Annotated in this window: 105 protein-coding genes and 2 pseudogenes (1 of these 107 running past the window's edge); 93 read left to right on the top strand and 14 right to left on the bottom strand. The window is 37.4% G+C overall.

Annotated elements, in window-relative coordinates; all coding sequences use genetic code 11:
• The first annotated feature begins 188 nt into the window (after window positions 1-188).
• Window positions 189-2,300, top strand: coding sequence for a polyribonucleotide nucleotidyltransferase (gene pnp / locus AC3II9_RS00005; RefSeq protein WP_489152406.1), 2,112 nt, complete (start codon window positions 189-191; stop codon window positions 2,298-2,300).
• Window positions 2,301-2,358: 58 nt separating this feature from the next.
• Window positions 2,359-3,576 carry a M16 family metallopeptidase gene (locus AC3II9_RS00010; protein WP_489152408.1) on the top strand — a complete coding sequence of 406 codons (1,218 nt, stop codon included), beginning with the start codon at window positions 2,359-2,361 and terminating at the stop codon, window positions 3,574-3,576.
• Between the two features lie 64 nt (window positions 3,577-3,640).
• Here AC3II9_RS00010 and AC3II9_RS00015 read toward each other — a convergent pair whose 3' ends face one another.
• From AC3II9_RS00015 to AC3II9_RS00030, 4 genes are read right to left on the bottom strand one after another with little or no spacing between them, the layout of a single operon-like run.
• A complete protein-coding gene (locus AC3II9_RS00015; RefSeq protein WP_489152410.1) occupies window positions 3,641-4,249 on the bottom strand; it encodes an ABC-2 transporter permease in 609 nt (202 codons plus the stop codon).
• An 11-nt stretch (window positions 4,250-4,260) separates the two neighbouring features.
• The gene (locus tag AC3II9_RS00020; RefSeq protein WP_489152412.1) at window positions 4,261-4,887 is read right to left on the bottom strand and encodes a hypothetical protein; all 627 of its coding nucleotides are present in this window, start codon (window positions 4,885-4,887) and stop codon (window positions 4,261-4,263) included.
• A 6-nt stretch (window positions 4,888-4,893) separates the two neighbouring features.
• Window positions 4,894-5,733, bottom strand: a complete 840-nt coding sequence (locus AC3II9_RS00025) for an ABC transporter ATP-binding protein (protein ID WP_489152414.1) — start codon at window positions 5,731-5,733, stop codon at window positions 4,894-4,896.
• Complete coding sequence (locus AC3II9_RS00030) at window positions 5,730-6,110, bottom strand: GntR family transcriptional regulator (RefSeq protein WP_489152415.1); 381 nt, start codon at window positions 6,108-6,110, stop codon at window positions 5,730-5,732. Before AC3II9_RS00030 ends, AC3II9_RS00025 begins: the two co-directional genes overlap by 4 nt.
• Before the next feature lie 148 nt (window positions 6,111-6,258).
• Between AC3II9_RS00030 and AC3II9_RS00035 the strand changes: the two genes are divergently transcribed.
• From AC3II9_RS00035 to AC3II9_RS00355, 65 genes and pseudogenes are all read left to right on the top strand, one after another.
• Window positions 6,259-6,519 carry a YlmC/YmxH family sporulation protein gene (locus AC3II9_RS00035; RefSeq protein ID WP_489152417.1) on the top strand — a complete coding sequence of 87 codons (261 nt, stop codon included), beginning with the start codon at window positions 6,259-6,261 and terminating at the stop codon, window positions 6,517-6,519.
• On the top strand, window positions 6,516-7,280 hold the full coding sequence (locus AC3II9_RS00040) for a dipicolinate synthase subunit A (protein ID WP_489152418.1): 765 nt from the start codon (window positions 6,516-6,518) through the stop codon (window positions 7,278-7,280). Before AC3II9_RS00035 ends, AC3II9_RS00040 begins: the two co-directional genes overlap by 4 nt.
• Window positions 7,274-7,864: a dipicolinate synthase subunit B gene (locus tag AC3II9_RS00045; protein WP_489152420.1), complete on the top strand. Its 591-nt coding sequence runs from the start codon at window positions 7,274-7,276 to the stop codon at window positions 7,862-7,864. The genes AC3II9_RS00040 and AC3II9_RS00045 overlap by 7 nt, the downstream gene beginning before the upstream one ends.
• A gap of 83 nt (window positions 7,865-7,947) precedes the next feature.
• Window positions 7,948-8,988 (top strand): aspartate-semialdehyde dehydrogenase, encoded by a 1,041-nt coding sequence (locus AC3II9_RS00050; protein ID WP_391366508.1) that lies wholly within the window; start codon window positions 7,948-7,950, stop codon window positions 8,986-8,988.
• A gap of 13 nt (window positions 8,989-9,001) precedes the next feature.
• The gene (gene dapA / locus AC3II9_RS00055) at window positions 9,002-9,913 is read left to right on the top strand and encodes a 4-hydroxy-tetrahydrodipicolinate synthase (protein ID WP_489152422.1); all 912 of its coding nucleotides are present in this window, start codon (window positions 9,002-9,004) and stop codon (window positions 9,911-9,913) included.
• A gap of 332 nt (window positions 9,914-10,245) precedes the next feature.
• A complete protein-coding gene (locus AC3II9_RS00060; protein ID WP_489152424.1) occupies window positions 10,246-11,913 on the top strand; it encodes a ribonuclease J in 1,668 nt (555 codons plus the stop codon).
• A gap of 97 nt (window positions 11,914-12,010) precedes the next feature.
• Entirely contained in the window at window positions 12,011-14,278 is a 2,268-nt protein-coding gene (locus AC3II9_RS00065) for an FtsK/SpoIIIE family DNA translocase (RefSeq protein WP_489152426.1), read from the top strand.
• 192 nt (window positions 14,279-14,470) lie between these two features.
• Window positions 14,471-15,199 (top strand): GntR family transcriptional regulator, encoded by a 729-nt coding sequence (locus tag AC3II9_RS00070; RefSeq protein WP_489152427.1) that lies wholly within the window; start codon window positions 14,471-14,473, stop codon window positions 15,197-15,199.
• A gap of 55 nt (window positions 15,200-15,254) precedes the next feature.
• Entirely contained in the window at window positions 15,255-16,355 is a 1,101-nt protein-coding gene (locus tag AC3II9_RS00075; protein WP_489152430.1) for a BMP family lipoprotein, read from the top strand.
• 235 nt (window positions 16,356-16,590) lie between these two features.
• Entirely contained in the window at window positions 16,591-18,120 is a 1,530-nt protein-coding gene (locus AC3II9_RS00080; protein WP_489152432.1) for an ABC transporter ATP-binding protein, read from the top strand.
• A gap of 3 nt (window positions 18,121-18,123) precedes the next feature.
• Window positions 18,124-19,170, top strand: a complete 1,047-nt coding sequence (locus tag AC3II9_RS00085; protein ID WP_391366521.1) for an ABC transporter permease — start codon at window positions 18,124-18,126, stop codon at window positions 19,168-19,170.
• 1 nt (window position 19,171) lies between these two features.
• Window positions 19,172-20,134 carry an ABC transporter permease gene (locus AC3II9_RS00090; RefSeq protein ID WP_489152434.1) on the top strand — a complete coding sequence of 321 codons (963 nt, stop codon included), beginning with the start codon at window positions 19,172-19,174 and terminating at the stop codon, window positions 20,132-20,134.
• 234 nt (window positions 20,135-20,368) lie between these two features.
• Entirely contained in the window at window positions 20,369-21,631 is a 1,263-nt protein-coding gene (gene yfmF / locus AC3II9_RS00095) for an EF-P 5-aminopentanol modification-associated protein YfmF (protein WP_489152435.1), read from the top strand.
• 2 nt (window positions 21,632-21,633) lie between these two features.
• On the top strand, window positions 21,634-22,932 hold the full coding sequence (gene yfmH / locus AC3II9_RS00100) for an EF-P 5-aminopentanol modification-associated protein YfmH (protein ID WP_489152437.1): 1,299 nt from the start codon (window positions 21,634-21,636) through the stop codon (window positions 22,930-22,932).
• Window positions 22,932-23,660 carry an elongation factor P 5-aminopentanone reductase gene (gene ymfI, locus AC3II9_RS00105; RefSeq protein WP_489152438.1) on the top strand — a complete coding sequence of 243 codons (729 nt, stop codon included), beginning with the start codon at window positions 22,932-22,934 and terminating at the stop codon, window positions 23,658-23,660. Before yfmH ends, ymfI begins: the two co-directional genes overlap by 1 nt.
• 42 nt (window positions 23,661-23,702) lie before the next feature.
• Complete coding sequence (locus AC3II9_RS00110) at window positions 23,703-23,957, top strand: DUF3243 domain-containing protein (protein WP_391366530.1); 255 nt, start codon at window positions 23,703-23,705, stop codon at window positions 23,955-23,957.
• A 198-nt stretch (window positions 23,958-24,155) separates the two neighbouring features.
• A complete protein-coding gene (locus AC3II9_RS00115) occupies window positions 24,156-24,944 on the top strand; it encodes a DUF3388 domain-containing protein (protein WP_489152440.1) in 789 nt (262 codons plus the stop codon).
• 11 nt (window positions 24,945-24,955) lie between these two features.
• The gene (locus AC3II9_RS00120; RefSeq protein ID WP_489152442.1) at window positions 24,956-25,834 is read left to right on the top strand and encodes a helix-turn-helix domain-containing protein; all 879 of its coding nucleotides are present in this window, start codon (window positions 24,956-24,958) and stop codon (window positions 25,832-25,834) included.
• 46 nt (window positions 25,835-25,880) lie between these two features.
• Window positions 25,881-26,459, top strand: coding sequence for a CDP-diacylglycerol--glycerol-3-phosphate 3-phosphatidyltransferase (pgsA, locus tag AC3II9_RS00125; RefSeq protein WP_489152444.1), 579 nt, complete (start codon window positions 25,881-25,883; stop codon window positions 26,457-26,459).
• A gap of 12 nt (window positions 26,460-26,471) precedes the next feature.
• On the top strand, window positions 26,472-27,728 hold the full coding sequence (locus AC3II9_RS00130; RefSeq protein ID WP_489152446.1) for a competence/damage-inducible protein A: 1,257 nt from the start codon (window positions 26,472-26,474) through the stop codon (window positions 27,726-27,728).
• Between the two features lie 150 nt (window positions 27,729-27,878).
• Complete coding sequence (gene recA, locus AC3II9_RS00135) at window positions 27,879-28,946, top strand: recombinase RecA (RefSeq protein ID WP_489152447.1); 1,068 nt, start codon at window positions 27,879-27,881, stop codon at window positions 28,944-28,946.
• A gap of 550 nt (window positions 28,947-29,496) precedes the next feature.
• A complete protein-coding gene (gene rny, locus AC3II9_RS00140) occupies window positions 29,497-31,050 on the top strand; it encodes a ribonuclease Y (protein ID WP_489152759.1) in 1,554 nt (517 codons plus the stop codon).
• A gap of 773 nt (window positions 31,051-31,823) precedes the next feature.
• Entirely contained in the window at window positions 31,824-32,594 is a 771-nt protein-coding gene (locus tag AC3II9_RS00145; RefSeq protein WP_489152448.1) for a tyrosine-protein phosphatase, read from the top strand.
• A 36-nt stretch (window positions 32,595-32,630) separates the two neighbouring features.
• Window positions 32,631-33,536, top strand: a complete 906-nt coding sequence (locus AC3II9_RS00150; RefSeq protein ID WP_489152450.1) for an LCP family glycopolymer transferase — start codon at window positions 32,631-32,633, stop codon at window positions 33,534-33,536.
• A 769-nt stretch (window positions 33,537-34,305) separates the two neighbouring features.
• Window positions 34,306-35,205, top strand: coding sequence for a UTP--glucose-1-phosphate uridylyltransferase GalU (gene galU / locus AC3II9_RS00155; protein WP_489152452.1), 900 nt, complete (start codon window positions 34,306-34,308; stop codon window positions 35,203-35,205).
• Window positions 35,202-36,527: a UDP-glucose dehydrogenase family protein gene (locus tag AC3II9_RS00160; RefSeq protein ID WP_489152454.1), complete on the top strand. Its 1,326-nt coding sequence runs from the start codon at window positions 35,202-35,204 to the stop codon at window positions 36,525-36,527. Before galU ends, AC3II9_RS00160 begins: the two co-directional genes overlap by 4 nt.
• 62 nt (window positions 36,528-36,589) lie before the next feature.
• Window positions 36,590-37,252 carry a sugar transferase gene (locus tag AC3II9_RS00165; protein ID WP_489152760.1) on the top strand — a complete coding sequence of 221 codons (663 nt, stop codon included), beginning with the start codon at window positions 36,590-36,592 and terminating at the stop codon, window positions 37,250-37,252.
• Between the two features lie 531 nt (window positions 37,253-37,783).
• Entirely contained in the window at window positions 37,784-38,878 is a 1,095-nt protein-coding gene (locus AC3II9_RS00170; protein ID WP_489152455.1) for a glycosyltransferase, read from the top strand.
• 27 nt (window positions 38,879-38,905) lie between these two features.
• On the top strand, window positions 38,906-40,012 hold the full coding sequence (locus AC3II9_RS00175; protein ID WP_489152457.1) for an EpsG family protein: 1,107 nt from the start codon (window positions 38,906-38,908) through the stop codon (window positions 40,010-40,012).
• A 56-nt stretch (window positions 40,013-40,068) separates the two neighbouring features.
• Window positions 40,069-40,890: a glycosyltransferase family 2 protein gene (locus tag AC3II9_RS00180; protein ID WP_489152459.1), complete on the top strand. Its 822-nt coding sequence runs from the start codon at window positions 40,069-40,071 to the stop codon at window positions 40,888-40,890.
• Window positions 40,891-40,931: 41 nt separating this feature from the next.
• Window positions 40,932-41,846: an ATP-grasp fold amidoligase family protein gene (locus AC3II9_RS00185; protein ID WP_489152461.1), complete on the top strand. Its 915-nt coding sequence runs from the start codon at window positions 40,932-40,934 to the stop codon at window positions 41,844-41,846.
• A gap of 46 nt (window positions 41,847-41,892) precedes the next feature.
• On the top strand, window positions 41,893-42,819 hold the full coding sequence (locus AC3II9_RS00190; protein ID WP_489152463.1) for an ATP-grasp fold amidoligase family protein: 927 nt from the start codon (window positions 41,893-41,895) through the stop codon (window positions 42,817-42,819).
• A 73-nt stretch (window positions 42,820-42,892) separates the two neighbouring features.
• Window positions 42,893-44,194: a flippase gene (locus tag AC3II9_RS00195; protein ID WP_489152464.1), complete on the top strand. Its 1,302-nt coding sequence runs from the start codon at window positions 42,893-42,895 to the stop codon at window positions 44,192-44,194.
• A gap of 253 nt (window positions 44,195-44,447) precedes the next feature.
• Complete coding sequence (locus AC3II9_RS00200; protein WP_489152466.1) at window positions 44,448-45,740, top strand: glucose-6-phosphate isomerase; 1,293 nt, start codon at window positions 44,448-44,450, stop codon at window positions 45,738-45,740.
• A gap of 256 nt (window positions 45,741-45,996) precedes the next feature.
• A complete protein-coding gene (locus AC3II9_RS00205) occupies window positions 45,997-46,719 on the top strand; it encodes a YveK family protein (protein ID WP_489152468.1) in 723 nt (240 codons plus the stop codon).
• Window position 46,720: 1 nt separating this feature from the next.
• Complete coding sequence (locus AC3II9_RS00210; protein WP_489152469.1) at window positions 46,721-47,437, top strand: CpsD/CapB family tyrosine-protein kinase; 717 nt, start codon at window positions 46,721-46,723, stop codon at window positions 47,435-47,437.
• 135 nt (window positions 47,438-47,572) lie between these two features.
• Entirely contained in the window at window positions 47,573-48,577 is a 1,005-nt protein-coding gene (galE, locus tag AC3II9_RS00215; RefSeq protein WP_489152470.1) for a UDP-glucose 4-epimerase GalE, read from the top strand.
• Window positions 48,578-48,724: 147 nt separating this feature from the next.
• The gene (locus AC3II9_RS00220; protein ID WP_489152472.1) at window positions 48,725-49,522 is read left to right on the top strand and encodes a TIGR00282 family metallophosphoesterase; all 798 of its coding nucleotides are present in this window, start codon (window positions 48,725-48,727) and stop codon (window positions 49,520-49,522) included.
• Between the two features lie 111 nt (window positions 49,523-49,633).
• Window positions 49,634-50,618: pseudogene (gene galE / locus AC3II9_RS00225) on the top strand (UDP-glucose 4-epimerase GalE).
• Between the two features lie 306 nt (window positions 50,619-50,924).
• A complete protein-coding gene (locus AC3II9_RS00230; protein ID WP_489152474.1) occupies window positions 50,925-52,643 on the top strand; it encodes an S-layer homology domain-containing protein in 1,719 nt (572 codons plus the stop codon).
• 91 nt (window positions 52,644-52,734) lie between these two features.
• Window positions 52,735-53,520, top strand: a complete 786-nt coding sequence (locus tag AC3II9_RS00235) for a hypothetical protein (protein ID WP_489152475.1) — start codon at window positions 52,735-52,737, stop codon at window positions 53,518-53,520.
• A gap of 226 nt (window positions 53,521-53,746) precedes the next feature.
• A complete protein-coding gene (locus tag AC3II9_RS00240) occupies window positions 53,747-55,015 on the top strand; it encodes a glycosyltransferase family 4 protein (RefSeq protein WP_489152477.1) in 1,269 nt (422 codons plus the stop codon).
• A gap of 1 nt (window position 55,016) precedes the next feature.
• Window positions 55,017-56,297, top strand: coding sequence for a glycosyltransferase (locus tag AC3II9_RS00245; RefSeq protein WP_489152479.1), 1,281 nt, complete (start codon window positions 55,017-55,019; stop codon window positions 56,295-56,297).
• 158 nt (window positions 56,298-56,455) lie between these two features.
• Entirely contained in the window at window positions 56,456-56,830 is a 375-nt protein-coding gene (locus AC3II9_RS00250) for a hypothetical protein (RefSeq protein WP_489152481.1), read from the top strand.
• A 23-nt stretch (window positions 56,831-56,853) separates the two neighbouring features.
• The gene (locus tag AC3II9_RS00255; RefSeq protein WP_489152483.1) at window positions 56,854-59,496 is read left to right on the top strand and encodes a CgeB family protein; all 2,643 of its coding nucleotides are present in this window, start codon (window positions 56,854-56,856) and stop codon (window positions 59,494-59,496) included.
• Window positions 59,497-59,516: 20 nt separating this feature from the next.
• Window positions 59,517-61,139, top strand: a complete 1,623-nt coding sequence (locus AC3II9_RS00260) for a glycosyltransferase (protein ID WP_489152485.1) — start codon at window positions 59,517-59,519, stop codon at window positions 61,137-61,139.
• 14 nt (window positions 61,140-61,153) lie between these two features.
• On the top strand, window positions 61,154-63,355 hold the full coding sequence (locus AC3II9_RS00265; RefSeq protein ID WP_489152487.1) for a DUF6270 domain-containing protein: 2,202 nt from the start codon (window positions 61,154-61,156) through the stop codon (window positions 63,353-63,355).
• Window positions 63,356-63,368: 13 nt separating this feature from the next.
• A complete protein-coding gene (locus AC3II9_RS00270) occupies window positions 63,369-64,646 on the top strand; it encodes a nucleotide sugar dehydrogenase (protein WP_489152489.1) in 1,278 nt (425 codons plus the stop codon).
• Complete coding sequence (locus AC3II9_RS00275) at window positions 64,643-65,446, top strand: ABC transporter permease (protein WP_489152491.1); 804 nt, start codon at window positions 64,643-64,645, stop codon at window positions 65,444-65,446. The genes AC3II9_RS00270 and AC3II9_RS00275 overlap by 4 nt, the downstream gene beginning before the upstream one ends.
• Before the next feature lie 11 nt (window positions 65,447-65,457).
• Window positions 65,458-66,240, top strand: a pseudogene (gene tagH / locus AC3II9_RS00280) (teichoic acids export ABC transporter ATP-binding subunit TagH); the annotation flags it as partial.
• Between the two features lie 337 nt (window positions 66,241-66,577).
• Window positions 66,578-66,844, top strand: a complete 267-nt coding sequence (locus AC3II9_RS00285; protein WP_391366585.1) for a stage V sporulation protein S — start codon at window positions 66,578-66,580, stop codon at window positions 66,842-66,844.
• Window positions 66,845-67,097: 253 nt separating this feature from the next.
• Complete coding sequence (locus tag AC3II9_RS00290; RefSeq protein ID WP_489152493.1) at window positions 67,098-68,828, top strand: 2-oxoacid:acceptor oxidoreductase subunit alpha; 1,731 nt, start codon at window positions 67,098-67,100, stop codon at window positions 68,826-68,828.
• Window positions 68,829-69,695: a 2-oxoacid:ferredoxin oxidoreductase subunit beta gene (locus AC3II9_RS00295; protein WP_489152494.1), complete on the top strand. Its 867-nt coding sequence runs from the start codon at window positions 68,829-68,831 to the stop codon at window positions 69,693-69,695.
• A 116-nt stretch (window positions 69,696-69,811) separates the two neighbouring features.
• A complete protein-coding gene (locus AC3II9_RS00300; protein ID WP_489152495.1) occupies window positions 69,812-71,263 on the top strand; it encodes a methyl-accepting chemotaxis protein in 1,452 nt (483 codons plus the stop codon).
• Window positions 71,264-71,345: 82 nt separating this feature from the next.
• Window positions 71,346-72,293, top strand: a complete 948-nt coding sequence (locus AC3II9_RS00305; RefSeq protein ID WP_489152496.1) for a nuclease-related domain-containing protein — start codon at window positions 71,346-71,348, stop codon at window positions 72,291-72,293.
• An 89-nt stretch (window positions 72,294-72,382) separates the two neighbouring features.
• Window positions 72,383-72,727 (top strand): hypothetical protein, encoded by a 345-nt coding sequence (locus AC3II9_RS00310; protein WP_489152498.1) that lies wholly within the window; start codon window positions 72,383-72,385, stop codon window positions 72,725-72,727.
• A gap of 72 nt (window positions 72,728-72,799) precedes the next feature.
• Window positions 72,800-74,335 carry a tRNA (N6-isopentenyl adenosine(37)-C2)-methylthiotransferase MiaB gene (miaB, locus tag AC3II9_RS00315; RefSeq protein WP_489152500.1) on the top strand — a complete coding sequence of 512 codons (1,536 nt, stop codon included), beginning with the start codon at window positions 72,800-72,802 and terminating at the stop codon, window positions 74,333-74,335.
• Window positions 74,335-74,769, top strand: a complete 435-nt coding sequence (locus tag AC3II9_RS00320) for a YlbF/YmcA family competence regulator (protein ID WP_391366597.1) — start codon at window positions 74,335-74,337, stop codon at window positions 74,767-74,769. The genes miaB and AC3II9_RS00320 overlap by 1 nt, the downstream gene beginning before the upstream one ends.
• A 139-nt stretch (window positions 74,770-74,908) precedes the next feature.
• Window positions 74,909-75,466 carry an outer spore coat protein CotE gene (gene cotE / locus AC3II9_RS00325; protein WP_391366705.1) on the top strand — a complete coding sequence of 186 codons (558 nt, stop codon included), beginning with the start codon at window positions 74,909-74,911 and terminating at the stop codon, window positions 75,464-75,466.
• Window positions 75,467-75,552: 86 nt separating this feature from the next.
• Window positions 75,553-78,135: a DNA mismatch repair protein MutS gene (gene mutS / locus AC3II9_RS00330; protein WP_489152502.1), complete on the top strand. Its 2,583-nt coding sequence runs from the start codon at window positions 75,553-75,555 to the stop codon at window positions 78,133-78,135.
• A 12-nt stretch (window positions 78,136-78,147) separates the two neighbouring features.
• Entirely contained in the window at window positions 78,148-79,998 is a 1,851-nt protein-coding gene (mutL, locus tag AC3II9_RS00335) for a DNA mismatch repair endonuclease MutL (protein ID WP_489152504.1), read from the top strand.
• A 17-nt stretch (window positions 79,999-80,015) separates the two neighbouring features.
• The gene (locus AC3II9_RS00340; RefSeq protein ID WP_489152505.1) at window positions 80,016-80,942 is read left to right on the top strand and encodes an alpha/beta fold hydrolase; all 927 of its coding nucleotides are present in this window, start codon (window positions 80,016-80,018) and stop codon (window positions 80,940-80,942) included.
• Entirely contained in the window at window positions 80,926-81,825 is a 900-nt protein-coding gene (miaA, locus tag AC3II9_RS00345; RefSeq protein WP_489152507.1) for a tRNA (adenosine(37)-N6)-dimethylallyltransferase MiaA, read from the top strand. The genes AC3II9_RS00340 and miaA overlap by 17 nt, the downstream gene beginning before the upstream one ends.
• An 84-nt stretch (window positions 81,826-81,909) precedes the next feature.
• Window positions 81,910-82,131: an RNA chaperone Hfq gene (gene hfq, locus AC3II9_RS00350; protein WP_489152509.1), complete on the top strand. Its 222-nt coding sequence runs from the start codon at window positions 81,910-81,912 to the stop codon at window positions 82,129-82,131.
• A gap of 76 nt (window positions 82,132-82,207) precedes the next feature.
• Complete coding sequence (locus tag AC3II9_RS00355; RefSeq protein WP_391366715.1) at window positions 82,208-82,510, top strand: rhodanese-like domain-containing protein; 303 nt, start codon at window positions 82,208-82,210, stop codon at window positions 82,508-82,510.
• 104 nt (window positions 82,511-82,614) lie between these two features.
• Here the strand turns inward: AC3II9_RS00355 and AC3II9_RS00360 are convergent, their stop codons facing one another.
• Window positions 82,615-83,217, bottom strand: a complete 603-nt coding sequence (locus AC3II9_RS00360; RefSeq protein ID WP_489152511.1) for a trimeric intracellular cation channel family protein — start codon at window positions 83,215-83,217, stop codon at window positions 82,615-82,617.
• A 131-nt stretch (window positions 83,218-83,348) separates the two neighbouring features.
• Here AC3II9_RS00360 and AC3II9_RS00365 point away from each other — a divergent pair, with 131 nt between their 5' ends.
• The 6 genes from AC3II9_RS00365 (at window position 83,349) to AC3II9_RS00390 (ending at window position 90,859) form a co-directional block, all read left to right on the top strand.
• Window positions 83,349-84,596 carry a methionine gamma-lyase family protein gene (locus tag AC3II9_RS00365; RefSeq protein ID WP_489152512.1) on the top strand — a complete coding sequence of 416 codons (1,248 nt, stop codon included), beginning with the start codon at window positions 83,349-83,351 and terminating at the stop codon, window positions 84,594-84,596.
• A gap of 77 nt (window positions 84,597-84,673) precedes the next feature.
• A complete protein-coding gene (locus AC3II9_RS00370) occupies window positions 84,674-85,198 on the top strand; it encodes a TlpA family protein disulfide reductase (RefSeq protein WP_489152514.1) in 525 nt (174 codons plus the stop codon).
• Between the two features lie 239 nt (window positions 85,199-85,437).
• Window positions 85,438-85,818: a MerR family transcriptional regulator gene (locus AC3II9_RS00375; RefSeq protein ID WP_489152516.1), complete on the top strand. Its 381-nt coding sequence runs from the start codon at window positions 85,438-85,440 to the stop codon at window positions 85,816-85,818.
• 62 nt (window positions 85,819-85,880) lie between these two features.
• Window positions 85,881-87,215: a type I glutamate--ammonia ligase gene (gene glnA, locus AC3II9_RS00380; RefSeq protein WP_489152517.1), complete on the top strand. Its 1,335-nt coding sequence runs from the start codon at window positions 85,881-85,883 to the stop codon at window positions 87,213-87,215.
• Window positions 87,216-87,515: 300 nt separating this feature from the next.
• Window positions 87,516-89,618, top strand: a complete 2,103-nt coding sequence (locus AC3II9_RS00385; RefSeq protein WP_489152519.1) for a DUF2339 domain-containing protein — start codon at window positions 87,516-87,518, stop codon at window positions 89,616-89,618.
• Between the two features lie 695 nt (window positions 89,619-90,313).
• Complete coding sequence (locus tag AC3II9_RS00390; protein ID WP_489152521.1) at window positions 90,314-90,859, top strand: 5' nucleotidase, NT5C type; 546 nt, start codon at window positions 90,314-90,316, stop codon at window positions 90,857-90,859.
• A 186-nt stretch (window positions 90,860-91,045) separates the two neighbouring features.
• Here the strand turns inward: AC3II9_RS00390 and AC3II9_RS00395 are convergent, their stop codons facing one another.
• From AC3II9_RS00395 to AC3II9_RS00410, 4 genes are all read right to left on the bottom strand, one after another.
• Window positions 91,046-91,321, bottom strand: coding sequence for a hypothetical protein (locus AC3II9_RS00395; protein ID WP_489152523.1), 276 nt, complete (start codon window positions 91,319-91,321; stop codon window positions 91,046-91,048).
• A gap of 281 nt (window positions 91,322-91,602) precedes the next feature.
• The gene (locus tag AC3II9_RS00400) at window positions 91,603-93,141 is read right to left on the bottom strand and encodes a hypothetical protein (protein ID WP_489152524.1); all 1,539 of its coding nucleotides are present in this window, start codon (window positions 93,139-93,141) and stop codon (window positions 91,603-91,605) included.
• Between the two features lie 9 nt (window positions 93,142-93,150).
• Complete coding sequence (locus AC3II9_RS00405; RefSeq protein WP_489152761.1) at window positions 93,151-93,669, bottom strand: prepilin-type N-terminal cleavage/methylation domain-containing protein; 519 nt, start codon at window positions 93,667-93,669, stop codon at window positions 93,151-93,153.
• Entirely contained in the window at window positions 93,639-94,067 is a 429-nt protein-coding gene (locus tag AC3II9_RS00410) for a type IV pilus modification PilV family protein (RefSeq protein ID WP_489152525.1), read from the bottom strand. The genes AC3II9_RS00405 and AC3II9_RS00410 overlap by 31 nt, the downstream gene beginning before the upstream one ends.
• An 817-nt stretch (window positions 94,068-94,884) precedes the next feature.
• On the opposite strand from AC3II9_RS00410, the gene AC3II9_RS00415 reads away from it, so the two are divergent.
• The 10 genes from AC3II9_RS00415 (at window position 94,885) to AC3II9_RS00460 (ending at window position 104,572) form a co-directional block, all read left to right on the top strand.
• Entirely contained in the window at window positions 94,885-96,183 is a 1,299-nt protein-coding gene (locus AC3II9_RS00415) for a VanW family protein (protein ID WP_489152527.1), read from the top strand.
• A 16-nt stretch (window positions 96,184-96,199) separates the two neighbouring features.
• A complete protein-coding gene (locus AC3II9_RS00420; protein WP_489152528.1) occupies window positions 96,200-97,780 on the top strand; it encodes a GspE/PulE family protein in 1,581 nt (526 codons plus the stop codon).
• 12 nt (window positions 97,781-97,792) lie between these two features.
• Window positions 97,793-98,833, top strand: coding sequence for a type IV pilus twitching motility protein PilT (locus tag AC3II9_RS00425; RefSeq protein ID WP_489152529.1), 1,041 nt, complete (start codon window positions 97,793-97,795; stop codon window positions 98,831-98,833).
• Window positions 98,833-100,038 (top strand): type II secretion system F family protein, encoded by a 1,206-nt coding sequence (locus AC3II9_RS00430; RefSeq protein WP_489152530.1) that lies wholly within the window; start codon window positions 98,833-98,835, stop codon window positions 100,036-100,038. The genes AC3II9_RS00425 and AC3II9_RS00430 overlap by 1 nt, the downstream gene beginning before the upstream one ends.
• A gap of 136 nt (window positions 100,039-100,174) precedes the next feature.
• Window positions 100,175-100,612 carry a prepilin-type N-terminal cleavage/methylation domain-containing protein gene (locus AC3II9_RS00435; RefSeq protein ID WP_489152531.1) on the top strand — a complete coding sequence of 146 codons (438 nt, stop codon included), beginning with the start codon at window positions 100,175-100,177 and terminating at the stop codon, window positions 100,610-100,612.
• A 100-nt stretch (window positions 100,613-100,712) separates the two neighbouring features.
• Window positions 100,713-101,690 carry a type IV pilus biogenesis protein PilM gene (gene pilM, locus AC3II9_RS00440; RefSeq protein ID WP_489152532.1) on the top strand — a complete coding sequence of 326 codons (978 nt, stop codon included), beginning with the start codon at window positions 100,713-100,715 and terminating at the stop codon, window positions 101,688-101,690.
• On the top strand, window positions 101,687-102,277 hold the full coding sequence (locus AC3II9_RS00445; RefSeq protein WP_489152533.1) for a PilN domain-containing protein: 591 nt from the start codon (window positions 101,687-101,689) through the stop codon (window positions 102,275-102,277). Before pilM ends, AC3II9_RS00445 begins: the two co-directional genes overlap by 4 nt.
• Window positions 102,277-102,954: a potassium transporter gene (locus AC3II9_RS00450; RefSeq protein WP_489152534.1), complete on the top strand. Its 678-nt coding sequence runs from the start codon at window positions 102,277-102,279 to the stop codon at window positions 102,952-102,954. Before AC3II9_RS00445 ends, AC3II9_RS00450 begins: the two co-directional genes overlap by 1 nt.
• 11 nt (window positions 102,955-102,965) lie before the next feature.
• Window positions 102,966-103,718, top strand: a complete 753-nt coding sequence (locus AC3II9_RS00455; RefSeq protein ID WP_489152535.1) for a prepilin peptidase — start codon at window positions 102,966-102,968, stop codon at window positions 103,716-103,718.
• Window positions 103,719-103,879: 161 nt separating this feature from the next.
• Window positions 103,880-104,572, top strand: coding sequence for a gamma-glutamyl-gamma-aminobutyrate hydrolase family protein (locus AC3II9_RS00460; RefSeq protein WP_489152536.1), 693 nt, complete (start codon window positions 103,880-103,882; stop codon window positions 104,570-104,572).
• A 42-nt stretch (window positions 104,573-104,614) separates the two neighbouring features.
• Here AC3II9_RS00460 and lexA read toward each other — a convergent pair whose 3' ends face one another.
• Window positions 104,615-105,235 carry a transcriptional repressor LexA gene (gene lexA, locus AC3II9_RS00465; protein ID WP_431029597.1) on the bottom strand — a complete coding sequence of 207 codons (621 nt, stop codon included), beginning with the start codon at window positions 105,233-105,235 and terminating at the stop codon, window positions 104,615-104,617.
• A 164-nt stretch (window positions 105,236-105,399) separates the two neighbouring features.
• Between lexA and yneA the strand changes: the two genes are divergently transcribed.
• The 4 genes from yneA (at window position 105,400) to tkt (ending at window position 109,160) form a co-directional block, all read left to right on the top strand.
• Window positions 105,400-105,738, top strand: coding sequence for a cell division suppressor protein YneA (yneA, locus tag AC3II9_RS00470; protein WP_489152537.1), 339 nt, complete (start codon window positions 105,400-105,402; stop codon window positions 105,736-105,738).
• On the top strand, window positions 105,735-106,412 hold the full coding sequence (locus AC3II9_RS00475; protein WP_489152538.1) for a YneB family resolvase-like protein: 678 nt from the start codon (window positions 105,735-105,737) through the stop codon (window positions 106,410-106,412). Before yneA ends, AC3II9_RS00475 begins: the two co-directional genes overlap by 4 nt.
• Before the next feature lie 136 nt (window positions 106,413-106,548).
• Window positions 106,549-106,782: a DUF896 domain-containing protein gene (locus tag AC3II9_RS00480; protein WP_391366759.1), complete on the top strand. Its 234-nt coding sequence runs from the start codon at window positions 106,549-106,551 to the stop codon at window positions 106,780-106,782.
• Window positions 106,783-107,165: 383 nt separating this feature from the next.
• On the top strand, window positions 107,166-109,160 hold the full coding sequence (tkt, locus tag AC3II9_RS00485) for a transketolase (RefSeq protein ID WP_489152539.1): 1,995 nt from the start codon (window positions 107,166-107,168) through the stop codon (window positions 109,158-109,160).
• A 109-nt stretch (window positions 109,161-109,269) separates the two neighbouring features.
• Here the strand turns inward: tkt and AC3II9_RS00490 are convergent, their stop codons facing one another.
• On the bottom strand, window positions 109,270-109,584 hold the full coding sequence (locus AC3II9_RS00490) for a hypothetical protein (protein ID WP_489152540.1): 315 nt from the start codon (window positions 109,582-109,584) through the stop codon (window positions 109,270-109,272).
• 208 nt (window positions 109,585-109,792) lie between these two features.
• Between AC3II9_RS00490 and AC3II9_RS00495 the strand changes: the two genes are divergently transcribed.
• The gene (locus tag AC3II9_RS00495) at window positions 109,793-110,014 is read left to right on the top strand and encodes a YneF family protein (protein ID WP_489152541.1); all 222 of its coding nucleotides are present in this window, start codon (window positions 109,793-109,795) and stop codon (window positions 110,012-110,014) included.
• 204 nt (window positions 110,015-110,218) lie between these two features.
• Window positions 110,219-110,686 (top strand): S-ribosylhomocysteine lyase, encoded by a 468-nt coding sequence (locus tag AC3II9_RS00500; protein ID WP_489152542.1) that lies wholly within the window; start codon window positions 110,219-110,221, stop codon window positions 110,684-110,686.
• 55 nt (window positions 110,687-110,741) lie between these two features.
• Here the strand turns inward: AC3II9_RS00500 and AC3II9_RS00505 are convergent, their stop codons facing one another.
• Window positions 110,742-111,671, bottom strand: coding sequence for an alpha/beta hydrolase (locus AC3II9_RS00505; protein WP_489152543.1), 930 nt, complete (start codon window positions 111,669-111,671; stop codon window positions 110,742-110,744).
• A 290-nt stretch (window positions 111,672-111,961) separates the two neighbouring features.
• Here AC3II9_RS00505 and AC3II9_RS00510 point away from each other — a divergent pair, with 290 nt between their 5' ends.
• Window positions 111,962-112,213, top strand: a complete 252-nt coding sequence (locus tag AC3II9_RS00510) for a YqkE family protein (RefSeq protein WP_489152544.1) — start codon at window positions 111,962-111,964, stop codon at window positions 112,211-112,213.
• 47 nt (window positions 112,214-112,260) lie between these two features.
• Window positions 112,261-112,773: a DUF3885 domain-containing protein gene (locus AC3II9_RS00515; protein ID WP_489152545.1), complete on the top strand. Its 513-nt coding sequence runs from the start codon at window positions 112,261-112,263 to the stop codon at window positions 112,771-112,773.
• Window positions 112,774-112,785: 12 nt separating this feature from the next.
• On the opposite strand, the gene AC3II9_RS00520 is transcribed toward AC3II9_RS00515, so the two are convergent.
• A complete protein-coding gene (locus AC3II9_RS00520; RefSeq protein WP_489152546.1) occupies window positions 112,786-113,265 on the bottom strand; it encodes a VanZ family protein in 480 nt (159 codons plus the stop codon).
• On the bottom strand, window positions 113,262-114,152 hold the full coding sequence (locus AC3II9_RS00525; RefSeq protein WP_489152547.1) for an aldo/keto reductase: 891 nt from the start codon (window positions 114,150-114,152) through the stop codon (window positions 113,262-113,264). Before AC3II9_RS00525 ends, AC3II9_RS00520 begins: the two co-directional genes overlap by 4 nt.
• 138 nt (window positions 114,153-114,290) lie before the next feature.
• Here AC3II9_RS00525 and AC3II9_RS00530 point away from each other — a divergent pair, with 138 nt between their 5' ends.
• Together AC3II9_RS00530 and AC3II9_RS00535 are read left to right on the top strand one after the other, a co-directional pair.
• Window positions 114,291-114,830, top strand: a complete 540-nt coding sequence (locus AC3II9_RS00530) for an NUDIX domain-containing protein (protein WP_489152548.1) — start codon at window positions 114,291-114,293, stop codon at window positions 114,828-114,830.
• 133 nt (window positions 114,831-114,963) lie between these two features.
• Window positions 114,964-115,343, top strand: partial view of a hypothetical protein gene (locus AC3II9_RS00535; protein ID WP_489152549.1) — the 5' portion only. Its footprint extends 130 nt past the window's final position; only the first 380 of its 510 coding nucleotides appear in the window; the start codon lies at window positions 114,964-114,966; its stop codon lies beyond the right edge, outside the window.

Genomic DNA, 115,343 nt, shown 5'->3' on the forward strand with positions numbered 1-115,343 from the left:
GCAGGAAAGGTTTATTGGATACTCAAATTCTATCGTTCTCTCAAAAGCTACCCCAACAATTGACAAAGGACCAAAATTCAAGTAATTTATTGAAAATATTTAGCATAGAGAAAGCTTTTTTGATACACTTACTATGGTACATAATAAAAGTAACGTAGTGTGTCTCAAAGTAGAAAGGGGTTCATTAGATGAACGACAAAAAAGTCTATTCATACGAATGGGCTGGCCGTCCTTTAGTAATAGAAGTAGGACAGTTAGCAAAACAAGCAAATGGCGCCGCTTTAGTGCGCTATGGTGAAACGGCAGTACTTGCTACTGCAACGATGTCAAAATCACCAAAGCCATTAGATTTCTTCCCACTAACAGTGAATTATGAAGAGCGTCTATATGCAGCAGGGAAAATTCCAGGTGGTTTCATTAAACGCGAAGGTCGTCCTTCTGAGCAAGCGGTATTAACAAGTCGTTTAATCGACCGTCCAATCCGACCAATGTTCCCAGACGGCTTCCGTAACGAAGTACAAGTGATCTCAATGGTGATGTCAAATGACCAAGATTGTCCATCTGATGTGGCGGCAATGTTTGGTTCATCTTTAGCTATTGCTGTTTCTGATATTCCATTTGACGGCCCAATTGCGGGTGTACATGTTGGTTATATTGATGGTGAGTTCGTTGTCAATCCAACGGTGGAGCAAGCGGCACAAAGTACAATTCACCTGACAGTAGCGGGGAATAAAGATGCAATCAACATGGTAGAGGCAGGCGCACTAGAAGTCCCTGAAGAAATCATGCTTGAAGCCATTATGTTCGGTCACGAAGAAATTAAAAAATTAATTGCTTTCCAAGAACAAATTGTAGCTGAGGTTGGAAAAGAAAAACGACCAGTTGAATTATATGAGCTAAATGAAGAATTGACTGCTAAAATTAAAGAAGCTTGCGAAGCAGATATGAATGCTGCGATTCAAACGGTAGATAAGCAAGAGCGTGAAGAAAACATCACGGCAGTAAAACAGCGTATCCTTGAAGCATACGAGGCAGAAGAAGTAGACGAAGAAACATTAAAGCAAGTAAAAATGATTTTAGATAAGATGGTGAAGGATGAAGTTCGCCGTTTAATTACAGAAGAAAAAATTCGCCCAGATGGTCGTAAACAAGACGAAATTCGTCCACTATCATCTGAAATTGGTTTATTACCACGTACACATGGTTCAGGTCTGTTCACGCGTGGTCAAACGCAAGCATTATCGATCTGTACATTAGGTGCTTTAGGCGATGTACAAATTATTGATGGTCTTGGTGTAGAAGAGTCAAAACGTTGGATGCACCACTATAACTTCCCACAATTCTCAGTAGGGGAAACAGGTCCAATGCGTGGTCCTGGCCGTCGTGAAATTGGTCACGGTGCTCTTGGTGAGCGTGCACTACTTGCGGTTATTCCAGATGAGAAAGATTTCCCATATGCAATCCGCTGTGTATCGGAAGTACTGGAATCAAATGGTTCTACATCTCAAGCATCTATTTGTGCATCGACTTTAGCGATGATGGATGCAGGTGTTCCATTAAAAGCACCAGTAGCAGGTATTGCGATGGGGCTTGTGAAAAAAGGCGAGAACTATACAGTATTAACGGATATTCAAGGGATGGAAGACCACCTTGGTGATATGGACTTTAAAGTTGCTGGTACAGCTAAAGGTGTAACAGCACTTCAAATGGACATTAAAATTGATGGTCTTTCACGTAATATTTTAGAGGAAGCATTAACACAAGCGAAAATTGGTCGTATGCAAATTTTAGAGCATATGATGCAAACAATTGATCAGCCGCGTGAACAGCTTTCTAAATACGCACCGAAAATTGTGATGATTCACATTAATCCAGATAAAATCCGTGATGTCATCGGACCTGGTGGTAAACAAATCAACAAAATCATTGAAGAGACAGGCGTTAAAATTGATACAGAACAAGACGGTACAATTTACATCTCTTCAGCGGACGAAGCGATGAACCAACGCGCGAAAGAAATCATTGAGTCCATCGTACGCGAAGCAAAAGTAGGCGAGTACTACATGGCAACAGTGAAACGTATCGAAAAATTTGGCGCATTCTGTGAAATCTTCCCAGGTAAAGACGGTTTACTACACATTTCAGAAATTCAAGAAGAACGTACGAAACAAGTAGAAGACGTATTAAAACTGGGCGATCAGTTACTTGTAAAATGTATCGAAATCGATGCACAAGGTCGTGTAAACTTATCGCGTAAAGTGGTTATCAAGGAAGAAAAAGAACGCGCTGAACAAGCGTAATAGAGAAAATGAGAGGTTGTACTTCGGTGCAGCCTCTTTTTAAATAAGAGAGGGAAATATGATATCGGTAACTTCATGTAAAAATGGTGTAAAAATTGTATCGGAGCAAATTGACCATGTTCGTTCACTATCTGTTGGGGTTTGGGTGAATGCAGGATCTCGTTATGAGCGTCCAGAAGAGAATGGTATTACACATTTTATTGAACATATGCTGTTTAAAGGGACAACAACGCGCTCTGCTCGTCAAATTGCAGAGGAATTCGACCGCATTGGTGGGGAAGTAAATGCATTTACGTCCAAAGAGCATACATGTTATTATGCGAAAGTGCTAGACCATCACGGTGAACTAGCAGTTACGATTTTAGCGGATATGTTTTTTAATTCAGCATTTCTTCCGGAAGAAATTGAACGTGAGCGACAAGTGGTGCTCGAAGAAATTTATATGAGTGAAGATGCACCGGATGATGATGTGCATGAAATTCTTTGGAGCGTGATGTATCCAGATGATGCACTTGGTCGACCAATTTTAGGGACAGCACAGACATTGGCCACATTTGATGCACAGATGATACGAAATTACATGGCTAAGCATTACATACCACAGAACATCGTCATTTCTGTAGCAGGTAATATTGCAGAAGGTTTACTTACAACAATTGAGGAGTTATTTGGCTCGTTTGAAGCATCACCTGTAGCACAAGAAGCGATGTTAACAAACCCGGTGTTTCATGCGGGAGAGGTTGTCAAAACACGTGATACAGAACAAGCCCATATTGCGATCTCCTTCCCTGCAATTGGGGTGAAGAATCCGAATATGTATAGCTTTATTGCGCTAAATAACATTATCGGAGGCAATATGAGTTCGCGTCTTTTCCAAGAAGTACGTGAAGAGCGTGGCTTGGCATACTCGGTATTTAGCTATCAATCCAGTTACGCCGATGTTGGAGCATTTACCATTTATGCAAGTACGTCTAAGCAAAACTTAGACGCCTTGCAACATCAAATTGATAAAACATTATTTGATGTTGTCACAGGTGGTGTGACGGAAGAAGAATTAGAAAATGCGAAAGAGCAACTAAAAGGAAGCTTCGTACTCGGCTTAGAAGGGACAGAAGCCCATATGAATCGCAACGGTATGAACGAGCTTGTACACGGGCAGCACCGATCTGTCGATGACATATTAGCCCGTATCGATGCCATTTCAATGGAATCTGTCGATGAGCTGATTGAGCATATTTTAAAAGCAGAGCCGGCCATTGCGATTATTGGTCCGTAATAAGGGACAGGGGAGCCGGAAAGTTGTTACTTTCTTGCTCCCTTGTTCTTTCTGCATCATTCATTTAGAAAAACTCTCTCTTCTTATATGCTCGAATGGAAATTTTTAAAATAATAACGTAAAACGCACAACTAATGATTGGCATAATCATCATTCGTATATAAAATGTTTCCTCAGGTCCGATTAAGCAAAACGCTGCATGGGGAATCATGATGACAAATAATGAACCGAATGTAGCTAATGCATTGTCCACTGAACTTTTCGTTATTTTCTCGTTTGTGAAAATAAAATACTGCTGTAGGGCGATTACTACAATGGCACTACCGAAAAAGCCAGTGAAAAACCCCCAATGCTCTTGTGGATTTTCATGTGTAATCCCTGTGCTCCCCTGAAATAGTGCCAATACGATAAAAATGATGGATACAAATAGGAAAGAGAACGTGTAGCTGCTTTTTACAATAGATTCCCTTTTAAGCGGCATTGTCTGAAGCGTGCGATAAAAGGTGTTGTTTGATAAAAAGGTTGAACTTGTAGCTACATTTATTGCAATAATATAAGCGAAAATCGGAATGTTTGATACAGGAAATAGAAAGCCCATAATAGGTAACAATACGATTAAAAATAATAACGTTTTCTTATGTAATTCAAACTGTAATCGTAATAAAGCATACATACAAATCCCTCCTATACAAAGTCGCGGCGCTCATATAGCCGCACGATCAAGCGGAAATTAATAACCGTCAGCCCCATCATCGCAATCGTAAAAATAAACAGGGCAATAGCATAATCTCCTGTAGACGATAAATGTTTGAAGAAAGAAATAATGAATCGATACCCACCTAGCATGATGAGGAGGACAATCGCCGTTAAAAAAAGTCCGGAGCCAGATTTTAATGTATATTCGAGTAGGAATAATACATTAAAAAATAATAGCGACCCCCCAATTAATACGGAAATCGTTGTGAAGGCAAGTGTAGTACTGACATCTGCTCGCATAGCGGTATACAGTAAAAACAAAGATACAAAGATCCCTCCATAAATGACACATACTTGAAGCATATAGGAAAGCTGCATTTTCACAATTGTCTGGGCGCTAATCGGCATCGTATGTAACATCGGACGGTATTTTTCCTGTATACTAAAAAAGTCTAACGTGATATAACCAACTGCAAAGAAATAGCCAGTTAACATTACGGTGCCCGTATCCGAAATGATGGTCAAAATAGTCGCGATGATGGCACTAATGGTTGCAGCTAAAATAAGTTGTGTTTGCATTAGTGAAAAAAAGTAACGAGTTAACATATTTACCATCCTCAATCACGCTCCTTTAACGAAAAACACCATCACATCATCAATCGTTGGTTTTTCCAATGTAAATGCAGGGCTAACAAGTGTACGTTTAACAAGTAGCTCTACGCCAAACGCCGATTTTCGCTTCCCAAAAATCGCATGCTCCGGGATTTCTTTTGATTGTGCCACTGTTCCTTTCCAAAGACCGTAATCGTAGAGCAATACATCCTTGCTTTCACTAAATAAAATTTCCCCTTTATGTATAAACGTAATGGTATCCGCAATTTTCTCTAAATCACTTGTAATATGCGAGGAAAATAAAATGGAGTGCGATTCATCTTCCATAAAGGTAAGTAACATATCGAGCACTTCATCTCGTACAATCGGGTCGAGGCCGCTTGTCGGTTCATCTAAAATGAGCAATTTCGGATGATGCGATAAAGCAAGGGCAAGGGATAGCTTCATCTTCATGCCTCGCGATAAATCTTTTACCTTTGTATATTTCGATACATCCAGCTTTTCAAGCAAGTCAAAAAAATACGTGCTATCCCAATTTTTATATACGTTGCCGTAAAATTTATTTAAATCAATGCCAGTTAAGCCATCTGGAATATGGAGTTCATCAAACACAACGCCAAGGTCTTCTTTCATTTCGACTTCATGCTGTATATGATTTTTACCAAATACAAAGATTTCTCCAGTCGTAATTTTCAGCAAGTTCAATATACACTTAATCGTTGTCGATTTACCCGCCCCGTTTTGGCCGATAAAGCCCATGACAGTTCCTTGCTCCAAGCTAAACGATAGATCACGTAGCTCGAATTCCCCTATTTTTTTATAAACATGTTTTACTTCAATCGCATTCATTTCCCCTCATCCTCCAATAACAATGTCATCAGTTCAAGTAATTCAGCGTGCGACATGCCCGCCGTACGCGCAAGTCCCGCAGCTTTCATCAAATGTTCTTCTAACTGCCGAATTAATGCTTCTCGTAAAAAATCTTGATTGCGCTCCGCAACAAAGCTCCCTTTCCCCGCGACTGTTTCGATAAAACCATCTCGCTCTAAGTCTGCATACGCCCGCTTTGTTGTCATCACGCTAATCTTTAATTCTTTTGCAAGCATACGAATGGAAGGGAGTGCATCACGAGGAAGCAATGTCCCACTTAAAATAGCCTGCTTCATTTGTTCGGTAATTTGTTCATAAATTGGCTTTTCACTAGCATTACTTAGTTTAATCATCACGGATCTATCCTCCTTCAGCCTAACTGTATATATACAGTATATACAGATGTTGGGTTTTAGGTCTAGGGAAAAGAATTATAGTTCTCGTCACACAATAGGAAATCGTATGCATATAGTAGTGTTAAGCTCGTTACTGAGGAGGGAAATAATGCGATTATCTGAGTTGGCAGAGAAAGAACTAATCGAAGTGGAAAATGGCACAAGGTACGGTTATTTAGCTGAATCGGAATGTTTATTCGATACAAAAACAGGAAAAATTCATGGTTTTGAATTAACAGCACCAATGCGTTTGCCGTTTGCCAAAAAGAAACAAGAACATGTATTTATCCCGTGGGATGAAATTTTACTGATTGGTGAGGACCGCATTTTATTTCAAAAAATTCGAATAAAAAAGTATGATCGAAAATGACAGAGCGTTGGTTAGTAATCGGTATGGACGCTCGGATGAAGGAACTTGCCAAGAAAATGTCATCACCAAATCGAACAATTTTTTATAAAAAGGCGACAGGTTGGGATGCAGGGGTCAATGCAACAGTACTTGATTTTTGCCCAGATAAGGTTGTGCTCCCAATTCAGCCATTAACACTGGATGTTCCACTTCTTCTTGGTACAAAACATGTCACATTTTTTACAGGTCGTTTAACAGATGATTGGCGTGGAATGCTTAAGCAAGAAAAAGTCGTTCCGTATTTAGAAAATGAATCATTTATTTGGAAAAACGCTGGACTAACAGCAGAAAGCTTTATTTCATATCTTTATGAAAAAAGGCAAACGATTCGCGGTAAACATTTTATTGTGACAGGTTTCGGACGTGTCGCGAAGTTGCTTGCGCAAGCATTAACAGGCTTACATGCCGACGTTACAATTGCTGTACGTTCTCACACACAAAAATATGAAGCAGCTATGCTTGGATATGAGGCCATCTATTTACAGCCTCAATATATAAAAGAAGCAACAGCACTGATCAATACAATACCTGCACAATGGCTAACACAGTCATTTAGCGAAGTGATTAAGATGCCGATTTATGATTTAGCTTCAGCACCAGGGTGTTTATATTATGTGACACGTAGTGACTATGAGTTACTGCTTGCATTACCTGGGAAGTACTTCCCTGATGATGCAGCACAGCTCTTATATGACTCAATTGTGGAGGGGTGTGAATGTTAGAGGGAAAACGAATTGGGCTCGGTATTACAGCTTCACATTGCACATACGAAGATGTCGTGCCCAAAATCAAATACTTTACAGACGCCGGTGCAACGGTCGTGCCGATTATTACGCCATCCGTTTTGCACGCAGCAACACGTTTTGGCACAGGGGAAGAGTGGATTCAAAAAATAGAAGCACTGGCGGGGGAAAAAGTCGTTTCATCCATCGTAGAGGCAGAACCTTTTGGACCAAGAAATCCACTTGATTGTATGGTGATTGCACCAATGACAGGTAACTCGATTAGTAAATTTGCCAACGCAGCAACCGATTCACCGGTATTAATGGCTGCCAAAGCGACATTGCGCAATGGAAGTCCGGTCGTATTAGGGATATCGACGAATGATGCACTTGGTTTAAACTTTATGAATATAGCGAAGTTGATGAATGCTAAAAATGTATATTTTATACCGTTTGGGCAAGATGATCCTATCAATAAACCGACGTCAATGATCTCTGATTTCAGTAAAATGCTCGATACTGTGCACTATGCGCTCGCTTATAAAAAACAATTACAACCTATAATTATACAGTTTTTGAAATAATCAAATAACCGTACACAATTCACGTTTTTTATGATACAATATCCAACATTATGTAACTAGATTTTTATAGGAGAGATGAAATAATGACAAAGCAATATAATGTCGCTGTAGTCGGTGCAACTGGCGCAGTTGGTTCGAAAATGATGGAGCAATTAGTGAAACGTAATTTCCCAATCGGTTCTATTAAATTTTTAGCATCAGCACGTTCAGCGGGTAAGCCAATGGACTTTAATGGCACAACATATACAATTGAAGAAGCAACACCAGAAGCTTTTGAAGGTGTGGATATCGCTTTATTTTCAGCAGGTGGTTCTGTATCAGCAGCATTAGCGCCAGAAGCAGCAAAACGTGGCGCGATTGTAATCGATAATACGAGTCATTTCCGTATGGATCCAGAAGTACCGCTTGTTGTACCTGAAGTAAATCGTCATGTATTAAAAGATATTCCGAAAGGTATTATCGCCAATCCAAACTGTTCAACAATTCAAATGGTCGCAGCACTTCAACCAATTCGTGAAACATTTGGTTTAACAAAAGTAGTTGTATCTACATACCAAGCAGTTTCTGGCTCAGGTATTGCCGCAATTGAAGAACTAAAAGCGCAATCTGAACAGTGGGAAAAAGGCAAGGATGTAGAGGCAAATGTTTTACCTGCCAAAGCAGATAAAAAACATTACCCAATCGCACGCAATGTTATTCCGCAAATCGATAAATTTACAGACAATGGTTACACATATGAAGAAATGAAAATGATTAACGAAACGAAAAAGATTATGGAGCTACCGGCCCTTCATGTTGCGGCAACTTGTGTACGTGTACCAGTTGTGTCAGGTCACTCTGAATCGGTCTATATCGAACTTGAGAAAGAAGCAACAGTTGAAGAGATTTTTGCTGCATTAAAAGATGCACCAGGTATCGTATTACAAGATGATATCACGAACCAAGAATACCCAATGCCAATTTATGCGGAAGGTGAAGAACCAACATACGTAGGTCGTATCCGTCGTGATTTAGATAATCCAAAAGGCTTCCACTTATGGATTGTTGCTGACAACTTATTAAAAGGTGCAGCACTAAATTCAATTCAAATTGCAGAAGCGATGATTGAGGATAACTTATTATAAAGGAGTGCGGAGTATGAATATAGGTCGTATCGGAACGGCAATGATTACACCGTTCAAAAAAGATGGCACGATTAACTATCCAGAATTAGAACGCATTATTAATCATTTAATAGACAATGGGACAGATGCGATTATTGCATGTGGTACAACATCAGAAAACCCAACGATGTCTACTGAAGAGAAAATTGAAGTAGTTCGTTTTACAGTCGAAAAGGTTGCAGGTCGTATTCCAGTCATTGCAGGTACTGGTGATAACGAAACAGCTTACTCGATTATGATGACACATAACGCGGAAAAAAACGGTGCTGACGGCATTATGCTCGTAACACCTTACTATAATAAACCAAACCAACGTGGTATGTATGCTCACTTTAAAACAATCGCGAAAGAAACGTCGCTACCGGTTATGCTTTATAATGTCCCAGGTCGTACAGGGGCTAACATTGCAGCTGAAACAGCTATCGCCTTAAGTCGCGATGTCGAAAATATTACATGCATTAAAGAAGCAAGTGGTAACTTAGATCAAATGGGTGACATTATTGAAAATGTAGAACCGGATTTCAAAGTGTACAGCGGGGATGATGGTTTAACATTACCGCTCTATGCCATTGGTGGTGCAGGTGTTATTTCTGTCGCATCACATGTTGTAGGTAGTGATATGCAATTAATGTTAAAAGCATTTGATGAAGGCAACCATGAATTAGCTGCAAAAATTCATCGAGCATTGCTTCCGCTTGTGCGTGCACTATTCGCACAGCCAAACCCATCACCGATTAAATATGCAATGACAAAACTTGGATTTGATACGTTAGACGTGCGCATGCCAATGATGGAAATGCTACCTGAAGAAAAAGCAACATTCGATCAAATTTGGGATACGTACCAAGAAAAAGCAAAGCACTTCCGCGAATTAGCGGTACAATAATAAAGTTTTACAAGCCGGTATGAATACTCTTCATGCCGGTTTTTATATTGCGGAAGAAAAATATAAAATGAAGGTTCCTTCTATAAAATACATTGTGAACTAATTTCACCCTATTGATATTTTGAAAAATTATCAAATTCATTGTTTTTTTAATTTGTGCTAATGCTAAACTCCACGTATAATGAGATTTAAGTGGTTGCTGTTCGGGATAATTTCATCATAAATAAAATTTTTATATAGAGAAATGTCTAGGTGTTCATGCTATTTGTTGGAGTGCTTGTGCTACTCACAGATGAGCGAGCATGAATGCGCTTTTCTTAGGAGGAAATATAGTGAATAAAACGAAAAATGAAGTAATCCGAATTATTCCACTTGGTGGAGTAGGGGAAATCGGAAAAGCAATGTATGTAGTTGAAATCGACGAGGAGCTTTTCGTTGTAGACAGTGGGTTAATGTTCCCAGAAGACGAAATGCTAGGGATCGATATTGTCATTCCAGATATTACGTACTTAGAAGAAAATAAAGAACGTGTAAAAGGGATTTTCTTAACACACGGACATGAAGATGCAATTGGTTCGCTTGCATACGTATTACAAAAAATAAAAGCACCGGTATACGGTTCAAAACTAACGATTGCGCTTGCAAAGGAGCATTTAAAAGAATTACCTGCACCGCATCAAGTAAAATTCTTTGAAGTAACAAATAAAAGTCGCATGAATTTTCATTCGACATATGTAACCTTCTTCCATACAACACATTCCATTCCGGACTCATTAGGTGTTGTATTCCATACGTCAGAAGGAGCGATTGTGCATACGGGCGAATTTAAATTCGATCAATCGGCACAAGGAAAGTTCCGTCCAGATTTAGCGAAAATGGCACAGCTTGGTGAAGAAGGCGTATTTATGTTATTGTCTGATTCGACAGAAGCAGAACGTCCAGGCTATACGACGAGCGAGACGGTTATTGCGGAGCGTTTAGCAAAAACGTTTCATGCGGCACCAGGGCGTATTTTAGTTGCTGTATATGCATCGAACTTTATTCGTATTCAGCAAGTTTTTACGCAAGCGCAAAACTCATTCCGCAAAGTAGCGGTAGTGGGCAAATCGCTTGAAAAAGTTGTAGACCTTGGGGTGAACTTAGGTTATTTAGATATTGATGAAGATATGCTTATTCCTGTAAGCAATATTCATAAATATCAAGATGATGAAATTGTCATTATTGCAACAGGTAATCAAGGGGAGCCATTAGAAGCGCTTGATAAAATTGTACGCAAGCATCACCGCGATATTAAAATTAAAGACACAGATACAGTGCTTATTACATTTACACCGTCACCAAGTATGGAAGTGCAAATGTATAACACAATGAACCAAATTGCCAAAGCAGGGGCGCAAGTGTTAGCAGCCGACAAAAAAGTACATGTTTCTGGTCATGGCAGTCAGGAAGATTTAAAGTTAATGTTAAATCTAATGCGACCAAAATATTTTATCCCTATTCAAGGGGAGTACCGTATGCTCATTGCTCACTCGAAGTTAGCCCAGTCAATCGGTATGAAAAAATCACAAATCTTTATCGCGGATAAAGGGGATATTGTCGAATGTAAAAATGGCAAAATTCGGATGAGTGGGCGTGTACAAGCCGGCAATGTTTTAATTGATGGGATCGGTGTCGGAGACGTGGGCAATATCGTATTACGTGACCGAAAACTACTTTCGCAAGACGGTATTTTTATCGTTGTTGTGACGCTAAACCGCGCACAAAAGAAAATTGCGTCAGGTCCCGAAATTTTATCACGTGGATTCGTTTATGTGCGTGAATCAGAAGAACTTATGATCGAAGCTTCAGAAATCGCGCGTACAGTAATTGAAAAGTATGTAAATAAAGATACGTTTGAATGGACAAATATTAAACAAGAGATCCGTGACGAACTAAACACTTACTTATTCCAAAAAACGAAACGCCGCCCAATGATTATCCCAATTATTATGGAATATTAAGATGCAAAAAAGGATTTTCTTTCGCTCACATGGCAGAAAGGAAATCCTTTTTTTCGAATGGGTGTGTAGAGGATGTTTATTCAAGAAAGTAGGTGAAATGATGGCGAGAAAAAAGAATAAAAAAAGAGAAACGGGACAAACAAAAGCAAGTAAAGAGCTGCATCCGTTAGCTTATGAAATTATAGGCGTCATGCTCATCGCTTTTGCGATGATTGCATTTTTTGAACTTGGTTTAGTCGGGCAAGTCGTTTATACGGTATCCATGTTTTTGTTAGGTAATTTACATTTCTTTGTGCCGTTTTTATGTGTTTTTATCGCAGGTATGTTAATGGTTAGAAGACGCGGTGTGAAGCTTAATAACCGTATTATTATCGGTCTAATGCTCATGTTGGGTAGCTTTATGGTATTTAGTCATTCTATTCTTTTTGAACAACTGCATCAAGCGAAGTTATTATTAAGTGATTCCGTTCTTCGTGAGACGTGGCGTATTTTAATTGATTCAGATGGAGTAATCAATCGTAGTGATTCTCTTGGTGGTGGTTTAATTGGTGCTTTTCTCTTTAGTATGTTTCATGTGTTATTTGATGCAACGGGTGCGAAAATTGCAGCGATGGTGTTAATGATTATAGGGCTGATTTTAATTACAGGAAAAGCGCTCGTCCCCTTCATTATAGAAAAAGGACCGAGCGTGAAAGAGAAGGTTAAAGGAATGAAAGCGGCAAAACCCACCGGACGCACCAAACGAAAAAACGGAACCCAAGAGGAAGCGGCGGTCGCAGCAGTAGAGACAGTCGCAACGGTAGAGACGATGGACTATTATGAACCTGTGATTTCAGCCTTTACCGAAAATGTAGAGCAAAGTGGACGGGATGAGTTTGGTGCAGATGAAGATGATGGACGTGTAATAGATGAAACGATCGATGTCACAAATTATGCTGAAAATGCCTTTTATAAAATGCCTTCCTTACAACTATTAAAGGCACCGCCAGAACATGATCAAAGCGGAGAATATAAAGTGATTCAAGGGAATGCTAAAAAACTAGAACAAACCTTTCATAGTTTTGGTGTGAAAGCACGTGTTACACAAGTACATCTCGGTCCAGCTGTTACCAAATATGAAGTACAGCCCGATGTCGGCGTAAAAGTTAGTAAAATTGTGAGTTTGCAGGATGATTTAGCGTTAGCGCTTGCAGCAAAAGATATTCGCATTGAAGCACCGATTCCTGGGAAGTCTGCAATCGGTATTGAAGTGCCGAATAGTGAGATTGCGATTGTCACATTAAGAGAGGTGCTAGAGTCTAAAGAAAATAACCGTCCAGATGCAAAATTATTAATCGGCTTTGGTCGAGATATTACAGGGCAAGCCAAGTTAGCAGAGCTAAATAAAATGCCACACTTACTTGTCGCAGGTTCTACAGGGAGTGGGAAGTCCGTATGTATTAATGGGATTATTATATCGATTTTAATGCGGGCAGCACCGTATGAAGTGAAAATGATGATGATTGATCCGAAGATGGTGGAGTTGAATGTATATAATGGCATTCCGCATTTGCTTGCGCCTGTAGTGACAGATCCGCGTAAAGCAGCACAAGCTCTTCAAAAAGTAGTGTCTGAAATGGAACGGCGATATGATTTATTTTCCCATACAAGTACTCGAAACATCGAAGGGTATAATGAATACATTGACCAACATAATTTAGAACATGAAGAAAAACAATCGAAACTTCCCTACATTGTGGTGATCGTAGATGAGTTGGCTGATTTAATGATGGTTGCGCCAGGAGAAGTAGAGGATTCGATTACGCGTCTTGCACAAATGGCACGTGCGGCGGGGATTCATTTGATTTTAGCGACACAACGACCGTCAGTTGATGTCATTACCGGGATTATTAAAGCGAATATACCATCACGTATTGCATTTGCAGTATCGAGTGCGATTGATTCGCGCACAATACTAGATATGGGCGGTGCTGAACGGCTACTTGGTCGAGGAGATATGTTGTTTTTACCAGCAGGCGCTTCAAAGCCAGTACGTGTACAGGGCGCCTTTTTATCAGATGGAGAAGTACAAGCGGTTGTGGATTATGTTATTTCACAACAAAAAGCTCAATACGAGGAGGCGATGATCCCTACGGATGAACCGGTACAAGAAATGACCGATGAAAAAGATGCTTTGTATGATGAGGCGGTTCAACTTGTCATTGATATGCAAAGTGCATCCGTTTCCATGTTACAACGCAAATTTCGAATCGGTTATGCACGAGCTGCACGGATTATGGATCAAATGGAGATGAGGGGCGTAGTAAGTCCGCCGGATGGAAGCAGACCAAGACAAGTATTAGTCACGAAATCAATGATGGAATAACGATAAATGACAGTATATTTCGTCTTTTATGAATTATGTCTAAAATGAGCTTATTCCACCATAATAAACAAATTAATATATACTTTTTGCTGAAATGTGTTTTCATCAGAAGCTAAAAGTGTTATATTATTCAACGAATTAGTAGGAATGTTGTACATCAGATGTCTGATCTCTAATTTGGTGGTGGTTGATGTGACAATAAAAACAGATCATCGTCATTTGTACTTACAAGTAATTGATCGTTTAAAATCAGATATTGAAAAGGGGATTTATCAAGAAAATCAAAAACTTCCTTCTGAATTTGAACTGTCAAAATCGCTTGGAGTCAGTCGTGCAACTTTACGTGAGGCGCTAAGATTGCTGGAAGAGGAAAACGTTATTGTACGTCGTCATGGCGTAGGAACATTTGTCAATCCGAAACCAGTTTTTACATCAGGAATTGAACAGCTTTCGAGTATATCATCAATGATTGAAAAGGCAGGTATGGAACCTGGCTCAATTTTTATGAGTGCAATGGAAGATGAACCAACAGAAAACGATTTAAACCGATTCCAAACCGACATTGATGACAATGTAATTACAATTGAACGTGTTAGAACGGCAGATAGTGAACCGGTTGTGTACTGTATAGATAAAGTACCATCAAGCTATTTGCCAAAACAATTTTTGAAAAATGAAGATTTATCTATTTTCTCTGCCCTTGAAAAGTCGGGACATATTCGTGTAGCGTATGCCATCACATATATTGATCCAGTAGGCTATCATGAAGTTGTTTCACCGATTTTAAAATGTGGGCCAGAGACAGCTTTACTCGTATTAAAACAACTGCACTACGATGATAATGACAAAGTAGTGCTATATTCAAAGAACTATTTTAGAGCTGATAAATTCAGTTTCCATGTAGTTCGTAAAAGGGTGTAGAACATATTTTTATTTCCTACTAATTAAAAAATGAAAAATTTGGGGGGACTAGATTATGAAAAAACGTAAATTTGGTTTATTAATCTCATCTGTGGTAGCAACTGGTGCTATTTTAGCGGCATGTGGTAGCGATGACGATGGAGCAAAAGATACTTCAAATAATGACACAACTGGTGATAACGGCACAACAGAAGAAGCAGCTGGGGACTTCTCCGTTGCCATGGTAACAGACGTTGGTGGTGTTGATGATAAATCATTCAACCAATCTGCTTGGGAAGGTATCGAAAAGTGGGGTACTGACAACGGGTTAACAAAAGGTAATGGTGGTTTCGATTACTTACAATCAAAATCAGATGCGGACTACAATACAAACTTAACTGCATTATTACGTCGCGATTTTGACTTAGTATTTGGTGTAGGTTATTTAATGAACGATGCAGTGCTTGAAATTGCGGAGCAACGACCAGATGCAAAGCTTGCCATTATTGACTCTGTAGTAGATGCACCAAACGTAGCATCTGTCCTATTTAAAGAGCAAGAAGGGGCATTCCTTGCAGGTGTCGTAGCCGCAACAATGTCTAAGACAGGTAAAATCGGTTTCGTAGGTGGACAATCTATTCCAGTAATTGAGCGTTTCCACGCGGGGTATGTTGAAGGTGCAAAAGCTGTGAACCCTGATATCGAGATTGATGTGTACTATGCAGAAGCATTCGATAAAGCAGAATTAGGTAAAACAGCTGCAAACCGTATGTATTCTTCGGGTGTAGATATTATCTTCCACGCTGCAGGCGGTACGGGTAATGGTGTATTCACAGAAGCAAAAGAGCGTAAAGAAAAAGATCCAAATGCGGACGTATGGGTAATCGGGGTAGACGCTGACCAATACGCAGAAGGTCAAGTAGGTGACCAAAACATAACATTAACTTCTATGCTAAAAGGTGTAGGGCATGCGGTAATCGATATTGCAAACCGTGCAAAAGAAGGTAAATTCCCAGGCGGTGAAACAATTGTTTACGGTTTAGCGGAAGATGGTGTTGGTTTAGCTGACTCTCGCGGTGCAATCCCAGAGGACGTATTAAAAACGGTAGAAGAATACAAAGCAAAGATTGCTTCTGGTGAAATCGTAGTACCGGAAAAACCAAAGGAAGCTAAATAATTAGTATGTTTGTCCATCATCATAGAGATTCTTGGTAATCTCTATGATGATTTTGTAATTAAAGAATGCCGTTAGATAATTCTGTGAATTCAAATGTAAGCGTTCTACTCAGGAGTTAGAGCAGGGTTTTAGTAGTGTTTGGCGAAAATTAATAGATGAAAGGTTTTTATGTAAAAAACCTTTCTTGTGTTAATTTTATTACTTTCATATAAATGAGCCTAAAGGAGTGAATCGAGTGGAATACGTGATTGAAATGCTCGGCATTCGTAAGGAATTTGGCGGATTCGTAGCAAATAACAACATCACTCTCCAACTAAAAAAAGGCGAAATTCATGCACTACTAGGTGAAAACGGTGCAGGCAAATCGACTTTAATGAACGTACTTTTCGGACTGTATCAGCCAGAAGCTGGTGACATTAAAGTGCGCGGAGAATCGGTAAAGATTACAGACCCAAATGTAGCGAACGATCTTGGAATTGGGATGGTTCACCAACATTTTATGTTAGTGGAAAACTTTACAGTTACTGAAAATATTATTTTAGGTAGCGAGCCGACAAAAGTCGGTGTCGTGAATATTAAAGATGCTGCCAAAGATATCGCGAAGCTATCTGAAAAATATGGTTTAGATGTAGATCCATATGCAAAAATTGAAGATATTTCAGTAGGAATGCAGCAACGTGTGGAAATTTTAAAAACACTTTACCGTGGAGCGGAAATTTTAATATTTGACGAGCCTACTGCTTCTTTAACGCCTCAAGAAATCACAGAGCTGATCCAGATTATGAAGCGTCTTATTAAAGAAGGCAAATCTATTATTTTAATTACACACAAATTAAAAGAGATTATGGAAGTTTCTGATCGTGTAACGATTATTCGTAAAGGAGAAGGGATTGGAACAGTTGTCACAGCTGAAACAAATCCAGATCAACTTGCCGAATTAATGGTCGGACGTCAAGTCACTTTTAAAACAGAAAAAGGTTCAGCGAATCCAACAGATGAAGTATTAAACGTGAAAGATTTAGTTGTACTTGATTACCGTGGGACAGAGAAAGTGAAGGGCCTAAATTTATCAGTTCGTAAAGGTGAGATTGTCGGTATTGCCGGAATTGATGGAAATGGGCAATCTGAATTAATCGAAGCGATTACCGGTTTACGTAAAGTAAAAAGCGGACAAGTGATCATGAATGGGGTCAATGTAACGAATAAAAAGCCGCGCGAAATTACAGAAACAGGCTTAGGACATATCCCGCAAGACCGTCATAAACACGGACTTGTACTTGATTTTTCAATTGGTCATAATATAGCACTTCAAACGTACTACACAGATGAATTTTCAAAATTTGGCGTAATTGATTATAAGAAAATCTCGAAAAAGGCGAATAAAATTATTGAAGAGTTTGACGTGCGGACAGGTCATGGGGAAGCAACACCAGCACGTGCGTTATCAGGTGGTAACCAACAAAAAGCGATTATTGGACGTGAGGTAGACCGAAATCCAGAGCTATTAATCGCAGCCCTACCGACACGTGGTCTTGATGTAGGCGCGATTGAATTTATTCACCGTCGTTTAATCGAGCAACGTGATAAAGGAAAAGCCGTTTTATTAATTTCATTTGAATTAGATGAGGTCATGAATGTATCGGATCGCATTGCCGTTATTTATGATGGGCAAATTGTGGATACATTAAATCCGCGTGAAACGACTGAGCAAGAGCTTGGCTTATTAATGGCGGGCCAGTCAAAGAAAAGGAAGGGGGACGAATAATTTATGTCAAATCGGTTGATTAACATTCTCGTTCCTGCTATCTCTGTTGTGTTAGGGTTAATCGTAGGGGCGATTGTAATGGTTGTGTCTGGGTACGACCCAGTTGCAGGTTACATCGCACTTTGGAACGGTATTTTTGGAGATGTTTATACTATTGGTGAAACGATTCGCCAAATTACACCGTATATTTTAGCCGGTTTAGCGGTAGCATTTGCTTTCCGTACAGGGTTATTCAATATCGGAGTTGAAGGTCAGCTAATTATGGGATGGGTAGCTGCAGCTTATGTCGGTTATGCATTCGAAGGCTTACCTAAATTTATTCACTTACCATTAGCGTTACTTGCTGCAGCAGCTGCAGGTGCTTTTTGGGCATTTATTGCTGGTTTCTTAAAGGCTAGATTTAGTGTGCATGAAGTTATTGCGACAATTATGTTAAACTACACAGCATTGCATATTACGAATGCATTGATTAAGTATTGGTCCGGTGGCGACCGTACAGAAAAAATCCAAGAATCCGCGTCCTTGCGTTTTTCTTGGTTTGAGCAAATAACAGATTATTCTCGTCTTCACTGGGGAATCGTAGTCGCATTGATCATGGTATTTGTCATGTGGTTCTTACTAGAGCGCACAACACGCGGTTTCGAATTAAAGGCAGTTGGGTTTAATCACAATGCAGCAGAATATGCAGGGATGAGTGTTAATAAAAATATTATTTTAGCGATGACGATTTCAGGTATGTTCGCCGGTCTTGGTGGTGCGATGGAGGCGCTTGGTACATTCGGTTATGCCTCTGTTAAAGGTGGATTTACAGGGATCGGATTTGACGGTATTGCGGTTGCCTTACTTGGTGCAAATACACCGCTTGGGGTAGTGTTTGGTGCATCATTATTCGGTTCATTAAAATTCGGTGCGTTAAATATGCCGAATGCTGCGGGTATTCCGACAGAAATCGTATCGATTATTATTGCATTAATCATATTCTTTGTAGCATCAGGTTACGTCATTCGTGTATTATTAGAAAAGTTTGGTAGCAAAAAGGAGGGCAACTAATATGAGCTTTTTAGAAGTATTATATTTCATCGTCCCTTCTGCTATTTTTTACGCTGCTCCGCTAATTTTCGGTGCGATTGGTGGTGTATTCTCAGAGCGTTCGGGTGTTGTTAACATCGGGATTGAAGGGATCATGGTGATTGGTGCCTTTGTAGGGATTGTCTTTAACTTATTTACAGCGGATATGTTCGGTAGCTTTACACCGTGGGCTTCTCTTGTAGCCGCTATGGTAGTGGGCGCCATCTTCTCGTTATTCTTAGCGGTGGCAGCTATTTCATTCCGCGCTGACCAAACGGTTACAGGGGTGGCGTTGAATTTATTAGGTATAGCAATTGCACTATTCTCTGTGAAAATGTTGTTCGAAGGGAAAGGACAAACGGATTTCATTACAGAACGCTTTGCGCGCTTTGATATTCCGTTATTATCAGATATTCCATTCCTTGGACCATTATTATTCCATAATTTATACGGCACATCGATTTTAGCCATTGCGCTAGCCGTTGTGGCATGGTTTATTATTTACAAAACACCATTCGGCTTACGTCTTCGCTCGGTTGGGGAGCACCCGATGGCGGCAGATACAATGGGGATTAATGTGACAAAAATGCGCTATATAGCCGTGATGATTTCAGGTGGGTTAGCAGGAATCGGTGGCGCAATTTATGCCCAAACGATTACAAATGATTTCGGACACGCTACAATTAATGGTCAAGGGTTCATGGCGATTGCTGCGATGATTTTCGGCAAATGGCATCCAGTTGGTGCGATGGGGGCAGCGCTATTCTTCGGTTTAGCCCAAGCTTTAAGTATCGCGGGTGGTACTATTCCATACGTAAAGGAAATTCCACCGGTATTCTTAACGATTTTACCGTACGTGTTAACGATTTTAGCTTTAGCTGGATTTATTGGAAAAGCGACAGCACCAAAAGCAACGGGTACGCCTTATATTAAAGGTAAACGATAAGATTTTAAAACAATCTATATTTTATCGGTGCTTTTAGTAAGGGAACATTTTTGCGAAAATAACAGTTCAACTGTATAGCTATAAAAGTCGTCTCAGCTTGAGGCGGCTTTTTCTGATGATGAGCATATGCTGTTTTACTAAAAGTTGTATAATACTTTTGCAATATGCGCATATTCACATGTATAGTAATAGAGAGTATATATGCATTTCATTAGGTAGTCAGGAGGGGTTTTTTTGTTTTTAACAACACAATTAGCGAAGGGCGTTGCTTTACATACCCGACAAACGACGCAATTTAAAACGGTCAACTTTTCGATCAAATGGCGACGCCCATTAACAGAAAAGGATGCGGCGGAACGTACGGTGTTATCGAATGTGCTACAACATTCAAATGAAAAGTTCAAAACATCCGCAGCATTTCGTAGCTATTTAGATGATTTATTTGGTACGGTGCTTTATTTTGATACAATGAAACGTGGAAACGAGCATACAATTTTATTAAATGTAGAAACGGTGAATGATCAGTACTTAGCCAACTCAAATGTATTACAAGAAGTACTACGTTTAATGCACACAGTTATTTTTAGCCCTAATCTAGAAAACAATGTATTTGTTCCATCCATTGTAGAACGGGAAAAAGAAATGGTATTAGAACGCATTCAATCTATTTTTGATGATAAGGCACGCTATGCACAGCATCGACTCACGCAAATTTTACGTCCGAATCATCCGGCGTCTATTTCGGCAAATGGTACAATCGAAGCAGTAAAAGCTGTAACCCCGCAGTCACTAAAAGCAGCATACGATGCCATGCTACAAGACGATACTGTAGATATTTATGTTGTGGGTGATATTGACGTAGAACAAGTGACCGAGCAGCTTCGTCAAGCATTAGCGTTTGGTGACCGAGCGTTGTATGAAAAGAAACCAAAGATTGAAGTGGATACAGCCCCAGAACCATATACGAAAGAACAGCATGAGATGAAACAAGGAAAGCTTCATATCGGCTTTTCAACACCGGTGTATTTCGGGCATGAGGATTTTCCTAAAATGCAAATCTTTAACGGGATTTTTGGTGGATACGCGCACTCGAAATTATTTATGAATGTCCGTGAACGTGAAAGTTTAGCCTATTATGCATCGAGTTCCTATGCGTCACATTACGGGCTTGTCTTTGTGACGTCTGGTATTGAACCGTCTAATGAGAAAAAGGCGATTGATGTGATTAATGAACAATTAACAACGATGCAAAATGGTGAAATTTCAGAGTTAGAGCTCACACAAACAAAAGCGATGTTAACGAATCAGTTAAAAGAGGCACTTGATTCAGCACGTGGTCAAATTGAAATATACGATCAATATAAAGATTTAAATGAACCATTTTCAATTGATACGTGGGCAACTCGTTGGCAAGAAGTCACGAAAGAAGATGTTCAACAAATGGCTAAACAAGTAAAACAAGAAGCAATTTATTTCTTGTGCGGTAAGGAGGACTAATTTTGCAAAAGATTGAATTTAACCAGCTTGATGAGACATTATATTATAAGCAGCTAGACAATGGTCTTGACGTCTACATCTTACCGAAAAAAGGTTTTTCTAAAACATATGTAACCTTTACAACAAACTATGGTTCGATTGATCGTACATTTATACCGATTGGTGAGTCTGAGCCGATTACCGTTCCTGATGGTATTGCGCACTTTTTAGAGCATAAAATGTTCGAAAAAGAAGAAGGGGATGTGTTCCAAAAGTTTAGTGAAGTCGGTGCACAAGCAAACGCTTTCACGTCTTTTACACGTACAGCGTATTTATTTTCCGCGACAGACCATATTTATAAAAGTACCGAAACATTATTAGATTTCGTCCAAAGCCCGTATTTCACAGAAGCGACAGTGGAAAAGGAAAAAGGAATTATTGGGCAAGAAATTACAATGTATGATGATTTACCAGATTGGCGCTTATATTTTGGGGCAATTGAAAACATGTACCAACATCATCCGGTGAAAATCGATATCGCAGGAACAATTGAATCCATCGATAAAATTACAGCGGATCATTTATATACATGCTACAACACATTTTATCACCCATCCAATATGTTGTTATTTGTAGTGGGTGGTGTAGAGCCAGTGGAAATGATGTCACTGATTGAAGCAAATCAAAGCAAGAAAGAATTTCCAGAACCACCTACACTAGAAAGTTTATTTGATGAGGAGCCGACAGCAGTAGCGATTAAAGACCGTGAAATTTTTATGGCGGTACAAAAGCCAAAAGTATATGTCGGGTTAAAGGCGAAAACAGTAGATTTAGTAGGCAATGACATGTTAAAGCATGAGCTGGCGGTCATGATTGCTCTAGAATGCTTATTTGGTCGTGCATCTAGTTTTTATATGGATATTTATGAACAAGGTATCATTGATGAATCGTATGCTTATGATTTTTCACTTGAAAAAGGGTTTGGCTTTGCTTTAATCGGCTCAGATACAAATAACGCTGAAAAATTAATTCAAGCGATTAAGAATCGCTTAAAAGAAGCAGAAGACCGCTCTCTTTTCACTACGGAAGATGTAGAACGCATTAAGCGAAAAAGAATTGGGTATTTCTTACGTGCGTTAAATTCCCTAGAATTTATCGCCAACCAATTCACACGTTACAAGTTTAATGAGATGAATTTATTTGATGTCGTTCCTACGATTGAACAATTAACGGTAACGGATATTCAAGAGGCATTTACATCACTACAAGGTGAAGAACAACAAACCGTATTTAAAGTGCTGCCTGTGAGTGAACGTAAATAATGAAAAAATTTGCGTTAGTATGTGGCGCGTCTGGTGCAATCGGACGCGCAATTTGTGATGAATTAGCACAAGATGGTTGGTCGCTTTATCTACACTTTCATAGTGGGATTGAACGCGTGCAGCAGCTTGCTTTGACCCTTCAACAACAGTATCCAACACAGGAGTTCATTACCGTGCAAGCTGATTTTTCAAAAAGCGATGGAGCAGACGAATTAGCGAAACAACTCTTTTCGGTACAGGCTGTGATTTTTGCGAATGGGCATGCATACACTCAGTTATTAGAGGATACACCTATTGATGAGATGGAAAAACTGTGGCGAGTACATGTACAAAACCCGATGCGCCTTATCGCGACTATTTCAAATAAATTGCGTGCAAATGACACAAGCTATATATTATTTATCGGGTCTATTTGGGGTGCTGCCGGTGCTGCTGGTGAAGTTGTCTATTCGGCTGTGAAAGGAGCGCAGCATGCCTTTGTAAAAGCGTATGCACAAGAAGCGGCTTATAACGGGGTGCGTGTGAATGCCATTGCGCCTGGTTTTATTGATACGGAGATGAATAATCATTTAACAGAGCAAGAAAAACAAGTGCTTGTGAATGAAATTCCATTGCAACGATTAGGAATTGTGACAGATGTCGCGCAAATGACACGGTTTTATGTAAGTGGTGCAGCTGATTATGTAACGGGGCAAATTGTTCATGTAAATGGTGGTTGGTACATATAATTCGCATTCTCGCACATACTAGTGGCGAGAGGAGGCGAAAACATGGGTATTTTAGAAAACTGGCAACAGTGGACGCATTTCTTAGGTGAAAAAGTAGAAGATGCGAAAAGCGACGGGATGTCATCTAAAATGATTGACCGTGCAGCTGTTCAAATTGGGGAGTATTTAGCCAAAAATATCGAACCTCAAAATGAACAAGAGCGTGTTCTTGCAGATTTATGGTCTGTTGCTTCATCTGACGAAAAGCAAGCAATGGCACGTTGTATTGTAAAATTAGTTGAAAATAAAGTGTCTTAAAATGGACAACAAAAGGGAGCCACGAAGGTTTCCCTTTTGATTTTCCTTAAAAATTTGATAAAAAGGCCCTGATATTGCCCAAATTTAAAATATTGATATAAAAACCGTTGTTTCCAACTTTTCAATACATATAAAATCAGCTATCATGGAACTTATAAGAGTTTAAGGCGTTTCTAATTAGAGAGGACAGATACATTCATGGGTGAATGGTATTTTGAATATGAGATTCAGGTAAATCGTCCGGGGCTTTTAGGTGATATTGCGTCATTACTAGGTATGCTTCGTGTAAATATTGTGACGATTAATGGGGTAGATGAAGGGCGTCGAGGAATGCTTGTAAAAGCAGAAAAAGATGAGTCGATTGAGCGGTTTATTTCCATTGTGTCAACGATGGAAAATATTCATGTAACGAAGTTCCGCGTACCAAAGTTACGTGATCGTTTAGCGGTTCGTCATGGTCATTATATTCCAAAAGATGCAGATGAGAAAAATACCTTCCGCTTTGTTCGGAGTGAATTAGGAATTTTAGTTGATTTTATGGCGGAGCTCTTTAAAAAAGAAGGCAATAAGCTTATCGGTATTCGAGGGATGCCACGTGTTGGAAAAACGGAGTCTATTGTGGCAGCGAGTGTTTGTGCAAATAAGCGCTGGATTTTTATTTCTTCCACCATGATCAAGCAAACGATTCGAAATGCACTTATCGGTGACGAGTTTCATGGTAATAATATTTTTATACTAGACGGGGCGGTCACAAGACGATCCAATGATGAACGACATCAGCAATTAGTACGTGAAATGATGGGCATGGACACAATCAAAGTAATCGAACATCCCGATATTTTCGTGCAGCATTCGGAATATAAAATCGAGGATTTCGATTATATTATTGAATTACGTAATAATCCAGATGAAGAAATTACGTATGAAATCATTGAAAAAAACAATATGTTGTCTTCAGTAAATGATTTCGGGGGCTTTAATTTTTAAATAAAAAGTAGGTGTTATTGTTGACAGAACTAGGAGCTCGCCTCAAGGAAGCGAGATTAGCTAAAGGATATAGCTTAGAAGATTTACAAGAAATAACGAAAATCCAAAAGCGTTATTTAATTGGTATTGAAGAGGGAAACTATTCGATTATGCCGGGTTCTTTTTACGTTCGAGCCTTCATTAAACAATACGCTGAAGCAGTCGGACTAGACCCAGAAGAATTATTAGATCAATTTAAAAAAGATGTACCGGGTTCTCAAACAGAAGAAGTAGTGCAGTCTTATACGCAAAGTCCGAGTCGTCGTAAACTAGCCAATCGTTCTTCGAATAAAACGATGGAAATGATGCCGAAAATTACTGTCGCATTATTTATCATTGTGATTATTGCTGTTATTTCAATTTTATATTGGGCAAAATCAAAAGAATCTCCAAGTATCGTGGATGAGGAATCACCACCAGTAGAGTATGTCAAACCACAAACAAATGAACCGAATACAGATGATGCAGAAGGTGCTGTAGATGAAGAAGAGCCAGTAGAGGAAGAAGAGCCTCCGACTGTTGCACAAGCTATTTCACCAGGTGCGATCAATGGGGATGATGTCAACTTTGAAGTATCTGGTACGGATCAGTTAAAAATTCGAGTTGAAATCACAAGTAATGCAAGCTGGATTGCATTCCGTAATACACAAGGTGTCGACAACTTAGGAAGAGTATACAATCCGGGTGAAACGGTAGAATACGATGCGACAGCAGACGGCTATGTACGTATTCGTGTGGGTAGTGTGCCAAGTGCAAAAGTGTATGTAAATGATGAACTATTAACATCACCGTCAGATCGTACAACGCAAAACTTTATCATTCAATTCGTTCAAGAACAACAAGCTGAGTAGTCATCTAAGGATGACTACTTTGTTTCAAATGAAAGGTGTTTAACAAATGAATATTCCAAATAAGATTACAGTCTCGCGTATTTGCTTAATTCCCGTTTTTATGATTGTAATATTGTTTGACTTTGGGTGGGGAACGATGGAACTGTTTGGTGCAGAAATGCCCATTAATCATTTCGTCGGTGCAATCATTTTTATACTTGCTTCAGTAACGGACTGGGTGGACGGTTACTATGCAAGAAAATACAATTTAGTCACGAATATGGGAAAATTTTTAGACCCACTTGCGGACAAATTATTAGTATCAGCAGCATTTATTTTACTAGTAGAGCTTAGGCTCGCACCTGCTTGGATTGTTATTCTCATCATTTCGCGAGAATTTGCCGTAACAGGTCTACGCCTTATTTTAGCTGGTCAAGGAGAAGTGGTTGCCGCCAATCAACTTGGTAAAATTAAAACGTGGGCTCAAATTGTGGCGATTTCAGCGCTATTTTTACATAATACCATTTTCGCATTAATCGGTATTCCATTTGATGATATTGCCTTATATGTAGCACTATTCTTTACCGTTTGGTCTGGCTGGGACTATTTCTATTTAAATCGTCGTGTGTTATTAGACTCTAAATAAAGGAGGTCATTTATGAATGCAGAAATTATCGCAGTAGGTTCAGAACTACTGCTAGGACAAATTACGAACACAAATGCAAAATTTATTTCGAGTCAGCTTTCTGAACTTGGGATTAATGTATACTATCATACAGTTGTTGGCGATAATCCACAGCGTTTAGAGGATGCCATTCTTATTGCGGAAAAACGTGCAGATTGTATTATTTTCTCTGGTGGATTAGGGCCTACGAAAGATGATTTAACAAAGGAAACAATTGCACGTCATTTAGGTGTTGACTTAACATTTGATCCAGTGGCATTAAGCTATATCCAAGATTTTTTTGCTAGTCGTGGACGTGAGATGACGGAAAATAATCGGAAGCAAGCACTTGTGCTAGAGGGATGTGATGTACTAGCAAATCATCACGGGATGGCTCCAGGGATGTTGCTTGAGCGCGGTGAACATACGTATATTTTATTGCCAGGACCACCGAAAGAATTACATCCGATGTTTCAATTTGAGGCAAAGACACGCCTCGCTAAAAAACTGACACAAGGTGCGATGATTGTTTCTCATGTCCTGCGATTTTATGGGATTGGTGAAGCGGAGCTAGAGGTGCGTGTACAGGATATTTTAGATCAGCAATCTAATCCAACTGTTGCCCCACTTACATCCGATGGAGAAGTCACATTACGCATTACGGCAAAAGCAGATAGTGAAGAGGAAGCATGGTCATTAATCGAAGCAAAAAAGGCAGAGATTTTAGATATTGTTGGAGAGTACTGTTACGGGGTAGATGATGACTCTTTAGCATCTAAAACAGTGGAAATGCTACTTGAAAATGGCTTAACGATTGCAGCAGCAGAAAGCTTAACAGCAGGGCTATTTCAATCAGAATTAGCAGAAATTCCAGGTGTGGGTCAGGCGTTAGTAGGCGGTCTTGTAACATATAATGAGCAGGTGAAAATGGAACAGTTAGGTGTGTCAGCTGAAACATTAGCTCAATATAGTGTGGTAAGTAGTGAATGCGCAGCTGAAATGGCCTTTAAAGTACGCGAAAAATTTGGCACCGATATTGGTGTCGGTTTAACGGGAGCAGCAGGTCCTAAAGCGCATGGCAATGAGCCGCCCGGTACCATTTGGATTGGTTTAAGCATTGGGCAAGAGCCACCTATTACATATCGTTTACAGCTATCAGGTTCGCGTAATACGAATCGCCTCCGCGCAGTAAAGTTTACATTTAGTTATTTAATGCGCCAACTTGTAGAAAAGGGCTATCGAAAAATATAAGAAAATAGAAATTTGGGTATAGAAAGTTGCCCAAATTTTTATTTTGGCTAATAAACGAAAATATGTTCGCTTTTTTCTTGTGGTTTGTCTCAATAAGAAGTATAATAAAGACATAACGAAAGCAGTTCGTAATTAAAGGAGGACACATTTGTGAGTGATCGTAAAGCTGCCTTAGATATGGCGTTAAAACAAATTGAAAAACAATTCGGCAAAGGCTCAATTATGAAGCTAGGAGAAACGACTGACCGCCAAATTGAAACTTCTTCAAGTGGATCATTAGCGCTTGATGCAGCACTTGGCGTAGGTGGCTATCCACGTGGTCGTATTATCGAAATTTATGGACCGGAATCTTCAGGTAAAACAACAGTAGCCCTACATGCGATTGCTGAAGTTCAAGCAAACGGTGGGCAGGCTGCGTTTATCGATGCAGAGCACGCATTAGATCCTGTCTATGCACAAAAACTAGGTGTAAATATTGATGAGTTACTATTATCTCAGCCAGATACAGGCGAGCAAGCTTTAGAAATTGCAGAAGCGTTAGTACGTTCCGGTGCCATTGATATTCTCGTTATCGACTCTGTCGCAGCATTAGTACCAAAAGCAGAGATTGAAGGAGAGATGGGTGACTCACACGTTGGTTTACAAGCGCGTTTAATGTCACAAGCGCTACGTAAATTATCAGGCGCTATTAATAAATCAAAAACATTAGCTATTTTTATTAACCAAATACGTGAAAAAATCGGTGTTATGTTTGGTAATCCTGAAACAACACCTGGTGGACGTGCATTAAAGTTCTACTCTTCTGTACGTTTAGAAGTTCGCCGTGCTGAAACAATTAAGCAAGGGACTGAAATGGTCGGAAATAAAACAAAAATTAAGATTGTAAAAAATAAAGTAGCGCCACCATTCCGTACAGCTGAAGTGGATATCATGTATGGTGAAGGGATTTCAAAAGAAGGCGAAATTGTAGACTTAGGAGCAGATTTAGACATCATTCAAAAGAGTGGCTCTTGGTATGCATATGGCGACGAGCGTCTAGGACAAGGGCGTGAAAATGCAAAACAATACTTAAAAGAAAATCATGCAGTTCGCGATGAAATTGCAGATAAAATTCGTGAAGCTTACGGTATTGGTGTAGGTAATTCATATACAATTGGTGGCCACGACGAAGATGAAGAAATGGACGACGAATTACTACTTGATTTAGGCGAAGAATAATTTCAGGTGAAACTTAAAAACAGTCTGTCCCCACTCACTTTTAAGTTGAGTGGGGTTTTTAGTTCATACCGAAAGTGTAGCCTAGACAGGACGTTACATAAAATGCTTGTTGATTGGCGTAGCGAGTGGACCAGCACCGTATGTACGAATTTAAAGAAAATAGCTGCGGTTTAAAATAAGGGGACTTCATTGTTAAACTATTAAGAATTATTTACTCTTGCCTTAGCACGGGGGCTAACATAATTTTAATGTTTTTTAACATTTACCTGGTGTTTTTGGGAGTGTATGTTTCCTCGTCATGAGTTAAATCTATCTTTTAAATTAAACACACGCACGCCAAAATAATTAAATACATATAGATATATCTAGTAAAATACATATGGTACCGCCAAGCACAAACGGCGGGAATCCTTGACAGACCTAGTATTGAACTATACAATTAATCATGTATAATTTCTTACATTTGAAATGAAATAGGCATATATTAGTTTATTCTAATATTCGCTAACTGGAACATCAGACATAATGAGCAAGTAGGAGGGATTAAATGATGGAAATGATTATTCCTGCTTTGCTTGGATTCATCGTCGGTGCCGCTGTTATCTATTTCTACATGAAACAAGTGAATGAATCAAAAGTAACTGGTGCAAAACATCAGGCTAATACGATTGTTGAAGAAGCAAAACGTGAAGCTGATGCATTGAAAAAAGAAGCACTGCTTGAAGCAAAAGATGAAACTCACAAATTTCGTACTGAAGCTGAGAATGACATTCGTGAACGTCGCTCAGAACTTCAGAAACAAGAGAACCGTTTATTGCAAAGAGAAGAAAATCTTGATCGCAAGGATGATGCTCTGAACAAAAGAGAAACAGGCTTAGAGCGTAAAGAGGAAGCTTTAGCCGAAAGACAACAGCATATTGAACAGATGGAAAGCAAAGTGGAAGAGCTTGTTGCGGCTCAAAAGTCAGAACTAGAACGTATTGCTGCTTTAACACGTGAAGAAGCGAAAGATATTATTCTAAAAGAAGTTGAAAATGAATTATCAACTGATATTGCGCTTATGACAAAAGAAGCCGAAACACGTGCAAAAGAAGACTCTGACAAAAAAGCACGCGAAATTTTATCACTTGCGTTACAGCGTTTTGCTGCAGACCATGTAGCCGAAACAACTGTATCGGTTGTGAATTTACCGAATGACGAAATGAAAGGTCGTATTATCGGTCGAGAAGGTCGTAACATTCGTACGCTTGAAACACTTACGGGTATCGATTTAATTATTGATGATACACCGGAAGCTGTTATATTATCTGGTTTTGACCCAATTCGCCGTGAAACAGCACGTCTAGCACTTGAAAAGCTAGTGCAAGATGGTCGTATTCACCCAGCTCGTATTGAAGAAATGGTGGAAAAATCACGCCGTGAAGTGGACGAGCAAATTCGCGAAACAGGTGAGCAAACAACATTTGAAGTAGGCATCCACAATTTACATCCAGATTTAATGAAGATTTTAGGACGTATGAAGTATCGTACAAGTTACGGTCAAAACGTATTAAAGCATTCCATCGAGGTAGCTCATTTAGCAGGTCTACTTGCTGCGGAACTAGGGGAAGATGTAACGCTAGCGAAGCGTGCAGGTTTACTACATGACATCGGTAAAGCAATTGACCATGAAGTAGAAGGTAGCCACGTTGAAATCGGTGTAGAGCTGGCAACGAAATATAAGGAGCATCCAGTTGTTATTAACAGTATTGCTTCTCACCACGGTGACACAGAAGCGACTTCTGTTATTGCTGTATTAGTTGCTGCCGCTGATGCGTTATCAGCTGCGCGTCCGGGAGCACGTAGCGAAACACTTGAAAATTATATTCGTCGTTTAGAAAAGCTGGAGGAAATTTCTGAAAGCTACGACGGTGTTGAAAAATCGTATGCGATTCAAGCAGGTCGAGAAATTCGCATTATCGTCCAACCAGACAAAATTGACGATCTTGCCTCTCATCGCCTAGCACGCGACATTCGTAAACGCATCGAAGAAGAGCTCGATTATCCGGGTCATATTAAAGTAACCGTCATCCGCGAAACACGAGCGGTAGAATACGCGAAGTAAAATGTTAAAAGGTAATTGCTTGTTTGAAAAAACAAGCGGTTACCTTTTTCTATTTAGTGAACAGATAAATGAGATCATGCAATGATGGTGATTATGGGGGATATGTATGATTCTGGCTCATCACCGTAACTTGGGGTTGATTTCCGTTCCAGCTGGGCGCTTTCCGGGGGGCGTCCGATGAGCCGCTTCCCTCGCTACGCTCAGTCCAGGGTCTCATCTAGGACGCTAATCCCCCAGGAGTCGCCCAGCTTCCACTCCAATCAACAAACACTTTATTTTATCAATTCGTAATGAACGAAAAATACAAAAATAGTAAAAATTATTGTAACCTTTATACTTCACCACAGCACGTTTCCATTGTGAAGTAAAGCTTGGCTTCTATAACAATAAATAGTACGCTATGGCAAAAATGAATACTTCTTCATCAGAATCTGTGTTCCACCTATAGCAAAATCATTTTTATAGCAAATAATTTATGTAGAAGTAGGTAGCACACGGAACGGAGAGCGGTGACTCCAGCGGGAATCGCATGAGCTGAAGGCCCCGCAGGAGTGAGGGACGAACGACGAGGAGACTGAAGCCATGCCCGCGGAAAGCATCCGCTCGGAGAGGAGTGTGCCATGTATATAAGGCAACCCCCGACTTTTGGTGATGAACCATGATTATTAATAATATGGGTAATATAAACATAATTTAAGACATCCATCCAATACATACGGTGATTCGAAGTTATTTTTAGTGGGGAAAATAATGAACATATAGGAGGGGTACGCGTGATTGATATCCATGCACATATTTTGTGGGATGTTGATGATGGTCCAAGCTCCATAGAAGAAACGATGCACATGTTAGCGCAAGCTGTGCAAGAAGGAATTACGGAAATCATTGCCACTCCACATAGGTATCATCCTCAATATGATGTAGAGTATAAGAAAGTGAATGACCAAATTTATACGTTACAAGAGAAGCTTAAAAGTAATGGGGTTCCATTAACGCTTCATACTGGGCATGAGGTACGATTATCCGAAAAAATACTTTCACTTCATCGGGAAAAGAAAATCCACACATTAGCCCATTCTAACTATCTCCTATTAGAGTTACCATCAGACCATGTACCTTATTATACGACGAACATTATTCGGCAATTATTAATAGAGGGTATCATCCCTATAATCGCACACCCAGAACGAAATAAAGCCATTGCTGAAAGACCTATTTATTTAGAACGACTCATTCGTGAAGGGGCTGTTGCACAAATCACAGCAGGCAGTTTAGCAGGCCATTTTGGACGTAAGATACAACAGATTGCGCTTCAGCTAGTAAAGACCAATTTAGTGCATACGTATGGTTCAGACACTCATCATTTAGTATTTCGGCCTTTTTTATTTGACGCAGGTCTTCGTTATTTAGAAAAAAGAAAAGCGTTAGATGCCGTTGATATTTTACTTGAAAACAATGCACGAGTCATTCAAAATAAGCCTCTTCTTATTCAAGAACCGGGTGAGATAGCTCGATCTAAGTGGTGGAAAATATTTAGTTTGTAACAGAATGAACTTGTATAAAGACTGTGGAGGACATCGATGAAAAGAGTATTGAAATGGATAACGATTATAATGGGCGTATTGTGCATTATTAGTTTCACAATCCTCTTCAAAATGTATCAAGATTTCAAAAGTACAGCAGAAGAATTATATACACCGCTTCAAGATGAACGATCTGAAAAAAGAACTGAAGTAGTGGATGTTGCCTCAAAGGATCCTTTTTCCGCGCTTATTTTAGGTGTGGATGAACGAGAGGGGGATAGTGGTCGCTCAGATACCATTATTGTACTAACAGTTAACCCAACGCTTAAGACAACTAAAATGTTAAGCATTCCACGTGATACGTATACAGCCATTATTGGAATGGATATAAAAGATAAAATTAATCATGCCTATGCTTTTGGCGGTATCGAAATGTCGATGAAAACAGTGGAAAACTTTCTTGATATCCCAATAGATTATGTTGCACAAGTCAACATGGAAAGCTTTACCGATATTATAAATATTGTCGGCGGTATTTCCGTTGATAACACGTTAGATTTTTATTACGAGGATGAACATTTTCCAATTGGTGAACTTGAATTAGATGGAGAAAAAGCATTGAAATATGTGCGTATGCGTTACGAAGATCCAGAGGGTGACTTCGGTCGCCAAAATCGTCAAAAACAAGTCATACAAGGTGTTCTAAAGGAAGTCATTTCATTGAATACGGCATGGAACTATCAAGCGATATTCCAAACGTTAGAAAAAAATGTACAAATCAATATAATGTTCGAAGAGCTTTTAGACATTCGTAAAAATTATGCTAGCAGTTTAAAAAATATGGAACAACTTTATTTAACGAATGGTTCAGGGAAAATGATGAATGGCATCTATTATTACATGCCAAATGAAGCCGAACTGGAAACGATTCAAAAGCTATTGCAGGAGCACTTGGAGCTTTAAGGACAAAACGTATGAAAATTTGCTAGTGATGAAAAATCTTATATTCCATGTGTTTTTGAGGAAATATGAAAAGGGTAAGGCAACTTCTTTATGAAGAGAGCGCTTATCCTTTATTTTGTAAACCCTTCTATATAACGAATAAATTCCCTTTACTTTTCTCCGCAAGATGAAGCATGTGTTGAAAATCTGCTTCATCTCATCTGCCTTTTTATAGATAGCCTATATCATTTCTTGCCTCGTTTTTAACCACTATAACTGAATCCATTCCATCCTATTTTTTGAAATACAAGCTATTTCATAACGCCCCATCCTTTATAAAATTCTCACTCCATCTTTTGAGTACATTCTCCATAAGTGCACATAGGCAAGTGGTTTTGCCGTGTTATTTGACCAGTTATGGACAAGTTATACTCATTTACTTTATGTATTCTATATTCACACCGTGACTTTTGAAGTTGTGCTATAAATAGTTAAAAATAACTAATTATTAATTGTGTATTTTGTAATATTTTTTGATTAATATTAATAAAATTGATAAGGGCATCTGAAAATAAGTGATTTTGTAGGATGAAAATGTTTTTTGTTTTAATTCACAGGTAATTAATCTAAATGCACTATTTTTATACATTGTAAACTTTTTATCCTTTTTTAAGCGATTCATACAAAAGGGGTTTTATTAAAAAACTGCTAAGATGAAAGAATTAAGCGAAGTTAGGGATTATAATTACTCTTTGTTTTTTTGTATATTATCGATTGAAAGGATGTTTTTGTGAAAAAAGTAAAAAAAGCGATTATTCCTGCAGCAGGTATGGGTACTCGTTTTTTACCAGCCACTAAAGCAATACCTAAAGAAATATTACCGATTGTGGATCGACCTACAATTGAGTATATCGTAGAAGAAGCAATACTTTCTGGAATTGAAGATATTATTATCGTTACAGGAAAAGGAAAGCGAGCAATTGAAGATCATTTCGATCGAAATTGGGAGCTAGAACAAAATTTAAAAGATAAGGGGAAGTTAGATCTTTTAGATAAAGTAACTAAGTCATCTAATATCAACATTCACTATATAAGACAAAAAGAGCCAAAAGGGTTAGGGCATGCGGTATGGTGTGCACGAAAGTTCATTGGAAATGAACCGTTTGCTGTGTTATTAGGAGATGACATCGTAAAGGCAAATACACCATGTATTAGACAATTAATGAATCAATATGAAAAAATGAATAGTTCTATCATAGGTGTGCAGCAAGTGACACATGAAGAAACGAATCGCTATGGAATTATTGACCCAATTCGGAATAAAGGTAGGATATATGAAGTTCGAAAATTTGTTGAAAAGCCCGAACTCGGTACAGCCCCATCTGATTTAGCTATTATGGGACGTTATATATTAACGCCAGAAATATTTGATTTCTTGGAGCAGCAAGAAATCGGTGCTGGTGGAGAAATTCAGCTGACAGATGCCATTCAAAAATTGAATGCAGTTCAACCTGTATTTGCTTATAACTTTCAAGGTAAACGATATGATGTTGGAGAAAAATTAGGGTTTATTCTTACGACAATCGAGTTTGCGCTTGAGAATGAAGAGTTAGCTTTACATGTTCGCAAAATGATAGAAAAAATTCAATATGATTCAACTAACTCCTTCATATCGGAGGGATTATATTGAAATTAGCAGTAGTGGGGACAGGATATGTAGGGCTAGTAACCGGGGTGACTTTATCGGAAGCAGGGCATCATGTTATATGCATTGATGTTGACGAAGCAAAAGTAAAACGAATGAAAAAAGGAATAGCCCCTATTTATGAACCCGGTTTATCAGAATTGATGAGAAAAAATATAAAGACGGGAAGATTGACTTTTACCTCTAGCCATGCGGAAGGATTTAGGGAAGTTGATACCATTTATATTGCTGTAGGAACACCAGAAAATGAAGATGGTTCAGCCAACTTAAAGTATGTGGAAGATGTTGCCACAACAATCGCTCTGACCGCCAAGAAAGATACGATTGTTGTGACCAAGAGTACTGTGCCAGTTGGCACGAATGATCGATTACAGCAAATAATCGATCTTCATAAATTATACCATATAAATATCGAAGTAGTTTCAAATCCTGAATTTTTACGAGAAGGATCGGCCATTTTTGATGCGTTTTATGGTGATCGCATTGTCATTGGAGCCAATAGTGAGCAAGCAGCAAAGAGAATGGAAGAAATTAATAAACCATTACAAATGCCTATTTACAAAACAGATAGACGAAGTGCAGAAATGATAAAATATGCATCCAACGCTTTTTTAGCTACGAAGATTAGCTTTATTAATGAAATTGCCAATATTTGCGAAAGAGTGGGAGCTGATGTTGAGCAAGTTGCACTTGGGATGGGGCTTGATAAACGAATAGGTCCCGAATTTTTAAAAGCTGGTATAGGATACGGTGGTTCCTGTTTCCCAAAAGATACGAAAGCATTAATTCAAATTGCTGGTAACGTAAAGTACGATTTTGAAGTATTAAAGGGTGTTGTAAATGTTAATCAAAAACAACAGCGAAAATTATTAGACATCGTTTATGAACGACTTGGGAAGGTCAAGAACAAAAAAATTGCGATTCTCGGTTTAGCTTTTAAGCCAAATACAGATGATATGCGGGAAGCTCCTTCTATATTCATCGTAAATGAGCTTGTTAACTCTGGGGCCAATGTGTATGCATATGATCTAGTTGCAGAAGAAAATGCTAAAAAAATACTCGCTCCTTCTACCATATATGTAGATACGATCGAGAAAGCAATTAAAGATGCAGATGCAACATTAATTCTTACTGAGTGGCAAGAGATTAAAAATATAGATTTAATGATTTTTAATACAATGAAATACCCACTCGTTATTGATGGTAGGAATTGTTTTGAATTAAAGACAGTAGAAAGTTTTCAAATTGAATATCATTCAGTTGGTAGATCTGTTGTAAATACTATTAAACCGACAATTTATTACTAGATAGGTGAATCGAAACTATGTCTAAAGAAATCTATGATTCACCGCCTGTAATGTCAAATGTAATGGATTCTGGACTATCCACCAGTGTATACAGAAGGAAAAATGTATCAAAGGGTTATTTATTTATAAAGCGTTGTATCGATCTTATTTTTGCTGTTTTAGGATTAATACTAGCAATACCAGTTTTTATAGTGATTGTAATATTTTATTTGTTTGGAGAATCAAAGGGACCGTTACTTTTTAAACAGCAGAGGTATGGAAAAAACGGAAAGTTATTTTACATTTATAAATTTAGATCAATGATTATTAATGCAGATGAGAAACTGAGAAACAATAAATTGCTTTACGATAAATATGTGAAAAATAATTATAAGCTTGAACAGAATGAAGACCCTAGAATTACAAATCTAGGTAGATTTTTGAGAAAAACTAGTTTAGATGAGCTTCCTCAATTAATAAATGTGCTTAGAGGAGAAATGAGCATAGTTGGTCCAAGACCGATTGTAGAGGAAGAATTAAATGAATACAAATATAAAAAAGATGACTTTCTCTCAGTTAAACCAGGTATTACAGGTTATTGGCAAATCAACGGGAGAAGTGAAGTGGGCTATCCAGAACGAGTCAATCTAGAGCTTTACTATGTATATAATCAATCTTTATTTATGGATATGAAAATTTTATTCAGAACGATAATCGTTGTCTTTTTGAAAAAAGGGGCATATTAAATGCCGTCTATTATAAGTTCAGTTTATGATGTATAAAAGCTAATGACGTTTACGTTTGCGTTTGAGCTTGTAGCAACGTATGAGCATGTAGAATGGGGCGACGAGCCTTGCTGAGAGATCTTATGCGAAATGTGTGGCTAGTGTAAATGCTTTTGTAGAAATGTAAATTAATATATAAATAAAATAAGATTTTCTATAATCGATAATTCTACCGTTTATTGAGCATACTGTTCAGCAATAATTGTATATAAATTGCTTATAACCGTAACATGGGATTGTTTTTTGCAAATGAATGATTTTCAGTACGCGGAGTGGGGCGACTCTAACGGATGTTCTTTGTGACGAGTAATTGTAACAGTAGGAAAAGCAATAAAGGAACGAAGGATAAAATCATCACGTGGTTGTTGCCCCTAAGATCCTGCTAGCCTACTGAGGGAGGTTCACTCTATATGTACGTCTATTTGCTAGGTTTCAATCTCGAATTTTGTCGAAGACCTATTTTATAGGTAGTAAGAATAACGGAGGGGTTTTTTGAAAAATATACTACTAATATGTGAAGCATATGGTGGGGGGGTTAAAACTTATATTGACGCATTAGCTACAAATAAAGAAAAATTAAAGAATGTGAATTTGAAGATTCTTGTAAGTTCTAAAAGGTTAATAAGTATCAATTCAAATATAAGTGAAGAATATATTATTGAAGATTATTTATCTTTTGGTAAGTCATTTATAAAAATAATAAAAGCATTAAAAACGATTGATAAAGTCGTAAAGGAGGATCAAATACAAGTTATACATGCAAATAGTACACTTTCAGGCGTATTAATTTATTTATATAAAAAATTTTATAATTCTAAGATTAAATTTATTTATACACCGCATGGATATTATTCATTTAAACCTATGGGGAAATTTAAAAAAAAAATAATTAGGTATATTGAAAGGGAAATTAACAATATATGTGTAAAAGTTATACATGTATCTAAAAGTGAAGAAAAGGCAGCAATTCAAAGTAAATTAATTGACAAACAAAAATCTATCGTTATATTTAATGGGGTAAATGAACCTGCTAAATACAAAAAAATAAATAATAGAAAATTCACGATTATTAATTTGGCTCGTGTAGAGGAGCAAAAGAATCCATCTTCATTTTTAGAATTTGCAAAATATATTATTGAGAGAAATCCAAATACGCAATTTATATGGGCAGGTAATGGCAAATATCTTGATAAAATAAGGATTGAAATAAAAGAGCTTGGGTTGGAGAGTCATATTAAATTTATAGGACATATAAATTATAAAAATTCATTATTATCTCAAGCTGATTTATACTTTTCTACATCCTATTATGAGGGCTTACCTTTCGCAGTAATAGAGGCCATGTCATATGGAATTCCTCTATTATTAAGCGATAATGTCGGGCACCAGGATTTAATTAAAAATGAAATGAATGGGCTATTATACAAACTAGATGATTTTAATACGGTGTGTAACTTTGTAAACACTGTATATAATGATAAGAAAAAAAAGGCTTATTTATCTATGAATTCTTATGAATTATTTAAAGAAAATTTTAGTATAGACATGATGTTGAAAAATACAGAAAAATTATATGTAAAGTCTTAAGATCAGTTCTTAGTTAAGGAGAACGATATGTGGATATATATATTGCTTCCGCTCTCAGTCTTTTATGGTTTAATTATCCAAAGATTACTCATTATAACAGATCTAAGGGCTGGGATAATAGAAAGGTATAATTCGAAACCTGATACGATTATCTTAGTTGTGTGGTTTATATTATTCTTACTATTAGGTATATCTAAAGGAACATCAGTAGGTACTGATAGTTTAATGTATTATGCATTTTTTATAAATAAATCTTATCATGGAATGGAACCAGCCATATATTTCTTTTATGAAGTAGCACGGAAGTTTAATAATTATTTTCTGTTTCAATTTTTTGTTTATGCTATTTTTTTACTTTTTATTTTTCAAGGAATAAAAAAGCATTGTCCAAATTATTTAATAGGACTATTATTTTTTATTTTAACATTTACGTATTACACAAGCTTTAATCAAATTCGACAAATTGTAGCAGTAGCGCTGATTTTTTATTCTATACATTATCTAATATCTAACAAAAAGGACAAACTCAAATTTATTGCGTTAATTTTGGTAGCTATATTATTTCACAAAAGTGCAATATTTTTATTATGCTTCTTATTAATTCCTCATAAACGAATAAATCTCAAATTAGTAATACCACTATTTATAGTCACAATTATTTTATACTTTATACCGTATTTTAAAAATATAATCGGTGAAATAATGATTGAATATTCAGATTTTTATGGAGATAAGTATGAGAATAATTTAAATTTCTTTTTTCAAATGAATAAAGAAAAAGGGTTTATCCAGTTAATTCCTGTAATTATTCAAATGATAATTGTTATTGTTTCATACTTTTATTCTAATAACAATATTAATAATAAACCATTTTATTTTTTAATTTCTAATATTGTTGTTATTAATTTAGCACTCTATTCATTATCAGGGATTGAAGCTATTGATCGGCTTCAATTATATCTTTCTGTATTCAATATATATTTTTATTCTTTTTATATTCATCAACTGTTAAATGAATCTAAAAAATATAGAGGAATAATGATGTTAACAATAATCATTTTGTTTTGGGGATTTTATTATGCTTTAAGATTATATAGTAACAACCAGGGGATAGTACCATATAGCTTTTTCTAAAATTATATAAAAAGGTGAATAAATTCTAGATTATTAACATTGAGGGTGAATCTATGGTGAAAATATCTGTAATTTGCACTGTGAAAAATGGCGAGGAGGTAATATCAGATACTGTAAATAGCATTATAAATCAAACAATCCCTTATTGGGAATTTATAATCATTGATGATGGTTCAAGTGATTCAACATTGGCACTATTAGAAGGTTTTGCAAGAATGGATTGTAGGGTTAAGGTTATAAAAACTGAAGGTGTAGGAAGAGCTAAAGCATTAAATTTGGCTATTCAAAAATCAAGTGGTGAATATATAGCGAATATTGATGCAGACGATCCCTCTCATCCTCGACGATTAGAAATACAGCTGAAATTATTAGAGGAAAAGAAAGAAATTTCTTGTTTAATCTGTGATTCTTATTTTATAAATGGTAATGGAAAGCCTAAATGGCCTAATGTAGAACAAACGGAATTAAGTAGCGTAAAGGTAAAAGAAATTGACTATGTATCCTTATTAAAAAGAAATTCTATTAATCATAGTTCCTTATTTATTAGAAAAAAGAATCTTGAGGAATTTGGAGGATATAATGAAAGGAGACAATCCCTCTTAGATTATGATTTATGGCTTAGATTGGTGGATAATGGAGAAAAAATTTATAAATTACCTTATGTGCTAACTTCCAAAAGGATTCATTATAACCAAACATTTGAAAATAAAAAAAGATTAAGGTACTTAGTAGACACTAGAAATCTAAAAAAGCACTATATAAAAAAGTCCTCCTTCCCCATTAAATGTAAATTTTTTGCTGAAATTAGCATTTTTTATGGATTATTACCTCAATATGTGCGTTATTTGATAAAAAAAGTGTATGTAAAGTTTAATTAGGGGCATTCAAAATTTTAGCTAGAGGAATAAGGGGAATTAAAATGTCTAGTTTAAAAAAGGTTTTAAGATTATTTTTTTCGCTATTAGTAAAAATTTCACCTGTTCTAGCGAGTAAAGCACTTTATTATAAAACTTTTCGAAAGAGACTTAACTTGAAAAAACCTCAAACATTTAATGAAAAATTGATGTGGCTAAAGTTATATGAAGATGATTTTCTAAAAACGCGGTGTACTGATAAGTATTTAGTTAGAGACTATGTTAGTCAAGTAGGATATTCCAATATTTTAATCGGTTTGTATAAAGTATATAACCATGTTGAGGAAATCGATTTTGGCGAATTGCCGAATAGTTTTGTCATGAAATGTACACATGGGTCGGGGTTTAATATTATCTGCCCTAACAAAGAGAACTTAGATCAAAAACAGACTATATTAAGATTAAAAAAATGGATGAATGCCAATTATGCTCTTTTCGCTGCAGAAACACACTATTCGAAAATTAAGCCAAGAATCATTGTTGAAAAATTTTTAGGAGATGAGTTGAGTAGTACATTACCAGTAGATTATAAAATTCATTGTTTTCACGGAAACCCACGGATTATTGAGGTTGTATTAAATCGTGGAACTTCTGAACAAAAACATCTTATGTTGAATCAATATTGGGATGTGTTACCTTACAATGAAGATAGCATAAATATCCCCAAAATAGTTGATAAGCCTAAGCAATTGAATAAAATGTTGAGCATTTCAAGGGTGTTAAGTGAAAAATTCACCTATGTAAGAGTTGATTTATACTTTTTGGGTACTCAAATATATTTTGGTGAACTTACCTTCACACCTGATGCCTGTTTACACAGGGATTTAATTCATGATACAGACTATAGACTAGGGGAATTATTAGATTTGACAGCCCTAAATAAAGGTTCTTCATCTCGGACACTGATGCAAGGAGGATAAAGTGAAATAGCGTTAGCGAGGAAAAGTCCTTTTGTGAGGTATAAAAATGTTCTTAATAAAGAGTAGTTTAAGAGCCTGCTTTTCATTGTTAATAAAAATTTCTCCATTAATAGCTAGTAAATTACTATTCTTTAAAACTTTCAGAAGAAGATTGAATTTAAAGAAGCCACGTACATTTAATGAAAAGTTAATGTGGTTAAAATTATATGAAGATGATTCGTTAAAGATAAAATGTGCGGATAAATATTTAGTACGGGATTATGTTAGGGAGGCAGGCTATTCTCAAAATTTAATCAATCTATATAGGGTGTATGACAGTGTTGAGGAAATTAATTTTGAAGAACTGCCTCATAGTTTTGTGATGAAATGTACACATGGTTCGGGATTTAATATTATTTGCCCTAATAAAGAGACATTGGATGTAGAACAGACTATATTAAAATTGAAGAAGTGGATGAAAGCTGATTATGCCCTGTTCGCTGCAGAAATGCACTATTCTAAAATTAAACGAAGAATTATTGTAGAAAAATTTTTAGGGGATGAATTAAATAGTACATTACCAGTAGATTATAAAATCCATTGCTTCCATGGAGAACCACAGATTATCGAGGTTGTATTAAATCGTGGAACCTCTGAACAAATACATTGGATGTTTAATTTAAATTGGGAAATATTACCTTATTATAGCTGTTGTGTTAATGTGAATGAAAGAATAAATAAGCCCGGAAAAATGGATAGTATGTTGGAAATTTCCGAAGAATTAAGTAAAGAATTTTCCTATGTAAGAGTTGACTTATATTTATGTCAGAACGAAGTATATTTTGGCGAACTTACTTTTACACCTACTGCTTGTTTAGATAACTACTTTATAGATGATGCGGATGTTCAGATGGGAAAACTATTAGATTTGACAGTTGTAAGGAACGATCATCTTTCTAAAAGGTTGATGCCCATGTATGTTAAAGGGGAGTAAGGGATTTACAGTGAGAAGTAAAATTTTGATCATTTTTAAATAAACAGGACTATTAAATTTTTAAAAAGGGTTGTTGAACATCGTACAACTAACAGTATTTAGAGATAGACTAGCAACAAAATTTATGCGAAATACATGTTGGTTATTGTTTGAACAAATTTTTAGACTGGGATTATCATTAGTTGTCACATCACTGATGGCTCGATATCTTGGTACTGAAGGGTTTGGATTAATTAATTATGGTTTAGCGTATATTATGATTTTTACAACAGTCAGCAATCTAGGAATTGATAGTATTCTTGTAAATGAAATTATAAAACATAGAGAAGAAACCGGCAAAGTGATCGGCACAACTATCTATTTGCGTCTTGTTTCTTCAATTATTTCTATTTTCGGTCTATTTTTAATTGTGAAATATTTAAATGTAGATGACAAAACGATTCAAGTAATTACTTTGATTCAGTCTGTTTCGCTTTTATTTGTTGTATTTGATTCGATTGGATATTGGTTTCAGTCCAATTTACAATCGAAGTATATTGTAATAGCCAAATCGATTGCTGTTACTATTGGTTCTACATGGCGTTTAGCACTCATTTTTTTTGAGAAATCAATAGCATATTTTGCTGTTGCAACTGTGCTAGAGGCAATTGTCATGAGCGTATTTATTTTAATTTATTATATTCAATTTGACGGACCAAAACTCCGTTATTCATTTCAAGCAGCTAAACAATTGCTCTTTCAAGGATACCATTTTTTAATTGCTGGACTGTTGATTATGGTGTACACCCAAATCGATAAAATTATGCTGGGACAAATGGCAGGTAATATAACTGTTGGCATTTATTCTGCAGCAATGTCTATTTCTAGTTTGTGGATGTTTATACCGAATGCGCTCATTAACTCTGCAAGACCCATTATTATGGCTTCTAAGAAAGACGATGAAGATGCATATATTCAGAAAAATAAGCAGCTATATTGTTCTATCATTTGGATTGGTATAGGGGCATCAATTATCATTACCCTTCTTGCTAAACCGATTATTCTATTAATATATGGAAATCAATTTATAGAATCAATACATGTGTTAATCATTCTAATTTGGTCACGGATTTTTTCTTTAATTGGTACCATTAAAGCCATTTGGCTAACTTCAGAAAACTTAGGTAAGTATTTAATGTATTTCGTAGGAATCGGATCTCTTTTGAATATTATCCTTAATTTAATACTAATACCTAAATATGGGGCCGTCGGCGCAGCTATTGCTACGCTTTTTGCGGAAGTAGTATCTACTTTTTTGGCTAATTTGCTATTCAAAAAAACAAGATTGTTGTTTACATTAATTATCGAATCATTGTTATTTAAAGGCGTGAAATAAGAAAGGTATCAAACTTATTATGTATGTTATGTAATCGTGGAATATAGTAATATTGCTGGAATGAGTGACATTGTTTTTGTTGAAAAAAATAGCTCTCCAGCAAAAGAATCTACACATTTTTCTGATCACTGCAGTACTTCCTATTTGCAAGGTTAATGCGTTTAACCGATTCTCCCATAGTAAAACCCATGACTGAAAGTGGCGGATGACCGTTTATTACATTTAATACATTTTGAAATGGGGTACAAGGAACATGTCCACTCAATTACTCCACACGCGAATCTTAAATGAATCGTTATTAAACATCAATTGGTTAGATTATTCGCATATCGTAGCTACGATTCATAAATATTTGGAAGGAGCGGAAGGCGAATTAGTAGGTTGGCTTCATTCGCCTCTAGAAAATAATGAGGATTTGATGAGTTCAATTCAATGTATAGCAAATGAAATTAAAATGATGGCAGATGTGTTAGTCGTTGTAGGCATAGGAGGATCTTTTTTAGGTGCAAAAGCTGTGCAAGAAGCGTTGACACCGTATTTTAGTATTCATCCACAAGGTATTGAAGTTGTATATGTAGGACAAAACATGAGTGGCGCTTATATTCAGCAACTATTAACGAGCCTTAATAATAAAGAAATCTATGTAAATGTCATTTCAAAATCTGGCACAACACTTGAGACTGCTTTAGCCTTTCGTGTATTAAAAGGATATGTTGAAAAACGCTATGGTGAGGATGCTGAAAAAAGAATCATTGTAACAACAGGTGCTAAAAAAGGTTTGTTGAAGAAAATGGCAGGGAGTATAGGATATAGACAATTTGTGATTCCTGAAAGTATTGGAGGCCGTTATTCGGTGTTAACAGCGGTTGGTTTGCTACCAATAGCGGTAGCTGGTGTAGATATTTTTCAACTACTAGAAGGGGCAAAAAAAGCGGCTAAACTTTTAAAAGAAGAGAGCCTTGAGAGAAACGAAGCTTATCGTTATGCAGTTATCCGACATGTTTTATATAAAAAAGGATACCACATTGAATTACTTGCCTCTTTTGAACCTTGTCTTGCATATTTCAATGAATGGTGGAAGCAATTATTTGGAGAAAGTGAAGGAAAAGATAAAAAGGGGTTATTTCCAACTGTGGGGATTTACCCTACAGATTTACATGCTATTGGTCAGTATATACAAGAAGGCCGTCCAATTCTTTTTGAAACATTACTTCATTTTAAAGATATAGTAGAGGATTATCATGTTCCTTTTGATTACAAGAATGAAGACCAACTTAATTATTTAGTTAATCGTAGTTTTAATGAGATTAATGCTCTGTCCAAAAAAGGTACTGCAATAGCGCATGCAGAGGGGGGCGTACCTGTTATTCAATTTGAATTAGACCGACTTGATGCATATCATTTAGGCTACCTAATCTATTTTTTTATGAAAGCATGTGCGATGAGTGCATATTTATTACAAGTTAATCCTTTTGACCAACCAGGTGTAGAAGCATATAAAAATCACATGATGGCCTTGTTGGAGTCAAAGGATGTTTGGAAATAGAAATGTAAAAACGTAATCAGTTGGCCGGTAAGAAGAGGGATTTATTTGTTCATTCATGGAAGAAGAGGCGCATACAGCATAAGCAGTTAACGAACGTACTTCTAATGAAATTAATAAGAACATCGTTTAGTTCATAAGTTTATAAGGAAAGAATCCGGTAAATAACCTTTAATTAATGGTGCTAAAAGAGCGGCGATCATCATCAACTGTGCTGTTTGTTACTTTTATGGAGAAAAGGCACAAGGGGGACATAACATTGGAGGAAACAATGAGCTTAAAAGAAATAATAAAAATTATAAAAAAGCGTTTCTTACTTATTATGGTTTTTATGATGATTGCTATGGGCATTGCTGGTTATCTTAGTTTCTATGTTATAACGCCTATATATGAAGCGCGCGCGCAAATTTTAGTAAACCAAAAAAGTAATAATCAAGAATATTCGTGGTCGCAAATGGAGACGGACCTACAATTAATCAACACGTATAATGTCATTATTACAAGTCCTATTATTTTAAATAAGGTCATCGAAGAACTAAATTTAGATGTCAATCATGATCAATTGGCAAGTCAAGTTTCAGTATCACATGAAAGTGATTCGAAAGTAGTTAATATCACCGTACAAGATTACAAACCACAACAAGCTGTTACCATCGCCAATACAATAGCAGCCATTTTTCAAGTGGAAATTCTGACCCTGATGAATGTCGATAATATAAATATTTTATCAGTAGCGAAATTAAGTGAAAATACGAAACCTATAAAACCAAATAAAATAGTTAATATAGCGATTGCAGGGATCGTTAGCTTACTATTTGGAATAGGTTGGGTATTTTTATTGGAATTTTTAGATACTACTATTAAAAATGAGCGTGATGTAGAAGAAATTATCCAGTTACCTATTATGGGATTAGTAAGCTCAATTCCACTAGAAAAAGAGAAGAAACATTCTTATAAATCACGTGGAGTTAGGGGGAATTAGCATGTTTAGTCTGAAAAGGAACAGAAGAAAAAAGTTATCGGTGATGAAACGAAAACTCGTAACAGTTTCAGATACTCAATCTATCATATCTGAGCAATTTCGTACAATTCGTACAAATATTACATTTGCTCTACCAGATCAAGAGGTAAAAACTATATTAATAACTTCCTCTACTCCGGGAGAAGGGAAATCAACGAATGGTTCTAATCTAGGTGTTGTGTTTGCGCAAGAAGGCAAGAAAGTTTTAATAGTAGATGCAGATATGCGTAGACCTACTTTACATCATATTTTTGGAATATTTAATATAGCTGGTTTATCCACAGTGCTTTCGAGAAAGAGTATGCTTTTTGATACGATTCAGGAAACTTCTATTATGGGACTGTCAATATTACCTAGTGGACCTATTCCTCCAAACCCAGCAGAATTACTATCCTCTAATACACTGGAAGCAGTTATGGAGCAATTAAAAAAAGTGTATGATGTAATTATTTTTGATGCACCCCCTGTATTATCTGTATCAGATGCGCAAATTTTGTCAAATAAGTGTGATGGCACTTTATTAATTGTTTATGCTAATGTCGCTCAAAAAGAAGCCGTCCTAAAAGCAAAAGCAGCTCTCGTTACATCACAAGCAAAGATTTTAGGCGTTGTATTAAATAATTATAAAATGCCGAAAAGTTACAAGGCATATTATCAGTATTATGGAATAGATGAGTAACAGGAGACTATAATAAAGTGAAGTTTCAATCAGTGGGGGAGCTCACTCCCCCGCTGATTGATTTTTTAAAGCTTGGCGGCTTATTTCTTTTTTGTTACAGATAAATTAATTAAAACTTTATTGAGGAGAGAAAGATTGAACATTCTGATTGCAGGTGGTATGGGTTATATTGGTTCCCATACATATGTTTGTTTACGGGAACGTTTTCCTGAAGCTCGATTAGTAATAGTGGACAATTTGGTAAATAGTAGCCTCAAACTATTAGAGCGATTAAAAAAGATTATGCAAGAAGATATTGTATTTCATCAAATAGACATTTGTTGTGAACAAGAAGTAGAAAAAGTATTTCTTCAGTATCAAGTAGACAGTGTTATCCACTTTGCTGGATATAAAGCAGTTGGGGAGTCTGTAAGCAATCCATTAAAGTATTATCAAAATAATGTAGTTAGTACATTAAATTTGGTGAAATATTGTTTGAAATACCGTGTAAAGCGCTTTGTATTTAGTTCATCAGCTACGGTTTATGGTGAAAGAGAGGGCCCATTTAGAGAAACACAGCCCTTATTACGAACGAGTAGCCCTTACGGTGAGACAAAGGCAATGTGTGAGCGTATTTTAATGGATGTGGCCTATGCAACACCTGAGTTAGGTGTATCTTTATTGCGCTATTTTAATCCTGTCGGTGCCCATGAAAGTGGTTTAATTGGTGAAATATCTAATGGTATCCCTAATAATCTCATGCCCTATATTGTGAAGGTAGGGAAAAAAGAGTTAATGAGGTTAAATATTTTCGGTAGAGATTATCCGACTGTAGATGGAACAGGTGTACGTGATTATATTCACGTCATGGATCTAGCGGAAGGGCATGTTGCGGCGCTTGAGCATGTAACACCCGGTGTTCATATTTATAATTTAGGTACTGGAAGAGGTACGAGTGTTTTACAACTTGTGCATGCTTTTGAAGAAGTAAATGGAGTTAAGGTACCTTATCAGCTTGTTGAACGTCGCCCAGGAGACATAGCTTCTATTTATGCGAATGCTAGTAAGGCTGAACGCGAGTTGAAGTGGAAAGCGAAACGTACAATTGAAGAGATGTGCAAAGATGCATGGAACTTTGAAATACATGATACGCTCACTTAAAATGAAATATTTACACGTAGTCATTTGTCATCGTTATACGGTGATTGGCTAGCTTGTATTATGGGAAGGGGGAAAAGCTCAATTTGCGTTCTGAATCTTGACAATGATAAAATGAAGCGTGAGATAATAGAAAGTGTGGTCGTATATATGAAGGTTTTATTTATCGGCGATATCGTCGGTTCAATCGGGCGCGATGCAGTAGCAAAATACTTACCGCGTTTAAAGAAAAAATATGCTGTCGATGTAGTCATTGCAAATGGCGAAAATGCAGCAGCAGGGCGCGGTATAACGCGTAGTATTTACAATGATTTATTACAAATGGGCGTGGATATCATTACGATGGGGAACCATACGTGGGATAATAAAGATATTTTTGAGTTTATCGACGATGCGGATTACTTAATTCGCCCAGCCAATTTTTCAAAGGATGCGCCTGGTCGTGGAATGGTGCAAATCGAGAAAAATGGTGTGACGCTTAGTATAATTAATTTGCATGGCCGTGTTTTCTTGCCACCGCATGACGATCCGTTTGCGATGGCAGATGAATTAGTAGCAGAAGCACATGAAAGATCACCCCTTGTTTTTGTTGATTTTCATGCAGAGGCGACGTCAGAGAAAATTGCACTTGGCTGGCATTTAGATGGTCGTGCTTCAGCAGTCGTTGGGACACATACGCATGTGCAAACAGCAGATGCACGTATTTATCCAGGCGGTACGGCTTATATTACGGACGTTGGGATGACGGGACCCTATGATGAAATTTTAGGGATGACGAAGGAAAGTGTCATTTATAAATTCCAAACGAATATGCCGTCGCGATTCGAAGTACCGAAAAAGGGGCGCGATGTGCTAAGTGGCTTCTTTGTTGACATTGACGATAAAACAGGAAAAGCGATTCGTCAAGAACGTATTTATATAAATGAAGACTATCCGTTTAAAGGGTAATGTTCGTAAACGAGCTCATATAAGGGCTCGTTTTTATTATGGAATAAAACGTTCATTTATAAAAAGACCTCTTCATAAATATAAGTAAAGTGTTTAGCGAGGAGAGCGAAGTTGAATATTCTGATTGCGGGTGGCAATGGTTTTATTGGTTCTCACACGTATATTTCCTTACGTGAGAGGTTCCCTGAAGCACAGTTAGTCATTGTAGATAATTTAGTCAATAGCACGCGTAAAACATTAGAAAACTTACGTAAAATGACGGGTGAAAATATGTTGTTTTATGAAATTGATTTATGTGATGAACAAGCAGTAGGGGCATTGTTTCAAGACTATCCATTTGATGGTGTCATTCATTTTGCTGGTTATAAAGCAGTGGGTGAATCTGTTATCAATCCTTTAAAGTACTATATGAATAATTTAAATAGTACATTGCATTTAGTAAAATACTGTCTGGAATATGAGGTGAACAAGTTTATATTTAGTTCGTCTGCTACCGTTTATGGAAAGTGATGCGTTATTACCAGCGAGCAATCCTTACGGTCAGACAAAGGCGATGTGTGAGCAGATTTTAATCGATGTAGCCCGTGCAAATCCAGCGTTTAGTGTCGCTTTATTGCGTTATTTTAATCCAGTTGGAGCGCATGAAAGTGGCTTAATTGGTGAAGCAGCTAATGGGGTGCCAAATAATTTAATGCCCTATATAGCGAAGGTGGCAAAAGGGGAGTTGCCGATCTTAAATATTTTGGGGGGCGATTACCCAACTGTAGATGGGACCGGTGTACGGGACTATATTCATGTAATGGACTTAGCAGAAGGGCATGCTACAGCGCTAGAACATTTAGCGCCTGGTGTATGTATTTATAATTTAGGTACAAGTAAAGGAACGAGTGTTTTACAGCTAGTAAAGGCGTTTGAAGAAGTGAACGGCGTAAAAGTACCTTATCAAATTGTGGAGCGACGTCCTGGCGACTTAGCTATTATGTATGCCGATGCTAGCAAAGCGGAGAAACAGTTAAATTGGAAAGCGAAACGCACTATTAAAGAAATGTGTCGAGATGCTTGGCGTTTTGAAAAGTATGGTATATTAATTCGATGAAAATTCAAACAGACCGTAATAAATAAGTTATTGAAAAATCAACAATGAAAACGAACTCATGATAAGTGGGGGCGTTTTTTTATTTGGCAATAAATATTAGTAATTAGTAATATTTACATTAAATTTAATATTAACCTAGTATGAAATAATTATGTTTATTAAAGAAATAAATTACTTATTTTAAAAATATTTAGGTAAAATATAATGTTTTATTTTTTGAATTAACAAAAAAATACTAAACATTTATGTATAATGATGGTATACTGCTATTTGCATTTACATTTTTTAATAATGGAGGATAACAATATGAAAAAAACAAAAGCATTTAATATTGCAATCGCGTCAGCAGTTGCCGCTAGTGGAATTGTAGTAGTAGCACCTACACAATCTGAAGCGTCAGTGAGCTTCTCTGATGTAACGAGTTCAAACACGCATGCAGCTGCAATTATTCAACTAGCAGAGCGCAACATTTTGAAAGGGTATGCTGATGGGACTTTTGGTGTGAACAAATCATTAACACGTGGACAAGCAGCGAAAATTATTGCCAATATTTTAGAGTTAGATACTAAAAATGTTGTAGACCCAGGATTTTCAGATGTTAAAAAGACAGATGAATACTACGGTGCAATTGCTGCATTGAAAGCTAAAGATATTATTTCAGGACGCCCGGATGGCACATATGGACAATATGAAACAATTAATCGTGGTCAAATGGCGAAAATTCTTGTAGAAGCATTTGAATTAACAGGTTCTAAAGAGACACCTTTTACAGATTTAAAGGGTGCTCAAAGCTTTGTTAACTATATTGAAATTTTATATGCAAATGAAGTAACTACTGGAACTTCAGCTACTACATATGGACCATTACAAGCTGTTAAGCGTGGTCAATTTGCTTCATTTGTTGTACGTGCAGAAGAAGCTGCAAAAGCACAAGAAGAAAAGCCGAATGTAGTTTCTACAGTAGTAGGTAGTATTAAGGATGGTTTGTTAAACACTGAAAATGGTTCTTTTGAAGTAGCAGAAGAAGTGGCAGCGGTATTTAATGATGCTAACGCCAAGGCATTAGAAGACTCATCTGTTGTATTAGATATTGAATACGAAAATGCAAAAGTAGCTTCACTTCAGCCAGTAGCTGTAAAAAAAGGGAAGGTAGTAGGCGTTCGTTATATTAAATTAGTTAAAGAAAATACGAAGTTTTCTGCTCCAGGCTTTAATTTAGCAGAGCTAGTAGTTGCAGCCAAAGGTTTAACAGTAGAGGGCGTTACTGTTAATAAATTAGAGGCAAATGCAGAAGTAACATTAAAAGATACAAAAATTGAAAAACTACAAGTAGTGAATAAAGCGATTAAAATTACGATTCTAGGGAAAGTGTCTATCCAAACTTTAGCTTTACCTGAAAACGTAAAACTAGAGGATGTAATTCCGAATCATGCAGAAGTAGACATTGATATTAAAGATGTAATTACTGGAACGGATGAAGGAAATGGGGGGACAGATTCAGGTAACGCTGGTAACGGTTCTTCAGGAAGCAATCAACCGACTTTAGATGCGACTTTAGATGCAGCGATTAATAATCTTGTAACAAACTATGCGAGTAAGGTAGCTTCTGTTGCAGACGTGACGTTCAATTCGTCTAATAACAAAATTATTATGACATTTAAGCCAGAAGCAGATAATTTAACAAGTGCTGAGATTCGTGCGTTGTTAGCTGGTGAGCAAGGCAATTATAACTTTAATAGTTTAGTAAAAGGTTTAACTGCAGATCAAATTGACAAGTTATTAACAATTACTTCAGTGAAGGTAGCTGCAGGTAAACATTCAAAGGTGTTCAATCGTAGTAACTATTTCGATTACACAACACTAGATATTAAGAAAGATGTGTTAATTGTCGATGTAGATCAATTCATCGATGATGCACATAAAGTAAATGGTGTCGTTTCGAACGTAAAAGAATTGAAAAATATGTATAGCAATAAAATTACCATTACAGCTAGTGGTGTAACATACACAGTTGAAATGAAATAGTGATGGATTTCCCCTAAAGTAAAAATACTTTAGGGGATTTCATTGACACTAACAAATTCAAATAAAAGGGAAAAGGGTAGGGCTGATTGCATTGAAAAAACTGAAATGGGTATTGATTTTTTTAGGCGTAATTGTGCTGAGTATCGGGAGTTATGTACTATATGAATTTAAGTTTAAAACATTCGATATAGCAGATGAAAAAATCGATCAAATTGTTAAGGAGGATTACTCGCTGCTCTTACCTGATGGTACTGAAGTTGTAATTACGAGTGATGGTGAAATCCTTGAAGAAAAAAATGAACAGCTTCAAGTAGAAGATAATGTATTTTTGAATGTTAAAGATAACAGCATTGTATCTGTAACAGATAATTCAGGAAAAGAAATTACTCACGCTATTTATAAGGCAAATATGAAAGTTGAAAAAGTAGAAGATAATAAAATTTCTATTACTACAGAATCAGGAGAAAAAATAACTTCACCCATTATTACAGAAAATAATAATGCTCAAACAGTAGAAAAAGTAACTGCCGCTTCAATTAAAGCAAAGTATAACGGGACGCTGCTTGCGTTACAAAAACAAGCACAGTCTAGGATTGGGAATTTAATTGTTGCTGCTAAAAAAGAATACAGTGAGAAGAAAGCAAATGGTGAAAGCATTAGCGCAGGCTATTTTTATAAAAAGTATGTAGGGTCTGCTAATTCACTCGAATCTTCTACAGATGTAACCTTTGAAAAACTAATGACAATTGTTGAGGCAGATCTTGTGGCAAATGGCTTTGATCAAACAGAAGCGCAAAGCTTTAGAGATGAGTATGAAAAAACAAAAGAAGAATTACGTTCAAATTTAATGGATAAAGCTTTAGCAATGATTAAATGAAAAACATCTGCTTTGTTTTAATTACTTACAAATAAAATATATTTAAAGATTACTATGAAATATTAACTATGAAACAAAATAAATAGAAATGTATAAAAAATAGAAAATAATTACTCGGAAATAGTCTATAAGGTAATGAAAAAACAGTGTGATAATGATAGGATATAATTATGATACTTTGGAGTATTATTCAAACGTCAATTGTCATAAGTAAAGGGGCTAAAGAATGTCCAAAAAAAGTATATTGATTATAAGTCAAAATTTTTATCCTGAAATTGGTAGTGCGGGAAATCGGATTAAAAATATTTATCAACTTTTGAGTAGTGAATATGATGTTGATGTGTTGACAACGGAGGCGTCATATCCTAACAAAAAGCTGTACATAGATGAGGATTTTTGGCATGATCACAAGCTCAATGAGGATGAACGCATTTATCGAGTGAAAATTACTAATCGTAAATACACACAAAGTATGTTTAATCGCTTGCTTTATTATTTAGAAATGATGATGCGGATGATTTGGCTAATTTTATTTTCGAAAAATAAATATGACACAGTGTTTGTGACTAGCCCACCTATTTTTTTAGGTTTAGTCGGTGTCTTAGCTAAATTTCGTTATAAGGCTAAATTAATACTGGACGTTCGAGATTTGTGGCCAGACTCTTTAAAAGGTGTCGGTGTTTTTAATTATAAGTGGGTTATAAGTTTTTTTAAGATCATTGAAAAGTATCTTTATAACCGGGCAGATTCCATTGTCATTAATAGTAAAGGTTTCTATAAGCCTATTTCACAATATTTAAAGAAGGACACGCCTATTCATTTTATGCCTAATTCAATACGTGAAGAAGAACTTACTTTTGACCAAGAGAAAAATCAAGATTTTACAGTTGTATACTCAGGCAATATTGGGTTAGCGCAAGATGTTGATTTTTTAAAAGGTCTTTCAAAAGCGCTACATGAAAAAGAGATCACTTTACATGTAGTAGGTTTTGGATTGAAAAGAGGGGAGTTACAACATTTTGTTAAAGAGCATGAACTAACAAACGTTCACTTTATCAAAACGATGACGAGACAACAATGTCTAAAGTTGATTAAACAAAGTCATGTAGGCGTCTTAGGTTTAAAAGATGAAGAAGTATTTGACACTGTATTACCTGGGAAGTTGATTGATTATATCGCTTGCGGCTTGCCGATTGTAGCTGGAGCTTCGGGCTACATCAAATCGATAATCGAGAACAAACAAATTGGTTATGTCTCAGAAACTAGAGACGTAAATGAAATTGTGCAATACATAGTTTATCTGAAAGAAAATATACATGTTGTCAATGACATGGCTATAAACAATAAACGAATTATTCATAGCGATTTCTTATGGGAGTCGAATATTAATCTATTAATCGATGCAATTGAGGATGAAAAAGCTACTCAACAAGTACAGAATTTGGTTCCTGAAAAAGGAAAAGGGATTATAAATATTAACAGTAAGGTTAACTAAAATGAGAAAAAATATATGTATGTTCGTGTGGAATCATTTTACGAATGATGCACGTGTTATGCGAGAATGTACAGCGTTGTCAGAGGCTGGATACAATGTTGATTTAATTTGTATCCATGACCCCAACGATAAGACAATGCCGTTTGAAGAGAAAATGAATGAGCGTTTTACAGTAACAAGGGTACGTCGATATCCTGTTACGGTTTTATTGATGCAAAAGTTATTTAATGTAGTAAAACGAAATAAAGCATTAGCTGTCTTGCTTTTTTTATGTTGGTTAGGATTCATGTATGTACTGCCAGTGATGACAGCGATATTATCTTTATGTGTATTTGCTTTACTTAAATCGAAATTGAAAAAACTGTTTATTAATGCCTGTATAGTCGCGCGAATGATTATGAAAGGTCGACACAAACATTATGATATATACCATGCCAACGATTTAAACACCCTACCACAAGGGTATGTTTGTGCTAAGCTGCGATTCAAACGTAAAAAACTAATTTATGATTCGCACGAAGTTCAAACTAGCCGTACGGGCTATGGTCCTATCCATGGGTTAATGGAAAAGTATTTTATTAAGAAGATCGACGCGATGATTGTAGAAAATCACACACGTGCAAAATATAACGAAGAACGATATGGATTTTATCCGCATGTCGTTCATAACTATCCTTTTATAACGAACATTCAGCCAGCAAATAAGATAGATCTACATCATATGCTGAAGTTGCCAAAGGAAGAAAAAATTTTACTTTATCAAGGTGGCATTCAAGCAGGACGTGGGTTGGACAAGCTAATCGAAGCAGTTCCATATATTAAAGAAGGGACGGTTGTATTAATAGGTGACGGTAAAATCAAACCAATGCTCCTCCAAAAGGTAAGGGAAATGGAACTAGAAAATCGAGTGAAGTTTCTCCCGAAAGTACCATTAAAAGATCTACCTTCCTATACAGCCAATGCATATTTAGGCTTCCAAATCTTAAACAATGTCTGCTTTAACCACTATTCAGCTTCATCGAACAAATTATTTGAATACATGATGGCCGGTGTTCCTGTAGTTGCTTGTAGTTTTCCAGAGATTCAGCGAGTTGTTGAAGGAGAGAATGTAGGGATTTGTATTGATTCCCATAATCCTGCTGAAATTGCGAGAGCGGTGAATGAGCTAACGGAAAATCAAAAGAAGCGAGACTCGTTTAGTGCTAATACTGTTCAGGCGAGACAGAAATATAATTGGGAAGTTGAAAAAACAAACTTATTAAGAATATATCGTAATTATTAAGGGGACAATAACGTTTTGAAGTAAAAGAGTTTAATAGATTTTCACCAAATAATTAATAAAAGAATCTTCTTACACAACAGGGATATAAAAATCACAATAAATACTGTACACAATATCTAATTTTAAATATATAACATGTAAAAAGGGAGATTTTAATGATGGTAAGACAATTAAAACACGAGTATATGGAAGCTAGAGATTTTAGAACAAGAAATATGCAAGTAAATACTACAGATATGGTTGATATTTTAGTGAAACAAAAAGAAGAGTTGGAGGCTGAGTTTACTGAAATATTAACGTTTATAGTTGAAGATATGAAAAATCAAGAGGAGACGATGAAAAATCTTTTAACTTCTACAGGTTCTAACGATTACATGATTAATGAATATAAAAGTAAGTATAATAAAGCACTTGCTGAAATATCTGAATTAAAAAGTCGTTTAAGTATTATGGAGAAGAAATATACTAGTTTAGCAAATTCTAAATTAGGGAAAATTACTCTAAAATATTGGTCTTTTAAAAATAGAAAGTAAGTTTTCAAATAAGGAGAACAACAATGAGAAACCGATTTTTATCAATTTATAACGAATATAAGAAAGAGTCACAGCTTAAATCTATAATACAAACAATAAAAAAAGAAGAGAAAAAGATAAAAAGTTCGTTTGAATTAAACAGTGACAATTGGTATGTTGAGAATTCAACTGTTCAAATTAGAAATTTTGATGGAAGTTTTCAAATAGACACTACTGCACTTGATAAAGAGTTTATATACATCTCATATCTTGAGTTAAATAACGATTTCTCTCATTCTCCAAAACATAAAATCCTCAATAATGGAAAGTATCTGGTTAATTTTGTAGGTGAAACAGATGCAAATAATCGAATTGAATTATTTATTATTCAATATAAAAATAAAAAACGATTTAATATAAAACCGATTTTATTGAATAATTATGATGTTATTAACATTAACCAAAATGAAGAAGTACGTTTAGCAATGCGTGTTAGCGGTAAAGGTGTATGTACTATTAACTCAATACAAATTTTTAAACTGAAATCTGATATAAATGAATTAAACCCATCACAAAAAGAGTCGACTAGTAATTTTGAAATTCAAGATTATAAATGGAATCTATATAAGAATATTAATATTTCTAATTTAGATAACTGGTTTTTTAATAAGAAGAAAAGTTGTTCAGTAAGTACAGCTAATAATCAAATAATACTGAATTCTAATTTTAATAATAAAGAGTTTGCTTATATTTCGTATTTAGAAAAAAACGTTGATTTTAGTAAAAAGCCTAAGAGTCTAGAGTTTACGATAGAAAATGATTTTATGTATAAAGTAACTTTTGAAGGGGAGAAACAGGATACACAGAGAGTTGAATTGTATCTAATATTTTATACAAAAGACGGGAAAAAAGAGCAGATTGAGACTGTTTTAATGAATGAATCACGTGTTATCAAGCTTAAAAGTTCTGTTAAGTTCTTTAGAGTTGCAATAAGGATTTCTGGTATAGGAAAATCAGAAATTAAAAATATTTGTATTGAAAAGAAAAAAGAATTAGATGGAGTGCCTTTTGATAAATTAAAAAAATTAGGTATAAATGAGCCTAAAAGCATGAAAGAGTTGAAAGTAGCAGCAATTTGCGATGAATTTACTATGCAATGCCTTAAACCTGAAGTTGATTTAATTAAATTTGGTCCAGATGATTGGAAAGCTATTTTTGAGTTCGAAAGACCTGATGTTTTATTTGTTGAATCTGCTTGGCAAGGGAATGATGGCAGATGGACACGTAAAGTTTCCTATATTAATGATACAAATACATTACAGCTTCAAGAATTGGTTAAGTGGTGTAAAGAACATGACATTCCAACAGTTTTTTGGAATAAAGAGGATCCTGTACATTTCAACTCATTTATAAAAACTGCAGTTAATTTTGATTTTATTTTTACAACGGACGAAGATTCTATTGCAAACTATATTAAAAATGTAATACATAAACATGTTTATGCACTTCCTTTTGCAGCACAACCAATACTTCATAATCCGATAGAAATATTTGAGCGAGAAGATAAAGCTTGCTTTGCTGGTTCTTATTATGCAAATAAATATTTAGAACGACAGAAAGATATGAATTTGTTATTAGAAAATGCAGGGAAATATGGACTGGAGATATTTGATAGAAATTATGGTAAAAAGCTAAAGGAATTTTATTTTCCTGACTATTTAAGAAAATATGTAGTAGGAAATTTAAAAGGACACGAAATTGTAAAAGCATATAAAGGATATAAAGTCGCTTTAAATGTTAATAGTGTAATTGATTCACCAACTATGTTTTCACGAAGAGTGTTTGAATGCTTAGCATGTAATACCCCTGTAGTGAGTACTTTTTCTAAAGGAATTGAAAATGTTTTAGGCGACACAGTATATATGGCCAAAGAAGAAGGGCAATTAGCATCCATTTTCAATGACTTGTTTAAAAATAAAGAGATTTATGAAGTAAAAGCGCATCTAGGCTATAGAAAAGTAATGTCGGATCATACTTATGAGGAACGATTGAAATTTGTTTTTAGTAAGATAGGTTTTACTTTTGAAAATGTGAATTCTAAAATAGTAGTTTTAAGTATGGTTGAAAATAAAGTAGAAGCCAAAAAAGTATGTCATATGTTCCAACAACAATCATATAGTGAAAAACATTTAATACTTTTAGTTAAGGATTATAATTTAGCACATGATTTAGAAAATTTAAATGAATCAATATCACTATTTACTCTAGATGATTTTAAATCAATAAAAGATAATTTTGTTCATGGATTTATTAGTAATTTTAATGTGAAAAATTACTATGGTCCTCATTATCTATCTGATTTAGTTCTGGCTTTTAAATATGCAAAATCAGATATAGTTGGAAAAGCAACATATTATAAATGTGATCGCTCAGGGGAAATAGCATTAATTACAAATGGAAATATGCATACTTATGTTAGCCAGTTATACTTTGAAAATTCTATTATTAAAGTTTCTCCAGTTTTAAATATATCTAACAAACGAATTGTTGAATTAATGGAAAATAATAAATTAGAGAGCTTATTTAGCAAGGGCTATAGATTATATTCAGCAGACAAATTCAATTTTATTCAAAGTTATCAAGGCGAAACTATGAATAATTTAGTAGCTGATCAGATAATGATTTAATCTTAAAGGAGTAAGTATTGGTGAAAACAACATATGTTGCAGATGAAAAAAATTTATTAAGTGACGGATGGAATAAAGATTATTCAAATGAAAATTATATAGTCTCCATGTCTAATAATGGAACAGAGCTTAAAGTTAAAGCAAAAAAAAATAATGAAAATGCCTCACATATTTACGCTTATTATAATAATGATGAAACTGAGGACATTTGGATGGAGCAGGTCAAGTCTCTATCAACATGTCAGATAGTTTTAGAAGGAACAGTTGAAGGTAGTTTACAAATACACTTGAGTGTTATTGGTTATAATGACAAAGGTTCAAAAATTTTAAATGAAACGATAAGTTTAGATTTTTATAAGAATCTCCAATTACCTAAAAATATCTCAAAATTACAATTTGCACTTAGAATTTCTGGAGAAGGGGAGGCAAATATTACATGTCTTAAATTTAAAATATTCAATGTGAGCAACGCACTATTATCAGAAAATATTATCAATGAAAATAGTGTAGGGGATTATTTAATAATTTCTAACGTATATCCGGAAAAAAATAACCTGTATAGAAATATGTTTGTTCATCGTCGTGCACAGCTTTATGAATCATCTCAAGTGCCTATGGATATTTTTAGATTTACATCTTCTGAAAAAAATCTTAGTTTATATAAATTCGAAGGTTCATTGGTAATTAATGGTGGGGAAGAACAACTTATTAATTTACTAAAAACGAAAAAATACAAAAAGATTTTAATTCACTTTGTTAATCAAGAAATGATTGAAGCAATTGAAAAAAGTGGTATCAATATTCCAATTATTATTTGGATCCATGGTGTTGAAACAGAGAAATGGTATCGACGTTGGTTTAATTTTAGTGGTAGCTCGTCTCAATTATCGAGTGTATTACAGAATATTGAAAAGAATAGAAAAGTTGTTGACTTTATGCGCACACTTTATCAATCGAAAACATTAGATGTTAAATTCATTTTTGTATCAAAATGGTTTAAAGAAGCAGTAGCAGAAAATGATACAAATACAGTTATTACTAATTATGAAATTATTCATAATGTTATTGATGAATCTCTGTTTAATTATATTGAAAAAGACATGGAACAAAGAAAAAAGATTTTAAGCATTCGTCCATATGCCTCTAGGAAATATGCTAATGATTTAACAGTAAAATCTATTTTAGAATTATCAAAAAAACCTTATTTTGATGAATTAGAATTTAATTTATTTGGAGAGGGACCATTATTTAATTCGACATTAGAACCAATTAGAAAATTTAAAAATGTTAAAATTCACAATTACTTTTTATCCCAAAATGAGATTGCTAAACTTCATAAGGAACATGGTATATTCATGTGTCCGACTAGACTTGATTCTCAAGGAGTTTCTATGTGTGAAGCAATGTCTAGTGGCTTAATCCCAATAACAAATGGTGTAACAGCAATTCCCGAATTCGTAGATGAAGAATGCGGCTATTTAGCAAGAAAAGAAAATTATATAGATATGGTCAATGCAGTAGAAGATCTATATTTAAACCCTGAAAAATTCATTAAAAAATCGCAAAATGCGGCACTCCGAATGGCAAATCAGTGTGGTAAAAATATTGTAATAAAGCAGGAATTAGATGTAATTACTTCATAGCAAGGATGGGGTTCATGAATATAACTATTATGGGTAGCTGTGTTACAAGAGATGCATTTGAAATTGTTAAGAATAACTTTAAATTGAATCATTATTTTGCTAGAACTTCGTTTATTAGTTTAATGTCTGAACCATTAAATATTAGAGAAAGTGAAATCAATTTAAAATCTAATTTCCAAAAAGCATGTGTTTTAGCGGATTTAAATAACGAATTTTTTAAAAAAATTAAGGACTCCTCGCAGCTGGGATTATTGATAATTGATTTAATAGATGAGAGGTTTAATTTAATTCAGTTAGGTAATGCGTATTTTACAAAATCAAATGAGATGGTAAACTCAGGTTTTTTAGATAATAACGAAGAGATTATAGAGCTAAATCGTTTAAGTAATGAAGTAACGGAATTATGGTATGAAAAGACAAAAGCTTTTTTTGAAAAGTTATTTACTATTTATGATAAGTCGAAAGTTATTTTTCATAAAACTAAATGGCAGTCAACTTATCTTGATAAATTTAATAATATTCAATACTTTAAAGAGACTAAGGAAATTCAATTAAAAAATGATATGTTACAAAAATACTATTCATTTATCGAAAGGGAATATCCGAGTTTACATATTATTGATATGACAAAAAATGAATATTTAGCTGATGAAAAACATAATTGGGGGCTTGCACCTTATCATTTCGAAAAAAAGTATTACCTCGACTTTATAAAAAAATTAAGTGATATTGAAGGTATTTGGTCAGCCAACTATTATGTAGAGAATACAAAAATGGGACAAGTGAATATTCTATATTCTTATGACACAGAAAAAACATATTTAGATTTGGGTACAACAAGTAATGTGGAAAATTCCAAAGATCTAAAGTTTGATGATAAAGGTATACCTATGTTAAAGGTGGGTAGTAACGGGCAATATGGATATCAGTATTACCCGATAACCATTAGTATTTACGGATTAGAATTAGTTTCTAAATATTATGTAACTGAAAATGACAAGTACTTAAAAGATTTCTTTTCGATTTGTGAGTATCTTGTAGACTCTCAAACACCAGAGGGAAGTTGGCCAGCTTTATTTGATTATTATTATGAAGTGAAAGAATCAGGCGTTTGTAGAAAACCATGGGTTTCTGCTCTTGCTCAAGGATTTGCAATCTCTAATTTATGTCGCGCATATAAGTTGTCAAATGATGACAAGTATATAGAGGCAGCCTTCAAAGCAATAACTCTTTTTGAAAAAGATGTAACAGAGGGTGGTGTGCGTAGAAAGTTATTTAATCAATTTACTTTTTATGAAGAATATCCAACAGAAATACCGACTCACATTTTGAATGGTTTTATGTTCGCTTTACTAGGTTTATATGATCTTTATTATTTAACTAAAAAATCTAAACCATATGAGTTATATAAAGAAGGGGTTTCCACACTTGAACATTTGATAACAATGTATGATTTAGGAAATGTATCATCGTATGATTTGTCTCATGTTACAATTACTGGAAACCCAGCTAAATATCATTATGGTTATCATTTAACACACATTAAATTGCTAAGTGCTTTTTCCATTATTGAACAGAATAAGATGTTTGAAAAAGTGCAAAGTAGATGGCTGAGTTATGCAAAAGGGAATAAATCGTTCTATAAATTAGAACCAAAATTTATGGATATTAAAGTAAATAGTTCTGATGAATATATTTTCAAAGATAATATAAAAAATGCTATTGATATTTATTATAAGCAGAGTGGAGACTATGAATATGCTGCATATATTTACAAAAATGGTGAGAAAATTTTTGTGAAGAAATATGACAGTATAAATAAGATTTTCTTCGAGCCTACGGAGTCAGATGAGTATACTTTAATGGTATTTATTAGAGATGAGTTTAAAAATGCTATATCGAAGACGTATACTATACAGTCAACATCAAAAGATATAAATGTAGATAGTATATTATCAAAAAACGTTGATGAGCTTAAGAAGGAAGTTGAAGTTTCAATAAATGAAGGTTTACTAACAGTTAAACTGCCGCAGTTAAATAAAGGATTAACAGTGGCATACTACCTTTCTAATAGTAAAGAGATTCTAGAGAAAAAATGGTATTCATTAGATAATAAATATACTTATCAATTGACAGAAAAAGATGAGTATAAATGTACTATATTTTTAAAAGACAAAAATAATAAAGCGAGTTTTGAAGTGACTATTAATTATTAATACGGAGGATAATATGAAACTATGTACAATCGGCCTAGGCTATATCGGATTACCAACGTCCATTATGTTTGCGAAACATGATGTGGATGTAGTGGGAGTGGACATTAAACAATCGGTCATTGACTCTTTAAATAATGGGCAAATTCATATCGAGGAGCCAGGACTTCAAGAGGCACTGGAAGAAGTTCTTGCAAAAAATAAATTTAAAGCATCAATGGAGCCAGAAAAAGCAGATGCTTTTATTATTTCTGTACCAACACCAAACAACGATGATCCATATAAATCATGTGATTTAACGTTTGTTTTAGATGGTGTGAAACGTGTATTACCACTTGTTGAAAAAGGAAATGTTATTATCGTTGAATCAACAATTGGTCCACGGAGCATGGATGACTATGTGAAGCCGCTTGTTGAAGCTGCTGGTTTTGTCGTAGGGGAGGATATTTATTTAGTACACTGTCCTGAGCGTGTATTACCAGGTCAAATTCTACATGAATTAGTTTATAACAACCGTATTGTTGGTGGTATTACACCAGCTTGTACAGAAGCGGGTGCTCGTGTATATAGTACGTTTGTTCAAGGGGGAATTATTAAAACAAATGCTAAAACAGCAGAAATGTCTAAGCTAATGGAAAATACATTCCGTGATGTGAATATTGCGCTTGCAAATGAATTGGCGAAAGTATGTAATGAGCTGGAAATTAATGCGTTAGAAGTAATTGAGATGGCAAATAAGCACCCACGTGTAAATTTACATACACCAGGCCCAGGCGTTGGAGGCCACTGTTTAGCAGTCGATCCATACTTCATCGTAGCGAAAGCGCCAGAAACAGCGAAATTAATTCACTTAGCACGCCAAATCAATGTATCGATGCCTGAGTATGTGGTGAATCAAGTAAATGAGTTAATGAAAAAACGTGATGGTAAAGTAGTGACGGTGTTTGGTTTAACGTATAAAGGGAACGTAGATGATACTCGTGAAAGTCCGGCTATGGATATTTATAACATGCTTCGTGCAGAAGGTAAGTTTGAGGTACGTGCATATGACCCACACGTGAATCAGTCATGGGTGGAACAAGATTTAGCGACAGCTGTCAATCAGTCAGATTTAGTTTTAATATTAACTGACCATCATGAATTCAAACAATTCACCAATGATGAGTTAGCTAGTATGAATGAAAAATTAATCTTTGATACGAAAAATATTGTGAAATCAGTTGAAGAGGGTATTGAATATGTAAACTACGGAAACTTATTTGCGGCCCTGAAGAAGGAAACTGTAACTTCATGACGGCTGTAGCGACAGTTTTAAAAGAACAAGTTCATAACCTTAATCTTATATTTCGATTAAGTGTAAATGAAATGAAAAGTAAATATCGTTCGCACTATTTAGGTGGGCTATGGCAATTTTTGAATCCTTTAATGCAAATAAGTGTATACTGGTTTGTATTTGGAATCGGAATTAGAGGGGGATCTCCAGTTGGAGATGTTCCTTTTTTCCTTTGGTTAATGACAGGGCTCATTCCTTGGTTATATATAGCCCCAACGTTAAATCAAGGTACTAAAAGTATTTCTAGTAAAATTAGCATGGTATCAAAAATGAGATTTCCAGTGAGTGTATTGCCTTCGATTATTATGATTAATAATGTCGTACCTTTTGTCGTCATGATGATTTTTGTGATTGTGTTAGTACTGCTAAACGATGCATTTTCAGGGGTATATATAGTGCAGCTACCTTATTATTTACTCTGTATGGTCGTGCTGATCTATGCCTTTAGCTTACTTACGTCGACTTTATCTATTATCGTAAGAGATATTCAGTTATTAGTGCAGTCTATCGTTCGATTTATGATGTTTCTGTTACCTGTTTTTTGGAGTATGGATAAATTGAATCCAACATTATTAGCTATTTTAAAATTAAATCCTTTCTATTATTTAATTGATGGTATTAGAGAATCAATTGTTGGTCATACATGGTTTTTCGAAGACGTGACATATACGCTATATTTTTGGAGTGTAACATTATTTATTTTAATAGTAGCTAGTCGTTTACACATGAAATTTAGAAATCAATTCGTTGATTTAATGTAGGGGGTTTCAATTTGAGACCGAAAGTAGTTTTTAATAATGTAAGTAAATCTTATAAGATGTATAGTAAACAGTCTGATAAATTAAAAGAATTATTCCTTTTGAATCGAAAATCAACAAAACAATTTCATGCAGTAAGAAATGTTTCCTTTGAAGTTTTTGAAGGGGAAGTGATAGGTGTTGTCGGATTAAATGGAGCAGGGAAATCAACTATTTCTAATCTGATTGCTCAAATCATTCCGCCGTCTTCAGGGGAAATAACAATTAATGGGGAACCTTCATTAATAGCCATTTCTGTTGGCTTAAATAATCAATTAAGTGGGATTGATAATATTAAAATGAAGTGTTTAATGCATGGTCTAACGCATCAGGAAATTGAAGGTTTATTGCCTCATATAATTGAGTTTGCTGATATCGGAGATTTTATTCATCAGCCTGTAAAAAATTACTCAAGTGGTATGAAGTCAAGGTTAGGGTTTGCCATTTCAATTCATACAAATCCAGATATATTGATTGTAGATGAAGCATTATCTGTAGGGGATAAAACATTTTATCAAAAGTGCATAGATAAAATGAATGACTTCAAAGCGAAGGGAAAGACCATTTTTTTTATTAGTCATGCGGAAGCTCAAGTAAGACAGTTTTGTGATAAAGTATTGTGGTTGGAGTATGGAGAGCTAAAAAGGTTTGGCGAAGTGAATGAAGTATTAGATGACTATGCTAAGTATGTAAAGGACTTCAATGCTTTATCGGATATAGAAAAAAAACTCTCTAAGAAAGAAAATTTAGAAAAACAGTACATATTGCTAGAGCCACATAATGAAAAGAAACAAGTAAAGATCATGGGCTGGAAACAGTCTATTGAATATATTGTTTTGTTTTCGGTGTATCTTATGGCATGTATTACGGCATTTTTAATGTTGTGGAACGCGTAGCTTTAGTATGAGATGTATAAGTAAGCATCAAGTAGTGGCCTTCTTTTCTTTAGGCGTGCTATTCGGTGCTTATTTTTACGCAAATTTCTACATTTTTTTTAAGTGCTACATATGTCTATTTTAATTTTCCTCCGCATACAATGTGCTATCGGACAACAATTTTGTTAGCCGTATATCAGCTAATTGGGGAGGAATAAATGTGGATTCATTAAAAGTATCGTCTCGCTCTAATCCAAATTCGGTTGCAGGAGCATTAGTCGCTGTTATTCGAGAGCAAGGTTATGTTGAAATGCAAGCAGTTGGCGCAGGTGCATTGAATCAAGCTGTGAAAGCGGTTGCGATTGCAAGGGGGTTTGTTGCTCCAAGTGGAACAGATTTAATTTGTGCACCAGCATTTGCGGATATTACAATTGCGGGTGAGGATCGCACGGCATTAAAATTAGTTGTTGAAAAACGAACTCGATAAAATTAATGTAACCAGCTCTTGTAGCTGGTTTTTTTTATTTGCTCAAAATCATCGTTAAAAGACGGTATTTTCATGATGAAAAACATTGTTTACATATGCTCTATTTTTCACATAATGAAAGGTATTCTACACTACCTCGGCCTTAGGTCTGAATTTTTGTAGAATATAATATTTTCAATAGTACAGCCTACTTGTTCGTGTTAAACTTATGAAGGAAAATCATATATAATTTTGTTTTTAAGGAGATGTTGAAATGTTACATCAGCTTTCATGGAAAGTCGGTGGGCAACAAGGTGAAGGGATCGAAAGTACAGGTGAAATCTTTGCAACGGCAATGAACCGTTTAGGATATCATTTATACGGCTATCGTCATTTCTCTTCTCGTATTAAAGGTGGCCATACGAATAATAAGATTACAGTACGTCCTGAGGAAGTGCGCTTCATCGCGGACGATTTAGATATTTTAGTGGCGTTCGATCAAGAAACAATCGACGTAAACTATAAAGAGTTAACGGCATCAAGTATTATTTTAGCAGATGCAAAATTTGACCCGAAAAATCCTGAAGAATCAAAAGCACCACTTTACGCAGTACCGTTTACGGATATTGCTGCTGAGCTAGGGACGTCATTAATGAAAAACATGGTGGCAATTGGTGCAACAGCAGCGCTTATGAATTTAGATGAAGCGGTCTTCCAAAACGTTGTCATCGATATTTTCGGTCGTAAAGGGGAAGAAGTAGTAGCGAAAAATATGGAAGCGATTGAGCGTGGGCGTGCAGCAATTGCTGAGCAAATCGGTGATAAAGTCGGTGCTTGGGCACTTGCGCCAGCAGATGGAAAACGCCGCATGTTTATGATTGGAAATGATGCCGTTGCGCTTGGTGCTTTAGCAGCAGGTGCGCGCTTTATGGCCGCATATCCAATTACGCCAGCTTCTGAAATTATGGAATACATGATTAAAAAGCTTCCGTTAGTTGGTGGTGCAGTGATTCAAACAGAAGATGAGATTGCAGCCGCAACAATGGCGATCGGTGCCAACTATGGTGGGGTGCGTTCATTTACAGCATCAGCGGGTCCTGGTTTGTCACTAATGATGGAAGCAATCGGTTTATCCGGGATGACAGAGCAGCCGCTTGTCATTTTCGATACACAGCGTGGTGGTCCATCAACAGGGCTACCGACAAAGCAAGAGCAGTCGGACTTAATGGCGATGATTTACGGTACGCACGGTGAAATTCCAAAAGTCGTTATCGCCCCTTCGACAATGGAAGAAGCGTTTTACGATACAATCCAAGCATTCAATATTGCGGAAGAATTACAATTACCAGTGATTGTGTTAACAGATTTACAATTAGCACTTGGGAAACAATCGGTTGAGCCGTTTGACTATAGTAAAATTGAAATCCGTCGTGGTAAATTAGTGACGCCTGAAGATGCAGAGTCAAAAGATTATTTCAAGCGTTATGAAAATACAGAAGACGGCATTTCCCCTCGTGTATTACCGGGAGCTCAAGGTGGTATTCACCACGTAACAGGTGTAGAGCATGATGAGCAAGGGAAGCCATCTGAAGCACCAGGCAACCGTCGTACACAAATGGATAAACGTTTCCGTAAGCTACAACACTTACGCTTTGACAATCCAGTACATGTGAATGCACCACATGATGAAGCAGATGTGTTACTCGTTGGCTTTAACTCAACGCGCGGTGCATTAGAGGAAGTACAAGACGCCTTAAATGCAGAAGGAATTAAAACAAACCATGCACAAGTGCGTTTAGTGTTCCCATTCCCAGCTGAGGAAATGAGCGAATTAGTGAATAAAGCGAAAAAGGTCATCGTTGTAGAAAATAACGCAACAGGTCAACTGACAAATATTATGAAAATGTCCATTGGTGGACACAGCAAAATCCGTAACGTCTTAAAATATGATGGTACGCCATTCTTGCCACGCGAATTAACAAATCTTGTGAAGGAGGAGATCTAAATGGCTACATTTAAAGATTTTCGTAATAGTGTAAAACCAAACTGGTGCCCAGGCTGTGGAGACTTCTCTGTACAAGCTGCGATTCAGCGTGCAGCAGCAAGTGTAGGCTATGAGCCGCATGAATTAGCCGTGATTTCTGGTATTGGTTGTTCAGGTCGTATTTCAGGTTATATTAACTCATATGGTTTCCACGGGATTCACGGTCGTGCGTTACCAATTGCACAAGGGCTAAAGATGGCTAATCGTGATTTAAAAGTCATTGCTTCTGGTGGTGACGGTGATGGGTTCGCAATTGGGATGGGGCATACAATTCATGCCATTCGTCGTAATATCGATATCACATACATTGTCATGGATAACCAAATTTATGGTTTAACAAAAGGGCAAACATCTCCACGTTCTGCTGCTGGTTTCGTAACGAAATCAACACCAGGAGGGGCAATTGAGCCATCGTTAAAGCCATTAGAAGTAGCGTTAACTGCCGGTGCGACATTTGTTGCACAAGGCTTCTCTACGGATATTAAAGAATTAACAGCATTAATCGAAGCAGGTTTAAATCATAAAGGCTTCTCATTTATCAACGTATTCTCTCCATGTGTAACATACAATAAGGTAAACACATACGATTGGTTTAAGGAGCATTTAACGAAGCTTTCTAATATCGAAGGTTACGACGCTTCCAACCGTGAGCAAGCAATGCAAACTGTAATGCGACACGAAGGATTAGTAACAGGTATTATTTACCACGATACAGAAACAAAGTCATACCAAGAAAAAGTGGAGGGCTATGCAGAGCTACCACTAACAGATATTGATATTTCTTTATCAGAAGATCAATTTGATCAACTTGTAAAAGAATTTATGTAAAAAATGCCGTCTCACGTGTATGTGGGACGGTTTTTTACATGGACTTTACAATTCGTTTGCATCCTCTTTATATTGTAAGGCTATGCTAACATTAGCAAATAAAGGGGGCTTTTCTTTTGCGAAAATATATTAAGGTAAATGACCGGCTTACAATGCTTATGATTGTCTGTATTGTTTCGAATATTTTATTGGCGATTTTTAGTATCGATTATTTACGAAAAATGGCGGACGGCACGGAAGCGATGTATGAGGAAAAGTTACAATCATTAAATGCTTTATACCATGATGAACCGATTATTCCGTTTGATTCGAAAATGGAATTTTATGCAAAGAATGAAGCCCCGCAAGCGGAAGTGGAGGCGTATATTTTAGAAAGAGCAGAGGCACAGCTTACAAGCTACAAGCTCGATATTGAGCGTGGTTATTGGTTAATCTTTACCATTTGTGGGGTCATGGTGTTACTTGTGCTGTACTTTGCTATTGGGGCGAGAAATGCCGTACAAAGACCTACAGGTGAGTTAAAAACACTTCTCAAGTATACACAAACGGGTGATTTAACGCATTTTGCTACATATGATGGGCGAGATGAACTAGGGGAAGTCATGCGCTATTACAATGAGATGATGCATGATTTACAGGAGCTAGTGAAGGTAGTACGTAGCAGTACAGATTCAGTAGCTGTATCGAATGAGCAACTCGAGAAGTCTTCACAACAAACAACGGCTTCAGCGATCCATATTACAACAGAAACGAAGCAGTTAGCGCGTATTGCGAGTGAAACAGCTGCACAGTTAATCGATAATAGTGAGGCGGTCAAGCAAGTGTCAAACTATATGGCGCAAATTCAAACACAGCTAGGCAAGGCGCAGATCAGTATTGAACAGACATATGCGGAAGCGATGCTTGGCAGTGAGTTAGTGAGTGAAAATGTCACATCTGTTCAGGAAATCGAACGGATGATGGATGAAGCGATGCAAGTGATGCAACTGCTGAATCAGCAGTCTCAAGATATCCACCAAGCAATCGAACTGATTGAAGGGATTGCCGCCCAAACTAATTTACTAGCGTTAAATGCATCGATTGAAGCGGCACGTGCGGGTGAGCATGGAAAAGGATTTGCCGTTGTGGCAAGTGAAGTCAAAAAACTAGCAACTCGCTCACTTGAAGCAACAAAGGTCGTCACGGAATTAGTGCATACAATCCAGCAACAAAGTGGCATTGCGGTGACACAAATGCAAAAAGCAACGCGTGCTGCTCATGATGGAAATGCTGTGACAGGTCAGCTCGCTTCTAAATTTATGGTGATCTCAGAACATATTAATGAACTAAAGCCTGAACTAGTAGAAGTCGTAGAAGTCGTACAGTCCGTCCATACGTATACAGAAGGTGTGGCAGAAGCATCCCAACAGTTAACACATAAGACAGATGAAAATGCATCTCGCGTGTCACAAATCGCGTCAGAAGTAAATGCCCAGTTAACAGCGACCGAAGCGATTCACCGCCAAAGTGTATCCATTACGAAAAATGTGCGCGCACTATCACATGCCGTGAATCGTTTTTCAGTATAAAGTGCTCAAAATTAAATTTTACAGCAAACGATTGTTTTATGAATCCCTTCCTTTCAAAATGTGCGTAAAGGAGGGGATTTTTTTGATTTGTTTATTCCGAGAAAAACCGTCAAAAATCGTCGTGAGTGAAGCATTGCTTCGGCGAGGAATGTTAAATGTTCAACAAAAAAACTTATTGTTGGAAAATGTACGTATTGGGGAAATTGGATTTGAAGGAGAGGGAAGAGCAGATCAGTTTTGGTTGGATTTACAATTAGAAATACCCCATTTTTTGTTACATGGCTATGAAACAGAAAATCGTCAAGGATTTTCACATCAGATGGATACAATTTTACTGACGAAGCATTTTGTATTGATTGTAGAATTGAAAAATATCGGCGGACGTGTGAGGTACGATGAGAGGACCAATCAATTTATAAGAGAACTTCACGGGGAATTGCTGGCACTACCTGACCCATTCGCACAAGTATCTCGACATCAGGCATTTTTAAAGCAGCTACTTTGTGAAGTCGGGATAGCGCTTCCGGTTTTAACAGCAATTATTTTTACAAGCACTTCATCTATTTTGGAAGAGATGCCTACTCGCTTTCCTATTTTTAAGCTGGCGGGCTTGCGATTTAAATTAGTAGATTGGTTGAGGACTTATCCTGCGCAATTATCGGAAAGTATGCTATGTTTAGTAAAAGAGGAACTGCTAGCACGTTATAAACCACGTATGTGGCAACCCCCATTTGTAGATTTGAAAGTGAATCCCGGTGCCATTTGTACATGTGGGTCCATTATGTACTATCGGCGCGGCAAATTTATTTGTAGTTGTGGTGTAGTGTCTAAAAATGCTTTATATCAAGGCTTGCATGACTATCGATTACTCCGCAGTGAATGGATAACAAATAAGGAACTGCGCGATTTTTTCCTCATTGAAAGTATAGATATAGCTAATAAAATATTAAAAAGAGCGGGATTTTACTATGAGGGGCGTACTTGTGCAAGGAAGTATTTGATTCCAAAAGATGTTTGGCGAAACTTTTAAAATATTTGGCGAGACTTTTATGAAAAGTGGCGAAACTTCTTCCAAGTTTGGCGAAACCTAAGTCGCCATATATAAAAGAGGTATGAATGATGACGAATATTATTAATTTTCTTCAGCATAAAAATGAAAAAGATGAGCAGATGATACGACACTATTTCCAGAAAGCGTACTCATTAGATGAGCGATTAGATCAACTCATTCAAGATAAAGATTTGCAAGTGGAGGATCATAAATTATTTTTAGCCTTTTTATCGTACCTTGAACAGCAGCAAATAGAGCCGCAACAACTATTTAAAGATGTCATCCATTTGCCAAAATTTAAGTTTGAAGCGAAATATAATATGAACTGGGGACAGGTTGTGAAATTAAGTGTCACATTTCTTACAATTTTACGTACAAATGACCTAGAAGGCTATAAACAATTCACGCGCTAAGCTTGTCGGAACGTGCAGTCTTTCGTTATAATAAGCAAATGGGTATTTGAATGAAAGGAGCTAACACAGTCGATGAACGAAGAACAACGACTAGCTAGTCAGCAAGTAAATCAACCAAAAAAAGAAGAAAAAGATTATAGTAAATATTTCGAGCGCGTATTTACAGCGCCATCACTTAAAGATGCAAAAAAACGTGGAAAAGAAGAAGTAAACTATCATAAAGATTTCTCCATTGATGAAGAATTTTTAGGTATGGGGCAAGGACGTAAATTTTATATCCGTACGTACGGCTGTCAAATGAACGAGCATGATACGGAAGTAATGGCTGGAATCTTTATGCAACTTGGCTACCAACCGACAGAGTTAATCGAAGAAGCAGACGTTGTCTTACTAAACACTTGTGCCATCCGTGAAAATGCAGAAAATAAAGTATTTGGCGAGCTTGGTTTCCTTATGAAATACAAGCGTCAAAACCCTGAAATGCTCATCGGGGTTTGTGGCTGTATGTCGCAAGAAGAATCGGTTGTTAATAAAATTTTAACAACTTATCAGCACGTAGATATGGTATTCGGTACGCACAATATTCACCGCCTCCCACATATTTTAAAAGAAGCTTACCTTTCAAAAGAAATGGTTGTCGAAGTGTGGTCTAAAGAAGGAGACGTTATTGAGAACCTTCCAAAGAAACGCCTTGGCTCTATTAAAGCGTGGGTCAATATTATGTACGGCTGTGATAAATTCTGTACGTACTGTATCGTACCGTACACACGTGGTAAAGAGCGTTCTCGTCGTCCAGAAGAAATCATTCAAGAAGTACGTGAGCTAGCGGCACAAGGGTATAAAGAAATTATGCTGTTAGGTCAAAACGTAAATGCTTATGGTAAAGATTTCGCAGATACTGAATACCGTCTAGGGGATTTAATGGACGAGTTACGTAAAATTGATATCCCGCGTATTCGTTTTACCACATCTCACCCGCGCGATTTTGATGATTACTTAATCGAAGTGTTAGCGAAAAAAGGTAATTTAGTAGAGCATATTCATTTACCAGTACAATCGGGTTCTAATGATATTTTAAAAATTATGGCGCGTAAATATACACGCGAACACTTCCTAGAGTTAGTACGCAAAATTAAAGCAGCGATGCCAGATGTGGCGTTGACAACGGATATTATTGTTGGATATCCGAACGAAACGGAAGAGCAATTCCAAGAAACGATTGATCTGTACCGTGAAGTCGGCTTTGAAATGGCGTTCACATATATTTACTCACCACGTGAAGGCACACCGGCTGCGAAAATGGTCGATAATGTACCGCAAGAGGTGAAAAAAGAGCGTCTGCAACGCTTAAATGCGGTTGTAGAAGAGCTTTCAGCGGCTGCATTGAAAAAGTACGAAGACCAAATTGTCGAAGTATTAGTAGAAGGCAGCAGTAAAAAACGCGATGACGTATTAGCTGGCTATACACGTCGCAATAAATTAGTGAACTTTGCTGGCGATAAAGACTTAGTTGGCCAACTAGTAAAAGTAAAAATTACTTCTGCAGCTGCCTATTCATTACGTGGTGAATTTGTAGAAGTGGTAAAACAAGAAGAGGTGCAAATTTAATGACAAAAATCTATACAAAAGATGAGATTGTTGAAAAAGCAAAAGAAATCGCACATATGATTGCGAACACAGAAGAAGTGGAATTTTTCAAAAAAGCAGAAGAGCAAATTAACGAAAACCAAAAAGTACGTGAAAAAATTGCTTCATTAAAAACATTACAAAAGCAAGCTGTTAACTTTCAGCACTTAGGAAAAGAAAAAGCGCTAAAAATGATTGAAGGCAAAATCGAAGCAATCGAAGAGGAAATCGACGGAATTCCAGTTGTGCAACAATTTAAGCAATCTCAAGTTGAAGTAAATGAGCTACTACAACTTGTATCAAACGCGATTGCTAATAACGTGACAAACGAAATTATTGAATCAACTGACGGCGATTTACTTCGTGGTGAAACAGGCTCGAAAGTACGTAATAGCGTACCTGGCAGCTGTTCTTAATCTAAACTTCATCGTTCTAATATGAAATAATCAAAACACATTTTGACTAATTTTGGTCGAGGTGTGTTTTTTTCTAATGTGAACATATTAGGCACCAGCCGCATATGATAAGGCGAGAATCAGGAAGGGAGAGGTGTCGGTGAAAAAGCTACGTCAAATCGTGACGAAAGCGGTCATTGCAAAGGGTAAAAAGCGAACAGAACAAGAGGAGCTATTAAAGCCACCGAATACACCGACTAATATACTAGGCTGCTGGGTCATCAACCATCAATATCAAGCGAAGAAAGTTGGAAATTATGTTGATGTATCCGGAAAATTCGATGTGAATATTTGGTATGCATTTAACAATCACTCTAAAACAGCCGTATATACAGAAACGGTGCCTTATCGTGACCGCATAAAGCTACATTACCGTGATAATCAAGTTGGCGATTCGAATGATGTGCATGTACGTGTCCTACAGCAACCAAACTGTATTGAAGCGGTCATTACGCCATGTGGAGAAAAGATTAAAGTGTTAGTAGAACGTGAATTTTTAGTGGAAGTAATCGGTGAGACGACAGTTTGTGTGCATGTTCATTCACTTGATTTTGAAGAAGAATGGGCATTTGGAGATGAAAGTACTTCTTCAAGTTCAAGCAGTTCAAGCTCTAGCTCAAGTAGCGGCCCTGGGCTTGAATCATCATCATTTCACTAATTGAAAGGAGTCTTCTCAAACACTTTTGGGAAGGCTCTTTAATTGTTATAATGAAGAGTACTAAAGAAAGTAAAGAGGTTAGATGTATGTATACTCCGATGATGCAACAATATTTATTAATAAAAGAAGATTACAAGGATGCCTTTCTATTTTTCCGATTAGGTGACTTTTATGAAATGTTTTTTGACGATGCTGTTCGTGCATCGCAAATTCTTGAAATTACGTTAACGAGTCGCGACGCGGGCGGCAAAGAGCGTATTCCGATGTGTGGCGTGCCGCATCATTCTGCCAAAAACTATATTGAAACACTTGTGTCAAAAGGGTATAAAGTGGCAGTGTGTGAGCAAACAGAAGACCCGAAGCAAGCAAAAGGCGTTGTAAAGCGCGAAGTTGTACAGCTTATTACGCCGGGTACGATTATGGACGGCAAATCAATCGATAGTAAAACAAACCACTTTTTAGCAGCTGCCGAGCAACTACCGAATAATGAAATCGCTTTTGTTTATTTAGATATTTCCACAGGTGAAGCAAACGCGCAAATCGTAGAAGGCGGTGCGAAAGAGTGTATTCAGCAACTGCAAAGCTTCAATATTCGGGAGGTCATCGTCACACAAGAAATGCAGCTTGAAATGGTAGAAATGGCGGAAGCAACAGGCATTGTTTTATCGCTTGAGCAAGGAGAAATGGATGGACAGAAAGCGAATAGTTACATTGAACATTTACCTCCAGCGTTAAAGCCTGCTGCATGTCGTTTACTACAATATATTGAACGAACACAAATGCGTTCCCTCTCGCATTTACAAGCATTTACCTTTACGGAAATGCAACAATATTTACGCATTGATACGAACTCTAAACGCAATTTAGAGCTGATCCAATCGATTCGAGGTGGCGATCAAAAGGGGACGCTCCTTTGGTTACTAGATGAAACTGTGACAGCAATGGGGGGGCGCAAATTAAAACAATGGCTACATCAACCACTTGCTTCGCGTAGTGCGATTGAAGCGCGTCTTGCCATTGTGACAGATTTACTAGAGGAATTTTTCGTGCGCGGCGAACTGCGTGAGCTACTAAAGCAAGTGTATGACTTAGAGCGTTTAGCCGGTCGTGTTGCGTTTGGCAATGTAGGGGGACGTGATTTAGCCCAGCTTCGTGAATCGCTTCGTCAAGTACCAGCGATTAAAGCGCAGCTGCTTGAAAGCGGGAAGGACACATTGGTACGTTTAGGGGAGTCACTTGATACATGTGAGGATATTGAAGCGCTACTTGCTCACAGTATTACAGATCACCCACCCATTACGATTAAAGAAGGCGATGTCATTCGTGATGGCTACAATGAAAAGTTGGATGAGCTTCGTTATGCCTCTCGTAACGGGAAAGATTGGATTATGCAGTTAGAGCAAAAAGAACGTCAATTAACGGGCATTAATAACTTGAAAATCGGCTACAATCGCGTATTTGGCTATTATATCGAAATTACAAAATCGCATATCGGGAAAGCAGATTTAACGCGCTATGAACGGAAACAAACACTGGCGAATGCAGAGCGCTACATTACAGAAGAATTAAAAGAAAAAGAAGCACTTATTTTAAACGCAGAGGAACAAAGCTTAGCACTTGAATATGATTTATTTGTAGCGCTACGTGAAGAGCTAAAAGTGTATATTCCGCGCGTACAAGCGTTAGCGGCGGCAATTAGTGAGCTGGATGTTTATATGAGTTTTGCTGTTGTGACGGAAAAATATCGCTTTACAAAACCAACATTCCATGAGGGACGTGCGCTGAAAATTATGGATGGACGTCACCCTGTTGTGGAAAAAATGCTTGGTAAGCAAATGTATGTACCAAATGATTGTGTATTAACCGAAGAGAAAAATATGATGCTCATTACAGGGCCAAATATGTCCGGGAAAAGTACGTATATGCGCCAAGTTGCCCTAATTGTCATTCTTGCGCAAATGGGATGCTACGTACCGGCGGTAGAAGCTAGTTTACCGATTACTGATCAAATTTTTACACGCATCGGTGCAGCAGATGATTTAGCAGCAGGACAATCGACATTTATGGTCGAAATGATGGAATCACAGCATGCGATTACACATGCGACTAAAAACAGCTTACTGCTATTCGATGAAATTGGCCGTGGTACGTCAACGTATGACGGGATGAGTTTAGCGCAGGCAATGATGGAGTATATTCATACGGAAATTGGGGCGAATACTTTATTTTCAACACACTATCATGAATTAACCGATTTAGAACAGCAGCTAGCTCGCTTAGTAAATGTGCATGTATCCGCAACGGAGCAAAATGGACGTGTCGTGTTTTTGCATAAAGTAAAAGCAGGAGCAGCAGATAAAAGCTATGGAGTGCATGTAGCAGAGCTTGCGGAAATGCCCGCTTCCATTATTGACCGTGCACGGATTTTACTCGCGCAATTTGAAGCACAAGACAAGCCCGTCACACAAGGAACGGCTATTGAAATGGTTGTACAACCTGAGCCAACAGAAGAGTTACAGTTGTCATTATTTGCACCAATGGAAGAGATGTCGCCACAGGAAAAAGAAGTATTAGAGGCGCTGTCAAAATGCAATGTCATGGGCACGACGCCAATGCAGGCAATGAATTTACTGTATGAACTGCAACAAAAACTAGTGAACGGAAAGTAAGGGGGTGAGCGCATGGGCCATATTCAAATAATGGATGAATTTTTATCCAATAAAATTGCAGCCGGTGAAGTAGTTGAGCGCCCCGCCTCTGTTGTGAAAGAATTGGTTGAAAATGCAATTGATGCAGGCAGTACCTCCATTGAAGTGTTTTTAGAAGAAGCAGGTCTGATGAGCATTCAAGTTGTCGATAATGGAAGTGGAATGGATGAAGACGATGCGCTCAAGTCATTTGCTCGCCATGCTACATCCAAAATCGAAAAAGAGCAAGATTTGTTTCGTATCCGTACACTGGGGTTCCGCGGGGAGGCATTAGCATCGATTGCGTCTGTCTCGAAAGTGACGTTAAAAACATCAGATGGTACAAATAGTGGCGTTGAAGTGTATTTAGAAGGGGGACATGTAAAAGAGCAAAAACCCACTGCGTTTCGAAAAGGAACAGATATGACAGTAGCGCAGCTTTTTTATAATACACCCGCACGTCTAAAGTATTTAAAAACGATTCAAACCGAACTAGGACACACGATCGATTTAATCAATCGTTTAGCACTCGGCTATCCAACGATTTCATTTAAGCTTGTGCATAACGGTCAAACCCTGCTGCATACAAATGGGCGCGGCAATGTGCAACAAGTGCTAGCAGCGATTTACGGGGTACACAATGCAAAAAAAATGCTCGCCTTTGAAGGAAGCTCAAATGACTATAAAGTGTATGGCTATGCAACACTACCTGAAGTAACACGTGCTTCTAAAAACTATCTGTCCATATTTGTAAACGGTCGCTGGGTCAAGCATTATCTTGTGCAAAAGGCGATTGTCGATGCGTACCATACGTATTTACCGATTGAGCGCTATCCGATTGCTGTCCTTTATATTGAAGGGGACCCACAGTTAACCGATGTCAACGTCCATCCGGCGAAGCATCAAGTCCGGTTAAGTAAAGAGCCTGAATTGCTCAGTCTCATTGAAGACACGGTGCGTGCGGCGATTCGTCAGACGATTCGTGTGCCACAAGTAGAGAAGAAGGAAAAGCCTACAAAGCTTCCGTCAGAGCAAATGAATTTATGGAAACAGCCATCACTGAACACACAAAAGATGGACCATATTGTGAGCCGGCTAAATGAACAACAGCCTGTAGTGCGGGAATCTACATTTGAATCACCGATTTCGGAGCAGCCATTAATAGTAGAAGAGCCTGTTGAAATAGTAGAAACTGTCTCAGGGGTAGAAAAAGAAGTCGTTGCACCAAACGTACTGACTGATCAAGAAGAACGCAAAGAGCCGTTCCCACAGCTTGAAGTCGTTGGACAAATTCATGGAACATACATCGTCGCGCAAATGGAGGATGGATTTTATTTAATCGACCAGCATGCGGCTCAGGAACGGATTAAATACGAATATTTCCGCGAAAAAGTGGGCGATGTGAATCCAAATGAACGACAAGCGTTACTGTTACCGTTAACCTTCCATTATGCAGCGGATGAGGCACTGATTTTAAAAGAGCATAGGGAAGCACTTGAACAAGTAGGTGTATTTTTAGAAGAGTTTGGGCACGGTTCATTCGTTGTGCGGGAATATCCGACGTGGTTCCCGAAAGGATTTGAGCAAGAGATTATCGAAGAGTTAATTGAGCAAGTGCTCACGACGAAAAAAGCGGATGTGAAAAAGCTACGTGAAGAAGCGGCGATTATGATGAGTTGTAAAAAGTCGATTAAAGCGAATTATTATTTAACGAAGGAGCAAATGGTTCGCTTACTGGATGATTTGCGCGCGGCACATAATCCATTTACATGTCCGCACGGTCGCCCTGTACTTGTGCATTTTTCGACGTATGAAGTAGAAAAAATGTTTAAACGTGTCATGTAATAGGAGGGGGGATTGGGTTGGAAAAGGTAGAACAATTTTTAAAGATGAGTGATGGACAAGAAGTATTTGTTGCTTGCTATGAGCCAACAAACTTCCTTCGCGGGCATATTCATATTTTGCATGGGATGGCGGAACATTGCGGGCGATACGATACGTATGCAAAGCAATTAGCCAATATGGGGTATTTTGTGTCGATGCACGACCATCGTGGGCACGGCCAAACGAGTGATCGAAACGGCAAGCTTGGTTTTTTTGCGGAGCATAAAGGGTTTGACCGGGTTGTGCGAGATGTCTTTGAAGTGACCCAATACATCCGTAAAAATCGTGAACTCCCACCGATGATTTTATTCGGCCACTCGATGGGGTCCTTTATTGCCCGTCGGTATGTGCAACTTTTTAGCACGACCATTAAAGCGCTGATTTTATGTGGGACAGGTGCAGGGACTCGGTTACATGAAATCGGGAATCGTTTAGCTACTATTCTTGCTCAGACAAAGGGGAAAGATATAGCGAGTGAGCTGATGAATGACTTGAGTTTCGGTAGCTTTAATAAATCGGTACTAAATCCAAATACGGTGTTTGATTGGCTTAGTCGTGATCCGCAAGAAGTACAAAAATATATCGATGATCCGAAATGTGGGTTTATTGGCACACATCAATTTTTTGCGGATGTCACATATGGGATTAGGCTAATTAGTAAAAAAGAAGAAATAGCCCGTATCAGACATGATTTACCGGTCCTGCTTATTAGCGGTAGTGAGGACCCGGTGGGTGATTATGGTGCCGGAGTGTTTAAAGTAGCAGAACAATTGACAGAAGCAGGACTCGAAAATGTGTGTGTCTATTTATTTGAAGGGATGCGCCATGAAATTTTAAACGAAACAAATAAAGAACAAGTATACGAAGTAATCAAACGGTGGTTAAAACATGAGCAAAGACTATGACGTAGTGGCTATTATTGGTCCTACTGCATCCGGTAAGACAGCATTAAGCATTCAATTGGCGAAATGGTTGGACGGAGAAGTGATTAATGGAGATTCGATGCAAGTATACCGAGGGCTTGATATCGGGACAGCTAAAATTACACAACAAGAAATGCAAGGTGTTCCGCATCATTTACTCGATATAAAAGAACCGACAGACAATTTTTCCGTCGCGGAGTATCAACAGCTTGTACGAGCGAAAATTGGCGAAATACAAGCACGTGGCAAGATGCCCATCATTGTCGGTGGCACGGGTTTATATGTGCAGTCTGTCTTGTATGATTTCCAGTTTACAAAAGAAGAAGTGAATGAGGAAGCAAGAAAAGCATACTATACCGAGCTTGAAAAAATAGGGCCAGAAGCGATGCATGCGCGTCTTGCTGCCCTTGATCCACAGACGGCACAAACAATTCATCCAAATAATACTCGCCGCGTCATTCGAGCGCTAGAAATGGTAGAGCTAAGCGATACATCAAAGGCAAATGAAGAACATCAGCGCGGGGATATCCCATTATATCATCATCTCATTTTGGGCTTGGATATGGACCGTGAGAAATTGTATGAACGTATTAATAGGCGTGTGGATGTCATGATGGAAAAGGGGCTACTAGCAGAAGCAAGGGCGCTATATGATGCGGGGATTCGTGATACACAAGCTGTCAAAGCCATTGGGTATAAAGAATTATTTGCTCATTTTGACGGGCTTTGTACGTTAGAGGAAGCCATTGAGCAAATTAAGCAAAATTCTAGACGCTATGCTAAACGTCAACTGACGTACTTCCGAAATAAAATGGATGTACAGTGGGTTTCAAATGATTTCGATGAAATTAAAAGTTTTTTCTAATTTATTCAATAAAATGGAAGGAATATTGATTTTAGTGGAGAATAGTCATATCTATAGAAATATAAAGTATCAGGAGGCGCTCTCGTGAAATCGATTAACTTACAAGACACATTTTTAAATCATTTAAGAAAAAACAATGTTTTTGTAACGGTATTCCTATTAAATGGTTTCCAGCTGAAAGGATTAGTGAAATCGTACGATAATTTTACGGTGTTACTAGAAGCAGAAGGAAAGCAACATTTAATTTATAAACATGCCATTTCAACATTTGTCCCTGGAAAACAGGTAACATTAAACGATGAATAATAGATGTGAACTACTAGCAACTGCTAGGCATTTCCCTTATAATAACAAGGAATGCTGATTGAGGGGAGCTATCGTCATGAAATCAATGACAACAGATGAACTATTAAATTTACTAGATGCAAATGAAGATTTACACATTATCGATGTACGTGAAGATTTTGAAGTAGAGCACGGGATGATTCCAGGTGCCATCAATATTCCGCTTGGCGAGGTTCCAGCACGCACAGCCGAATTAGATCAATCAAAAGCGTATATTGTTGTATGTAAAGGCGGCGTACGCAGTGCCAATGCGTGCGAATATTTAGCTGAGCAAGGCTTCGATGTGACAAACTTAGAAGGCGGCATGCTAGCATACGACGGAGAATTGGAATTTAAATAATCATGAGGGCGTAGCGGAGCATCCGTTGCGCTTTTTATGATTGAGGGATTCGCTGATAAATCCTGCCTACAAAACAAAAAGGATTTCCGTCGATAACGGAAACCCTAGTAATATAGCTTTTTACGAGGCAACTGCCACCTTCTTGAATAAGAAAGAAAACGGAAGAAAATAACCCCTACAAATAATCCGTACAAGAACCAATCGCTTGTGCCAACTTGTAAACCGATTAAGAGTCCCGCAATCGCTGCCCATAATGCATAAATTTCATCGCGTAACACAAGTGGTTTACGGCCTGCTAATAAGTCGCGAACAATCCCGCCACCGCAACCTGTCAAAATCGCTGCAACGATCACCGCACTGAGCGGAAGTCCAAGTTTTACTGCATGCATCGCCCCTTGGATGGCAAATGCGGCGAGACCAATGGCATCGGTAATATTTCCCCAGCGGTTCCAATGGTTAATTAAATGATGCGGCATAATAAAAAATAACGTAATTGCCACGAGCGTTATTTGAAATAACGTTTCTTGATTCCACAATGTTGAAACCGGTAAGCCAATGAGGACATTTCGGATCGCCCCCCCACCAAATGCCGTTACAATGCCTAAAATATATACACCAAATAAATCATACTCTTCTTCCATGGCAACAATGGCACCAGATAAAGCGAATGCGACTGTACCAATTATACTAAACACATCCCAAGCCACCAAATACACCCCCTAAACATCCTTTATGAGAATAGCAGTTTTTACATAGATGAGCAATATGAAATAGTTGACGCATTTTTGTGAATTGATAAGATGGTAAAGGATATTAAGAAAAGATAGGAGTAATTATTGTGGCATTTCAGACGGTTTTAACAAACGATACACTCGCATTAGCAGAAAAAGTAGAGGAGCTTGTTCGCCCGTATCATAAAAAATGTGATGATATGGCCTTTTACAATCAACAAAAAGTGTTAGCCGCATTTCGGAAGCATCAAGTAAGTGACTATCATCTACATCCGTCAAGTGGTTACGGTTATGATGACGAAGGGCGAGACAATTTAGAGCGTGTATATGCAGAAGTATTTGGTGCAGAGGCGGCGATTGTACGCCCGCAAATTATTTCAGGTACACATGCGATTACACTCAGCTTATTTGGGGTGTTACGCCCAGGAGATGAGCTTGTGTATATTACAGGAAAACCATATGATACATTGCAATCGATTGTAGATGGCGGGGAAAAAGATACGGGTTCCTTGAAGGATTTTGGCATTCAGTATTGCCATATGGATTTAATCGACAATACAGACATTGACTGGGCTGGCGTACAAGAGGCAGTAAATGAAAACACAAAAATGATTGCTATTCAGCGCTCAAAAGGGTATGCAACACGCCCATCCTTTACAATTGAACAAATTGCGGAGATGACAAAGCGCATTCGCGAAATCGCTCCGCAAGCTGTTATTTTTGTGGATAACTGTTACGGAGAATTCGTTGAGCAATATGAGCCGACAGAAGTAGGCGCAGATTTAATGGCGGGCTCACTCATTAAAAATCCTGGTGGGGGCTTAGCTAAAATCGGTGGTTATATTGCAGGCCGTGCAGATTTAGTGGAAAAATGTGCGTATCGTATGACGTCACCAGGGATTGGCGCAGAAGCAGGGGCAACGTTAAATACGTTAGCCGATTTCTATCAAGGATTTTTTATGGCACCACATACGGTGGCACAAGCGTTGAAAGGGGCGATTTTCACATCGGCTATGCTGGAGCAAGTAGGGATGACGACATCGCCGCATTATACAGATGTGCGTACAGATTTAATTCAATCGGTATCATTCCAAACGGCGGATCAGATGGTTGCGTTTTGTCGTGAGATACAGGCCGCATCACCAATTAATGCCCACTATGCGCCAGAACCAGCGTATATGCCTGGATATGAGGATGATGTCATTATGGCAGCGGGTACATTTGTGCAAGGCTCTAGTATTGAATTAACAGCGGATGGTCCAATTCGCCCTCCATTTACGGCATTCATCCAAGGCGGATTGACATATGAGCATGTGAAATATGCGATTTGTAGCGCTGTGCAAGCATTAAAATAATCCGTTCAATACATTTCACGTATTGTTCACAAATCCACCTTCGTCCCGTGCTATGCTAAAGGCGGAGGTGTTTTATTTTGAAAAAATGGATTGGACTAGTCATTGTTATCATATTAATTGGTGCAGTGGCATGGAATAACTTAAAAGGGTCTGCTGAGTTTGGTTTGACAGATGAAGGAACAGGTCTGGAAAAAGGGGATACACCGCCTCAATTTAAACTGGAGACATTAAACGGGGAGCCGTTAAGCTTAGAAGATGTCAAAGGGAAAAAAGTAATTTTGAATTTCTGGGCTACGTGGTGTGATCCTTGCCGCGAAGAGATGCCTGTATTTGAAGCGTACGATGCCGAACATGAAGATGTCATTGTGTTAGCTGTGAATATAACAAATAAAGACGTCAAGGTTGAAAAAATCGCCCAGTTTGTCGATGACTACGGTTTAACATTCCCGATTTTACTGGATGAAATCGGTGATGTGTCAAAAGCGTATGAAGTCATCACTATTCCAAGTACATATTTTTTAGATGAAGCTGGTATTATTCAAATGAAGATTAACGGTTCGATTGATGAAACGATGCTAGATTTGTATGTAGGGCAATTGTAAAGATGTTAGAAATTCGCTTTAACTGTCACGCTTGTATCCTTCTATAGAAGAACATTATCATTCAATGCATCTATTGTGGATGCATTTTTTTTATGGGTGAAATATATAGGAACAATGCAAATAATTTTCTATTTTATGCACCTTTTTAGGTGTGTTTTCTTATTAGTGTTAGTTTTTCTGACATACCGTTGACATCGTTCATCACAGGGAGTAATATAGCGGTAAGGGAGGTGGATGAAATGAGTAGTGAAATTCGTAGAACAATGCCGCTTTTACCGATTAGTATTGTGATGCAATTAACGGATTTAACAGCGCGTCAAATTCGCTATTACGAAGAGCATGATTTAATCCAGCCGCACCGTACTGAAGGAAATCGACGCATGTTTAGTTTAAATGATGTCGATACTTTACTTGAAATTAAAGATATGCTTGAGCAAGGCGTGAACATGGCGGGCATTAAAAAAGTGTTTGCTATGAAAAATGACCCTACTGTACAAGGGGCGGCAAAAGAAATTTCAGATGCCGAATTGCGAAAAATTTTACGAGAAGAGATGCGTCAAGCACAGCGCATGCAAAAAGCTTCTCTACGACAAGGGAATTTATCACGCTTTTATCAATAAAGTGTGTGAATTATACATGAGGGATATCCTCAAAGGCTAAACATTTTTAGGAGAGTGGAATTGTGGGTAAATACACAAAAGAAGACATTAAACGTCTTGTACAAGAACAAGAAGTAAAATTCATTCGTTTACAGTTTACAGACATTTTAGGGACAATCAAAAACGTTGAGATTCCAGTAAGCCAACTAGACAAAGCATTAGAGAATAAAATGATGTTCGATGGCTCTTCAATCGAAGGTTTTGTACGTATTGAAGAATCAGATATGTATTTATTCCCTGATTATGATACATTTATGATTTTCCCATGGACTGCTACAAAAGGCAAAGTAGCACGTCTTATTTGTGACATCGCACGTCCGGACGGCACACCATTTGCTGGGGATCCACGTTCAAACTTAAAACGTCTGTTAAAAGAAATGGAAGAATTAGGTTTTACAAACTTTAACTTAGGGCCTGAGCCAGAGTTCTTCTTATTCAAATTAGATGAAAAAGGTGAGCCAACTTTAGAAGTAAACGACCATGGCGGTTACTTCGACTTAGCACCGACTGACCTTGGTGAAAACTGTCGTCGTGATATCGTATTAGAGCTAGAAGAAATGGGCTTTGAAATCGAAGCATCTCACCATGAAGTAGCACCGGGACAACACGAAATCGACTTTAAGTATGCAGACGCTGTATCAGCATGTGACAATATCCAAACGTTCAAGCTTGTTGTAAAAACAATTGCGCGCAAGCACGGCTTACATGCAACGTTTATGCCAAAACCGTTATTCGGCGAAGCGGGTTCAGGAATGCACTTCAACGTATCTCTATTTAAAGGGAAAGAAAATGCGTTCTATGATGAAGCGACAGAGCTTGGTTTATCTGAAACAGCGACGCAATTTATGGCAGGTGTGCTTGCACACGTGAAAGGCTTTACAGCTGTTATTAACCCAACAATTAACTCTTATAAACGTTTAGTACCAGGTTATGAAGCACCATGTTACGTAGCATGGTCAGCGCAAAACCGTTCACCACTTATTCGTATTCCATCTTCTCGCGGTGTATCAACACGTGTAGAGGTACGCTCAGTGGATCCATCTGCTAACCCGTACTTAGCAATGGCTGTTATTTTAGAAGCGGGTCTTGAAGGAATCCGTCAAAAAATGACACCACCAGCAGCGATCAACCGTAACATTTATGTAATGAGCGAAGAAGAGCGTAAAGCAAACGGAATCGACAACTTACCAGTATCTTTAGATGAAGCATTAAAATTACTAGCTGAAGATGAAGTTGTAAAAAATGCTTTAGGCGAACACATTTACGAAAACTTCAAAGAAGCAAAAGAAATCGAATGTGAAATGTTCCGTACACAAGTACACCAATGGGAACGTGACATGTACATGAAAATGTACTAATAAGAAAAGCGTTGAGGCTCTAGGGCTTCAACGCTTTTTATTGTAGTTTAGACATAAAAAAGAAAAGCTACGGCGGTAACCGTAGCTATGATTTAGGCAACCCTTTGATTGCGTCTTTTCTATTATATCAGAAAAATATCTGGATGAGAATACAAAAATTAAAAATAACCGTTCATGAAAAGTTTTATCGTTCATATGATGGTATTTAAACTGCGATGAATGATTATAAAAGTGTAAATTTACACTTTTGAAGACATTTGGTATAATGTAATAAAATTCAAATGGATTGTAGGTGACAGGATGGATAGAGAGTTAGAACGGCGTGTGGAAATGTTGGAGGAGGAGGTCAGAAGTTTAAAGCAAGAGCTCTCTCAATTAAAACAGGCAACGAACGAAACATCGTATAGGCCTTCTGAATTAAAGAGTACCGTGTCCCAGTTAAAAAAGGCGATATTTGAGCAATCAATGATGCCAATAGAACGAAATGAATCTGCTCCTACGCTAGAAAAAGAACGGCCACCAGCAAAGCCGAAACGTTCTTTAGAGGAAACCATTACATGGGCACTCCCGAAAGTATTTATGGTTATCCTTGTGCTTGGGGTACTTTGGGGATTAAAATTAGTAAGTGAATACGGTTATTTATCGGACGGTGTAAAAATTCTTCTTGCGTATGCTTTGTCTATTGGATTAATCGTGTTACCTTATGTGCTAGAAAAAAAGCAAAAGAGTTCACCAGCGGTTATTATTTCGCTCTACGGTGGCGCATTTATGATTGGGATATTAACGACGGCAGCAGGCGCGATTTTGTATGAAATCATCGGTCTGTCTACAGCGCTTGTCATTGCTATTCTTTACATTGTTTATGGAATTGTTATTAGTTATTACAAGGCGAATGAAGTATTAACGATTTTTGTCATTTTTACGTCGCTCTTACTACCTTATTTACTAGAATATATGGACTTTAGCGAGCTACTCATTATTCAATTTGTTGTTATTTTATTTGCAGTCATTCAATTCGTTATTGTGAAGCATAGCCAGCAAATCGCGCTATATGTTACAACGACCTTTACCTTGTTATCGGCTTTAGGATTATGGGGACTAAGTGAACAGGTCGACATGTATTTTGCGGTGGGGATGCTTTTCATTGTCACGATATTTCTCTATAGCTGGTGGAGATTATATGATACAGAAAGTAAATGGAAGGCGACACATGAAGGGTTGTTATTTAGCTATAATGTATTTGTGTTACTCCTATTATGGGTCGTAATAAATGAGCATGTATTTGATACGGTAATTTTCCTCATTATGCTGACTATTTTTGCTGTGACGGCTGTTGTTGCGTATAAGGAGCAACGTCCACAAGTAGTCGATGTGGCAGCGACCGTAGCATTTCTTTCACTAACTTTTACGCTGTTTACGTTTAGTTTGTCTTATGAAATTGATATGCTTTTACATGGTTTAATCACATTTGTTGGGATGATGCTCGCGTTACGATTACGGGCAACGATCATGAAAGTGACGTACAGCTTTGCGTTTTTCATCGTGACGATGATGACAATGGCAATGAGTGACGTAGATCCATTTTTTACATTAAGTCATTTGTCGCTTGTTATGCTATTGCTCTATTTAATCGCCATCTATATGTATGTCAAACAGCCAAAGCACAATCTGACTCGTTTTGAAGTGTGGATGGAGAAGGCGCATGTTGTCGATATTTTGCCGGTCGTGATAACCGTGTATTTTATAAGTTATGTAATCAATCTAGATTATGCCTATATGTCGACAGTCGGAAACGTACCTTATGTCGCTTTTATAGCGCTTGCTTTGTTGCTTGTGGCATCCTTCTTTATGTCGGAAAAATGGATGGGTCGATTTTTTGTCATCGCGCTTGTATTCGGAAATTTGATGGCGGTCATGGTCGTATTGCTGACGGGCTATTATTATGAGGCGGTTTGGCAATTGAATTTCCTGACAAGAGGTGTGTATATAGCGGTACTACTGGCGGTGCTGGCCGACTTTTATAGTAGTGGTCGCATTTATAAGCGATGGGAAGGGGCTCTTGCTGAAAAAATCGAGCAGCTGATGAATGGGGGCATTGCATTATTTATTGTATTAATCATGAGTGTGTTTTCATTATTGTATAATAGTAGTTTAGTAGACTATGCCGTTGCGGTGACAGGAAATACGATGACGATTTTTGCGGTTGCCAGCATTACGCTCATGCTTGGTGCAAAAAGAAGCTGGCGAGATGTGAAAATCATGGGCTTTGTATTACTTGGTATTGGTATCTTTAAGCTGATCTTCTTTGATCTATCGGCACTCGATTTACTCGTTCGCTCTGCATTATTTATTGTGATTGGTGGCGTCGGGCTACTGCTATCGAATCGATTGTTACGAAAATAAATGTAACCGTGGCGATTTTTTTGCCACGGTTTTATTTTTGATTGGGAAATGGCAAGTAAAGGGGGAAATTAAGCAAGTAAACTTAAAAACCTCGGATAATTTTTTGGGGGGAGGGAATTTTAGTATAGTGTTTAAGCGTGAAAAAGGCGAATTGGCAAAATGCATATACAACTTAATTAAAAATATGTGACAACATAAGGGTGAAAAGTCCCGATTTGCACTTATTTTGAGATAAGTTGTATATCAAAATCGGTCATTTGCATAATCGCTGTTTTTTGGAGGGTGGATAAAAAAGAAGGCGCACATTTTTTCAGCGATAGGGCGGTGGGAAGGGGTTTGGAAACTGTGACATGGGGAAAACCTTCGCAACTTAGAATACAAATCACGCTGGTTTTTGAATGAAAATGGCTAAAAAATATCGATTTTTCCGTGTAGTAGACGCGCCTAATGATAAGTCGATTATCCTAGTTGTTTTGAAGGTTAACGGAAAAAGTGAGGCGATTTAAGGCGATTGTCCATCGTTTTTTACTCGTTTTCGGCGTAAATTCGATGCTTTTTCATCGTAATACATACGAAAAAATTATATGAATAGCATAAATTTACGTACGCTTAACAAAATACTAAAAGAGCGATGCTTGTAACATGTGAAAAAGTTCACTAGACTATAAGTATCGAATGGATGTGGAGGGGAAATGATGAGAAAAAGCATTGCGATCGATATGGACCAAGTGTTAGCGAATAGTTACAAGAAAATGGTCGTGGCGTATAATGAGACATTTGGCGAATCTTTAACGGAAGAAGAATTTTTACATGGCACAAGACAAAGTCTCGATTCATCGAAAGAAAAGCGATTTTTCGAACTATTAAATGAACCGTCTTTTTTCAGAGATTTTGAAGTGCTTGACCCTGATTCGATTGAAGTGGTACGACAATTAAATAATCAGTTTGATGTCTATATTGCAACAGCAGCAATGGATGTGCCCGGCTCATTTCATGCGAAATATGAATGGTTACGCGAACATTTTCCATTCCTAAACACGCAAAACTTTGTGTTTTGTGGTAATAAGGCAGTCATTCATACGGATTATTTAATCGATGATAATCCACGTCAGCTCGAAGCATTTCGTGGGCAAGGAATCCTTTACGCTATGCCATACAACGAGCATATAGAAGGCTATGTGCGCGTACGGAATTGGAAGGAAATCGGGGAGTACTTTTTGAACGTAGGCATCGAAAAATAAAGCAACACAAAATGGGGCGGTAGTCAGTAGAGTCTGACTGACCGGCCTATTTTTCCGTTTGTGGCTTAATTTACTGTATATTGAACTGAATCGGGTGATTGTAGTATGCAGAGTATTATGTACAGGCTGCCGTATGATTAAAAAAGTAATAAGCGTATACTGGATTGGCCCTAGCACGTCACCACATTATTTTCTAGGGTATTTTAGTTTATTTATTTCTTTTGTTAAGTAGTGAACCTGCTTTTCTAGTTCTTTAAAGCGTTCCACACTAACCCCGTTGTTGCTACCGCTGTCTTGTGATTGTGCTTCTTCTAACGCAAGAACGGCGGCCATTGTAGCCAATGCATCCCCCAAGGTAGTCACGAGACCAGCGATGACAGCTAGTTTAGCCGCGCTGTTTTCATTCCCTTGTAGAAGCTCGTTTAGTGAATCATTGTTTTTCCCACTATTATTTCTAGCCAAGCTCTAAATGCTCCTTTCGTGGATGATTAGTTCAGTATATGTTGGTTAGGGTGTGGAGGGTGGGCTGGGTGGGAGGAGTGATACCTGCTTGTGACATTGGAAGAGAGGTGATAGTTCTATAGTATTGCGTGAGTAGGAGTGGGATATTTGCTTTATTTATTAATAATAGGGGGATTAACGAATAGTGAGAAACAGGTATATCATTAAGTAATCAGGTTAATATAAATATTGATAAAATAAAAAAGCTAGCTATTCTTTGGAAATCAGCTAGCTCAAAAAATTTAATTATAGTCAACTTTCATTTTATCAAGAGTGTCAGCTATTTTAGGGACTAAATGAGATAATGATGTGGATGTGCCTCCTCCAGATGTAGGTGAACAATTTTTTTGGTACTCAACTGGATATTTTTTTTGAGAAATAATGTTTACCCCATTTTCTAAAGATGCCAGTTTGCCATAAATAGTACCGCCAACACAAATCTTTGTATTTGAAGCTATTTTTCCATTTATATTATTAATAGATAAATTACCTAGTACATGAAACTCAGAGTTATCAAATTTACTATCAATTCCACCTATAGAAACATCTTTATCGAAATAAAAATGAGAATTTTTTATATCAGCTTTACTATTGAAATGATTAAAGGTAACGTTATCGCCAAAAAACATTTTCATATTCGTGAAAGAATCGTTTATTATACCAAATTTTCCAGAGCCTTCAGAGTAAATTACTGAGTTGGAATGATTAGCTCCGCTATTGAAATTACCGAAGGAGAACCCATTTTTGGAGTATAGTTCCGCATTATGAATTTGGGCGTTCATATCTTGGAAGTAGCCCGTACCCTCAGTATAAATTACAGTATTTGCAATACTAGCTTTGCTATTTGTATTTTGGAAATGAATATCATTTTTCGAGTAAATAATCGCGTTCTTAATTCCACCGTTTGCAAGGTTACCTAAGTATGCTTTACCTTGAATAAAGATTTTAAAGTTACTTGCTTTTTCTAGATTACCAGAATTAAAATCACCATCCACATATAAATGTAAATTATTCACATCTTTTAAGTCGTTTATAAAATTTAAATTTCCTTTAACTATTGCCTCTTTTCCTGAAATATTAGATATAGATATATTTTCATTATAAATACATTTATCTCCTAAAGTATTAGAGGCTGTACATACCTTTGTCGTATTTGGGATTTCAACTGTAACACTAGGTTTAGTCACAAGCGAGCCAAGGCTAGAATTATCGGGTGTCCCAGGTATTAAACTCTTGTCAATAAGTTTTTCGATTTCAATTGTAACAAGCCCATTTAATTTTGCGTTGTCATTTAATGAATTACCGATGCTATCAAAAACTAATTGTATTTCAGAAGGATAGTTTATTGTAATAGGTGTTTGTTCTTCGATTGTGTAATAAAAAGCATTGTTATCAGAAACTGAGAATTTGTCTGTAGCAGAAATGCCTAATAAAAAATCATTACTAGAAGCCAGCCATCCGTTAGCTTGCATTTCATTTAAAATAGTATTTCCTTTAATTGGAATAGAACCGCCGAGAGAATTCTTATGTTCGATTGATGCTATGGCTTGTTTAATGCCATTTTCAAGTAAATTATTAATATGAGGAATTAATTCGTTTTTGTATCGTACTATCCCCATTTCAGCAATGTCCACAGCTTGCATATCTTGTTCAGTTTTATTTATCTGTTTTGCATTAGAAATTGTAAATTTGAATAGCATCATCCCTAACACTGAAAAAATTACAATTATTAACAAAACAGTAACTAATGCCATTCCATTAGAGTTTTTAATTATTTTCAAATTAGTCACCTACAATCTTGAGAGAGTTGTTTTTAATTTGTAATTCTCACTTTCGTTTTTAGGATTTGTAATTAATATTTCAATTTCAACAGTTTTATTGGAACTAGGATCAATTGTCAATGAATTTATTGGGTTTGTATTATTAAAAGCGTATAAGTAGTAATTGAAATTACTATTTTCAATTACTTCGGTGTTGGTAATAATTGGTGGGGCGCTTGGGCTTGTATTATAAGTAATTAGTGTTATTTTTTGCTTGTTACTATCCACAATAATTTCGTATTGTTCACCATTTTCGTGTATTTCACGAAGAACTGTAAAAATATAATTACATTGTTGTTGTAATTGCGATTTAGTAGATTCTTTATCGGAAAACTGTAGTCCATTGGTGAGGGTTGATATTATAGTTATAGATATGATAGAGAGAATTACTATAACAGCTAATATTTCAATGAGTGTGAACCCCCTATTGTTTATAATGTAATATTTGCTTCTAATAGTTAAACTCCCCCTTCGTGATAAGTGAAAGATTCGCTTAAAGGAGGTCCGCTTTTAACACCTTTCCAAACTTTCACTTGAACTTTTCGTAATTCGTGGTAGTAGTCACCTGTTTCTGGAGTGCTATTAATAGATATTTCAATGATATAATTCCCTTCATGTAATTCCTTCTTATAAATACCTGGACTAGTTAAGTCAGCTGTGAAGTCAGTTTTTATATTATTCCAAGATTTTAAATTATATGTACTATTAAAATTTACGATTTGTTCTCTAGTTATATTCATAGCTTTTATGTTTTCATCGTTTTTATTATTAAATAAAGCAGCATTGGTAAAAAAGTTGAAAAAGGTAATTAATACAATCCCTAAAATCACTATTGCCGCTACTATCTCAATTAATGTTAACCCTTTATTATTTTTCAAGTATTGCATAATATAATCACCTCATATTATTAAGAAGTTAATTGAAAAATGTAAATGTATACTTTTATTTAGAATCATTTCCTCCCTCAATCTGCTTGCTTACAAATCTATTGATTATTGTTAAAATATGAAAAATAATATCCGACCATTATCTTCCTTTTTTGCATCTTATAAATATCTAGACTGTTATAGAAGTATGGTTGTTTATATCGAGTGTTAAAGGTTTATATTATTTAATCAATGTTAGGTTATTTACAAAAATTAAAGACAGCCCCTGCTTATTTTATAACAACCTGTTCATCTATATTAAGAACCTCCTATTCTAATGTATATATAAAGAATATCTATTTTAAATAATAAAATCCATAGTTTTGAAAATTTACTAATTTTATTTTATTTTTTAATCTAAGTTTAAACTTTATCTATTACTATAGGTATGCGAGTAAGGTAATGAAAAAGAATTTTAAGAATTTAATAGACTTTATGGCATGTAAGCGGATGTTGAAGTGTACATTTTGTTAGGTATATGGTTTTGAATTTGTAATTATGAGTCACTTATTCTATTGGTGTAGAAAGAAAAGCCTTAAAAAATAGTTTAATGTGGTTACAGCATTTTCCTTTAAGTGTTATTTTATTGGTATTAAATGTTATGTTTGTAACCCATTATTTGCTGGATAATGGGTTGTTTAGTTACAAAAAATAGTCTTCATAGTTTGCGATATACCTTGTTTTTTTCTACTATTATCCCTATTATAGACAATAAGTAATGTGAAATCATCAATTTCTGTAAAAGTCAAACTATTTAATGATATATAAGAGGGGTGAAATGATGAAAGTGAAATTTAAAATTATGATTCTAGGTATATTAACAACTATATTACTAGCCACATGGTTGCCGAATTTCATCGTTGGACAACCCGCGCTTGCTAAGGGGGATGAAACGCAATCTACCATCGCTGGCATAGAAGTAGGCGATTTAAAGGATGACGAATTAAAGGAAGTTTTGTCTGAAGCGATCAATCAATGGACGAATGAGGCAGGGATTGTATCTGGCGGGGGGAGTTCACTGTCATTAAACCGTGCAACGATTGCGTTTGATATAGATAGTACGATTGCTACATATAAATCATTAATAAAAAAGGATTGGTATGCCTTTTGGCAAAATGATCGCATCGTCCATTTACCAATTACTACATTGGATAGCCAAGTGTTAAAAGATGAGATTGCGAAAGTGGCTACGTGGGAAACAGACGAGACGTATGCTCGTGTCATGACGGCAGCAGGTTATTTAAAAACAGAGCCGGTTGAAGCAGTAGTCGCAGGTTTAACAGATGTGGAAACTGATCGCCTAGCCCTAGCCATTGAGGAAATTCCCGTAACGGCATTGGGTGTGTACGATATTGCGAATGTTATAAACGAAACGATTGTCAATACGGGAGAAACATTTTCTTTCATTGAAGCGCTAGGGGCAACTATAGAGGAAGCGAATAGCGAAGCGTTAAACTTTGTCGCGTCCATGCTTTATCATAATGCCCTTCATATGGATACGGATATTTTAGAACGTCATTCTCAAAAGCAAGTGCCGAATTATTTAGAACCAGGTGTAGAAGTAGCGATTGATATAAAGGCACCAAAAGATTTGAAATTTGTGAACCGTACAGCGAACCCGATGAAACTGAAAATGACAGTTGAAAATCAACAATTAAAAGCGGAAGTGTATACGACCCATAAAGAAGTAGATGTCACGATGAAAGTAGTGCGTGATGAAGCGATTTCACCTCGTACGATTACGCGTTATACGGATCAACTTGCTATAGGGCAAACACAGGAAGTGCAAAAAGGTGTACAAGGCTTACGTGTGTCGGTGTACCGAACGATTCACGGAGCGGAAGAACTAATCAGCCGTGATTATTATGCACCAATTAACCGCATTTTACTTAAATCATCACGTGAGCCATCTACTCAGAAAGACCCTGATTTACAAATAGATTTAGATGGGGACGGATTAGCGGATGTAGATAGTACAAATAAGACCGAGGATCAAGTGAAAGTTGATGAAAATGGTAACCGTGTCTTACCACCAGGCAGTCATTATGATAAGGGTGGTAACTTAATTACACCGTAAGAGAGGAGAAGCCTACATGAGAGCTACAACACGTAAGCGACTAGGTGACTTCTTTATTAAGGAAAATATACTAACGGAACAGCAGCTGATTGAAGTACTAGAGTTTCAATTAGGCATTCCGCATGTTTCGTTAAATCAGTTTACGATTGACCCTGAACTACTTCAATTAGTGCCTGTTGAGCTAGCAAAGCGGGCGAACTTAATTCCGCTACGCCGTGAGAAAAATAAATTGTTTATTGCGATGGCTGACCCGATGGATTACTTCGCTATTGAAGAAGTGCGTATGGCGACAGGCTGTCAAATTGAGACGAGTATTGCGGCGAAAGATGATTTATATCGGACGATTACAAAATACTACGATTTGCAGGAATCGATGGAAGCAGCATTGTCTGATATTCAAGCGGGCACGCAAGAAACACAGCAGGAGATTGTCGATGAAGATTCACCGATGGTACGTCTGGTGAATCAAATTATTGCAAACGGTGTTGCTCAGCGTGCATCGGATATCCATTTTGATCCACAGGAAACAGGATTTAAAGTCCGTTATCGTGTGGACGGGGTATTACGTACGGAGCGCTCACTACCGAAGCATATGCAAAATATTATGACAGCTCGTGTAAAAATTATGGGGAACTTAAATATTACCGAAAATCGTACCCCGCAAGATGGACGTATTAAAATTACGGTAAATTTCAAACCAGTCGATATTCGTTTATCGACATTACCGACTGTCTACGGTGAAAAAATTGTAATGCGTATTTTAGATTTAAGTAATGCGCCCAATGATATTAGTCAAATTGGCTTTTCACCAAAAAATGAAGAGCTGTTTGGGAAAATGATTGCTCGGCCAAATGGCATTGTATTAATTACAGGGCCTACTGGTTCAGGGAAGTCATCTACGTTATATGCGGCACTTTCTGAGTTAAATAAAGAAGATGTTAACATTATCACAGTTGAAGATCCGGTAGAGTATCAAATGATGGGCGTGAACCAAATTCAAGTGAAAGAAGAAGTTGGGTTAACGTTTGCAACAGGGCTTCGTTCTATTTTACGTCAAGATCCAGACATCGTGATGATTGGGGAAATTCGTGACTTAGAAACAGCGCAAATTGCGATTCGTGCCTCTTTAACAGGTCACTTAGTACTAAGTACATTGCATACAAATAGTGCGGTTGAATCGATTTCTCGCTTAAAGGACATGGGGATTGAGCCGTTTTTAATCTCGTCTTCATTAGTCGGTTCCATGGCACAGCGTCTCGTACGTCGTATATGCCGCGATTGTGCAACCGTCGTCCCTGCAACGGAACGAGAAAAAGAAATCTTTGCAGAAAACGGCATGAAGGTGGAGAACGTTACGCGTGGCCGCGGTTGTGGGGCATGCGGTCAGACAGGTTATCGTGGCCGTGTCGCTATTCACGAGATTTTACCGATTGACCGTGACTTAAAAGATTTAATCATTTCTCAAGTAAGTGGTACCGTGCTTCGTGATTATATGAAGCAAAAAGGCTATGACACATTATTACAAGACGGGTTACTGAAAGTGCTAAGCGGCATTACAACGACCGAAGAAGTATTACGTGTAGCTATGACAGAATAGGGAGTGAAACAAATGAACTTAAATATTAAAGAGTTATTACTCCATGCGTATAACCAAAAGGCGTCGGATTTACATTTAACGGTTGGCGTGCCACCTGTGTATCGTGTGAACGGCAAGCTGTCTCATTACGGAGATGAGGTAGTGACACCTGAAGTCGTCCATGAAATGGTTCGTGAAATTTTACCTGATTTTAAAGTAGCGGAATTTGATGAAAAAGGTGAAACAGATTTCAACTACACACTCGAAGGCTATTGTCGTTTTCGTGTGAATGCTTATCATCAACGAAATGCCGGTGCGATTGCAGCGCGTTTAATTTCAAGTGAAATTCCAACGATTGAAAAGCTTAACATGCCGCAAGTGTTGTATGAATTAGCCGATAAACCACAAGGCCTTATTTTAGTAACAGGGCCAACTGGTTCAGGGAAATCGACTACACTAGCAGCGATGATTGATTATATTAATGAAAATAAAGCAAAGCACATTATTACACTGGAAGACCCGATCGAGTATGTACACCATCATAAACAATCGATTATTAATCAACGTGAAATCGGTATCGATACAGGCAGCTTCGCGAATGGGTTGCGTGCCTCATTACGTCAAGACCCGGATATTATTCTTGTCGGTGAGATGCGCGATTTAGAAACGATTTCAACAGCCATTACGGCTGCTGAAACGGGTCACTTAGTGTTCGGTACATTACATACATCCAGTGCGCCGACAACAATTGATCGTATTATTGACGTCTTCCCACCACATCAGCAAGGGCAAATTCGTATTCAGCTTGCGAACGTATTGCAAGGGATTATTTCGCAGCGTTTATTCGTGCGAAAGGGTGGACAAGGACGTGTAGCGGCAACCGAAATTTTAGTCGGTGTGCCAGCTGTCACGAACTTAATTCGTAATGAAAAGGTCCATCAAATTCCGAGTGTCATGCAGACAAGCCGGGCACTTGGCATGCACACATTGGAGTCATCGATTCAGTCACTCGTATCGAACGGCACCGTCTCTTTACAAGAAGTGCGCCCATATATGAATGTTGGTGAATATTAATGACCGTTTTCAAATACACAGGTCGTAGCAAAACGGGGGAAATAAAAAAAGGCACGATTAATGCTACGAACAAAAATAGCGCGTTAACAAGATTACGAGAACAAGGGATTAACCCACGCCAGTTAGAGGAGTCAACAAGTATTTTACATAAGGACATTCCTTTAGGTGGCAAGGTGAAAACCGAGGATTTCGTCTTGTATTGTCGCCAATTTGCCACATTAGTACGAGCAGGTGTGTCAATTGTGGAATCGACTAATATTTTAGCGCGTCAATCCACGAGTAAAGCGTTAAAAAAAGCGCTTGAAATCGTGGAGGACGATATTCGAACAGGTATCCCTTTATCGCAAGCAGTCGCAAAACACCCAAAAGTCTTTCCGGAACTGTTCATCAACTTAATGAGATCCGGGGAAGCAACAGGGAATATCGACGATACATTAGAACGCTTAGCCGATACATTTGAAAAGCAATTTAAATTAAAGAAAAAAGTGCAATCCACGATGGCGTACCCAGCCATTTTGTTAACACTGACGATTGGCGTTGTCATTTTTTTGATGGTCGTCATCGTCCCACAGTTCGTCAAATCGTTTGAAGAGATGGGAGCGGAATTACCAACGATTACGGTCATCACGGTAGCGATTAGTAATTGGCTCACGCAATTTTGGTGGGTGGTAATAGCCCTTCTTATCGGTGTCGTTGTGTTATTTAATTTTTTATACAAGAAAAATGAGCAGTTTAAATACATGGTGAGCTATATATTGCTTCGAATACCGGGCTTTGGTCCTATATTACAGAAAACAGCACTTGCTCGTTTGCTACGAACATTGTCTTCACTATTTAGCAGTGCCGTCCCAATTTTACAAGCATTAACGATTTCAGAACGGGTAAGTGGCAACCCGGTAATTAGTGAGGTCATGATTGAGGCGCGGAAAAGCTTAGAACAAGGGAGCACATTATCCGAACCTCTTGAGCAAAGCTGGCTATTCCCCCCGATGGTAACGAGTATGGTGAAAATCGGTGAATCGACAGGCTCGCTCGATTATATGCTAGAAAAGGTTTCAGACTTTTACGAAGATGAAGTAGACCGTGCAGTCGATACATTAAAATCGTTAATTGAACCGCTAATGATTTTATTTTTAGCGCTAACAGTCGGCGTCATTGTGGCAGCGATTTTATTACCAATGTTTAGTTTGTATGAACAAATGTAGAATTTTGTGTAAAAATATGTAAATTTAAGCTACTATAAGTATAATAGTAAGTGAAGGTAGGGCGTTTTGTAAGGAGGCATTAAAGGAAGTGACGCCCGTACAAAAAATATAAAAATTTTTAAGAGGAGGTTTTAACATGTTTCAACAACTAAAAAAACGTATTAAAAATGAAAAAGGTTTAACATTAGTCGAGCTTTTAGCAGTAATTGTTATTTTAGCGATTGTGGCAGCGATTGCGATTCCAGCGATTGGGAATATTATTAATAATCAACGGGATAAAGCTATTTTAGCTGATATTTCAAATATGGTTTCATCAGCTAAGATTGCCTTTGCAGACGGTTCTTGTGGTTCAGATAATATTTGTCAATATGGTGGAACTACTAATGAATTAGATTTTTCATCAACTAAAGTTACTTCAGGTACAGTTAGCTTTGCAACCAATACTGCAGATCCAACTATTACAGTTGTTTTTGCTGCTGGTACATCGTTCAAAGGTAAGAATGCTACTAAGTTTAATACTTTAACAGGAACTGGATTTACAGAAAGTAATTTAAATTTGAATATGGCTAACTAGTAGTCTTTCAAAGAACACCCAATACCATATTGGGTGTTCCATTGAGTGACTAACGAGTTCACTATATAGAGAGAGTAATTGAAAAAAAGGGGGCCCTGCTATGTTCAAAGTGAAGAAAAAATCACATGTTAGCATTGAGCTGAATGATTATGTGTTGCGGGCTCTTGTATCGAAAGGGCCGAATTTAGTACAGCCGCAATGCTATGAAATTCCATTGCCACAAGGGCTTATGCAGGACGCGATGTTAGAGGATGAAATGGCTTTATATGAAATCGTAAAAGAATACGCACCGAAATGGGGGGGCAAAAATCAAAATGTCCGTTTTTTTGTCCCGGATACTTCTGTTCTATTAAAAGCGATTGAGCATCCAATTGATGTAGAGTCAAAGGATTTGCGTGGTTATGTGGAAATGGAGATTGGGCATTCCATTCATTTGCCGTTCCAAGAGCCGTTAGTCGATGTGTATGACCCGGTACCGGGTGACGGCAAAGCGGTTATCTTTGCAGCGCCACCAGAAGAGGTCCGTAAATGGACGGGGATTTTACTCGACAATCATTTAAAGCCGCAAGTCGCGGACATTCGAGCATTAGCCAATCTGCGCTTACTTGAACATTTAGACATGGTGAACGCCGATCGAACGTACTTAATTGCGGACTGGTCCATTAATGAGGTGTCTATTTGTATATATTCAGCAGGAAATGTGGAATTTTTACGTTTCCAATCGATTGATACCGATTTAACGAAGTGGCAACATCGTGTGGTCGATGAAGCAAATGTAGAATTTAGCTATGATGGTGATATTCAAGACTACCGGATGATTATTACGGATCAAGTGTTAGAGCTGGACCGGATGATGAACTTCTTTCGATTCTCCTTACATAAAGGAGAAAAATCGGTAGATGAAATTATGATTTTAGGCGACAACCCATTATTAACGACGATTTCTGAATTTTTATCAGAAAACTTTACAACGCCGATTCAAGTAATCAATGATGCAATTATTGAAAAGAAATTTCCAGGCTTCAAAGCAAAGCATGCCTCTTTACTCGGCTTAGCGTTAAAGGAGGTTAAGGGATGATTCCAGATATTAACCTCTTACCGAAAGTCGACCAAGATGAGGGCAGCTCCAAGACCATTTTTATTTTAATCGGTATTATCACGCTTCTTTTGTTAGCTGTTATGTCGTGGCTTTATTTTTCTGCTCGTGTAGATGTCGTGAGCCTCGCAGCAGAAGAACAATCGTTACAAGTAGAGCGTGACGCGTTGCAAGTGGAGCTCACGAATTTACAAGGAGCTAATCAAGGCTCACTGGAGGAATCGGTAGCCTTTGCGGAGCTTGTGTCATATGATGTATCACCAATAATTGATACAACTAAAGCTTTACTGCCATCGAATACATATTTGCGTAATTATACGTTTGAGCAATCGAGTGTGTCGATTGATATTGATTTTGAGACGTTAAATATGATTTCAGCATATGTAGAACGATTGGAGCAAAATCCGTACTTTTTAGATGTACAAGTAGAATCCATTGCAAACTTTGATGTAAATCCAACGAATGAAGAAGAAGCTGAGGTTGACCGTTTTACGGAAGTGCCTCGTTATTCAGCAACAGTTGTGTTACATATTAATGATCTGTATTTAGCTACTGGAGGTGTAAATTAATGCAACTTTCAAGTGGCAAAAATTCTGAAGTGCTGCTTCTTTCAGCACTTGTCTTAGCTTTATTGTTTGCTGTTTATTATTATGTGGTGAAACCGAAGCAAGAGGAGGCTACTAGTCTAGAGAGTTCGGTTAGTAGCCTGAATAGTGAAATCACGTCGATTCAAGACCAGATTACCTTACTAAAAGAGGAGCAATCTGGCGACATTCCAAATGAATTTGCCTTACGTAAAAAAGTGCCAGCTAGTCGAGAAATTGATCGGATTTTATTAAATATGGAAGAGGTAGAATACGTATCAGGCTCAACGGTGTTAGGGATAAAGTTTAATAATTATGATTCGCTTGTATCAGAATCAGCCTTAACCGACCCAAATGCTACAGAGGAGACGACAGAGGAAACAGCGCAAGGCGAAGTTGCTGAGACGGAACAAAACCCGGTTTCAACGATTGCCACAGCAAATGTACCGACTAATTTAAAATTAGTGACATTTGAAGTGGATGTGGAATCGCCAAACTTTGAAAAATTACAGTTATTTATTAAAGAAATTGAGCGATTAGAACGTGTGATGCACATTGATAAAATTGATTACCAATTACCTGGTGAAGCAGAGTTACTAGCAGAGGATCGTTCGGAAATCGCAGCAGCAATCATTCAAATCACAACATTTTATTACGAATAAGGGGACCCAGTATGGACATGATGTATACGATTGTTTTCGGGGTATTTGGTCTCGTATTCGGTTCATTTTACAATGTGGTAGGTTTACGGGTGCCAAAAGGGGAATCGATTGTGACCCCGCCTTCCCATTGTACAAACTGTAGCAAAAGGTTAACGGCATTGGAGCTAATTCCTGTGCTTTCTTATGTCATGCAGGGAGGGAAGTGCCGCGGGTGTGGTGTCAAAGTGTCACCGATCTACTTATTAACAGAAATCGTGACGGCGGTCCTTTTTGCACTGAGCTATACGGTGTTTGGCTTGAGTGCGGAGCTTTTTGTGGCGTTACTGTTTGTTTCATTACTCGTCATTATTAATGTTTCAGATATCGCGTATATGCTGATTCCGAATAAAATCTTATTATTTTTCTTACCATTTTTAGTCATTGGGCGTATTTTATCCCCACTTGAACCGTGGTGGGATAGCTTGCTTGGGGCTAGTGTTGGGTTTAGTATATTGCTACTCATAGCGGTTGTCTCAAAAGGTGGTATGGGGGGCGGCGATATTAAGCTGTTCTTTTTAATTGGTCTCGTGCTCGGTACCGTCAATGCGCTGTTAACCTTGTTTTTAGCATCTGTTATTGGGATGGTGATGGGGCTGATACTATTAAAAGTGCGTGGCCAAGGAAGGAAAACGCCTGTACCGTTTGGGCCATCGATTGCGATTGGTGCCCTGATTACTTATTTTTATGGTGCACAGCTGATTGAATGGTACTGGCAATTATTTTAAATGAAACAAGGTGAATTCTGCGGAATTTGCCTTTTTTTCTGTGGATTAGGCAAGTAAAATTGAAAATAAAGCAAGTACACCGCTACCTTCATAAGAGATGATAGTGAGCTAGTAGGATTTTTGCTTCATATATCGAATGGATCAACTTAGGGGGAATTTAGATGAAACCGATTATTGGTGTGACCATGCATTCATCAGAGAGAAAATTTGAAATTAATGAGACGTATATTCAAGCGGTTTTACAGGCAGGGGGCATTCCGCTTTGCTTCCCGCATATTACAACGGGCATTGAGGAATTTATCTCCAAAGTAGACGGGTTACTTTTAATTGGGGGCCATGATATTCATCCGAAATTTTTTGGAGAAGATCCAATTCCGATGCAAGGGATGGTCATTGAACAACGCGACGAAAGTGATTTTCAAGTATTACAGGCCGCATTAAAGCGCGACTTACCTGTTTTTGCGGTTTGTCGCGGCCATCAAGTGTTGAATGTGGCGTTTGGTGGCTCGCTGTATCAAGACATTCCGTCACAAGTAAATGGCGCTATACAACATGCCCAAAAATCAGCACGTCATGAAAAAATTCATCGTGTCGTCGTAAAAGAGGGAACAAAGCTATTCGAGTTAATTGGCAATGAAGTGTGGACGAATTCCTTCCATCATCAAGCGATTAAAGAAGTAGGGGACGGCTTAATGGTGACGGCGTCTACGAGTGATGGGGTGATTGAAGCGATTGAACATCCAGATTATACATTTTGTTTAGGGATACAGTGGCATCCAGAAGAGCTAGCTATGAAACAAGATGATGCATCGCTTACGTTATTTAAAGCGTTTGTGGATACGTGTCAAAAATAAAAAACGGTGTAGGCGAAGTGTGACTTTGCCTACACGTTTTTATTAATGAATATTTCGGTATAAACCAACGACTTTCCCTAAAATCTTCACTTGGTCTACTAAAATCGGATCCATTGAAGAGTTTTCAGGTTGTAAGCGGAAATGTGTTTTTTCCTTATAGAAGCGCTTCACTGTTGCTTCATCATCTTCGGTCATCGCTACAACAATATCCCCGTTGTTTGCTGTAGATTGTTGTTTGACGATGACGTAATCCCCATCTAAAATGCCTGCTTCAATCATCGACTCGCCCATAATTTCCAACATGAAAATTTGATCCTCACTTGTGCCATATGTGTTTGGTAGTGGGAAATATTCCTCTGTATTTTCAATGGCCGTAATCGGTAGCCCGGCTGTTACTTTGCCGATTAAAGGAACATGAATAACGTCTACTTTAGTTGTGAGCGTATCTTCTTGATTTAATATTTCAATAGCACGTGGCTTCGTAGGATCGCGACGAATTAACCCCTTGCTTTCAAGACGAGCTAAATGACCATGAACGGTTGAACTAGAAGCCAGTCCGACAGCTTCCCCTATTTCACGAACGGACGGTGGATAGCCTTTAGAGCGTACTTCTTCTTTGATGAATGCTAAAATTGCTTCCTGTCGTTTAGATACTTTTGTCATGTTTTTTCACCTCTCTGTAAGAGTTCTTCCTTATTATTTACACTCAGTATAACATATACGAACAGAAAAGCAAACGTAAGTTCGAAAAAATATTGACAAAAAACGAACAGCTGTATTAAAATGAGAACGTATATTCCGAACAAGTATTCGAGGGGGATTTATCAATGAATTGGTTAAAGAAAAATAACTATGTAGCTCTACTTTTAGGGGTTACAGTAGCATTTGTGACATACTTATACATAACAGATGAAAAAATTGAGCAATACGAACAGATTACAGTGCAGCATGGCGATACTTTATGGTCGTTAGCCGATGAATATCGTGGTAAAATGTCTACGCAAGACTGGGTTTCTTTTGTACAAAAGGAGAATTATTTATTTAATCAACTGTTAACTGCAGGTCAAACGATTATAATTCCTGTTGAAAAAGACTCCGTATATGTTGTTAGACTTTCAACACAAGAAGAGACTGATTCCATTAAAGTAGCGAGTGAACAACGATGACACAACAAAAACAAGCTGTCGTTTATTGCCGTGTAAGCACAGTGAAAGAAACACAAGAAACATCTTTAGTCAGGCAGCGTGAAGAATTAACACGTTACGCCCAGCAGTTACAATTTACCGTAGCAGCTGTTTTCGAAGATCAACAAAGCGGTTATGATGTTGACCGAGATGGCTTACTTGAAATGCTCGATTTCATGAAAGCGAAACGTATTCAAACGCTTTTCATTCAGGATGAAACCCGGTTAGGGCGTGGGAATGCTCGGATGGCCGTGTTGCATTTACTGTTAAAGCAAGAGGTAACGGTTTATTCCTTGAATGAAGCGGGACCACTATCATTAAATGAGATGGATACAATGCTGTTAGAAATATTGGCGATTGTAGAAGAATATCAGCGGAAATTGCATAATGCTAAAATCCGACGAGGCATGAGGCGCGCTGTAGAAAATGGCTATCGTCCCGAGTTAAATTTAACAGAGCGCGGTAACTTAGAGGGACGTGAACGAATTGAAGTTCCGATTGAAGAAATCGTGAAGCTTCGAGACAGAGGCATGACATTTAAAGAAATTGCTAGTACATTACAAGGACTAGGGTTTCAAGTAAGTAAAGCGACGGTAAATCGCCGCTACATCGAATATACTGAGCAACAAGAACAATCAACAGAGTCACCAGAATAAGTTCTGGTGCTCTTTTTTTATTGGAAAAGTGCAAGATAGAAATTTGTCGAAATAGCCAGAATAAAGCACAATCACTTGCACTTCCGCTTATTTTTTCATACCTTTGTAATAGTTAGTGTAGAAAGGTGAGACATGTATGCTATCAAAAGAAAAAATTGCTCGCATTAATGAGCTATCTAAAAAGAAAAAAGCGGGAACATTAACAGAAGCGGAAGCAAAGGAACAATCGCAGTTACGAAAAGAATACTTAGACACATTCCGCAACACGATGCGCGATACAATTGAAAATGTAAAAATCGTTGACGCAGCAGGAAATGATGTAACGCCTGAAAAAGTGAAGCAAGCACAAGAGAAAAAGTTCTTAAATTAATAAATGCTCGATTTGGAAATATTACCTTGATTAAAAAGACACATATTAAAAGCAAGTGGAACGAAGGGTGGCGAGTGTAGCTGACGGCATTCGCCTTTCGCTACAGAGCAAAGCTTCCAGCGGGAAAAGCGAGACAGCCGAGACCCCGCAGGAACGTAGTGACGAGGAGGCTTGGCCTCGCCCGCGGAAAGCGTCCGCCCGTAGTGGAACGGATTGATAATTTCATGTTTTGATAAGGAGTTTTAATAAATATTTTATCAAAACAATGATGTGTCACATTTAACAAAAAAGTATAACATATTTACTTGAAAAGCATTGTTTTATTTAACAAATATGACTAAACTATATAAGAACAATATTCGTGCGAGAAAGGATGTCATAATATGACACAACATATGGATCAGTTAGCGATTAACGCTATCCGAACATTATCAATTGATGCAATTGAAAAAGCCAACTCTGGTCACCCGGGTTTACCAATGGGTGCAGCTCCAATGGCGTATACATTATGGACAAAGCAATTACGCCACAACCCACAAAATCCTAAATGGTTTAACCGCGACCGTTTCGTATTATCAGCAGGTCATGGCTCGATGCTATTATATAGCTTACTGCACTTAGGTGGTTATGGGTTAGACATGGAAGAAATCAAAAACTTCCGTCAATGGGATTCAAAAACGCCAGGTCACCCAGAGTATGGTCATACGGTAGGGGTAGAAGCAACAACTGGTCCACTTGGTCAAGGCATTGCGATGACAGTCGGGATGGCAATGGCTGAACGTCACCTTGCTGCCACTTACAATAAACCAGGTTATGAAATTGTAGACCACTATACAGTTGCATTATGTGGCGACGGGGACTTAATGGAAGGCGTTGCGGCAGAGGCGATTTCATTAGCAGGTCACTTACAACTAGAAAAACTAATTGTCCTATACGATTCAAATGATATTTCATTAGACGGAGATTTAGGAAAATCGTTTTCTGAAAATGTTAAAAAGCGTTTTGAATCATACGGCTGGAACTACTTACGAGTAGATGATGGCAACGATGTTGAAGCAATCAACAATGCGATTGAACAAGCGAAAAAGAACACGGGTGGTCCGACATTAATCGAAGTGAAAACAGTCATTGGTTTCGGTTCGCCAAATAAATCAGGAAAAGCGGATTCTCACGGTGCGCCACTTGGAACAGATGAAGTTGTCTTAACAAAAGAAGCGTACAGCTGGGCACATGAGCCATTCCAAATTCCACAAGACGTGTACGATACATTTAAAGCAGCGGCAGAAGTACAAGGTGTACAAGCAGAAGCAGCTTGGAATGAAACATTTGAAAGCTACAAAGCACAATTCCCAGAATTAGCAGCGCAGTTTGAAAATGCAATGAACGGTGAAATTCCAGCGGACTACGATGCAGAAATTCCTGTATATGAAGTAGGTAAATCTGTTGCAACACGTTCATCTTCAGGAGATGCGATCAACGCGCTTGCGAAAAAAGTACCTTCATTCTTTGGTGGTTCAGCGGACTTAGCGGGATCGAACAAAACAACAATGAAGGGTGCAGGCGACTTCTCAGCAGAGAACTATGCTGGCCGTAATATTTGGTTCGGTGTACGTGAATTTGCGATGGGTGCTGCACTAAACGGTATGGCTTTACACGGTGGCGTAAACGTATTCGGTGGTACATTCTTCGTGTTCTCTGATTATGTACGTCCAGCTGTTCGTTTGTCTGCATTAATGGGCTTACCAGTAACGTATGTATTCACGCACGATTCAATCGCTGTTGGTGAAGATGGTCCAACACATGAGCCAATCGAGCACTTAGCATCATTACGTGCAATGCCAAACCTTTCTGTCATTCGTCCAGCTGATGCAAACGAATCAGCGGAAGCTTGGAAGGTAGCCTTAACAAGCGAGTCTACACCAACTGTTTTAGTATTATCTCGTCAAAACTTACCGGTTCTTGATGCACCAATCGAAACAGTACGTGAAGGTGTACAAAAAGGTGCTTATGTCCTTTCACCAGCTACAAAAGAAACACCAGATGCGATTTTAATTGCAACTGGCTCAGAGGTTTCATTAGCGGTAGAAGCGCAAAAAGCATTATTAGCAGACGGTATCGATGTGTCTGTCGTATCTATGCCTTCAGTAGATCGCTTCGAAAAGCAATCAGCAGCTTATAAAGAATCTGTTCTTCCAAAAGCAGTGACAAAACGTCTTGCGATCGAGATGGGTGCGTCTTTAGGCTGGCACAAATATACAGGCTTTGACGGCGATGTATTAGCAATCGATCAATTCGGTGCATCAGCGCCAGGTGAGTTAGTGATGGAGAAATACGGTTTCACAGTCGAAAACGTAGTAGCAAAAGTAAAAGCACTATAATTCAAGAAAGTATAACAGCTTCTCTGGAATCGATATATTCGATATAAAACACTTAATTTCTGCGACGAGTAACCGCAGGAGCAAACGTAAAAAGGGAGGTAGCTTGAAGCTACCTCTCTTTTGGTTTTTTCGATATGGAAACGAAAATCGAGATTATATTTGTGATACATATGGCGATAAAAATAGTTGTATCGGAAGAATTGCCGTTCAGTACGAATGCATCGATAATGATGCCGGCACTATATAATAATTGTCCCGCAATGATACTAGAAAAAGCTGCATATAACACTGTAATCCAAGTCGGAATGATTTTTGCAATGACGATGGCTAAAAAAATCACGCTGAAAATAAATATTGTTCGGAAAATAGGCTGCCATACAGTAAATGTAGGGTCGATTGTAAAACTTGTATATGTAAAATCCATATTAGTCGCCTCCTTTTCTAAATTTTACCTTATTATGAATAGGGATGCTATGATGAACTAGGAAGTTCAGAATATGGAAAAAAGCGATAAATCATATATTTCTAAGGCTTGTACAATGAATTCTATAGCAACACTTTTAGAATTAGTGTATAATCCTCTTTGGAGAGTTTTCTCGGGATTTCGTATAGTGGAGGAGGTTGGATTCAAAATGAATTTATGGCTTGGTATTGTACTTATCATCGTCGCTTTAATCGGGGGCGTAGCAATCGGTTTCTACGCGGCTCGTCAATATATGATGAAGTATTTGAAAGAAAATCCACCAATTAATGAACAAATGATTCGTGTGATGATGGCACAAATGGGACGTAAACCATCTGAAAAGCAAGTGCGTCAAATGATGTCTCAAATGAACAAGTTCCAAGATAAATAATGAGGAAGGTTGTCTTACATTTTGTAGGGCAGCTTTTTTTGTTAGTGGAAAATGATTAGTGCATCTAGCTAAGAAGGGACATCAACTGATAGAGTATGAGTTGTATTTTTACAATAAATCAACAATGAAAATTCACATATTTTATTGCTTTCATTGAGTATCTAGTCTACTATCAAAACATAGTAAGTCTCAGGAGGTAAAATAATGGGAAAAGAAAAAACGAATGTAGAAAGCTTTGATTTAGATCATACAAAAGTAGCGGCACCGTATGTACGCTTAGCGGGAAAAAAACAAGGTGTATATGGCGATGTTGTGGTGAAATATGATATTCGCTTTAAACAGCCGAATAAGGCACATATGGAAATGCCAGCACTTCACTCTTTAGAGCATTTAATGGCGGATCGTATTCGTAATCATACAAATCATGTTATTGATTTATCACCAATGGGTTGTCAAACAGGCTTTTATTTATCTGTGATTAATCATGATAATTATGATGGGATTTTAGACGTGTTAGAGAAAACATTAAAGGATGTATTAGCGGCGGAGGCAGTGCCAGCTTGTAATGAAGTACAATGCGGTTGGGCGGCTAGCCATAGTTTAGAAGGAGCGCAACGCTTAGCAAAAGAATTTTTAGATAAACGTGCGGAATGGCATATTGTATTTGCATAGTAAATGATAAAAAAGAAAAGTCGAGTCGTGAGGGAGAAGCCTATCGCTCGACTTTTTATGATGTGCAAAGTAGTGTATGTGGTACATATTGATCTAAAAATTCACGTACCGTTGCTTCATATTTTATGGGTTCCTCATTAAAGGCTTGTGCATGATCGCCTTTTTCAAATAATCGCAACATCTTCGGTCCTTCCTTCGCTTTATATAAGTCAATCGTCATGGCACACGGGATAAATGTATCGTGTAAATTGTGAATAAATAACACAGGTTTTTCGATGTTTTTTACGGCGTCTTTTGGGACGATGTTTTTTGTCCAATAGCCATCCCGCAAGCGCATAAATAAATCTGTCAGGTGTACCGCCCATTTTAACTCAATGGAAATTGAGCTTTTGACAATGGAGTATAGCAATTGTTTAAAGTCAGAAAATGCGCAATCTGAAATATAAAAGTCAGCTTGATCTTCGATAATGCCTGCATATAATAGCGTTGTGGCAGCACCCATTGATTCGCCGTGAATACCAAGCGTTGCCTCTTCGCCGATGAGCCCACGAATGAAATGGACGACCGCTTGTAAATCTATTTTTTCGTAGTAGCCATAGCTTGTCGTTTTGCCCCCTGAATCCCCGTGACGTCTATGATCATAAACGACCGTATTGAAGCCGAGCCGCTCGAACATCCGCGCATACTTTGTCGAGTTCAACTTATTTTCGGTGACACCATGACAAATAATCATCGTATTTTTCGTTGCAAGTGGCTTAAAGAAATAGCCTTTTATATCGTAACCATTTGGTGAGGCAATGGAGAGCTCTACTTTTGTGACGCTATTAAACCAAGCTTCGTCAAAGCGTTGCGCCTTTGTTTCACGTTCTAAAATAAAGTCATGATCCTTTTGTTTAATGTACATCAGTTTATTGGAAAGGATAATACCGGATATCGTCGTTACTGTCGCTACAATACTAGATATAAATAGTGCTTTCTTCCTCATTCTTTTTCACCTCTCTCTATATTATGTGAAGGATTATAAATTCCTCTACATTTGTCGTGAAAAAAATATCAAATTTCTCGCTATCTCGAAAACACAAGAATTATTTGGTAAAGTGAGCAGGAGGACCTGACAGAGACAACGGAAGTAGCTATAGTGTTTGTTGCTATTTCGGTGGTGGACAGGTAAGACATAGTTACAATTAGATAACGGTAAAATTTTAGGCTAATGATGCTTCAAACGGCGAAAAATGCTATAATTTAGTGGAAAGTGCATAAAGAAGGTGAATCGCATTGGCAAAAAATAAAGGACAAAAGCAAGCGGGCCAACCAAAACAAGAAAAAGAAAGCTTAACATTAGCAGATCAACTTGGTGGGGATGTGCTTGCAAAACTAAAAGAGGCAAAACAATCGCTTGCGGCGGAAGAGCAAAAGAAGGAAGAAGAGCGTACAGCACGTCTAGCCTTTGAACGAAAGCAACGCGAGAAAAATATGAGCTTTGAAGAGTTATTTGAAAAGTATGGCGATCAAGGTTCAAAGTATTAACAGCTAGGCATGGGAAAGGATCTCATGCCTTTTTTGGAGGGAACAATTTGCACACATTTAATCCAAGACAGTTAGTACCAGGTTTTTATCATACATGGCCGTTTACATTACATATTGAATTTGATGACATGTATACGCAAATCGATCAAATCATCGAGCAAATTTTTCATGACAAAGATGAGCTAATCGTTGTAGTCAACATATTTCCATCACAGAGAAAAGGGCAAAAAAGTCCACGGCTGCTTGAACGGTTTTTAAAAAATAAAGCGTTAAAATATACGATGACGACAAATGAAACAGAATTTACATTCGATGAGGAACGATACATAGCGGTGCAATTTCAACTGACATGTCAAGTAAAGGATTTATATTTAAGAAAATTATTATATGCCTGTGCTCATGCAGATTACCGGATACATCCGTATTTTAAAAGAGGGGCAGCCTATTTCTCACCAGATGTGTTTATTTACAATGTGACAAAGGAAACGGTACTTCATGTGTATGATGATCGTGGTTGTGAGCTTATGTTTCAGTATGAAGAAATGACAGCCCTAGAGTAAAACGAGTTCCCTCTAGGATGAGGAAACTCGTTTTATTATGATAAAGCTTATTTTAGCTAAGGAGACAAAGACGATAGCTCCTACTGTATCAATCATCACATCGTCAAATATCCCTGTACGACCAGGAAGGAATGTTTGACGAATTTCATCGAGAGAAGCAATGAAGAAAATTGAAAGGATTGCAAATAGTGTAGGGAATCGCCAGTTTAATTTACGATACAGTAAGAAAAATAGAACACCAATGATCCCGTATCCTGCAAAATGGGTTGCTTTTCGAATAAGAAATTCAATGAAGTAGACATAGCCGCGCGTTTCTACAGAAATCGGTCTATTCCAATACGTAATTTCAATTTGACTTAATTGTTCCTTAAATGGTTCATCTGCTAAAATTTCTCTCAATTCGGGTACGATCGTTTGTTGTTCATATGTCATATTGGACATAATGCCAACGATAGTTAAAGCGAGTACAACAAGGAAAAGATATTTTTTCACAGGTGATCTGTATAGAAATGTTGCTTTCCAATGGTCATGGCTTTAGATAAGTCATCCATTGTTTGTGCTTCCTTATAGGCTGCAACCGACTGAAGTAGCTGTTCTTTCGTTCGTGCACCGATGACGGTAGAAGCGATTGTACTAAAATGTAAATTAAATGCGAATGCAAGTGCGTGGATGTTGTTGTACTCATATTCTAATTGTTCAAGCACTTGCTGTAATTCTTGTTCATGAAAATTCATATACGGTGTTAGTCGTTGGCGCCATTCGGCTGTTAATAATCCTTTTGCAATGGAACCGCGTGTCACAACCGATGCACCAGCGTTGTGAATTGGTTCAAACCATTCTTCAGGACGGCGGTCTAGTAAGCTAAATTGCATCATATTGCTCACCGCATCACTGTTTTGCAAAAATGGTACAAAGACGTTTGGACGAATAGAAGAAATACCATATTCTCGAATAAGCCCTTCTTTTTTTAATCCCTCAAATGTTTCAATTATTTCTTCCCACGGATCCTCAATTGTACCACCGTGCAGTTGGTATACATCAATATAGTCAGTTTTTAGACGACGTAAACTGTCCTTTAAGCCGTCTTTAATATGTGCGGGTGACGGATCCCATGTCCAACGATCTGTTCCTGCCTCCCAGCGATTACCGACTTTTGTAGCTAGTATAATGTCTTGGCGAACGGGCTGTAACACCGTCCCAATGATTTCTTCATTCATGCCTTTATCATAAAGGTCAGCTGTGTCAAAATAGTTCATGCCTACCTCAAGCGCGGCTTCGATAATGGGACGTGCCTCATCTATCGTTGGTGGTAGTGACATACAGCCTAAACTTACCTCTGATACTTCAAGCGGACTATTTCCTAATGTTCTTTTTTTCATTTCCTTTGCCCCCTCAATGACTTGTTCGTTTTTTTCGTTCGATACACGCAACATATCATTTGAGTCCGTTTTAGTCGAGATGTGCCTTTGTTAATGTTACAATGAAATCAATGAAAACGACAAGTGGGGGGCACATAAATGAAAAAGTTTGAAGAAAAAACGATTCATTCACAACCGATTTATCATGGCAAAGTGATTTCCTTAAAAGTAGATGACGTGACATTGCCAAATGGTGAAACGAGTAAGCGTGAGATTGTCAATCATCCAGGGGCAGTAGCGGTTATTGCGATAACGGAGGAAGGAAAATTAGTCGTTGTAGAGCAGTACCGAAAAGCGTTAGAACGTTCGATTATTGAAATTCCAGCAGGGAAATTGGAGCCTGGGGAACTTCCCGAGGTGACGGCTGTTCGCGAACTAGAAGAAGAGACGGGATATGGGTGCAAGGAACTTACATATTTACAATCATTTGCAACATCTCCTGGATTTGCAGATGAGATTATTCATTTATTTGTCGCGCGTGGTTTATATCAAATCGAGAATCGCGCGGCAATGGATGAAGATGAGTTTGTAGAGTTAATGGAGATTACAATCGAAGAGGGCGAGCAAATGGTAGCCAGTCAAAAAATCTTTGATGCTAAAACAGCATTCGCTATTTTATGGTTGAAAATGCAAGCATAAACTTTGTCGAATAGAGGCTATTACGATAGTAAATCGTTATATGAATCGTCTAAAAATGTAGAGCATGTTCTCTATAAATGGATAGTCATATCCCCCATATCCGTGCATACAGTGTAGGACAAGGGGGGACGAGATGCGTAAAAGTACGTTATGGCAAAATACAGCAATGATTGCCGTCAGCTTTATAGCGGGCGTTGCATTTTTTCAATTATTTTCACTTGAGCAAGCGACTCAAGTCATAAATATAATGGACAAGCGAATACTACTGGAGAAAACACCGACTATATGGCAATCCATGTTACCATTAGCCATTACAGTGAGCATTGTGCTATTATTTGCCACACATCCATATTTTTTTGGTCTAGCTAAAATTGCGATTGCCATAAAAACATGCTTTTTTGGCTTTAGTTCCGTGTATTTACTCGCTCAAAAAAATGAGTTACTCGCATATGGCATATGGTGGTTTCCGTTTCAGTTTTTATATATTGTCGTACTTGTTTTACTATGTGAATT

This window comes from Lysinibacillus sp. RU7, from assembly GCF_057837305.1.

Coding starts and splice junctions, on each gene's coding strand:
- pnp (WP_489152406.1), top strand. CDS start 189: ATGAACGACAAAAAAGTCTATTCATACGAATGGGCTGGCCGTCCTTTA.
- AC3II9_RS00010 (WP_489152408.1), top strand. CDS start 2,359: ATGATATCGGTAACTTCATGTAAAAATGGTGTAAAAATTGTATCGGAG.
- AC3II9_RS00015 (WP_489152410.1), bottom strand. CDS start 4,249: ATGTATGCTTTATTACGATTACAGTTTGAATTACATAAGAAAACGTTA.
- AC3II9_RS00020 (WP_489152412.1), bottom strand. CDS start 4,887: ATGGTAAATATGTTAACTCGTTACTTTTTTTCACTAATGCAAACACAA.
- AC3II9_RS00025 (WP_489152414.1), bottom strand. CDS start 5,733: ATGAATGCGATTGAAGTAAAACATGTTTATAAAAAAATAGGGGAATTC.
- AC3II9_RS00035 (WP_489152417.1), top strand. CDS start 6,259: ATGCGATTATCTGAGTTGGCAGAGAAAGAACTAATCGAAGTGGAAAAT.
- AC3II9_RS00040 (WP_489152418.1), top strand. CDS start 6,516: ATGACAGAGCGTTGGTTAGTAATCGGTATGGACGCTCGGATGAAGGAA.
- AC3II9_RS00045 (WP_489152420.1), top strand. CDS start 7,274: ATGTTAGAGGGAAAACGAATTGGGCTCGGTATTACAGCTTCACATTGC.
- AC3II9_RS00050 (WP_391366508.1), top strand. CDS start 7,948: ATGACAAAGCAATATAATGTCGCTGTAGTCGGTGCAACTGGCGCAGTT.
- dapA (WP_489152422.1), top strand. CDS start 9,002: ATGAATATAGGTCGTATCGGAACGGCAATGATTACACCGTTCAAAAAA.
- AC3II9_RS00065 (WP_489152426.1), top strand. CDS start 12,011: ATGATGGCGAGAAAAAAGAATAAAAAAAGAGAAACGGGACAAACAAAA.
- AC3II9_RS00075 (WP_489152430.1), top strand. CDS start 15,255: ATGAAAAAACGTAAATTTGGTTTATTAATCTCATCTGTGGTAGCAACT.
- AC3II9_RS00085 (WP_391366521.1), top strand. CDS start 18,124: ATGTCAAATCGGTTGATTAACATTCTCGTTCCTGCTATCTCTGTTGTG.
- AC3II9_RS00090 (WP_489152434.1), top strand. CDS start 19,172: ATGAGCTTTTTAGAAGTATTATATTTCATCGTCCCTTCTGCTATTTTT.
- ymfI (WP_489152438.1), top strand. CDS start 22,932: ATGAAAAAATTTGCGTTAGTATGTGGCGCGTCTGGTGCAATCGGACGC.
- AC3II9_RS00110 (WP_391366530.1), top strand. CDS start 23,703: ATGGGTATTTTAGAAAACTGGCAACAGTGGACGCATTTCTTAGGTGAA.
- AC3II9_RS00115 (WP_489152440.1), top strand. CDS start 24,156: ATGGGTGAATGGTATTTTGAATATGAGATTCAGGTAAATCGTCCGGGG.
- pgsA (WP_489152444.1), top strand. CDS start 25,881: ATGAATATTCCAAATAAGATTACAGTCTCGCGTATTTGCTTAATTCCC.
- AC3II9_RS00130 (WP_489152446.1), top strand. CDS start 26,472: ATGAATGCAGAAATTATCGCAGTAGGTTCAGAACTACTGCTAGGACAA.
- rny (WP_489152759.1), top strand. CDS start 29,497: ATGGAAATGATTATTCCTGCTTTGCTTGGATTCATCGTCGGTGCCGCT.
- AC3II9_RS00150 (WP_489152450.1), top strand. CDS start 32,631: ATGAAAAGAGTATTGAAATGGATAACGATTATAATGGGCGTATTGTGC.
- AC3II9_RS00165 (WP_489152760.1), top strand. CDS start 36,590: ATGGATTCTGGACTATCCACCAGTGTATACAGAAGGAAAAATGTATCA.
- AC3II9_RS00175 (WP_489152457.1), top strand. CDS start 38,906: ATGTGGATATATATATTGCTTCCGCTCTCAGTCTTTTATGGTTTAATT.
- AC3II9_RS00185 (WP_489152461.1), top strand. CDS start 40,932: ATGTCTAGTTTAAAAAAGGTTTTAAGATTATTTTTTTCGCTATTAGTA.
- AC3II9_RS00190 (WP_489152463.1), top strand. CDS start 41,893: ATGTTCTTAATAAAGAGTAGTTTAAGAGCCTGCTTTTCATTGTTAATA.
- AC3II9_RS00200 (WP_489152466.1), top strand. CDS start 44,448: ATGTCCACTCAATTACTCCACACGCGAATCTTAAATGAATCGTTATTA.
- AC3II9_RS00210 (WP_489152469.1), top strand. CDS start 46,721: ATGTTTAGTCTGAAAAGGAACAGAAGAAAAAAGTTATCGGTGATGAAA.
- AC3II9_RS00220 (WP_489152472.1), top strand. CDS start 48,725: ATGAAGGTTTTATTTATCGGCGATATCGTCGGTTCAATCGGGCGCGAT.
- AC3II9_RS00230 (WP_489152474.1), top strand. CDS start 50,925: ATGAAAAAAACAAAAGCATTTAATATTGCAATCGCGTCAGCAGTTGCC.
- AC3II9_RS00240 (WP_489152477.1), top strand. CDS start 53,747: ATGTCCAAAAAAAGTATATTGATTATAAGTCAAAATTTTTATCCTGAA.
- AC3II9_RS00245 (WP_489152479.1), top strand. CDS start 55,017: ATGAGAAAAAATATATGTATGTTCGTGTGGAATCATTTTACGAATGAT.
- AC3II9_RS00250 (WP_489152481.1), top strand. CDS start 56,456: ATGGTAAGACAATTAAAACACGAGTATATGGAAGCTAGAGATTTTAGA.
- AC3II9_RS00255 (WP_489152483.1), top strand. CDS start 56,854: ATGAGAAACCGATTTTTATCAATTTATAACGAATATAAGAAAGAGTCA.
- AC3II9_RS00265 (WP_489152487.1), top strand. CDS start 61,154: ATGAATATAACTATTATGGGTAGCTGTGTTACAAGAGATGCATTTGAA.
- AC3II9_RS00270 (WP_489152489.1), top strand. CDS start 63,369: ATGAAACTATGTACAATCGGCCTAGGCTATATCGGATTACCAACGTCC.
- AC3II9_RS00275 (WP_489152491.1), top strand. CDS start 64,643: ATGACGGCTGTAGCGACAGTTTTAAAAGAACAAGTTCATAACCTTAAT.
- AC3II9_RS00290 (WP_489152493.1), top strand. CDS start 67,098: ATGTTACATCAGCTTTCATGGAAAGTCGGTGGGCAACAAGGTGAAGGG.
- AC3II9_RS00295 (WP_489152494.1), top strand. CDS start 68,829: ATGGCTACATTTAAAGATTTTCGTAATAGTGTAAAACCAAACTGGTGC.
- AC3II9_RS00310 (WP_489152498.1), top strand. CDS start 72,383: ATGACGAATATTATTAATTTTCTTCAGCATAAAAATGAAAAAGATGAG.
- miaB (WP_489152500.1), top strand. CDS start 72,800: ATGAACGAAGAACAACGACTAGCTAGTCAGCAAGTAAATCAACCAAAA.
- AC3II9_RS00320 (WP_391366597.1), top strand. CDS start 74,335: ATGACAAAAATCTATACAAAAGATGAGATTGTTGAAAAAGCAAAAGAA.
- mutS (WP_489152502.1), top strand. CDS start 75,553: ATGTATACTCCGATGATGCAACAATATTTATTAATAAAAGAAGATTAC.
- mutL (WP_489152504.1), top strand. CDS start 78,148: ATGGGCCATATTCAAATAATGGATGAATTTTTATCCAATAAAATTGCA.
- miaA (WP_489152507.1), top strand. CDS start 80,926: ATGAGCAAAGACTATGACGTAGTGGCTATTATTGGTCCTACTGCATCC.
- AC3II9_RS00355 (WP_391366715.1), top strand. CDS start 82,208: ATGAAATCAATGACAACAGATGAACTATTAAATTTACTAGATGCAAAT.
- AC3II9_RS00375 (WP_489152516.1), top strand. CDS start 85,438: ATGAGTAGTGAAATTCGTAGAACAATGCCGCTTTTACCGATTAGTATT.
- AC3II9_RS00385 (WP_489152519.1), top strand. CDS start 87,516: ATGGATAGAGAGTTAGAACGGCGTGTGGAAATGTTGGAGGAGGAGGTC.
- AC3II9_RS00390 (WP_489152521.1), top strand. CDS start 90,314: ATGAGAAAAAGCATTGCGATCGATATGGACCAAGTGTTAGCGAATAGT.
- AC3II9_RS00410 (WP_489152525.1), bottom strand. CDS start 94,067: ATGCAATACTTGAAAAATAATAAAGGGTTAACATTAATTGAGATAGTA.
- AC3II9_RS00415 (WP_489152527.1), top strand. CDS start 94,885: ATGATGAAAGTGAAATTTAAAATTATGATTCTAGGTATATTAACAACT.
- AC3II9_RS00420 (WP_489152528.1), top strand. CDS start 96,200: ATGAGAGCTACAACACGTAAGCGACTAGGTGACTTCTTTATTAAGGAA.
- AC3II9_RS00425 (WP_489152529.1), top strand. CDS start 97,793: ATGAACTTAAATATTAAAGAGTTATTACTCCATGCGTATAACCAAAAG.
- AC3II9_RS00430 (WP_489152530.1), top strand. CDS start 98,833: ATGACCGTTTTCAAATACACAGGTCGTAGCAAAACGGGGGAAATAAAA.
- AC3II9_RS00435 (WP_489152531.1), top strand. CDS start 100,175: ATGTTTCAACAACTAAAAAAACGTATTAAAAATGAAAAAGGTTTAACA.
- pilM (WP_489152532.1), top strand. CDS start 100,713: ATGTTCAAAGTGAAGAAAAAATCACATGTTAGCATTGAGCTGAATGAT.
- AC3II9_RS00445 (WP_489152533.1), top strand. CDS start 101,687: ATGATTCCAGATATTAACCTCTTACCGAAAGTCGACCAAGATGAGGGC.
- AC3II9_RS00450 (WP_489152534.1), top strand. CDS start 102,277: ATGCAACTTTCAAGTGGCAAAAATTCTGAAGTGCTGCTTCTTTCAGCA.
- AC3II9_RS00455 (WP_489152535.1), top strand. CDS start 102,966: ATGGACATGATGTATACGATTGTTTTCGGGGTATTTGGTCTCGTATTC.
- AC3II9_RS00460 (WP_489152536.1), top strand. CDS start 103,880: ATGAAACCGATTATTGGTGTGACCATGCATTCATCAGAGAGAAAATTT.
- lexA (WP_431029597.1), bottom strand. CDS start 105,235: ATGACAAAAGTATCTAAACGACAGGAAGCAATTTTAGCATTCATCAAA.
- yneA (WP_489152537.1), top strand. CDS start 105,400: ATGAATTGGTTAAAGAAAAATAACTATGTAGCTCTACTTTTAGGGGTT.
- AC3II9_RS00475 (WP_489152538.1), top strand. CDS start 105,735: ATGACACAACAAAAACAAGCTGTCGTTTATTGCCGTGTAAGCACAGTG.
- AC3II9_RS00480 (WP_391366759.1), top strand. CDS start 106,549: ATGCTATCAAAAGAAAAAATTGCTCGCATTAATGAGCTATCTAAAAAG.
- tkt (WP_489152539.1), top strand. CDS start 107,166: ATGACACAACATATGGATCAGTTAGCGATTAACGCTATCCGAACATTA.
- AC3II9_RS00490 (WP_489152540.1), bottom strand. CDS start 109,584: ATGGATTTTACATATACAAGTTTTACAATCGACCCTACATTTACTGTA.
- AC3II9_RS00495 (WP_489152541.1), top strand. CDS start 109,793: ATGAATTTATGGCTTGGTATTGTACTTATCATCGTCGCTTTAATCGGG.
- AC3II9_RS00500 (WP_489152542.1), top strand. CDS start 110,219: ATGGGAAAAGAAAAAACGAATGTAGAAAGCTTTGATTTAGATCATACA.
- AC3II9_RS00505 (WP_489152543.1), bottom strand. CDS start 111,671: ATGAGGAAGAAAGCACTATTTATATCTAGTATTGTAGCGACAGTAACG.
- AC3II9_RS00525 (WP_489152547.1), bottom strand. CDS start 114,152: ATGAAAAAAAGAACATTAGGAAATAGTCCGCTTGAAGTATCAGAGGTA.
- AC3II9_RS00530 (WP_489152548.1), top strand. CDS start 114,291: ATGAAAAAGTTTGAAGAAAAAACGATTCATTCACAACCGATTTATCAT.